We start from the raw sequence: 115,343 nt of genomic DNA, 5'->3' as shown, positions 1-115,343 counted from the left end.
CCAACGTTATCTGCGCATGTATTCCCGATACAAACAATAAAAAGGAGAAACTGAAAAACATTCTTTTCATACACATCATTTCTTTAATTTTTTCAAAGGACAAAGATAGAGGTTTCAAAAATACATTCACATTCCGATAGTTAGTAAAAATGTTCCAATAGTTCAATAAAGAGAAAGAATAAAAGGCTATTTGCTGATTTTTATTATCTTTGGCGGAAAAACAGATAGAAATGGAAAAGAAAATACCATTGAACATAGGTCTCGAAATCTTAGTAAATCCGGATGTCGTCCGATTTAACGAATTTCGTTTTATATCTCCGCATTTCGGATTCGTAAACAGCTTCGCCAAAATAGAATCCAATCTTATCACAGTGGATCAACCTTACCGTATCAAAGAGGGACGTATTGCAGTCATCAAACAGGGATATGCACGCGTATTAATCAACCTGATAGAAGAAACTTTTCAGCCGGACAAGCTATTAGTAATTGTTCCGAATTCCATTCTTCAGATTATAGAAGTCTCTCCGAATTTTGATATGCAGATGGTAGGCATGGATGCAGAATTTCTTTCTATAGCCGGAAAAGACAATTTCTTCACTCATCTTTCACAGTTACAGAAAAACCTCATATTATCTCTGACCTCACATGAATACGACTTGTTTAAGAGTTACTTTGCTTTAATATGGAATATATTACAAGAACCAACGTTCCGACGGGAAGCTACTCAATATCTACTAATCAGTCTTTTGTGCAATATAGAGTATCTTGTCAAAAACAACAATCAAAAAGAACAAAGTTGTCAGACACATCAGGAAGAGATTTTCCAGCGTTTCATTTCTTTAGTCAATGCTTATAGCAAGAGAGAACGTAATGTTAGTTTTTATGCGGATAAGCTATGTCTCACTCCTCGTTATCTTAATACTATCATCCGCCAAACCAGTCAACAAACAGTAATGGACTGGATAAACCAGTCCATTATATTAGAAGCTAAAGTATTGCTAAAACATAGCAATCTGCTTGTTTATCAAATTTCTGATGAGTTGAACTTCCCTAATCCTTCTTTTTTCTCGAAGTTCTTTAAGCGAATGACAGGAATGACACCACATGAATATCAATTCTCGAAATAAAATTTATTTCGAGAATTCCTTAATTCTTTGCTCTTCTTCCAACTTGCAGATCAATAATGTGTTATCTTTCTCTGCAATGATATATCCATCCAAGCCTTGAATAACTACTCGTTTTTCTTCGCTGGCATGCACAATACAATTTTTGCTTTCGTACAAACGGATATCGGTTCCTACGGTTGCATTTCCAGACTTATCCTGTGGAAGCAAACCGCGAAGTGCTCCCCATGTACCCAGATCTGACCAGCCAAAAGAAGCGGGAAGTACATAAATCTCCTGTGCTTTCTCCATCACTGCATAGTCAATAGAAATGCTTTCGCAAGTAGGGAATAACTTCTTGATCGTTTCATTTTCTTTCTCTGTATAGAAATCGGGGAAAATGCGATCGAAAATTTGTGCGATGCCCGGAGCATATACACGCATCACGGAAGTAATAGTACGCACATTCCATACAAAGATTCCCGCATTCCAGAAGAAATTGCCTTCTGCCAGATACTTTTCGGCAGTTTCTTTATCCGGTTTTTCCTTAAATGCATCTACGGTGTAAATTTCTTTATCTGTCTGGAGCTGATCGGCAGCAGCAATATATCCGTATCCGGTTTCCGGACGAGTTGGCCGGATACCTATCGTTACAATGGCGCTGCCATCATCTGTGAAACGAAGGGCTTTCTCCATCACTCTACGGAATTCTCCTGTATCAATGACTAATGCATCCGAAGGAGTTACTACAATGTTAGCATTCGGATGTTTTTTCTTGATCTTCCAGCAAGCAAAAGCAATGCAGGGCGCAGTATTGCGCGCACAAGGCTCCGCCAAAATATTACTTTCCGGAATTTCCGGCAACTGCTCCCGAACAATATCAATGTATTTTTCAGAAGTTACGACCCACATATTTTCCCTAGGGCAAACACCGTCGAAACGATCTGCCGTCAACTGAATCAGCGACCGGCCACATCCCATTACATCAATAAATTGTTTAGGACATTCCGGAGTGCTCATCGGCCAGAAGCGGCTCCCTATGCCACCAGCCATTATTACAACATGATTATCCATACCTGTTATTCTCCTGTTAAAAAAATATTCTTTAAAATAGGTGTGCAAGGTACTTCAAAATGTCCAAATCTACAAGAAAAACAGAACACTTTTGTCATAATCCGATAGAATCTCCTATTATCAGAAAGTGATAGTGCAAGAACTTCCCCATTGGATACTGGTTTTGTTTTCCGTATTCCACAAACATTCACGAGCCGTCAACAAGCGCTGATCCACATCCATGGTAACTACAATAAAAGAAAGTAGACGTTCGTCAGAAGAAGAATATTCACCTTTCATAGGGGAGTCTACCCGGAAAACAGGTAAATCAATTGTTCCATTTACCCCATTCCAGGTATAAAATTCATTGTAATTCTTATCTCCATGAAAGTAAGCCTTAATCATAGAATGAGAATGGATAAACTGCTCCAGCTTTTCCCAATTCTTTGTGGCTTTCTTTTTGACATCAGTCACCAGACAGGTATCTGCCAACAAATTCTGAAAATTATCTACTGAATTGATCGTATGCTTACCGTTCGGATTCGTAAAATGCTTGGTATCGGCAATGGGAGGATCGTGGGTAAATAAAATAACAGGAGTAATCGTATCGGTTCCTATTTCCTGATCGAACCATTGACGCATATATGCATCAGGCCACATTCCCATAAAAACAAACCGTACCCCGTCCTTTACAAAGGAATAATGCACCTTATCCGTTTGATAATTAAAAGTCTCCGCCGTACGTTCCACCGCAGGGCGCATCATCCGGTTGAAAATACCGGCAGCACTGGATGCATCTTTTTCAGGAGATAAAACCTTGGGATAACCTATCGCATTAGAAATATCGTGATTACCCGGTACCAGATACAAAGGAGAACTTATCGATGAATCCCAATCACTGCAAAATTGACTCCATGATGTAGTAGCAGATTGAACTCCTTCTTCCATCCGATTGGCAATATCACCCGTACAAACAACAAAATCAGGAGAACCGAATTTTATTCCTGCGCCCACCCCACTATCTTCCGGCAGCCGAGTTTCAGAAAGCAATTTGAAGGTTGCCAACATAGCACGACTTACCTCATCACTTCCCACTTCTTTTCCCCGAAATTCACGTTCAAGACCATAATGTACGTCTGAACAATATATAAAACGAAGAATTCTTCCTTCGTCTGCTCCGGCAGCGGTGCAGCTAAAAAGAAGAATTCCCGTAAATAATAAAAGGATTAGCTTTCTCATTCCTTACAATTATAATCTTACCATTCTATTTTTGTACTTAGTCCGGCAGTGGTGCTATTACTCTCACCTTGAGTGGCTTTCATCATATACCATTCAGCACCGTTATCCTTACGGGCATACGCCATTCCCTCTGTTTCTCCATTGTATTTAGGTGTTTCTCCCCAAACCTCTTCACCGGCATCCGTTAGATTCTTAAATACGTCTATGGCAGTTTCTTCCGGTGAAAGAAGCTCAATCTTCACAGATTTTTTAGCGGAGAGTCCACTTGTAAAGCCTGTAGAATAATCCGCTTGATCCGAAAGAAGCACTAAAAAACCATGAGACTGTATTTTAGTTCCTTCGGGAGCTATATAAACAATATCCCCATCATCTTTTTTAATCTTTACTCCGGTTATATCCAGTTCACGACCTGTACTATTATACAACTCAATATATTTGGGTTTATTACCATCCAACTCATTCAGCACCAATCCAGTATAATCAATATCGGAAGGTCCTTCAGGTTCCATAACTTTATTAACCGTTCCTTTAGTAGCTTTCAATACAACAGTCCATTCTCCCGTACCGTCAGGAATACGTGAATAACTTCCTCCCACTTCATGTTTACCTCCATCACCAAATTCCGCATCCTTATCAAATTTGTCTATATCTTTACCAGAGGGCATTTGCAAAGTGATAGAAACAGATTTAGTATTTGATATTCCTTGAGTAAAATCAACGCCTTTGACTTTCAGCAAATATGCTTTACCGGCAATGGTTGTACCTTCCCCAAACGTATAAATAACCTCCGAAACACCTTCCTCATCAGTTTTCACCAGTTTAACGCCATTGAGATTAATTGTTGTATTGGAAGTATTATAAATCTCAATCCAATCTTCTTCACTTGCATTCCCATCGTTTCCACAAATTTCATTCAATACCAATCCTGAATAATCAATATCAGTAGGAATTTCCGGTTCCGAGTCATCTTTACACCCAACTAAAGCCAAAGCACAAAGTGTGCTCATCAGCAAAAACTTTTTCATAATCATCTTTTTTTAGTTTATATCGTTATTCGCGTTTAAAAAGAAATCATTGTACGCAACTGAAATACATTAAAATCGATTCCTGAAGGCATTACTTCACTTAAAGGTTTACCTCCTTTGGTAATTTGTCCTTTAGAGTCGGCATATTTATCATTATTCATATAAATGTAATTCAGTCCAATCACCACATTACGTACAGGATACCAGTTCAACGAAGCAGAATAGCTAGTTGCCTTACCTCCTGTAATATACGCAGCCGGATCATGGAAATCATTCATATTTATATTACTGATACGAGCCGCAACTTCCAAATTCCCCCCTTTACGACGCATTTTCATTGGACCAAATTCCGCCTCATCCGGGGAGTATTGACGGTTTTCTCCCAATATCATATAAGATGCCGTAGCATACCAACCATTAAATACTGCATTTTTCAAATCAGTCTTTTGATTATTAGCACCATAGGTATAGCGGGATATGTTGTTATAAATATATTCTCCATAAGTCAGCAACTTACGATAACGGAATCCCAGTTCAAAGCCTGTAGTATAATAATGATTGACATTCGAAATCTCGGCTTGCACAAATCGGCGACGGTCTACCCTGCTCTCCGGAAAAGTCCGGAAAAGAACCGTCTTATCCTCCAGCCCTGAACCGGAAGGTGTCTGATAGTTAAAGTATCCGCCGACATGAATCGTCATATCTTCATTGTAAATAGGCGACACTGCTACACGGGTAGCCAGCGCATAACCGTCATTCCCTCTATTACGCTCTTTCTGAATGATATCCACTTCCCTACCAAATACTCCAGCGGAAGCCCACCAATGTTTTCCCCAACCAGTTCCGGCAAGTCCCAGACGGCGCCCGTCAGCAAAAGCTTCCACTGCCATCGGACGTTCCGAAGCCATCAGATATTTAGAACTTGTTGTGCGTTCCATACTCATCGGAACTTTAAAATTTCCCGCCTTTACAAAGAAATGATTATTAAATTTATAGCCCAGATACATATCTTTTATTTCCACTTCATTGTAAGCGAAATCCAGATCCAGTTCTGCAAACCATTTTTTGTATAAAGTGGCTTTCACACCGAAACGTGCACGACGAATACTCACCCCGTTACTAAAACGGAATTGATTGTCATCGTCCTCCAGATCCTTGTTCGTTTTGGATGTCAGATCATCCACATTCGATGTGGGCGAATAAACCGCTGCATCCAAATAAATTCGATTATCAAACCATAAATGAAAGTTTTCATTTTTAGAAGCAAAGTGAAGTTTTCCACTCTCAAAATAAGCCTTTACAGGTATCTTACCCGATTCATCTTCCCAACCGGAAGTCGTGTTTTGTCCCCATACTGAAGTAAATGCCAACAGACCGGCAACCAGAATCATGTTTCTTTTTCTCATATCGTATCTCTATCGTTTTGCAGGCGCAAAGTAAACGACATGGAAATACAAATGAATGACAGAGTTATTACATTTCTACAACAACAAAGGCCGCTCCCGAATAACAGGAACGGCCTTACCATTTTCATTTCAATGTGATGTCAGCCTCTTTTCAAAAAGATGACATTCTGCTTATTTATACTCTGCCCAGCTCTTGATAGCTATATCATCCACACTCATCGTACAGAAGGCATTGATAAATGCACTAGCCAGACGGGCATTTGTAATCAACGGTATATTCAAGTCAATGGCAGCACGACGGATTTTATACCCATTACTTAATTCTCCGGCTGTCAGATTCTTCGGGATATTGACTACCATGTCGATCTCCTTGCGATGAAGCATCTCCAATGCTTGCGGATGTCCCTCCTCACTCGGCCAATAGACATGAGTACTTTCAATTCCATTCTCTGCAAGCGTTTTGTGTGTACCACCCGTTGCAAAGAGTTTGTATCCCTTATTCACCAACATACGGGCCGCATCCATCATATCGGCTTTCTGTTTCATTGTTCCCGTAGACAGCAGGATATTCTTCTTCGGAATACGATAGCCCACGGAAAGCATAGCTTTGAGTACGGCACAGGAAGTATCCATTCCGATACAACCCACTTCACCGGTAGAAGCCATATCTACTCCCAACACCGGATCGGCCTTCTGCAAGCGGTTGAAGGAGAATTGGGAAGCCTTGATTCCCACATAATCCAGTTCGAAGAGATTCTTTTCCGGTTTCTCTACAGGCAGACCGAGCATTACTTTCGTTGCCAGCTCGATAAAGTTGATCTTCAACACTTTGCTGACAAACGGGAAAGAACGACTGGCACGCAGATTACATTCAATCACCTTGATATCGTTGTCTTTCGCCAGATACTGAATATTAAACGGACCGGAGATATTCAAAGCCTTAGCAATCTCACGGCTGATACGCTTAATACGGCGAACAGTTTCTACATACAGCTTTTGCGGCGGGAACTGAATCGTTGCGTCGCCGGAATGTACTCCCGCAAATTCGATATGCTCACTTATAGCGTATGCTACAATTTCTCCATTCTGCGCCACCGCATCCATTTCCACTTCCTTGGCGTGTTCGATAAACTGGCTTACTACCACCGGATGTTTCTTCGATACATTAGCTGCCAGTCTCAAGAAACGTTCCAATTCTTCCTGGTTGGAACAAACATTCATCGCAGCTCCCGAAAGCACATAAGACGGACGAACAAGTACGGGGAAACCTACCTCTTCAACGAACTCCTGAATGTCATCCATAGAAGTCAATTCACGCCAACGGGGCTGATCCACACCGATACGGTCAAGCATGGCAGAGAATTTCTCACGATCTTCGGCATTATCAATACTCTTGGCACTCGTGCCTAGAATATTGATCTTCTGTGCATCCAGACGCAAAGCAAGGTTATTTGGAATCTGGCCGCCGGTAGATACAATTACCCCATGCGGATTCTCCAGTTCCAGAATATCCATCACACGTTCAAAAGTCAATTCATCAAAGTACAAACGGTCGCACATATCATAGTCCGTAGATACGGTTTCAGGATTATAGTTAATCATGACACTGCGCCATCCCTCTTTGCGAATGGTATTCAAAGCCTGTACGCCACACCAGTCGAATTCTACGGAAGAACCGATACGATAAGCACCGGAACCCAATACGACGATGGATTTATGGTCGCCCAGATAACGCACATCATTTGCTACACCGCTATAAGTAAGATACAGATAATTGGTTTGTGCCGGGTATTCGGCTGCCAACGTATCGATCTGTTTCACTACCGGAAGAATGCCTGCCTCTTTACGGTGTTTGCGGATATAAAGAATTCCATCTTCCATATCACCTTCGTAACCGATGGCACGGGCAATCTGAAAATCGGAGAAACCTTGAACCTTAGCTTTACGAAGCAATTCGTTCGGCAAATCGGCAATCTGTTTATGATTGTTTCCCCAACTATGCAGTTCTTCAGAAGTCTTCATGATATTCATCAACTTCTGCAAGAACCATTTATCAATCTTAGTCAATTCATGCACCTGATCGATGGTGTAGCCGGCACGAAACGCTTTCGAGATCACGAAAATACGTTTATCGGTCGGTTCGCGCAAGGCTTTGTCAATGTCGGAAATAACCAATTCTTTGTTCTCCACAAAACCATGCATTCCCTGTCCGATCATACGAAGACCTTTCTGGATAGCTTCTTCAAAAGTGCGTCCGATAGCCATCACTTCACCCACAGATTTCATAGAAGAACCCAACTCTTTATCTACACCGTGGAATTTACCTAAATCCCAACGAGGAATCTTACATACGACATAATCCAATGCCGGTTCGAAGAAAGCGGAAGTAGTCTTGGTTACAGAGTTCTTCAGGTCGAAGAGTCCATAACCCAATCCCAATTTGGCAGCAACGAAAGCCAGCGGATAACCGGTTGCCTTAGATGCCAAAGCCGATGAACGGGAAAGGCGGGCATTTACTTCGATCACCCGGTAATCTTCGGATTCGGGATCGAAGGCATATTGTACGTTACATTCACCCACGATACCGATATGGCGGATGATACGTATTGCCAATTCCCGAAGTTTATGATACTCTTTATTGGTAAGCGTCTGTGAAGGAGCAATAACGATAGACTCACCAGTATGGATACCCAGCGGATCGAAGTTTTCCATATTACAAACGGTGATACAGTTATCGAAACGGTCACGTACCACTTCATATTCCACTTCTTTCCAGCCGCGAAGTGATTTCTCCACTAATACCTGTGGGGAGAAAGAGAATGCTTTTTCTACCAGCACATCCAGCTGTTGTTCATTATCACAGAAACCGGACCCCAAGCCTCCTAACGCATAAGCGGCACGAACAATTACAGGATAACCCAGTTCTTTTGCTGCGCGACGTGCATCTTCCACATTTTCTACGGCTTCACTCTTGATGGTTTTTACATTGATCTCATTCAATTTATGAACAAAAAGTTCACGGTCCTCGGTATCCATAATGGCCTGTACCGGAGTACCCAGCACTTTCACATTATATTTTTCAAGAATACCTTCTTTATACAATGCTACTCCACAGTTTAGAGCTGTCTGACCACCGAACGCCAGCATAATACCTTCCGGTTTTTCTTTCTGGATCACTTTCTCTACGAAATACGGAGTCACCGGAAGAAAGTAAATTTGATCTGCCACTCCTTCGGAAGTCTGTACCGTAGCAATATTCGGATTGATAAGAATGGTTTCAATCCCCTCTTCTTTCAAGGCTTTAAGTGCCTGTGAACCGGAATAGTCAAATTCACCAGCCTCACCGATTTTCAGGGCACCTGAACCCAATAGCAATACTTTCTTTATATTTTCTTTCATTGTTACAATAGTTTTACAAATTCGTCGAACAGGAATTCCGTATCCGTAGGTCCACTCGCAGCTTCCGGGTGGAATTGCGCAGAGAACCAAGGATTCTTTTTATGTTTGATTCCCTCATTGGATCCATCGTTCATATTGATGAACAACGGTTCCCAATCTGCACTCAACGTATTATTATCTACCGCATAACCGTGATTTTGTGAAGTGATGAAACAACGTTCTGTACCTACCATACGCACCGGCTGGTTGTGGCTACGATGTCCGTATTTCAATTTATAAATCTTGGCTCCGCCCGCTTTTGAAAGCAACTGATTACCCATACAGATGCCGAAGATAGGCAATTTTTCATTTGCCATCGCCTTACGTATATTCTGCACCGCAGCATCACAAGTATCCGGGTCACCCGGTCCGTTGGAGATAAATAACCCGTCAAATTCGAGTCCGTTATAATCATAATCCCAAGGTACACGAATCACTTCTACATTACGTTTCAGCAGACAACGAATAATATTTGTCTTTACACCGCAATCTACCAGGACAACCTTCTTAAATTGAGAATTGAAAGTTGAGAATTGAGAATTAAGCTGCGCATAAGAACTATTTACGGAGAAAGTTTGTGAAGTTCCGGCAGGAAGATAACAAATAATCTCTTTGCAAGATACACGATCTACATAATTGACGCCTGCGTATGCTGCTTCAGGCACATTATCCGGTTCATCATCGAAAACGATTTTTCCCATCATTACTCCATGTTCACGAAGAACCTTAGTCAGTTCGCGCGTATCAATGCCTGTGATACCGGGAATCTGCTCACGTTTCAACCAATCAGCAAGACTTTCCACCGCATTCCAGTGGCTGTATTCATAAGAATAGTCACTTACGATAATCGCTTCCGCGTGGATTTTCTCACTTTCCATGAAAGTGGCAAGTCCATTCGGTTCGATGGTAAAAGGAGGAACACCGTAGTTACCTACCAAAGGATAGGTAAGCGTCATCAACTGTCCGGCATAGGAAGGGTCAGTGAGGCTCTCCGGATATCCGGTCATGGCAGTATTAAAAACTACTTCGCCTGCCACCGGCTTCTCGTAGCCAAACGACTTACCGGAAAACCGGCTCCCGTCGTCAAGGATTAATGTCACATTTCTCATTCTTATTATTGAATCGTTGTATGGTTGTTAGAATTGATACATTTGTTCTATATAGTCGATGAACGCCCGGTTCACCATTTTCACGCCTCCCGGTGTAGGGTAGTTACCGCTAAAATACCAGTCGCCTTTATGATGCGGACAAGCCTCGTGCAATCCCTCCAACGGTTGATAGACAATTTCCACTTTCGCCTTTGTTCCCTTGGGAGTCAGCAGTTCCACCATCTTGGCAGAGATTTCCTCATCGGTGAACGGAGCATAGATATCCTTCACATAGTTTACCATCTGCTCTTTCGGCAGTCCCACCTGATCTTTCGATTTACGGTAGGCAGCCGCAATCACATCTTTCATATCCCGCTCCTTTAAAAGTTCGACAGCAGCCCTGAAAGCGATAAACTCGCTCATCTTTGCCATATCGATACCGTAATAATCAGGATAACGGACTTGCGGAGAGGAAGATACTATCACAATCTTCTTCGGACCGAGACGGTCGAGAATACCGATAATACTTTGTTTCAGCGTAGTACCACGCACAATGCTGTCGTCAATAATCACCAGATTATCGACACCGGGCACCAGACTTCCGTATGTAATGTCATATACATGGGCTGCCAGATCATTACGACTGTTTCCTTCGGCAATAAACGTACGGAGCTTAATATCCTTGATCGCCACCTTTTCGCTACGGATACGACGGGAAAGAATGACTTCCAGTTCCTCCATATCCGGATGATGCCCCAATGCGGCAATTTGCTGCACTTTTTCCTCATTCAAGTAGTCGTCCAGTCCCTGCAACATTCCGTAGAAAGCCACCTCCGCAGTGTTGGGAATAAAAGAGAAAACCGTATGATCGATGTCATTATTGATAGCTTTCAATATTCTCGGAACCAACTTTTCACCCAACCGTTTCCTTTCCTTATAAATATCGACATCACTCCCACGGGAGAAATAGATACGTTCGAAAGAACAGGCATGATTTTCGCGCGGCTTGTTAATTTGCGAAGTACGGATTTTACCTTCTTTGCTGATTAACAATGCTTGCCCCGGTTGCAATTCTTTGATTTCCTCAAACGGAACATTCAAAGCCGTCTGGATCACTGGACGCTCGGAAGCAAGAACAGCTATCTCATCATCCTGATACCAGAATGCAGGCCGGATTCCCCATGGGTCGCGGATGGCGAAGGACTCGCCGCTTCCGGTCAATCCGCAGATCACGTATCCCCCATCCCATTCGCGGCTGGAAGTACGCAACACGTTTGCCAAATCAATATATTCTTCTATATAATGAGTGATTCCCATGCCTGTAAGCCCCTCGGCTTCGGCAAGATTGAATACACGCTCCACTTCACGGTCAAGACGGTGTCCCACCTGCTCCAACATGATATATGTATCGGCATATTTACGCGGATGCTGACCAATGGCAGTGATACGGGCAAATATCTCGTCTACATTCGTCATATTGAAATTTCCGCAGAGAGCCAGATTCTTGGCGCGCCAGTTATTTCTTCTTAAAAATGGATGCACATAAGAGATTCCGGATTTTCCCGTAGTGGAATAACGAAGATGTCCCATATATACTTCACCGGCAAAAGGCAAAGTTCGTTTGGCATACGCTGCATCGTGCAACTGTTCGGGAGTGAGATCCTTAAAATTGTTTTGAACGTTTTCAAAGATTTCCGTAATGGCTCCGGAACCTAAAGCGCGTTCACGAAACATATATTCTTCGCCCGGATTTGCTTCCAGTTTCACACACGCCAGTCCCGCACCTTCCTGTCCACGATTATGCTGCTTCTCCATCAACAGGTAGAGTTTATTAAGACCGTACATCCATGTCCCGTACTTTTTCTCGTAATACTCTAACGGTTTGAGCAAGCGTATCATGGCAACGCCACATTCATGTTTCAATTGTTCCATCTCTCTATATACTAGTTACTACTTAAAGTTACTCTACTGTTACCGACTTCGCCAGATTTCTCGGCTGATCCACATCCATCCCTTTGCATACCGCAATGTGGTAAGCAAGAAGTTGGAGAGGTACCGTAGTTATTAACGGATCGAGACATTCGATTGTTTCAGGAAGTTCGATACTACAGTCAGCAATCTTGCTGATAACGGTATCTCCTCTCGTCACGAACGCAATCACTTTTCCCTTCCGTGCCTTGATCTCCTGAATATTACTTAATACTTTCTCATACAATCCATTCTGCGTAGCAATCACCACTACCGGCATTTCCGCATCAATCAGAGCAATCGGTCCGTGTTTCATCTCCGCAGCCGGATAACCTTCGGCGTGGATATACGATATTTCTTTCAATTTCAATGCACCTTCCAGAGCAACGGGATAACTATATCCGCGTCCCAGGTAAATAAAATTATGCGCATAAGTGAAAGTTTTCGATAACTCCGCCAAAGTATCATTCAATTCCAACACCTTTTTCATTTTTTCCGGAATATGATTTAACTCCTGTACGATTGAAAGATAATGCTGTTCGTCAATGGTTCCTTTCGCTTTGGCAAGTGTCAATGCCAACATCGCCAATACAGTGACCTGTCCGGTAAATGCTTTGGTAGAAGCCACTCCGATCTCCGGACCCACATGAATATATGAACCGGTATGAGTGGCACGGGGAATAGAAGAGCCGATCGCATTGCAAATACCATATATAAATGCTCCGCGGCTTTTCGCCAATTCCACAGCAGCCAATGTATCTGCCGTCTCACCACTCTGGGAGATCGCTATCACCACATCCTGCCCGTCAATCACCGGATCACGGTAGCGGAATTCGGAAGCATACTCCACTTCCACCGGTATGCGGCAGAAACTCTCAATCAGATGCTTACCGATCAGTCCGGCATGCCAGGAAGTTCCGCAAGCAACAATAATAAACCGTTTGGCATTCAGCAGCTTTTCCCGATGATCTATCACTGCAGAAAGTACCACATTATCAGCTTCCACATTAATACGTCCGCGCATACAATCATGAATACAATCGGGCTGTTCGAAAATCTCTTTCAACATAAAGTGCGGATATCCCCCTTTTTCCAACTGACCGAGGTTGAGTTCCACCTTCTTTATTTCAGGTATCATTTCGACATTGCTCAAGTTGACCACCTTCAACTCCTTCCCCAGATTCAAGACAGCGATTTCCCCGTCTTCCAGATAGACCACCTTGTCGGTATATTCTACAATCGGAGTAGCATCCGAAGCAAGAAAGAACTCATTCTCTCCAATTCCCACTACCAACGGACTGCTCTTACGGGCAGCAATAATTTCATCAGGATGCTCCTTATCAAGAATCGCAATTGCATAAGCACCAATCACCTCTCCTAACGCCAACTGAACAGCCGTCAACAGACTGACCTGATTAGTGACTTTCATGTATTCTATTAATTGAACGAGGACTTCGGTATCTGTACTACTTTTAAAAATATAGCCTTTGGCTTGAAGTTTTTCTTTGAGAACGGCGTAGTTTTCAATAATACCGTTATGAATGAGAGCGAGCTTTTCGGAAGAAGAGTAATGAGGGTGGGCGTTAGCGGAACAAGGTTCCCCGTGAGTAGCCCAACGGGTATGGGCAATTCCGATTGTACCGGAAATATCTTTCTGTGTGACGAAATTTTCAAGATCAGAGACTTTTCCTTTCGTCTTATACACATTTAACTGTTGGTCATCACTAATGATTGCTACCCCCGCGCTGTCATATCCACGATACTCCAGTCGCTTCAGCCCTTTGATAAGGATAGGGTAGGCTTTTCGTTTACCAATATAGCCTACTATTCCACACATATTATGATATTTTTATTTCGCCTGCAAATATACACATTACAAATAACATAAAGACAACAAAAAGCATATTTATTTGACAGAAACGCACAAAAAAGTTGTAAACACATCAAAAAGTTAAATAATATATTATTTTTAGCTCAAAAAGAAACAAATTACAATCAGCTTCAAATAAGGATAAATAAGCTAACAAATTAAAAGTAAATTTCCTGTTTTTAATAACAAATTAAAAGAATAAGGATTCCTATTCTTATTTCGCGTCACACAAAAGATGAAATTCACTATCATTTTGAAATTAAAATATTAACTTTGCCAAACAATTTGATACATCAAATAGGTATTATCATACAATAAAGCTAGTAAGAATGAAGAAACAAGAACTTTTTAACAACGTAACAGAAGGATTCCTTTACCAACGACAGCCCCAGCAGATGGGCTTGTACGATGCGGCATACGAGCACGATGCCTGCGGTGTCGGTATGCTGGTTAACATTCATGGAGAAAAGTCACACGACATTGTTGAGTCGGCTTTAAAGGTATTAGAGAACATGCGCCATCGCGGTGCCGAGGGTGCGGATAACAAGACCGGTGACGGTGCAGGTATCATGCTTCAAATTCCGCATGAGTTTATTTTATTACAAGGCATTCCTGTCCCCGAAAAAGGACGGTACGGCACAGGATTATTGTTTTTGCCGAAAAACGAAAAAGACCAGGCAGCTATTCTAAGTATTATTATTGAAGAAATTGAAAAAGAAGGACTCACATTGATGCATTTGCGCAATGTGCCCACCTGCCCCGAAATCCTGGGAGAATCGGCTCTGGCAAACGAACCGGACATCAAACAAGTATTCATTACCGGATTTACGGAAACGGAAACTGCCGACCGGAAGTTATACCTGATCCGGAAAAGAATCGAAAATAAAGTCAGATTGTCATCTATTCCGGCAAAAGACGATTTTTATGTTGTGTCATTATCTACCAAAAGCATTATATATAAAGGTATGCTTTCATCATTACAGCTGCGCAACTACTATCCGGACCTGACAAATAGCTATTTTACCAGCGGACTGGCATTGGTGCACTCTCGTTTCAGTACCAATACATTCCCCACATGGGGATTGGCACAGCCATTCCGCCTGCTGGCACACAATGGTGAAATCAATACTATCCGTGGTAACCGAGGATGGATGGAAGCCCGTGAAAGTGTACTCTCCACTCCCACTTTAGGCGATATAAAAGAAATCCGCCCGATTATACAACCGGGCATGAGCGACAGTGCTTCTCTGGACAATGTACTAGAGTTCCTGGTGATGTCAGGATTGAGCCTGCCACATGCCATGGCTATGCTCGTGCCGGAATCTTTCAACGAGAAGAACCCGATCAGTGAGGATCTGAAATCATTCTACGAATACCACTCCATCCTGATGGAACCATGGGACGGACCGGCCGCACTACTATTCAGTGACGGACGATTTGCCGGAGGTATGCTCGACCGCAATGGCCTGCGCCCTGCCCGTTATCTGATTACTAAAAACGATATGATGGTAGTGGCTTCGGAAGTCGGTGTTATGGATTTCGAACCGGGAGACATCAAAGAAAAAGGTCGCTTACAGCCCGGCAAAATCTTGCTGGTGGATACGGAAAAAGGCGAGATCTACTATGACGGCGAACTAAAAAAACAGTTGGCTGAAGCCAAGCCTTACCGCACCTGGCTATCTACCAACCGAATCGAGCTGGATGAACTGAAAAGCGGGCGCAAAGTTCCTCATCACGTAGAAAACTACGACCGGATGCTTCGTACTTTCGGCTACTCCAAAGAGGACATCGAGAGGCTGATTATGCCAATGGCAAGCACCGGAGCAGAACCGATCAATTCAATGGGTAACGATACACCACTCGCCGTACTTTCAGATAAGCCACAGTTGCTTTACAACTATTTCCGTCAGCAATTTGCACAGGTAACCAATCCGCCCATCGATCCACTTCGTGAAGAACTGGTGATGTCATTGACGGAATACATTGGAGCAGTCGGTATGAATATTCTGACGCCCAGTGAAAGTCATTGCAAAATGGTACGCCTGAATCATCCGATTTTAAGCAATACTCAACTGGATATTCTTTGTAATATCCGGTATAAAGGCTTCAAAACAGTCAAACTACCCATGTTGTTTGAGGTTGCAAAAGGGAAAGCCGGATTGCAGGAAGCACTGACCCATCTTTGTAAAATGGCGGAAGAATCCGTGACGGAAGGTGTAAATTACATTGTCCTGACGGACCGTGAGGTGGATATTACCCATGCTGCCATTCCATCATTGCTGGCAGTAAGCGCTGTTCATCATCACCTGATTTCAGTTGGTAAACGGGTGCAAACGGCATTGATCGTAGAAAGTGGTGAAATACGTGAAGTGATGCACGCCGCGTTATTGTTGGGGTTCGGAGCAAGTGCCCTGAATCCTTACATGGCATTCGCTGTCCTCGACCGACTGGTAAAAGACAAGGATATTCAGTTGGATTATACCACTGCTGAAAAGAACTATATCAAATCCATCTGTAAAGGCTTGTTTAAAATCATGAGTAAGATGGGTATCTCTACGATCCGCTCCTATCGTGGTGCTAAGATTTTCGAAGCTGTCGGTTTGAGTGAAGAATTGAGCAAGGCTTATTTTGGAGGACTCGGTTCACCGATCGGAGGTATCCGTCTGGAAGAAATAGCCAGAGATGCCATTGCTTTCCATAAAGAAGGGCAAGAAGTTGAAAGTGGAAAGTTGAAAGTTGAAAGTGAGGCTCCGCATGGGAACTCTCAACTCTCAACTTTCAACTCTCAACTTCTCAAGAATAACGGTTTGTATGCTTTCCGTAAAGATGGAGAAAAGCACGCATGGAATCCGGAAACAATCAGCACTCTGCAATTGGCTACACGACTGGGGAGTTATAAGAAATTTAAAGAGTACACCCATCTGGTAGACGAAAAAGAGAAGCCTATTTTCCTTCGTGACTTCCTGGGATTCCGCCGTAATCCTATTTCTATCGATCAGGTGGAACCGGTGGAAAATATTCTGCATCGTTTCGTCACAGGAGCTATGTCTTTTGGTTCCATCAGCAAAGAAGCCCACGAGGCAATGGCTATTGCCATGAATAAAATCCACGGACGCAGTAATACCGGTGAAGGTGGTGAAGATGCCGCGCGTTTCCAACCGTTGCCGGATGGCAGTTCTTTACGAAGTGCGATCAAGCAGGTAGCTTCCGGTCGTTTCGGTGTAACGGCAGAGTATCTGGTGAATGCGGACGAAATTCAAATTAAGATAGCACAGGGAGCCAAACCGGGTGAAGGGGGACAACTTCCGGGATTTAAGGTAAATGATGTGATTGCGAAAACACGTCATTCCATTCCGGGGATTTCGCTGATTTCTCCCCCGCCCCATCATGATATTTATTCGATTGAGGATTTGGCTCAACTGATCTTCGATTTGAAAAATGTAAATCCACAGGCCAAAATCAGTGTAAAACTGGTAGCAGAAAGTGGTGTCGGTACGATTGCCGCCGGTGTGGCAAAAGCAAAGGCGGATTTGATTGTCATCTCTGGCGCCGAAGGGGGGACGGGTGCTTCTCCTGCTTCTTCTATCCGCTATGCGGGTATCTCGCCGGAATTAGGATTGAGCGAGACACAGCAAACACTGGTTCTGAACGGACTTCGTGGCCAAGTAGTTCTGCAAGCCGACGGACAGCTGAAAACCGGACGGGATATCATCTTAATGGCATTGATGGGTGCCGAAGAATATGGTTTCGCCACCTCCGCATTAATCGTATTGGGTTGTGTAATGATGCGTAAATGTCATCAGAACACTTGTCCGGTAGGAGTTGCCACGCAGAATGAAGAGTTACGTAAACGCTTTCATGGACGCAGTGAATATTTAGTAAACTTTTTCACATTCCTGGCACAGGAAGTCCGTGAGCATTTGGCTGAAATGGGATTCACCCGGATGGATGACATCATCGGACGTACAGACTTAATCGAACGCAAGTCCGATGTCAATGACCCGAATCCGAAACATGCTTTAATCGACTTCACCAAATTGCTGGCACGTGTTGACAACAGTGCGGCTATCCGTCATGTCATCGATCAGGATCATGGAATTTCTGCTGTAAAGGATGTAACCATCATCGATGCCGCACAGGAAGCTATCGAACATGAGAAAGAGATTTCTTTAGAATATACGATTGCCAATACAGACCGTGCAATAGGTGCTATGCTTTCCGGAGTAATCGCCAAGAAATACGGTGCCAAAGGATTGCCGGAACATACGCTGAATGTAAAATTCAAAGGTTCGGCAGGTCAATCTTTCGGAGCTTTTCTCGTACCGGGAGTTAATTTTAAACTGGAAGGTGAAGCGAATGATTACTTGGGTAAAGGATTGAGTGGCGGACGTATCTCCGTATTGCCTCCTATCCGCAGCAACTTCGAAGCCGAAAAAAATACAATCGCCGGTAATACCTTGCTTTATGGCGCAACAAGCGGTGAAGTATATATCAACGGCCGTGTAGGAGAACGTTTCGCTGTTCGTAACTCCGGCGCAGTTGCCGTCGTAGAAGGCGTAGGTGACCATTGTTGCGAATACATGACCGGAGGTCGTGTGGTAGTCCTCGGACAAACCGGACGTAACTTTGCAGCCGGTATGAGTGGCGGTGTGGCTTATGTATGGAACAAAGACGGCAACTTCGATTATTTCTGCAACATGGAAATGGTAGAACTATCACTCATCGAAGAAGCCAGCTACCGGAAAGAGTTGCACGAACTAATCCGCCAGCATTACCTCTACACAGGCTCGAAACTGGCACGCACTATGCTCGACAACTGGAATCATTACGTAGATCAATTCATCCAAGTAGTGCCCATCGAATACAAAAAAGTACTACAGGAAGAACAAATGAGAAAGTTACAACAAAAAATTGCAGATATGCAAAGAGACTATTAGACAACTTCTCGATCACCAACTATTTTTCAATTTTTAATTCTCAATTTTTAATTTATATGGGAGATCCTAGAGCATTTTTAAATATAGCTCGTCAGGAGGCGGGATATCGCCCTGTGAGCGAGCGAATCACTGACTACAGTCAGGTGGAACAGACATTGAATACAAATAGCCGTAAGTTGCAGGCATCACGCTGCATGGATTGCGGGGTACCTTTCTGTCATTGGGCATGTCCGATAGGGAATAAACAACCGGAATGGCAGGATGCATTGTACAGGGGGAAATGGAAAGAGGCTTACGAGGTGTTGTCGTCTACTTGCGATTTTCCGGAATTTACAGGACGTATCTGTCCTGCCCTTTGCGAGAAATCATGCGTGTTGAAACTTTCGTGCGATCAGCCGGTAACCATTCGTGAAAATGAGGCGGCAATCGTGGAAGCGGCTTTTCGTGAAGGATATATACAGGTAAAGACTCCGGAAAGAAACGGAAAGAAAGTAGCGGTGATTGGTGCAGGTCCTGCCGGACTGGTAGTTGCCAATCAGTTAAATATAAAAGGATATAGCGTTACTCTATTCGATAAGGATGAAGCTCCCGGAGGATTACTGCGATTTGGTATCCCTAATTTCAAACTGGACAAGAATGTAATCGACCGACGGATGAAGATATTAGCCGCAGAAGGAATCCAGTTTGAGATGGGAGTAGAAATAGATGTCAATCATTTACCGGAAGGATTCGATGCTTACTGCATCTGTACCGGAACACCGGCAGCACGTGACTTGAGTATTCCGGGACGTGAACTGAAAGGGATTCATTTCGCACTCGAAATGCTGGCACAACAGAATAGGATTCTGGCAGGACAGACTTTCCCGAAAGACAAATTGGTAAATGCCAAAGGCAAAAAGGTTCTCGTGATAGGTGGTGGTGATACCGGTTCCGACTGTATCGGAACCAGCGTGCGACAAGGAGCCGTCAGTGTCACTCAAATAGAGATCATGCCGAAACCTCCTGTCGGATACAATCCGGCTACCCCATGGCCTCAATGGCCGGTAGTCTTCAAAACGACTTCCAGCCATGAAGAAGGTTGTACACGCCGTTGGTGTCTGGCTTCCAATCAGTTTCTCGGAAAGAATGGAAAAGTGACAGGCGTAGAAGTGGAAGAAGTGGAATGGATTCCGGCAACAGATGGCGGACGCCCCACGATGAAACCGACAGGAAAGAAGGAAGTCATCGAAGCGGACATGGTATTACTGGCGATGGGATTCCTGAAACCGGAACAGCCGAAGTTTGCCGAAAATGTATTCCTTGCCGGAGATGCGGATACAGGAGCCAGCCTCGTCGTACGTGCCATGGCAGGAGGACGAAAAGCGGCTGCGGAAATAGACACTTACTTGACGAAATAATCTCCGAAGTAAGGAATACTAAGAGGTCTGACTGCTATTATCGGTTCGTTCCACCTAGGTGAAACTTAAGGATAACCTAGGTAGAATTTAAAGACAACCATGGTGGAACGAAAAGTCAACCTAGGTAGAACGAATAAATAATAGCAATCGGGCTTCTTAGCAATAGCGAATAAACAATTAACATATTACATCACCCCCAAAAACTTAAAGTTATGTGTGGAATAGCAGGTATACTCAACATAAAGGTTCAAACGAAAGAACTAAGAGATAAAGCACTAAAGATGGCCCAGAAAATCCGTCATCGCGGACCGGACTGGAGTGGAATCTATGTAGGTGGAAGTGCCATCCTGGCACACGAACGCCTGTCAATCGTCGACCCGCAGAGCGGCGGACAACCGTTATACTCTCCTGATCGTAAACAGGTGCTTGCTGTAAACGGTGAGATCTACAACCACCGGAATATTCGTGCTCAATACGCCGGAAAATATAACTTTCAGACAGGAAGTGACTGTGAGGTCATTCTTGCTCTTTACAAAGAGAAAGGCATCCACTTTCTGGAAGATATTAGCGGTATCTTTGCTTTTGTTCTTTATGATGAAGAAAAGGATGAATTTCTGATTGCCCGTGATCCGATAGGGGTTATTCCTTTATATATAGGGAAAGATAAAGAAGGAAGAATCTACTTCGGCAGCGAACTGAAAGCACTTGAAGGATTTTGCGACGAATATGAAGTATTCCTTCCCGGACATTATTTCCATAGCAAAGAGGGGAAAATGAAACGTTGGTATTCACGCGACTGGATAGCTTATGAAGCCGTCAAAGACAATGACGCACAAACCGGTGATGTAAAAACAGCATTAGAAGATGCCGTACATCGTCAGTTAATGAGTGACGTACCTTATGGAGTGCTTCTTTCGGGTGGGCTAGACAGTTCTGTTATCTCCGCTATTGCCAAAAAATATGCGGCAAAGCGTATAGAAACAGATGGAGCGAGTGATGCGTGGTGGCCTCAACTCCACTCCTTCGCTATCGGATTAAAAGGTGCTCCCGATTTAATTAAAGCACGTGAAGTGGCTGAATATATCGGTACTGTCCATCACGAAATAAACTATACTGTTCAGGAAGGTCTGGATGCCCTGCGTGATGTCATTTATTTCATCGAGACATACGATGTAACCACGGTACGCGCTTCCACTCCCATGTACCTACTGGCACGTGTCATCAAATCGATGGGGATTAAAATGGTGTTGAGCGGTGAAGGTGCCGATGAAGTTTTCGGAGGGTATCTATACTTCCACAAAGCTCCCACTCCACAGGCATTCCACGAAGAAACGGTACGTAAACTTTCAAAGTTACACATGTACGATTGTCTCCGTGCCAATAAAAGTCTATCAGCATGGGGCGTAGAGGGACGTGTTCCTTTCCTTGATAAAGAATTCCTCGACGTAGCCATGAACCTGAATCCGAAAGCTAAAATGTGCCCCGGAAAGGAAATTGAGAAACGGATTGTTCGCGAAGCCTTTGCCGATATGTTACCGGAAAGTGTGGCGTGGAGACAAAAAGAACAGTTCAGTGACGGTGTGGGATATTCATGGATCGATACTTTGAGAGAAATCACAGCGGCTGCCGTTAGCGATGAGCAAATGGAACATGCTGCCGAACGCTTCCCCATCCATACTCCGCAAAACAAGGAAGAATACTATTATCGTAGTATCTTTGAAGAGCATTTCCCCAGTGAAAGTGCAGCACGCACCGTACCGAGTGTTCCCAGTGTGGCCTGTTCCACAGCAGAAGCGCTGGCGTGGGATATTGCTTTCAGGAATCTAAATGAGCCTAGCGGACGTGCGGTGAGAGGAATACACGAAGAGGCCTATAAAAGTTAATATATGGAAGTTGTTATATATTAACTACCTTAGCAAAAGATAAGTCCTATATTTTGAGGTAATTCTTAAAATATAGGACTTCCATATTATTCAACCCAATTCTCTATGTGAATATTATCAATGCGGTTCAAATGTTTCACATTCTCCGTGACCATTATACAATTGGACGTAACCGCTGTGCAGCCAATAAAAAGGTCTAAATCATCAATCAATATCCCTTTTTTTCTCAACCTCGCTTTCTGACTGGCATATTCAGCCAACGCCAGGCTAATCGGTATTATTTTCATATCAGAACAAAAAGACAAGACTGCTTTCGTGTTTTCTTCAACCGCACTACTACATTCAGCTCCATACAGTAATTCTGCAACTGTTATTTCTGATATATAACAATTATTCCATCCAGCCTTTTTAAGCCGTTCGCGCATAGCCTTCTTGTCTCTAAGGATATAAACACAGATATTACTGTCAAGCAAATACTTATTCTCCATTTCAATCAAAATTTAAAGGTGCTTTAGTATTCTGACGCCCCGCATACATATCTTCGATTATCTGTTCGGTAGTTCTATCATCCTTCCACACCCCCATATGTTTTTTCAGCATTTCTTCTGTAGTATCCGCGTTAACCGCTTTAGCAGCAACAACGGACGCAGTTAGACGAGTAGCCAAACGTAACTTTACTTCATCACTTAAAGACTTCAACATTTCCCAATAAGAATCTGTTAATTTTAATGTATCGTCCATATTATTCTCCTTCCTTTATTTGATATAGAACAAATATACAGTATTTATTAATATAAGTGTAATCTAACAATAAATATTTTCTTTTCTCTTCTCACTAAAAAACACAATTAACGCAGATTAGCATATTATTGTCTGATTTGCGTTTTCTTTTTTATAATTTTGAGGCCAAACCCAATTAAATCTATCAAACTTTTAAAAGACCAAACAAATGAATTTAAAAAAAATGATGATGGCTTCTGCCCTTCTAATGGCTGCTTGCTGTATGCAGGCACAGACAAAAGTGATAGCCCACCGTGGATTCTGGAAAACTCCGGGATCATCACAAAACAGTATTTCATCACTTCTAAAAGCAGATTCCATCGGTTGTTACGGTTCAGAATTTGACGTATGGATCGCTAAGGATAACAAGTTGGTGGTCAACCATGATCCTGTATACAAGATGAGACCGATGGAGTATTCCAAAGGTGACGCACTGACCGGACTTAAATTATCCAACGGAGAAAACTTACCCAGCCTGGAACAATATCTGGAAGCCGGGAAAAACTGTAATACCCGACTGATTCTCGAACTGAAAGCACATAGCAATAAGAAACGGGAAACCAAAGCCGTACAGGGAATCCTTGCCATGGTGAAGAAAATGGGACTGGAAAACCGCATGGAATATATCACGTTCTCCCTGCATGCCATGAAAGAGTTTATCCGCCTGGCTCCTGCCGGTACTCCGGTATTTTACCTTAACGGAGAACTGTCTCCCAAAGAATTAAAGGAACTCGGTGCTGCCGGTCTTGATTATCACATGGGAGTGATTAAGAAACACCCCGAATGGATCAAAGAAGCTCATGAACTCGGCTTGAAAGTAAATGTGTGGACTGTGGACGAAGTGGAAGATATGAAATCGCTGATCGAACAGAAAGTAGATTTCATTACCACCAACGAACCAGTCATCTTACAAGAAGAACTGAAAAAACATCAATAAGATAAAATCATTACAAAGTAAACTATTTAATATCCGTCTTTAAAGAAACAGCTCGTTCCTTTAAAAGAAACAGGATGTTTCCCGGTGTCGAACGGGTGATTCCTTTTAAAGGAACCACCCGTTTCTTTAAAAGGAAAAATGAGCTTTCATAACAAACTAAATACCAGCATATTAAGAACACTCATTTTTTTCATCTGAAAAAGAAAAGGTCATTTTCATATATGCCAATAAAAGATTACAAACGATTTACTGGAAATCATCTAATACCTCTTTCAACTCTCCTACCGTAAGCTCTCCTACCTGTCTCCATAATTCATGTCCCTTATGCAATAAAAGAAAGGCGGGCACTGTTTCTACATTATGCGCATCGGCTATTGTTCTATTTTCTTCAGCATTCACTCTTATCAATTCTACAGTTCTCTTTTCGTAAGTCCGAAGCACAGGACCTATCCACTCATAATGAGGTGACCAGTCGGCATAAAATACTACCAACACCAAATGGTTGGTCTTAACTGCTGTCTCTAATTGTTTCTCTATATTCATATCTCTACGTTTTTATATTAATGATAGTGCTAAAACAATGAATACAGAAAAAGGTTCTTCAGAATATCCGGCGAGCAATATGATAGATAAATAAGGATTTTCACTTTCATATCGTCAAAAGGAAAAGGATCTATTTCTTGTTTTTATTGCTGATTTCACCAATTATCAAGGCTAAATATTCTTCATATATTATGGAAAAATATGCAAAACAATTCATCCAAATAACAGTTTATTAATATATAAATAGGTATAATTTCAAATTATAACTAAATACAGCCGTATATAAAGTGATTATAAGTTTGAAGAAAATAAATAGATATTAGATATACTTTTTAGCAAAATATAAAGCAAAAAGTCATACCTTTGCATTGTAATAAAACAAAAGGTTACAACAACCAATAAATATCAATCAAAATGACAACAAAGATTAAGTTCACAAAAATGCATGGAGCTGGAAATGACTACATATATGTAGACACAACCCAATATCCGATAGCCGACCCTGCAAAGAAGGCAATCGAATGGAGCAAGTTTCATACAGGAATCGGAAGTGATGGACTTATATTGATTGGTGTCTCTGATAAAGCGGATTTCAGCATGCGTATTTTCAATGCGGACGGTTCGGAAGCTATGATGTGTGGCAACGGAAGCCGTTGTGTAGGCAAATATGTATATGAATACGGCTTGACTGACAAAACAGAAATTACACTGGATACACGATCTGGAATAAAAATTCTGAAACTGCATGTAGAGGGAAAAACAGTCAGTGCAGTCACCGTAGATATGGGTAGCCCACTAGAAACAGAAGAGATTCAGTGGGGAGGAAAGTATCCTTTCCGGTCAACCAAAGTATCAATGGGTAATCCGCATCTCGTCACATTTGTTGAGGATATCACCCGGATTAATTTACCGGAAATCGGTCCTGAACTGGAGAATCATCCTCTTTTTCCCGATAGAACTAATGTGGAGTTTGCACAGATTGTCAGCAAAGACACCATACGGATGAGGGTATGGGAAAGAGGATCGGGAATCACTCAAGCTTGCGGAACAGGTGCTTGTGCCACAGCAGTAGCCGCCTTCATCAACGGACTTACAGGAAGAAAAAGCGATGTAATCATGGATGGAGGGACAGTCACCATTGAATGGGATGAAATCTCCGGGCATATATTAATGACCGGACCGGCAACCAAAGTTTTCGATGGGGAGATTGAGGATATTAAAAAAGTATTAAGTATCAGGTATTGAGTATTAGATTTTGCAGAACTTAAAACAATAACAAGATGGCATTAGTAAACGAACATTTTTTGAAGTTACCGGGAAGCTATTTATTCTCGGACATAGCGAAAAAGGTAAATACCTTCAAGATAACACATCCTAAACAGGATATTATCCGGTTGGGTATCGGTGATGTCACCCAACCGCTTCCGAAAGCATGTATCGAAGCCATGCACAAAGCGGTAGAAGAGCTGTCCGGCAAAGATACATTCCGCGGATATGGTCCTGAACAGGGATATGATTTTCTGATTGAAGCAATTATAAAAAATGACTTTATTCCACGTGGGATTCACTTCTCGGCATCCGAGATATTTGTCAGTGACGGTGCCAAAAGCGATACCGGAAATATAGGCGATATTCTTCGCCATGACAATAGCGTAGGTGTTACAGATCCCATCTATCCGGTTTATATAGACAGCAATGTCATGTGCGGACGCGCCGGAGTGTTGGAAGAAGAGACGGGCAAATGGAGTAATGTTACTTATATGCCTTGCACAAGTGAGAACAACTTTATTCCGGAAATTCCGGACAAACGGATAGACATTGTTTATCTCTGCTATCCGAACAACCCGACAGGAACGACCTTAACCAAACCGGAACTGAAGAAATGGGTGGACTATGCATTGGCAAACGATACATTGATTCTGTTCGATGCCGCTTATGAAGCATATATCCAGGACGAGAATGTCCCCCACTCTATCTATGAGATTAAGGGAGCTAAAAAGTGTGCAATCGAATTCCGTAGTTTTTCAAAAACGGCAGGATTTACCGGAGTACGCTGCGGATATACCGTAGTTCCGAAAGAGCTTACTGCCGCCACATTGGAAGGAGACCGCATCCCACTCAACAGATTGTGGAACCGCCGCCAGTGCACCAAGTTCAACGGTACTTCTTACATTACTCAACGGGCAGCAGAAGCCGTTTACAGTGCAGAAGGCAAAGCACAGATTAAAGAAACAATCGGCTATTATATGACCAACGCCAAAATTATGAAAGAGGGATTGGAAACCACAGGACTGAAAGTGTATGGAGGAGTCAACGCTCCCTACTTGTGGGTGAAAACTCCGAACGGACTTTCGTCATGGCGATTCTTCGAACAGATGTTGTATGAAGCCAATGTGGTCGGTACCCCCGGTGTAGGCTTCGGACCAAGCGGTGAAGGATACATCCGTCTGACTGCCTTTGGCGAACGTAACGACTGTATCGAAGCAATGAGAAGAATAAAAAACTGGTTATAAGATAGTATTTCGCGCGCTACTATATACATGGACCGTACATCCACATTTTTCTAACTTAAAGGTAAAAAGACGATGAAAACGACGATTAACAAAAAATGGGGAGTAATAATAGTAGCATTATTACTGACAGGGTTTGCTCCATCCGCAATGTTGGCGCAAGATAAAGTGGAAGCTTCCGTTGGAGCCGATCTGGTGAGTGGTTACATCTGGCGTGGCCAGGATTTAGGCGGAGTTAGTATTCAGCCTTCATTGGGAATCGCTTACAAGGGTTTCTCACTCGGAGCATGGGGATCGGTAGGGTTCGAATCGACAGATACGAAAGAGTTCGATTTAACTCTCGGCTATTCGACAGGTGGTTTTAGCGTTTCAGTGACGGATTATTGGTTTAATACCCAAGTAGCAACTAACAAGTATTTTAAATACGGAGCTCATTCAACGGCTCATGTATTTGAAGCACAAGTCGGATATGACTTCGGACCACTGGCAGTCAACTGGTATACAAATTTTGCAGGTGCCGACGGCGTGAAAGAAAATGGCAAAAGAGCTTATTCTTCTTACCTCGCACTTAGCACACCATTCAAATTGGGAGGTCTCGACTGGACAGTAGATTTAGGTATGGTTCCTTGGGAGACAACTTTCTACAATGGCTATACAAGTGGGTTCTGCGTATCAGATGTAAGTCTCGGAGCTTCCAAGGATATCAAAATCACAGATTCCTTCTCCGTTCCGGTATTTGCCAAGGTATCTGTCAATCCACGGACAGAAGGAACCTACTTCGCATTCGGATTAAGTTTTTAAGAGAGAGAATTTAGAATATCAAAGAGCGTATAGGGAATAAACAACACTAATATTTAAGGTATATGAAAAAGATTGAAGCTATTATCCGTAAAACCAAATTCGAGGACGTGAAAACAGCTCTCCTCGAAGCGGACATCGAATGGTTCTCTTACTACGATGTAAGAGGCATCGGAAAAGCCCGGGAAGCCCGTATCTATCGCGGTGTTATGTACGACACAAGTTCTATCGAACGTATCCTGATCTCTATTATAGTACGCGACAAGAATGCAGAAAAGACCGTACAAGCTATTCTAAAATCCGCACACACGGGAGAAATCGGAGACGGACGTATTTTCGTTATTCCTATTGAAGACGCCATCCGCATCCGTACCGGCGAGAGAGGAGATATCGCACTCTACAACGCAGAACAAGAAAGATAACTCTTTCTCCCCAACAGCTATCCGTATAACTAATAATGTAAAATCATCATGAGTAGACATATTATATATGCCATTTCCAAAATTGGAATCATGGCAGCCATCATTATGGCCTGTTTATTTGCTCCCAGTGCTTATGCACAAGACACTGTAAAGTTATCAGAAGAGATAACAATTGTAGAAGAAACTCCTGTTCTCAACAGCGGCAACACAGCTTGGCTTATCGTAGCTACCATTCTCGTTTTATTAATGAGTATTCCCGGTATCGCATTGTTCTATGGCGGATTGGTACGCCAGAAAAATATATTGAGTATCATCATGCAGACATTACTCATTGTCGGTGTAGTCAGTATATTATGGGTCGCTTTCGGTTATAGTTGGGCATTCGGTACCAGTTTTATGGAATCAGGCAATCCGTTGGGAGCCATTATAGGAGGATTCGACAAAGCATTCCTCCACGGAATCACCATCAATACGTTAACTACCGGGGATATTCCCGAACTGACATTCGTCATGTTCCAATGTATGTTCGCCATCATCACGCCTGCACTTATCCTGGGAGCATTTGCCGAAAGAATCAAATTCTCCGGATACATGGTATTTATTATCCTCTGGGTAATATTGGCTTACTTCCCGATGGCACATTGGGTATGGGGAGGCGGATTCCTTCAGCAAATGGGAGCCATCGATTTTGCCGGTGGTACGGTAGTGCATATCAATGCCGGAATTTCAGCCCTTGTTATGGCGATCATGCTGGGGAAAAGAGAGGATTACCGGATCGGTCACCCGATTACTCCGCATAACATCACCTTCGTATTCATGGGAACGTCTTTCCTGTGGTTGGGATGGTTTGGATTCAATGCAGGAAGTGGCTTGGCTGCCGACGGACTTGCAGCCAACGCTTTCATGGTAACGCATATTGCCACAGCTGTTGCAGCAGTCACTTGGATGCTTATTGACTGGTTCTGCAATAAAAAACCGACAACGGTAGGTGCATGTACAGGCGCAGTGGCCGGATTGGTTGCCATTACCCCGGCAGCGGGCACGGTAGATTTATTGGGTGCTTTCTTTATCGGTCTGATTACTCCGGTTATCTGCTTTTTCATGGTAGCGGTAGTGAAGCCCAAATTCAAATACGACGACGCACTCGACGCCTTCGGGGTACACGGAATCGGTGGTATCGTAGGTTCTATCCTTACCGGAGTCTTTGCCACTCAATACATCACTGGTGAAGGCGGCGTAGAAGGAGCTCTTTATGGTGACTGGCATCAGTTGTGGGTGCAGATTGTCGCAACAGTAGTCTCTATCTTATTCAGTGCGGTCATCACTTTTGTTCTTTACAAAATTGTGGATTCACTCATCGGTATCCGCGTCGACAGACGGGTGGAAGAAGAGGGACTTGACATCTATGAACATGGAGAATCCGCATACAACAGTTAAAACAGAGAAACTCTAACATATTTAACAACAAATCAAATCAGGTATTATGTCAAAACTTAGATTCAGAGTAGTAGAGACAGCTTTTAAAAAGAAAGCTGTTGAGGTAGCAACCCCTGCCGAACGTCCTTCGGAATACTTCGGAAAGTATGTATTCAACAAGGAAAAAATGTTCAAATACCTTCCCAGTAAGGTATACAATGCACTGATTGATGCAATTGACAACGGTGCTCCGCTAGATCGCAGCATTGCCGACGAGGTAGCTGCCGGCATGAAGAAATGGGCTATCGAAATGGGTGTCACTCATTACACACACTGGTTTGCACCGCTGACCGAGGGTACGGCAGAAAAGCACGATGCTTTCGTCGAACATGACGGCAAAGGTGGCATGATGGAAGAATTTACAGGCAAACTGCTTGTGCAACAGGAACCGGATGCTTCTTCTTTCCCGAATGGCGGAATCCGCAATACATTCGAAGCGCGTGGTTACAGTGCCTGGGATCCTTCATCACCTGCTTTTATTGTAGATGATACGCTTTGTATCCCGACCGTGTTTATCGCATATACCGGTGAGGCTCTCGACTATAAAGCACCTTTATTGAAAGCTTTACGCGCCGTAGATAAAGCAGCCGTAGACGTATGTCATTATTTCAATCCGGAAGTTAAGAAAGTGGTTGCTTATCTAGGCTGGGAACAGGAATATTTCCTGGTGGACGAAGGTTTATATGCCGCACGTCCGGACTTATTGCTGACCGGACGTACTTTGATGGGACATGACAGTGCCAAGAACCAACAGTTGGAAGACCACTACTTCGGTGCTATTCCCACCCGTGTGGCTGCCTTCATGAAAGACCTTGAAATTGAAGCTCTGAAACTGGGTATTCCTGTCAAGACCCGTCACAACGAAGTTGCTCCAAACCAGTTTGAGCTGGCTCCCATCTTTGAAGAATGTAACTTGGCCAACGACCATAACTTGCTGATTATGTCATTGATGCGTAAGGTGAGCCGTCGCCACGGTTTCCGCGTACTGCTTCATGAAAAGCCATTCAAAGGTGTCAATGGTTCGGGTAAACACAACAACTGGTCTTTGGGCACTGATACAGGTATCTTATTGATGGGACCGGGCAAGACTCCGGAAGACAATCTGCGTTTTGTTACATTCGTTGTCAATACATTGATGGCAGTTTATCATCATAACGGACTACTGAAAGCTTCTATCTCCAGTGCTACCAACGCCCACCGTCTGGGAGCGAATGAGGCACCTCCTGCAATTATCTCCTCTTTCCTTGGAAAACAGTTGTCGCAGGTATTGGATCATATCGAAAACAGTACGAAAGATGATTTAATCAGCCTTAGCGGTAAACAGGGAATGAAGTTGGATATTCCGCAGATTCCTGAATTACTGATCGATAATACAGACCGTAACCGTACTTCTCCATTTGCTTTCACTGGCAACCGCTTTGAGTTCCGTGCCGTAGGTTCCGAAGCAAACTGTGCTTCTGCCATGATTGCATTGAACTCGGCCGTAGCAAATCAATTGGTGAAGTTTAAAAAGGACGTGGATGCGTTGATTGAAAAGGGAGAACCCAAAGTTTCCGCCATTCTTGAAATCATCCGCGGATATATCAAAGAATGTAAAGCCATTCATTTCGACGGTAACGGTTACAGTGACGAATGGAAGAAAGAAGCTGCCCGTCGTGGACTGGATTGTGAAACCAGTGTTCCTGTTATCTTCGACAATTACCTGAAACCGGAAACAATTGCCATGTTCGAAGCTACCGGTGTAATGACCAAGAAAGAACTGGAAGCCCGTAACGAAGTGAAATGGGAAACTTATACGAAGAAGATTCAGATTGAGGCACGTGTATTGGGTGACTTGGCAATGAATCATATCATTCCGGTTGCCACTCAATACCAGACGGACTTAATTAATAATGTCTATAAGATGCAATCTCTTTTCCCGGCAGAAAAGGCAGCGAAATTGTCTGCTAAGAACCTGGAGCTTATTGAAGAGATTGCCGACCGTACAGCTTTCATCAAGGAGCATGTAGATGCAATGATTGAGGCTCGTAAGGTTGCAAACAAGATAGAAAGCGAACGGGAAAAAGCCATTGCCTACCACGACACGATTGTCCCGGCACTGGAAGAAATCCGTTATCACATCGACAAGTTGGAACTGATTGTTGACAATCAGATGTGGACGCTTCCAAAATACAGGGAACTGTTATTTGTGAGATAGAAAAAAAATTATCTATTTCTTTTGTTGGTTGTTTTAAGTTTGCGGGGAGGAGTGCTGTGAAGCAATCCTCTTCTTTTTTTATTCGATAATCTTTGCGTCTTCAATATCATCATCGTCATGCATAACCGGAGCCTTCGGGCGGCGACGGGCAAACTTGAACCAGTTTATCAATTCGGAAAGAGAATAAACCAAACTGCTGATACCAATAATTATAAATGCAGTATTACGCGCTCCTGTCGGATTGAACAAAGCGATGATACCCGCAATAAGAATCAGCGAAGGAATCAGATAAAAAGCTCCCGGAACGGGCATCCACCGACGAGCCATCGACAAAGAAGCAATCTGTTGCACTCCTCCCATAATCAGGATAAATCCCAATAAAAACATCAGAACGTCTGCAAAGAATTCAGGCATCACAATCAGCCAAAGTCCGAATAATAAGCTACCGATTCCTTCTATCGGAAAACGGGGAGCTGCTTCACCTTCCGGTCTTTTCCGGCCGAAATAGCCAAAAAGGCTGATAACACCGGGAATCAAGAAGGCAACACCTACCGTAATGACAATATAGCTGGCAGCCGCATTGGGCCAAATCACGAGTACCAATCCAATCACAAGTGCGAAGAGAATGCGAATAAGGGAATAATTCATTGTTTTCATAAATTCTATATTTTTTAACAGAGTCTGTTCCAATACTTTTGCGAATATAAGTGTTTCTACTGATATATAAAAATAACAAATAAACATTGTAATAAGTTCGTAATAATATCGTTATGACGATTACATCTCACATTGATATTTTTGCAGAAATTTTAAACAGTTCCTTTTTCACAATGAAACAAAGCGAAATAAAAAAGAAATACCCTTATGTAGAGCGTGACATCAGTTGGATGTACTTCAACCAACGTATTCTGCTGGAAGCTGCCCGCTCCGAAGTGCCACTATTGGAACGGCTCACTTTTCTTGGGATTTATTCAAATAACCTGGATGAGTTCTTTCGTGTCCGTGTAGCTACTCTGAACCGGATTATTGAATATGCTGATAAAAACATACAGGCAGAACAAGAAACTGCCGCTTGCACTCTGAAACAAATAGGGAAGCTGCACAATCGTTACTACAAGCAGTTTGAGGAAACATTCGCTTCCATTATGGAGGAATTGAAGAAAGAGAATATCTACGTCATCAAAGATACGGAAATGACAGACGAACAGAAAGCATTCGTCACTTCTTTCTATCGCAACAAACTGAATGGTTCTACCAATCCGCTTTTCCTCAATGGAACCCGCCCGCTGGACGATCAGACAGATGAGGATATTTACCTTGCCATCCGTCTGCTACGCAAAGATGAAACGGGAAAGATAAAGGAGAAAGACTATGCAGTGATTGAACTACCGACCGAAGACTTCGGCCGTTTTATTCAATTGCCTGATTCGGATGGAAAAACATATCTCATGTTTCTTGACGACGTGATCCGTTACTGTTTGCCGATGATTTTCGTCGGTATGAAGTATACAGATTATGAAGCGTACACTTTCAAATTCACGAAAGATGCTGAAATGGAGATCGACAGTGATTTACGGACAGGGGTACTCCAGAAGATTTCCAAAGGTGTGAAAAGCCGGAAGAAAGGGGAACCGATCCGTTTCGTCTATGACGAACAAATTCCTAAAGACTTGCTGAAAAAGTTGGCCGGCCGCCTGAACGTGGATAAGAATGACACGCGTGTAGCCGGAGGACGCTATCACAATTTCAAGGATTTAATGAAATTTCCGGTTTGCGGTCATCATGAACTGAAATATCCAGTTTGGGAACCTATTTTCAAGCCTGAACTGAATGGCATGGAAAGTCTGCTCACTTTGATTCGTCGGAAAGATCGTTCTTTACATTATCCTTATCATAGCTTCGATACTTTTATCCGTGTGTTGCGCGAAGCCGCTATCAGTAAAGAAGTAAAAAGCATCAAGATGACGCTTTATCGCTTGGCTAAAGAGTCCAAAGTGATAAAAGCTTTAATCTGTGCAGCCAAAAACGGGAAAAAAGTCACAGTAGTTATCGAACTGTTGGCACGTTTTGATGAAGCGTCTAATATCAACTGGAGCAAGAAAATGCAGGATGCGGGGATTCATGTTATTTTCGGAGTAGAGGGTTTGAAAATCCATTCTAAATTGCTGCATATCGGCACTCGGCACGGAGATATCGCCTGCATCAGTACAGGAAATTTCCATGAAGGAAATGCACGTATGTATACTGACTATACCATTATGACTGCTCACCGTCCCATTGTACGGGAAGTCAATGCCGTATTCGATTTTATCGAAAAGCCTTATACTCCTGTTGATTTCAAAGAATTGCTCGTTTCTCCCAATGATATGCGTAAACGATTCATTGCGCTTATCAACAAAGAGATAAAAAATAAGGAACAGGGAAAAGAGGCTTATATCCTTGCTAAAGTAAATCATATTACTGACCGTGCACTTGTTGAAAAGCTATACGAAGCCTCAACAGCGGGTGTTCAAGTGGAACTGGTAGTACGCGGTAACTGTTCTTTAGTGACAGGCGTTCCGGGTATCAGCGAGAATATACACATCAATGGTATTATCGACCGTTATCTCGAACATTCGCGCATTTTCATCTTCGCCAATGGTGGAGAAGAAAAATACTACATTGGTTCTGCCGACTGGATGCCTCGCAACCTGGATAATCGTATTGAGGTGGCGGCACCGGTCTATGATAAAGAAATTCAGGCAGATTTAAAACGAATTGTCTGCTACGGATTCCGGGATACGGCAAAAGGAAGAATTGTAGATGGTACAGGTGAGAACTGGGAAAAAGAACGGGAAGAAAACAGTGTCCCATTCCGCTCACAAGAAGAATTATATAACGAATACAAGAATACATTATGATAAGTATGAAAAAAGTTAATTATGCAGCAATAGATATAGGCTCTAATGCGGTACGACTGCTGATAAAATGTGTAAACGAGGAGAATGCGCCCGAATTAATGAGTAAGGTGCAGCTCATCCGTATTCCGTTACGGTTGGGAGAAGACGCCTTTACTGTGGGGGTTATCTCTGCAGAAAAAGAGAAGAAACTGATTCGGCTGATGAAAGCCTACAAACAATTAATGAAGATATATGATGTGGTAGACTATCGTGCGTGTGCCACCTCTGCCATGCGTGATGCACGTAATGGCAAGGATATCGTTCAACAGATCGTCAAAAAGACGGGTATCCGTGTAGAAATCATCGACGGGCAGGAAGAAGCGCATATTGTTTACGACAATCATATCGAACAGTTATTTGCTTCAGGACAAAATTACCTGTATGCAGATGTGGGAGGTGGTAGTACGGAAATCAATCTTATCAGCAACGGCGAACTGAAAAATTCCCGTTCATATAATATAGGTACGGTACGTATGCTTAGCGGCATGGTAAAGGAAGAGGAAAAGGAAGCTTTGCGCACTGATCTGATAGGGCTTGCCACAGAGTATGCCCCTATCAGTATCATCGGTTCGGGAGGAAATATTAATAAGTTATTTCGTTTAGCGGACAAGAAAGATAAAAAAGCGTCTCTCCTACCCATCGAATCACTGCAAGATATATATGAAACATTGAAAACCCTCTCTACCGAACAACGTATTAAGCAATATAAGTTGAAACCGGACCGGGCCGATGTTATTGTTCCTGCTGCAGAAATATTTCTCGAGATAGCTACTCATGTAAAAGCTACCGGAATTATTGTACCTACCATCGGACTGTCCGACGGTATTATAGATAGCTTATACACGCAAAACATGAACAGGTCTGATTCTCCGCAATCTTGATGAATGAATATATAAAAAAACTCCTGATACCAGTATATCCAGACTTAGTATCGGGAGTTTTTGTCTCATCTTGCTATAATGTATAAATTCATCTTTAAAAGAGTTAGGTATTCGGATTTTGTTCTTTATATTTGTGCAACTATATATTTGAAACAATATGGATATAAAACTTAGAATTGAGCAATCTTCGGATTATCATGAAACCGAAAACATTACACGGGAAGCATTCTGGAATCATTATTCTCCGGGATGTGACGAACATTACCTCCTTCATATTATGCGTAATCATCCTAAGTTTGTGCCGGAGCTCGATATTGTTGCAGAACATAATAACAAGATTGTCGGTAATGTTGTCTGCCTCAAATCATTTATCATGGCAGATGACGGTAACCAATATGAGGTTTTGAGCCTGGGTCCCATTTCTGTTCTCCCCGAATACCAACAGCAGGGTATCGGAGGAAAAATGATTGCACTTACCAAAAAATTAGCTTCCGAAATGGGATTTCGTGCTATTTTACTTTGTGGTGACCCGGATTATTATCTCCGACAAGGATTCATTCCTGCCGAAACATTAGGGATTCGCACTGAAGATAATATGTATGCTACTGCTCTTCATGTTTGTGAATTATATGATAATGCTTTAGCCAATGCAAAAGGCCGTTATATAGAAGATGAAATATATCAGATTGATAGATCTGCTGCTAATGAGTTCGACAAACAATTTCCTCCAAAAGAAGTTGAGGTTGGCACTCCGTCACAAAAACGATTTGAGCAGCTGGTAGTAATGAGAAGAAAAGCGATTTAGTCCATCTTTGGTACCAAATCACATAAAGCCAAGATAATTATCGGGATAATCAAGCTTTTAATAATTTTAGGTTGAAAGCCAGCCCATCCCGATCAATACCCAGAGTTCCAATATACAAAGCGGAAACCACATTGCACATGCCAGCCACACCGGAATTCCTTTACACCATTCACTACGGCGATAATGAATCATAAGGGCAGAACGGCGTTGGGTTCGATAACGTAACATGCAAAATACGACCGGTGGGATAATACAAAGAAAGAACAGGCCAATGATATGCCAACCATCTGTACGTGATACTATTGAAACCGAAGAAAGGTACATACACAATGGCAGGATAATGCAAAAGCTCCAATATGAAAAGAGTACAATCATTCCGCTCGTTCTTGCTCCTTTTCCTTTCTCACTCCATTTCTCGCCACAATAATACATATAATCGAAGAAGTAATAATGATGCTTCTTTGGATGCAACTTTTTCTGTTGACGTTCAAAATAGTTTAGTGGCTTTTTCTTAGGAGGGTAATATTTCATGTCCGTTCTATGTACAGTTTATATGATGTATATGATGTATATGATGTAAAAAAGACGATTAATATCGGGAAAATCCTTCGTATTAATCGTCTTTCTATATTCAGGAGAATTATATTATACTGATCTTTTATAAAATCAATAGCTTAGTACTTTATAACCTTATCACTGCTTACAGTATTATACCAATCAGTATTTGTACTTTGATCTTGCGCCCAGTTGGTAAATTTAGAATATGCATTCGTTATTACCGTCGTTTCCGTTGGATAAGCAAATTTATCCGGAACACAAAGAGCCCATGTATTATTGACAGCTTTGATCACATCCAGTACAGAACTATCCGCCAACTGCCCATTTGCAGTTGCGGAGTTAAATCGATTCAAATGAACTTCCGTTCTCTTCTGACCTGTGGTTGGATATGCAATAAAGAAGTCCAAATCATTCGTCGCACTAGGAATAGATATCGCATTCTTCAGTTTAACTGTCACTTCAAGAGTATATATATCTGCAAGAGGTTTAGTCATATTTCCTGTATTTAACATCGGACGCCGCGTTCCTGTAAATCCATATATATGATGGGCATCTCCAAATAAAGGAATCACAAGTTCACTTCCATTGGTTTCGTAAGCTGCATTTTCAAATATACCAGAACTCAAAGAGTTGCTACGTTGAGTAGCACCTGTCCCGAAGCTGACTTCTTCTACATTGCTCTTATTTATTCCTTTTATTCTCAATCCGGCACCCAGTTGCTTCACAGCACCAACTGCCCTAAGAACAACTGTGTATTTCAATTCTTTCACATTATTACCGGCAGCAGGCAAAGTTACATTCAATACAATATCATTGAAGTCATAGTCTCCTGCTTTCGGGTAATTATCTTCAAAAGCATAAGAATAAACAGCATTTCGAATCTCCACATCGTCCGGAGTTTCATCAGAACCATATCCCTCTTTAATACATTCGCCGTCAGCAGGAAGCATAAAGTCAGCCTTACCCGGATTACAATGAGTAGCGCCTTGCTGCAATCCTTTATTCACTAACCACGCAAAAGGAGACCAGTCATAGTGCGCTTCACCTTTATATGTTTGATCCGTAATTTCACAAATAATATTATTCGTCACTTTAGAAGTAGATTGAGCCAAACCATCAGTATTAGCAATCTCATTAATTTTCAATAAAGCAGTACCAACGGTTGGACCGGTAACCGTTCTATATAAGCTGGCCTTACCTGTACAAGTCAACATGGATTGTGCCTCCATTACAATGTCATTGTTATTACCATTATTCCCAAGTTCCTCGCAAATAGCTTCGGAAGTATTTCCCATAACAAGTGTACCAAATTGGAATTTATCAGTTTTCAGATAACAACCATTTTTTATATGGGTATTATTATTACCATCGATAATTACAGCCTCAATCGTTCCATGATTTGTCAGTGTTGTGCCAGCTGTAGAAGCTCTGTAAGAATTCAATTTAAGTATTCCATAATTCATAAAATCAACTCCACTTCCACCTCCATCAATCTTCAATAAATCACAATCAATTATACCTGCGTTATAATTAGTAAATCCGGCCGAACTATTTGTCATATAGATAGTTCCTTTCCCCATAATACTTCCACCTGGCATTACAGTTATATAAGAAGCCTGCGTCAATATCAAAGTCGCATTTTCAGCTATCTTTATTATTCCACCATTCTCAACTATAATCTCTGTGATATTATCAAATTGATTACTATTCTCAATCATCCACATACTTCCTTGTGGAATAATTATTTTGATAGCCTCTGCTCCACCACTGATTCCAGAAGTTTTTAATCCAGCTTTAAAAATTCCAGTCGGAATCTTAAACCAACGTATTTTTTCTTTGAATACAGGTAATTTAGCATATTCAAACCATCCGGGACCTGCACTAAGGTCCCAACCAGCCTCAACTGGAGTAGCATCCTCCTTTTTAGCACTAATAAAATCAGCCGTATAAGGAGCTTTCATAGTCGGTATACCAGTCGTTACAGCTCGCGACATAGAACGCGTAGATACATCCGCATATCCAAGACGTGCTGTCACTTCTCCATTTTCAATGGCCACCGGCTGCACCATATAATGTTCATGCTCGTCTACACGCGCAACAAATACTTTATTCAAGGCAATTGCACAATCAAAAACCACAGTAAGTGTTGTTCCTTGAGTTGCATCTTCTTCCGCTAAAATTTTTGCCGTACTTTCCGAACTTAATGGATCGGCATCGAATATCCGTATCTTGTAGCTTACTCCCTCATAGCCATTAACTAAGATATGTGCAGTTACACTCCGGGAGAGTGTCCAATCACCGTCAGGATCAATATTTTTTACAGGAAAAGTTTCTTCGTAAATTTGTTTTAATTGATCTGCATCAAACAGATTTTTCTCATTATCAACACAGCTGATAAAGCTGATGGAGGACGCCAACAACGAAAAAGTGAAGACTTTTGCAATGTTCTGTTTCATAATCTTTGAATGCTTAAGTTTGCTTTATTTGCACAAAATACAAATCACCACTAATCAACAATCAGTAATGAACACACAAAGATAGTTGTATTTATAGATAAAAGACAGTTAAAGTTGTATTTTCGGCACATAGTTAACATCTTTTAGAAGATAAAAAATCCAATTGTTTCCATTGAGAGATAGGCGGATACATCATTGAATATAAAAAACTTAGAAGTATAAACATTGCAGTATGCAGCAAAAAACAAAGAGTTGCATATTCTATGCAACTCTCAATTAAACGACAAAGATTCAGTACTACAGAGCACTACAAAATCCCGAGTTCTTTCATTTCCCTATTGAAAGGATAAAAACTAAAAATTAAAAGGGGAAAATCAGAGGCAAAACAAAAATCATCACAATCCCCATAATAATCTGCAATGGTAATCCTACTTTTACATAATCCATAAAAGTATATTGACCGGCAGGCATCACCAAGGCGTTAGGCGGTGTAGAGAATGGAGAAGCGAAACACATACTTGCACCTACCGTCACAGCAAACAAGAAGGGAACCGGACTTACTCCGATCTGTATGGCACTTTGCAGAGCAATCGGTGCGAGTAAGACAGCCGTAGCTGTATTGCTGATAAACATCGTCATCAACGAAGTCGTAAAGTAAATACCTGCCATCAATGCAACAGGTCCGTATGATCCCAAGCCGTTAACCAGCGTATTGGAAATGTATTCCGAAGCTCCCGTTTTCTCCAATGCCAGAGACATAGGAAGCATAGCTGCAATCAATACAATACTCTCCCAGTTGATCGTTTTATAAGCTGCTTCTACATTACGGAAACATCCGGTTAATACCATCAATATACCTGCTATCATAACAGCCGTAACCGGAGCAACCGGAATAAAATCGAATACCATCATTACTACCATTAATACCATAATAGCAGCCGCTACCGGAGCTTTATAATCTAATGTAACTTTAGCCGCTTCCGCCAAAGGTTGTCCCAAAACAACCCAATCAGAATCTTCCTTGCTAAGACGAGCTATATTATTCCACGTTCCCTGAACCAGAAGCACATCACCACTATGAATCCGCTCATTTCCCAAATCCTGCAACAAGTATTCCTTTTTACGACGGATTCCTAATACGTTCACATTAAACTTATCACGAAAACCGGCTTCCTTAATTGTTTGGTTTATCAAATTAGAAGCTGGCATCAACACTATTTCAGCAATACCGATGTCATAAAAATCCAGAGAGTTAGCTGCGCTTTGAGTTTCTTCCGTTGCATGGTCACCTAAAATCTCTAGTAGGAAATCTTCTGCAAAAAGCTGTACCTTATCGAATTCTCCTGTCACATACAAAATATCCTCGGCTTGCAACATTGTGTCCGGTGCAGCAAACTTCTGGGTAATCGTTTTCAGAAAACGATGTTGCGATGCATCACCACGACGCACTTCCATGATATTCAAACCATATTTGCGACGAATATCCAAGTCAATAATCGTCTTGCCCAAAAGCCGGGAATCTTTTATTACCTGCAAACGAAACAGATTGCTGGAAAGCCCATATTCATTTACCAACTGTTTCAGTGACTTGCCCGAACGTTTATTATCATCTTTCTGGCCTTTTTTAGAAAGAAGCCATTTGCTAAGTGGCATCAATACCAGCGTACCGACAATCACACAGACAATGCCGACAGGCAGGAAAGAGAAAAAGGAAAGCGGTTCAAGTCCGGCAGAAGTCAACGTATTTTGTATCACAAGGTTCGGCGGAGTACCAATTAAAGTCATCATACCTCCCATACTACTTGCAAAAGCCAACGGCATCAACAGCCTGCTCGGATTCATACCGGCACTCATTGCCAGACTGACAACAATAGGAAGCATCAGTGCCACCGTACCTGTGTTACTGACAAACGCACCAATGGCCGAAGTCACCAACATCACCAACAAAAATAACCGGATCTCACTGGTTCCCGCAAGTTTAAGAATACGGGAACTAATCATCTTTGCCAATCCCGTTTGAAAGATAGCCCCTCCCACTACAAACAATCCGATCATCATAATGACTACCGAATTGGAAAAACCGGAAAGTGCTTCATCAGGAGTTAATATCTGAAAAATAAGTAAGGCTATCAGTGCACACAGTGCCACAATATCCGAACGAACCTTGCCGTTCACGAAAAAGACAGCCGAAAGAACGAGAATAATAATGGTTATTAGCATACGTAATTTAATGATTGTTTTATTTTGACTCTATCAAAACTTATTTAGGTGAACAAAAATAGAAAATACTCCAGCGTTATTAAAACAAATTAGAAATGATTTTAGTTCATGAGGCATCATTTAATATTTTAATACATTTTCCCTCTGAAAAAAGACTCGAAATCAAGCAAAATATGATACCATACAAGAACTACGAGACACCATACCTCCACTATTTCTTCATCACATATAATTACAGTCTCACAATATAACGCTGAAAGACGAGATATTTATGTATTATTTTTTTGAAAGTTAAAGAACAATTCATATCTTTACACCTCATTTATATCAAACATTCTATGGCAAACAATATTTTGTTGAATTATTGGATTAACGAAGTTCATTGGGGTTATAATTATTTACTGGTAATTATTCTGCTCCTTGTCATCAGCATCTTACTATATAGAATCCGTAAATTGCAAAAAACGATTAAAAAGACCAATCATTCCTACCGTTTCTCCTTTGATATTCTCGATAACCTTCCTTTTCCTATCTTTGTAAAAGATATTACAAACGATTTCCGATACTATTACTGGAATAAAGAATCAGCCGCTCAATCCGGCATTAGCAGTGAAGAAGCCATCGGACATACTGATTATGAGATTTACGGAGAAGAAAGAGGTGAAAAATACCGGCATACCGACAAAGAACTCATACAAGCAGATAAAGTATATCGTAAGGAAGAAAAATACACCACTTCCGATGGAATCACCCATGATACTATTGCCGTTAAATCTATTATTTCATGGGAAGGAGAAAAGAAATGGCTGTTGGCAACCCGGTGGGATATCACACAACTCAAGAATTATGAAAGAGAATTAGTTGCCGCCAAGGAAGAACTGGAAAAAGCATTGAAGAAGCAAAAACTAGCTCTAAAAAGTATCGACTTCGGCCTTATCTATATTGATAAAAATTACCGCGTACAATGGGAGGAAACAAGACAAATAACCAACCTGGTAAAAGGCAGACGATACATACCGGGAAAAATTTGCTATCAGACCAGTGCACTTCGTAATGAACCGTGTGAACAATGTGCTTTCAAAAAAGCTATCGAACAGGGCAAAATTATCCGGCATACCATCAGAATAGACAATGTAGATTTTGAAGTGACCGCAACACCTGTATTCGGCAATGAAAAGGAAAGTGAAATTATTGGAGGATTACTTCGTTTTGAAAACATCACTGAAAAATTAAAGATGGACAAAATGCTGCAGGAAGCAAAAGAAAAAGCCGAAGAATCCAATCGGCTCAAATCTGCCTTTCTCGCTAATATGAGCCATGAGATACGAACTCCGCTAAATGCAATTGTAGGATTCTCCGAAATAATTTGCCAAACGGAGGAAGAGGAAGAGAGAAAAGAATTTGTAAAAATCATCTCCAGCAACAATATCTTATTATTGCAACTGATAGACGACATTCTCGATCTTTCTAAAATTGAAGCCGGTACTATGGAATTCACATTTGCACAGACTGATATCAATGAATTGATGGAAGGTATTTGCAGGCAAATGCAAGAAAAGAATTCTTCCCCAGACGTTCAAATCTTATTCACAGAGAAAGCAGATCAATGCATGATGTATACCGACCGCATACGTCTATCACAGGTTATCATCAACTTTACAAATAATGCTTTGAAATTCACCCCTAAAGGTTCTATCGAAATGGGATACCGGATTGAAGAAGCCAAAGATGAAATATACTTTTATGTAAAAGATACAGGTATCGGAATTCCTGCTGACAAGATAGATAAAGTGTTTGAACGCTTCGTCAAACTGAACTCCTTTATTAAAGGGACAGGACTCGGACTAGCCATCTGCCGCGTCATAGTAGAAAGACTGGGCGGGGTTATCGGAGTGGAATCTAAAGAAGGAGAAGGCTCTCGCTTCTGGTTCAGAATTCCAAGGTCAGAGAAAATTGAGAAATAATAAAAAGAAAAGAGGATATGGTGAAAAGTATGTTCCAATATCCTCTTTATCCTATATTTTTAATGTAAGAGTATGCTTAAAGTGCAGTCTCCAATATCCTGCGGGCAACAGCACCCGTTACATTTCCATTCTCTCCATATTTAGCACCACGCTCATTGAATCGGCGTTCGATTTCCAGAATAGTATCCTGTCCGATGTTCTCTTCATGCAAACGTGTAGTCAGCCCAAGTGAACGGAAAAACTCTTCGGTATGACAAATCGCTTCATCAATCCGTTCTTCTCGCGTACCGGAAGTAATTCCCCAGACTCTTTCACCATACTGCAAAAGTTTATCTCCTTTTTCTTCATGAAGCACCTGTAAAGTGGCAGGAAGAACAATGGCTAACGTATGACCATGTGTCAATCCGTGCAAAGCAGTAATTTCATGGCCAATCATGTGAGTTGCCCAGTCTTGCGACACTCCCATAGCAATAAATCCATTCAATGCCATTGTAGCCGAAAGCATAAAATCAGCCATCAGTTGATAATCATGCTGGTTTTCACGGATTTTCGGAGCTATTTCTACCAAAGTTTGTAAAATGCCTTCCGCCCAACGATCCATAATGCGGCTCTGCCCGGGAGTAGTCATATATTGCTCCATCACATGAACAAAGGTATCAGCCAAACCACAGGCCACCTGATGAGGAGGCAAGGTAAAGGTTACTTCCGGGTCAAGAATAGAGAAGATTGGATAGTTAGCATAAAAAGGATATTTCTCTTTTGTTTCACGACGGGAAATAACTGCCCCGTTATTCATTTCCGAACCGGTAGCGGGCAAAGTCAATACAGTGGCAAGAGGTACAGTATGAGTGATTGGTTGTCCGGCAAGTACTAAATCCCAGGCATCACCATCATACAGGATTCCTGCGGAAATCAATTTCGTACCGTCAATAACGGAACCGCCACCAACAGCCAGCAGATAATCTACTTTCTCTTCTTTTCCCAAAGCAATAGCTTTACGGAGAGTTTCAATGGCAGGATTGGGTTCGATTCCCCAGAATTCTACTGTAAAATGATTCTTCAATGCTTCCTTTACCTGATCGTACACTCCGTTTTTCTTCACGCTTCCACCGCCAAAAGTAATCATAATACGCTTGTCGGACGGTATTTCTTTAGCCAGCCGGGCAATCATCCCTTTTCCCATTATCAGTTTCACGGGATTTTGAAAAATAAAATTTTCCATATCTTAGTCTATTGTTATTATTTTGGTTATTAGTCACTATCCTTGCAAAGATACATGATTTATCCGAACCCTGTCAGAATCAAGCGAAGAATTGTTGTGCCACGGAAGGAACCATAGCCGACAACCAAGGTTTCATATCCTCTGCTACCAATAACCAATACAATAATAATATAATGAAAATGGCAATAGCAATACCTACTAAAACTTTTCTCTGTTTCATAATTGTTTTTGTTTAAATATTCAATATTTATAAGAACAGTTCAGGTTGAAAATTGTTCTATATCAGAAAAATGAAGGCAAAAGAGAAAAAAAGTCATTTTTTGTTTGCTGTTTCGAACAAAGTGTCTATATTTGCCCCCATAAAATTACAAAAGACAATGAGAACAATGTTAGTAAATACATATTGGTGGTGGCACCCGTTACAACTCCGACAGTCGTAAGGGAGCAGTGCTCGTATGTATATACCTCATTAAAGATATAACAGATTTGAAAGAGCCCTGTCGCAACTTGCGGCAGGGCTCTTTTTATTTGCCCATTTTCGAACAGATTTAGATAATAACATAAAAAAATAGATAGGATTATGAAAAGTTTTTTAGTTGACCAGGATGGCTATTACGGAGAATTCGGTGGTGCTTATGTACCGGAAATCCTCCACAAATGTGTTGAGGAACTGACGAACAAGTACCTCGAAGTAATTGAAAACGAAGAGTTTAAAAAGGAATTTGAGCAGTTATTACGCGACTACGTAGGACGCCCTTCCCCACTCTATCTGGCAAAACGCCTTTCCGAAAAGTATGGTTGCAAGTTGTATCTGAAACGGGAAGACCTGAATCATACCGGTGCACACAAAATCAACAACACCATCGGACAAATCTTGCTGGCACGCCGCATGGGAAAGAAGCGCATCATCGCCGAAACCGGAGCCGGACAACATGGAGTAGCAACAGCTACCGTATGTGCGTTGATGGATATGGAATGTATCGTTTATATGGGAAAGACGGATGTAGAACGCCAACATATCAATGTGGAGAAAATGAAAATGCTGGGAGCTACCGTTATTCCCGTTACTTCCGGAAACATGACCTTGAAAGACGCAACCAACGAAGCGATCCGCGACTGGTGTTGCCATCCTGCCGACACTTATTATATTATCGGCTCTACCGTAGGCCCTCATCCTTATCCTGATATGGTGGCACGCCTGCAATCTGTTATCAGCGAAGAAATAAAAAAACAACTGCAAGAAAAAGAAGGGCGTGACTATCCGGATTATCTGATAGCCTGCGTTGGAGGAGGAAGTAATGCTGCCGGAACGATTTATCATTATATCAATGATGAACGGGTAGGCATCATTCTGGCGGAAGCCGGAGGCAAAGGAATAGAAACCGGAATGACCGCCGCCACCATCCAACTTGGTAAAATGGGAATTATCCACGGAGCGCGTACTTACGTCATCCAAAACGAAGACGGACAGATTGAAGAGCCTTACTCGATTTCCGCCGGACTGGATTATCCGGGCATTGGTCCGATACACGCCAATCTTGCCGCACAAAGACGTGCCAACGTTTTGGCAATCAATGACGACGAAGCAATAGAAGCCGCTTACGAACTGACTAAACTCGAAGGTATTATCCCTGCACTGGAATCCGCCCATGCATTAGGAGCTTTGAGAAAATTGAAGTTCAAACCGGAAGATATCGTTGTATTGACTGTTTCAGGACGAGGAGACAAAGATATTGAAACCTATTTATCGTTTAATGAACAGCAATAAGTAATTAGTAAACCATCATTCGTAATCAATAATCAAGCAATTATAGAAATGAAAACATTTAATTATACAACTCATAGCAAACAAGTGCTCGGAGATATGCATACTCCCGTCAGCATTTACCTGAAAGTGCGCGACATGTATCCGCAATCTGCATTAATGGAAAGTTCCGACTATCATGCCGGAGAAAATTCCTTGTCATTTATAGCCCTCTGTCCCCTGGCAAGTATCGGTATAAACGGCGGTATTGTCACTGCCAACTATCCCGATAACAGCCGCACGGAAGAACCCCTGACAAAAACCTTCCATGTAGAAAAGGCTATGAACCGGTTTATCAATCAATTCCAGGTGACCGGGGATAATAAGAATGTATGTGGACTTTACGGATACACGACGTTTAACGCTGTGAAATACTTCGAGCACATCCCGGTGAAAGAAAGTCACGATGAGCAAAATGACGCTCCGGATTTGCTATACATATTATATAAATATGTCATTGTTTTCAATCATTTCAAAAATGAATTGACACTCGTTGAAATGTTGTCCGAAGGAGAAGAAAGCGGCTTACCGGAACTGGAAGCAGCCATCGAAAACCGGAATTATGCTTCTTACAACTTCTCTGTAACAGGTCCCGTTACCAGCCCTATCACCGACGAGGAGCATAAAGCCAATGTCCGCAAAGGAATTGCGCACTGTATGCGTGGAGATGTTTTCCAAATCGTACTTTCCAGAAGATTTATCCAACCTTATGCCGGAGATGATTTCAAAGTGTACCGCGCACTCCGCAGCACCAATCCTTCTCCTTATCTTTTCTACTTCGATTTCGGAGGATACCGCATCTTCGGTTCTTCACCGGAAACACATTGCAAAATCGAAGATGGTCGTGCTTACATCGATCCGATTGCCGGAACTACCCGCCGTACCGGAGATGTAGTAAAAGACCGGGAACTGACAGAAGCTTTACTGGCCGACCCTAAAGAAAATGCAGAGCATGTCATGCTGGTTGATCTTGCCAGAAACGACCTTTCCCGTAATTGTCATGATGTACGCGTACTATTCTATAAGGAACCACAATATTATAGTCATGTCATTCACCTGGTAAGCCGTGTCAGCGGTGTGTTGAATGAGGGCGCAGATAAAATAAAAACGTTTATTGATACGTTTCCTGCCGGCACATTAAGCGGTGCTCCCAAAGTACGCGCTATGCAGTTAATCAGCGAAATCGAACCACATAATCGTGGAGCCTATGGTGGCTGTATCGGTTTTATCGGATTGAACGGCGAATTAAATCAGGCTATCACTATCCGTACTTTTGTAAGCCGCAACAATGAACTCTGGTTCCAAGCCGGAGGAGGTATTGTAGCACGCAGTCAGGATGAATATGAACTGCAAGAGGTGAACAACAAACTGGGAGCACTGAAAAAGGCGATTGATTTAGCTGTCAAATTAAAAAATTGAAAGCAGAGATAGTATTTGAACAACCATTTTACAATGACAATAAAAATGAAAATATTACTTTTAGATAACTACGACTCTTTCACTTATAACCTACTGCACGCAGTGAAAGAATTAGGGGCTACAGATGTAGAAGTAGTTCGCAACGACCAGATAGAGCTTGATGAAGTAGACCGATTTGATAAAATCATCCTGTCTCCGGGACCGGGCATACCCGAAGAAGCCGGACTGTTATTACCCATTATCAAAAGATATGCTCCGACCAAAAGTATTCTGGGTGTCTGCCTCGGTCATCAAGCCATCGGCGAAGCTTTCGGAGCACGCTTGGAAAATCTCAAAGAAGTATATCATGGGGTACAGACTCCGATTACCATCCTTCACCAGGATTTGCTTTTTGAAGGGTTGGGAAAAGAAATCCCTGTTGGAAGATACCATTCCTGGGTAGTCAGCCGGGAAGGTTTTCCCGATTGCCTGGAAATAACGGCAGAAAGTCAGGAAGGACAAATCATGGCAATCCGCCATAAGACCTACAATGTGCATGGTATTCAGTTCCATCCCGAATCAGTATTAACTCCGCAAGGAAAAGAAATTATTAAAAACTTCTTAAACGATTAAACTTATGAAACAGATTCTATACAAACTTTTCGAACATCAATATCTGGGACGCGATGAGGCTCGCACCATTTTACAGAACATCGCACAAGGAAAATATAATGATGTACAGGTAGCCTCTTTAATTACCGTCTTTCTGATGCGTAATATCTCTGTGGAAGAATTATGCGGTTTCCGCGATGCATTGCTTGAAATGCGTATTCCGGTTGATTTGAGTGAATTTGCTCCGATAGATATCGTAGGAACCGGAGGTGATGGAAAAAATACATTTAATATCTCTACAGCTTCCTGTTTTACTGTTGCCGGAGCCGGTTTCCCGGTTGTGAAACATGGTAATTACGGAGCAACATCAGTCAGCGGTGCCAGTAATGTGATGGAGCAACACGGTGTAAAGTTCACCAGTGACGTCGATCAACTGCACCGTAGCATGGAGAAATGTAATCTTGCCTATCTGCATGCTCCTTTATTCAATCCGGCATTAAAAGCAGTTGCTCCGGTTCGTAAAGGATTGGCAGTGCGCACTTTCTTTAATATGCTCGGTCCGTTGGTTAATCCGGTATTACCGGCCTATCAGCTTTTAGGAGTTTACAACCTCCCGTTACTTCGCCTCTATACCTATACTTATCAGGAAAGCAAGACGAAATTTGCCGTTGTTCATAGTCTCGACGGATATGACGAAATCTCTCTGACAAATGAGTTTAAAGTGGCGACCAGCGATCATGAAAAGATTTACGCTCCCGAGAGTCTCGGATTCTCCCGCTATAAGGAAACTGATCTGGATGGTGGACAAACACCGGAAGATGCAGCTAAGATTTTCGACCAGATCATGAATAACACGGCTACAGAAGCTCAAAAAAATGTAGTGGTAGTCAATTCAGCTTTCGCCATCCATGTGATTTGTCCGGAGAAGACTATTGAAGAATGTATTGCTCTCTCCAAAGAGTCATTGGAAAGTGGACGCGCATTAGCTACCCTAAAAAAATTCATTGAATTGAACAGTTAAATGTAAAATTAGGCACGGATTACGCGGATTACACAGTTCTTGTTAATCCGAAGCCGCAAAATCCGTGTAATCCGTGCCTAAATCATCATAAATATAAAAACCTACGAACTGATGAAAGATATATTATCAGAGATTATAGCCAACAAACGATTTGAAGTTGACCTGCAAAAGCAGGCTATCTCCATCGAGCAATTACAGGAAGGTATCAGCGAAGTTCTGACCTCTCGTTCTATGAAGCAGGCATTAGCCTCGTCTGCATCGGGTATTATCGCTGAATTCAAGCGTCGGTCTCCATCCAAAGGATGGATAAAGGAAGAAGCATGCCCGGAAGAGATTGTTCCCTCCTATGTAGCAGCAGGAGCTTCTGCCCTTTCCATCCTCACCGACGAGAAGTTTTTCGGAGGAAGCCTGAAGGACATCCGCACTGCACGCCCTTTGGTAGAGATCCCCATTCTTAGGAAAGACTTCATCATCGACGCTTACCAACTTTATCAAGCGAGAATAGTCGGTGCAGATGCCATACTTCTTATCGCAGCCGCACTTGAACAGGACAAATGCAATGAGCTTACAGAAAAAGCTCATGAACTGGGTTTGGAGGTCTTATTGGAAATTCACAACACTGAAGAACTATCATATATCAATGAGGAAATAGATATGATAGGCGTCAACAACCGTAATTTAGGGACTTTCTTTACGGATGTGGAAAACTCTTTCCGTCTCGCCGAACAACTCCCCCAAGATTCTGTATTGGTATCAGAAAGTGGCATCTCCAATCCTGAAATCGTGAAACGTCTTCGGACAGCCGGATTTCGCGGATTCCTGATCGGCGAGACATTGATGAAAACGGAACATCCAGGAGAAACCTTACAGAATTTCCTGCAAGCAATGCAATAACCAATCGCCTAAAAACAGACCACCCTATGATCAACAGAAAAATCATCAAAGTTTGCGGAATGTGTGAAGCAGAAAACATACGGGACGTAGAATCACTCGAAGGTATTGATATGCTGGGATTTATTTTTTATCCCAAATCTCCGAGATATATCTATGAACTTCCCGCTTATCTTCCTATTCACGCCAAGCGTGTCGGAGTATTTGTAAATGCAGATAAGCCGACAGTCAGTATGTATGCTGACCGTTTCGGGCTTGACTATGTACAACTGCATGGGACGGAATCACCGGAATATTGCCGGTCACTACAAGAGAGGGGACTGAAAATCATCAAAGCATTTTCGATAGCCCTACCCAAAGACTTGACAAAGGTATATGAATATGAGAAAGCTTGCGATTTTTTCCTGTTCGACACTAAATGCGAACAATATGGCGGTTCGGGGAATCAATTTGACTGGAATATATTGCATACGTACAAAGGACACGTACCTTTTATATTAAGCGGAGGAATCCATTCCTGCAGCGCCCATTCTCTCAAGGGATTCAGCCATCCCCTCCTTGCCGGATACGACCTCAATAGTCGTTTTGAAGTGAAACCCGGAAAGAAAGATACAGACCGGATCCGAACATTCCTAAATGAATTAAAATCATAATTAAAAAACTCAATAATCATGAATAGAATCAATCAACTTTTCAATAGCGATAAGAAAGACATACTTTCTATCTATTTCTGCGCCGGTGATCCTACTTTAGAAGGGACTGCTCACGTAATCCGTACTCTCGAAAACAACGGAGTCGACATGATCGAAATCGGAATCCCTTTCAGCGACCCGATGGCGGACGGCATTGTCATTCAGAATGCCGCTACTCAAGCTTTACGCAACGGTATGTCTTTAAAACTTCTTTTTGAACAACTACGGGATATTCGAAAGGATGTGAAAATTCCATTGATATTAATGGGATACTTAAATCCGATCATGCAATTCGGATTTGAGAATTTCTGCCGTAGATGTGTAGAATGTGGTATCGACGGTGTCATTATCCCTGATCTCCCTTTCCGTGACTATCAGGAACAATACCGAATCATCGCCGAACGATACGGTATCAAGGTGATTATGCTTATTACCCCGGAGACCAGCGAAGAACGCGTGCGGGAAATCGATGCTCATACGGATGGTTTTATCTATATGGTTTCATCAGCGGCAACCACCGGAGCACAACAGGATTTCAATGAGCAGAAGCGGGCCTATTTCAAAAAAATAGAGGACATGCACCTCAACAATCCGTTAATGGTAGGGTTCGGAATCTCCAATAAAGCGACTTTTCAAGCTGCTTGCGAACACGCCTCCGGAGCAATCATAGGCAGCAGATTCGTTACTTTGCTTGAAGAAGAAAAAGATCCGGAGAAAGCAATACTCAAATTAAAAGCTGGGTTGAAATGATTTATTGATGTGGATCAGCAGTTTACTCTGAGTCGTTAAATCCTCTCTCACGCTTTGCTTACATCTTTTATAAAAAGATGGCGGGAAATCTAAAAAAAGCAACCATCTTTTTTATATTTCCCGCCACAACTTATTCATACAAATGAGGAATCCACAAAATTATTCGAAAACTCATCAATCATAAATCACAATTATTTCATATCTTTGCCAATGTTTTAACAGTAATTCAACAATTATGAGAGCAGAGACCCCTTCCGTTTTGTTAATTTACACGGGTGGAACGATCGGAATGATAGAAAATCCAGAAACTGGTGCTTTAGAAAACTTTAACTTCGATCATCTACTCAAGCATGTACCCGAATTAAAAAGATTCAACTACCGCATCTCTTCCTATCAATTCGAACCCCCTCTCGACTCTTCGGATATGGAACCTGCTTACTGGGCAAAACTGGTAAAGATTATCAATTATAATTACGACTATTTCGATGGTTTTGTCATTCTTCACGGAACGGACACAATGGCTTACACAGCTTCCGCATTAAGTTTTATGCTCGAAAACCTGAGCAAGCCTGTCATCCTCACAGGTTCACAGCTTCCTATCGGGACTTTACGGACGGATGGAAAAGAAAACCTTATCACAGCCATTGAAATCGCTGCCGCCAAGAACCCGGACGGAACAGCCATCGTTCCTGAGGTCTGCATATTTTTTGAAAATCATTTGATGCGTGGCAACCGTACAACCAAAATCAATGCGGAAAACTTCAACGCATTTCGTTCTTTCAACTACCCACCATTAGCACGGGTAGGCATCCATATCAAATATGAGCCTAACTTGATTCGCAAACCCGATCCGACAAAACCGTTAAAGCCACATTATTTATTTGATACCAATGTCGTTATTCTGACGCTCTTTCCCGGTATTCAAGAAAGTATCGTGACCTCCCTCCTTCATGTTCCGGGATTGAAGGCTGTCGTAATGAAGACTTTCGGATCGGGAAACGCACCGCAAAAAGAATGGTTTATCCGCCAGCTAAAGGAAGCGACGGAACGTGGAATCATCATTGTCAACATTACCCAATGCGCGTCCGGAGCTGTGGAAATGGGACGTTATGAAACAGGAATGCATCTTTTGGAAGCCGGTGTTATCAGCGGATATGACAGTACCCCCGAATGCGCCATTACGAAACTGATGTTTCTGCTGGGACACGGATTATCCAACCAAGACATTCGGTACAAAATGAACTCTTGTCTGATAGGAGAAATCACTAAAGTTTGAAATAGGAGCCTATTATCATACTTATTTGATTTTATTTGTTTAAATATAGGTGTTATTCTAAAATAATATCTATATTTGCACTGCTTGTAAATTTTATGTAACAACAAACTTATCTATAAACCTGATAACAAAGCAAGCGATAGAAAGGTCTATTCGTATGAAAAAGAAAATATTACTAGTCGACGATAAAGCGACAATTGGAAAAGTAGCCGGTGTATACTTAGGAAAAGATTATGATTTTACCTATCGGGAAGATCCTATCAAAGCTATCGAATGGCTGAACGAGGGCAATATACCCGATCTTATCATATCGGATATCCGCATGCCTCTCATGACAGGAGACGAGTTCTTAAGATACATGAAAAATAATGAATTATTCAAGTCAATCCCTATTGTCATGTTATCCAGTGAGGAAAGCACGACGGAAAGAATCAGACTATTGGAAGAAGGAGCGGAAGACTACATATTAAAGCCATTCAACCCATTGGAACTCAAAGTCCGAATCAAAAAGATTATTGACTAATACCAGGCTGCTACATGCAATATTTTATTTATATAGGTAGAGATAGCAAGACGATAGAGTTGTTTTCCAGATTAAATGTAGGGGTATTTTATGCTGTTCCCAATTGTAGCAAAGCTATTAAAGCAGTAGATAAAATACGTGAAAAATATGATATAGCTCTATTTTTTGAACAAGTAGACCTCTCCAAAGATATTGCAGATATCCGGTATATGCGCAAGAAATATCCGGGACTTTACATGGTACTTGTTATGGATTCGTTGTCTAAAGAAGAAGCGGCACAATATCTGAAAGCCGGAATCAACAATACCATTAAATTTGAAATGACTCATGAAGCCTTAACAGACCTATCAACTTTTCTCAAACGCCGCAAGGAACAGAAAATAAAAGATCTCCAGCTCAAGGCACAAAATATCAAAGCTTTCCGGTTACCTTTATGGAAACGAATTTTTGATATATTATTTTCGGGAATGGCTATATTATGTCTTTCCCCTCTTTTGATATTTACCGCATTAGCCATTCGCTTGGAAAGTAAAGGAGCAGTCATCTATAAATCCAAACGAGTCGGAAGCAACTATCAGATATTTGATTTTCTCAAATTCCGTTCCATGTATACTGACGCGGACAAGCATCTGAAAGATTTCAATGCTCTTAACCAATACCAGCAGGAAGAAGAGGAGGAGCCCGATATATGGGGAGAAGACATCGATACAGACATGAATGAAGAAGGCGATGAAGAAGAAATTCTTTTAGTATCCGATGATTTCGTTATCTCCGAAGAAGATTATATTCACAAAAAATCCAAAGAGAAAAGCAATGCTTTTGTTAAACTGGAAAATGATCCGAGAATAACAAAGATAGGACGCTTTATCCGCAAATACAGTATCGACGAGTTACCGCAGCTTTTTAATATCTTAAAAGGGGATATGTCAATAGTCGGCAATCGACCTCTCCCACTCTATGAAGCCGAATTACTGACTAGCGACGAACACATCGACCGCTTCATAGGTCCTGCCGGGCTAACCGGTCTATGGCAGGTAGAGAAAAGAGGTGAAGCAGGCAAACTTTCCGCTGAAGAACGTAAACAATTGGATATCACTTATGCAAAAACTTTTTCTTTCTGGCTGGATATAAAGATTATTCTAAAGACAGTTACTGCATTTATTCAAAAAGAGAACGTATAACTTCCCTTAAGTGATGGACTCTTATATCTACATAATAGATGATCTGGCATTCTTCCTTACAGGGATTCTGTTTCTATACCTTTTTGTATTATCCACCGCTTCACATTTCAAACATATCACATACCCTAAAGCTCAAAAAAAATATCGCTGCGCCATCCTTATTCGTGAAAGCAGTCCCCTTCCCGATTTATATGGAAAAGAATCACCCTACGAATTCATCACATACAGCGATCTATATCAAGGTATCAACAGTTTAGACAAAGAACATTACGACTTGGCTCTTATCCTGCCTGATACCGCCCGTACTCTGTCCCCACAACTGTTGGACAAGATTTATGACGCTTATGATGCCGGAATACAGGCAATCCAGCTACATACACTCGTAAAAGGCTGCAAGGGATTTCGTTTTAAATTTCGAGTGATGCGTGATGAAATAAAAAACAGCCTGTACAGGGCAGGCAATACGCAATTCGGGTTATCATCCAATTTGCTTGGAACCAATATGGCTATTGATCTGGCATGGTTACAGAAAAATCTGAAAAGTTCCAAAACCAATATCGAACGGAAGTTACTTCGACAGAACATATATATCGACTATCTTCCGGAAGCCATTGTTTACTGCGAATCCTATCCGACCTGTCCTTATCGGAAGCGCCCCCGAAAAATGATCTCTTATTTGCTCCCCTCTCTATTAGAAGGTAACTGGAGTTTCCTTAATCGGATTATGCAGCTATTAATACCCTCTCCGCTGAAATTGTGCATCTTCGTCGGTATTTATGCTTTACTGATGACAACATATAACTGGACTTCATCACTTGGTTGGTGGAGCATATTATTCGGTTTATTCATTGTATACAGTCTGGCGATTCCGGATTATCTGGTAGAAGACAAAAAGAAGAAAAAACACTCAATATGGAGAAAAAAACACTTAAGCAGCGAATTAAAGAAAACTCCGGTTTAAAACAGGCCGTTCACCGATTCATCATGCATCCTGTCAAAACGCGTCCTAACTGGTGGATACGTATCTTCGGTTACGTATATCTTAAACGAGGTAAAGGCTCCGTGATTTATCGAAGCGTTCGCAAAGATCTCCCTCCTTTCAACCAGTTCTCTTTAGGAAGATATTCCGTTGTTGAGGATTTTTCCTGCCTCAACAATGCAGTAGGCGACCTGACTATCGGAGATTATACACGAATCGGATTAAGAAATACAATCATTGGTCCGGCCGCTATCGGCAACCACGTCAACCTTGCTCAGAATGTAACCGTCACAGGACTCAATCATAATTATGAGAATGTGGAAAAGAGAATTGACGAACAGGGTGTCAGCACACAAGCGGTTCTTATTGAGGATGATGTATGGGTAGGCGCCAATTCAGTCATTCTTCCGGGAGTGACTTTAGGAAAGCATTGTGTTGTAGCTGCCGGAAGTATAGTCACTCATTCCGTCCCTCCCTATTCGATATGTGCCGGTTGCCCCGCAAAAGTTATCAAATCATATGATTTTGAAACAAATGAATGGAAAAAAGTAGAAAAATCAGCCATCAATAACTATAAATAATGAGAATAGCTACGCAATATACCTTATATAGGGGATTGTGACATATGTTGAGATGCACTATCTTTGCAGTATCAGAATTGAATTAATTAGTCATAATTTTATTACGTAGCCACATTTAAGTAAAAATGAAATAGGATCCTGCCGAAGTGATTTCGTCGGGATTTTGTTTTTTATACTGAACCGAAATATCTACTGCTCTCAATATTTAGCCGTTTTATTCGCGAGCAATAAAAAAACGAGCTAATTCTTTTTATAGAATCACTCGCCACCGCATCAGAAAAGCCAAAAGGCTTTTCCATAGTACCTCATTTTTTCCTGAAAACTAATCTTCTTTTTTACCTCTAAAACGTCTTTACCTATTGTTATCCTTTTTACCTAACTATAAAAACTTTCCTATTGAATAAAAATTTTAATACCTTAAATCTTTACTTAATCTAATACCTTACATTTTTTCTTTTACCTTATAAACTAACAGCAATTTCCCAATTGCACTGCAAAGGTACGAATAATTTCCGTGTGCGCAAACGGTTTTATATTTTATAACACTTTTCCTTGCTATAAATCCTTCACATCATTCAGCGTAACCAGCTTATTTACAATAGCATAAATAGTCAAACCCGCCGCACTATGTATTTGCAATTTTTTGCTAATATTTCTCCGATGCGTGATAACCGTATGAATAGATAAAAACAGCTTTTCCGCTATTTCTTTATTTGTCATTCCTTTTACCACACAGATGACAATTTCCTTTTCCCGCTGGCTGAGCGCATCCTGACTTTCCAATTCTTCTTCCTCAGAAGGTACATTCAGCAAACCGGAGATTTTCTTAGACAATCTCTCCAAATCATCAAATATAGAAATAGACTCATCATATTTGCTCAACAAGGAGGCATCTACAAAAGAAGTGACCAATGCTATCACCCGTATCTTCTTACCGGACGTTTCCTCTCGAAACTTACCTACATCGAAATAATCACCGAAAGCCGGATTGACAATCAGCATATCAGGACACTGCGTCCGGACGCAGTCATGCAGAGCCTCGATAGAAAGCAACTCTATAGGTTGCACTTTCACATTAGGAAGACGCTTCAACGCAGCAGTCAGCCCGCCACGGATAATTACAGAAGTCTCAGCAATTGCAATCCGGATAACTTCATTATTTTTCATTTTCCATCATCCTCCTTTCCAGGTTCAGAATAGCAGGAACAAAAATATAGTCCTCTACCTTGCAATGAGATTCCAGTCCCTCCTCACAAGCATAAATATCAAAAAGCGCCGCATTCAGAAGATTCTCATTGGCTTTGGCCGGACAATATTTAATAATGATATTCTTCAGTTCGGTCAACTTCTCTCCCACCTGGTCGTGATGTTTGGAGAATGTACTGATCTGGTAGTTTTTCGGGGCATTTCCTGCTATAAGCGCATCTACATACTTAAATACGGTTTTCTCTTCATAATCCATATGTTTACGCACTTCACGGGTATATTCATCAAAAAACTTCAGAATAAGGAAAGCAACATCGTCCTGCGAGCAGTCAATGGCTTCAATCAATTTGCGCCGGATGGCGGGAAGAGAAAAATCAAGAAAATAGATGTGTGCCTGCCGCAGATAATCAATCAATGCAGGGATGGAAATATCATCTTTGTCTCCATCTAACCGAGAAAAACCCTCAGCCATAAAATTAACTACAATCAGGAAAGTACGGCAATCTACTCCATTCAGCTCGCAAACCTCCTTTACCGTTTTATCTCCAAACCCTAACGAAAGCCCGAAACGGCTCATTACCTGTAACAAGGAATAATTGTCACTGATAAGATCAATCATCTTATCAGTCGGCTTATATTTTTGTAAATTATCCATCTTACCTATTTATATTTAGCGAGTGCAAAGAAACGGAATATTTCACGAAATCGCAATCACCATTTATAGGTATTTTGAATCATTACAATATTCTAAATACTAATTACATGTTACTATTTTACAATACAAGTCTAGGCGAGCTTATCTTTTTTTCGTAATTTTGTCGCTATCAATTTGTAATTAGCAACTCATAATTTATAATTAAAATGGCAAACGAACTCGAACTGAAATACGGCTGCAACCCTAATCAAAAGCCTGCCCGTATCTTCATGAAAGAAGGTGAACTCCCCATCAAAGTATTGAATGGACGTCCCGGTTATATCAATCTATTGGATGCATTCAACAGTTGGCAACTAGTGAAAGAACTGAAAGAAGCTACCGGACTACCGGCTGCCGCATCTTTTAAACATGTCAGCCCTGCAGGTGCTGCTGTTGCGGTAGAAATGAGCGATACGCTGAAGAAGATTTATTTTGTCGATGACATGAAACTATCTCCATTGGCTACAGCATACGCCCGTGCACGTGGAGCAGACCGTATGTCGTCTTACGGAGACTTTATCGCATTGTCCGACACTTGTGACGAAGAAACAGCACGCATCATTAACCGTGAAGTATCCGACGGCGTCATTGCTCCTGACTACACTCCCGAAGCACTGGAGATTCTAAAGAATAAAAGAAAAGGAACCTATAATGTAATAAAGATAGATCCTGCATACCGCCCGGCTCCTATCGAACATAAAGATGTATTCGGAGTAACTTTCGAACAAGGAAGAAACGAATTGAAGATCGATGAAAGTCTTTTGAAAGAGACGCCTACGCAGAACAAGGAAATCCCGGCTGATGCAAAACGCGACTTAATCATTGCCTTAATCACTTTAAAATATACACAATCCAATTCTGTATGTTATGCCAAAGACGGACAGGCAATCGGTATTGGCGCAGGTCAGCAGTCACGTATCCACTGTACGCGCCTGGCAGGAAATAAAGCAGATATCTGGTATTTACGCCAACACCCGAAAGTGATGAACTTGCCGTGGATTGAAAAAATCCGTCGTGCAGACCGTGATAACACGATTGACGTTTACATTTCGGAAGATTATGACGACGTACTGGCAGACGGTATCTGGCAACAGTTCTTCACTGAAAAGCCTGAAATACTGACACGCGAAGAAAAACGAGCATGGTTGGATACGATGACAGGTGTAGCTTTAGGATCGGATGCATTCTTCCCATTCGGAGATAATATAGAACGCGCACACAAGAGTGGCGTCAGCTATATTGCACAACCGGGCGGATCAGTACGTGACGATCATGTGATTGGAACTTGCGACAAATACAATATGGCAATGGCATTTACAGGCATCCGCTTGTTCCACCATTAAAAAGATCGACCATTTTTTATTCCATATATCCCCATTTATAATGAGAAGGAGACAAATCTTCCATTATAAATGGGGATTTCCTATTTCTTTAAGACCCTCTATCTTTGCAGCGTTACATTTAAAAACGAATCAAAGATGAATAAAATTGGTGTATTTTATGGTTCTACAACCGGAACAACAGAAGAGCTTGCCCGTCGAATTGCAGAGAAATTAGATGTACCATCGGCAGATGTATTTGATGTATCCAAGCTAACAGAGGCGTTAGTCAATGAATATGACGTATTGGTGCTCGGCTCTTCCACATGGGGAGCAGGCGAACTTCAAGACGACTGGTACGATGGAGTAAAAGTTTTAAAGAAGTGTGATTTATCCCATAAATCTGTAGCCCTGTTCGGTTGCGGCGACTCTGACTCATATAGCGACACATTCTGTGACGCAATAGGTATTCTTTATGAAGATCTGAAAGATACCCACTGCAAATTCTGTGGAGCAACAGATACTGCAGGCTATACCTTCGATTCTTCCATTGCCGTTGTAGACGGTAAGTTTGTAGGTCTTCCACTTGACGAAGTCAACGAAGATAGCAAAACAGACGAACGTATCAGCGCATGGGCTGAACAAGTGAAACAAGAAATTAGCTAATTTCACCTTAACATGAAAGACCACAGTAAAAAGAAGGTATAAAGATAGCAGTTTAAGCGATAACCTTAGCATAAGTTTAGCTTTGTTTGTATGTAGTTTATCTGAGGTGAATCGTTTCTGAGAAGGCAGTCTCCTGATAGTAGATTATACTCAAAGGAACAGGCTGTAGAAGAAACGATTCACTCAAATACAAACAAGGCAACAGAATAGTTATTCATGTTTCAGCCATGCACTTGGCAATACTTCTTTTTCACCTTTTTCATTCACCAGTTCCATCTGCAATACGCCTCCGTTACAATCGAAGTAACGCACTTCTATCGGATGAAGCCCGGCTTTCAAAGCCTTCTGCACAATAATCTCTACCGGCGAATGTGCTCTATCATTATCTCCCAACAATTCACCGTCAAGCATTAATGTGCTACCGTCGTCCGAGAGAAGGGCAAATGCATAGATACCATCGGCAGGAACTTCCAGATAGCCGGTCAATACCAGACCGATATTTCCTTTCACCTCTTCGGGAATGGATACCGATTCCACCACATACTCCCCTTTGACAGGAGCTGCATCAATATCCGCACAAAGATTACCACGGAAATCGTGCCATACTGCTTTCAAGCCGGGTTGCAAAGCAGCCGGAGCAGTCACCGCCTCCGCATAAGGAGCCTTTACATACTTGATACGCACCACATCTGAAGGAGAGCCATCCGGACGGAAAGTGCGGAAAGCGAAATCCGTAGTCTTCCCAACTTCCAAAGCCCCGTTATAAAGAGCTGATTCTTTGGTAGGCATACTACCGTCTGTCGTATACCGTATTTCAGTACCGGGTAACGGACAAGTCAATTCCACAGTTGTTTCATCAATAAATGCATTCACTTTATAGAATCCCTGCAAGTCAGGCACCCTATAATTTACCCTCATCACATCCATCCGCTTAAATTGCGGAACAAGCTGACGATAGAATTCTTCGAGATCCGGTTTGGCTGTCGGCTCCGCCCAAGCTATTTCACTCAATGCTATCATACGGGGAACAATCAAATATTCAATGCGCTTCATGGTCGGAATCCATTCAGCCCAGAGATTCGCCTGCACACCCCAGATATATTTCTCCTGTTCCGGCGATAACCGATTGTCTGCACACGGATCATACGCAAGTATTTTCTTTACTGAATTCTGATCCTGCGCATAATCGAAATAGAAATATTCATTCGGACAAGCAATCACTTTCTGCTTTTGTGCAGTTGCCGTAGGCAATGCATCTTTCGCCCAACTTCTCCACCAGGTAATGGCAGCATCAGAAGATAATCCGTCGGATACCACTTCATCCCAGCCTATGAGTTTCTTTCCGTTGGCAAGGAAGAATTTCTCCATGTCACGTACAAACCATGCCTGAAGCTCTTCTACCGAACCCAGTTTCTCCGTACGAATCCGTTTCTGACAAAGAGGACATTTCTTCCAGTTGGCTTTTTCCACTTCATCACCACCCATGTGCACATATTCATAAGGGAAAAGTTCAAAAACTTCTTTGAACACATTCTGACAGAACTCCAGCGTTGTATCTTTGCCCGGACAGATAGGAGAAGAGAAAGTTTCCCCCCACCCGATTAATCCGTCGCACGCCAATTCCGGATATTGACCGATAGCTGCCAGGAAATGTCCCGGCATATCAATCTCGGGAATGACATCAATACCTCTTTGCGTAGCATAGGCTACTATTTCTTTTATATCATCATGAGTGTAATAACCTCCATACAGCGTATCTCCTTCCACAATGCGTATCTTATCTTCCGGAATCAGAAAATCGGTATTATCTTCTTCTTTCGCACGTGCCATACAGGTACGATCCTGCGTATTGAATTTACGCCAGGCCCCTTTTTCCGTAAGCAACGGGTATTTCTCGATCTCTATACGCCAACCCTGATCGTCGGACAGATGCCAGTGGAGCTTATTAAGTTTATACAAAGACATCAGATCTAATATATGCTTCACTTCTTTTTTATTCCAAAAATGACGGGAAGCATCCAACATAAATCCACGCCACTCAAATCGTGGCGCATCTTCTATTTGCACGACAGGGATAGAATAATTCTGTTTCTCTCCCTGCACTTCTGTCACCGCAGGAAGCAACTGGCGAATAGTAGTAATGGCAGAAATAATGCCCGAATAGTCAGTTGCCTCCACCCGAATATACTCCGGTGTAGATTCAAGTTTATAAGAGCCGGGCTTTCCAACGGTATCTTTCAACTGAAAATACATATCTACCTGACTCTTATCGGTAGTGACTTCAACAGAAGACGATACGACATTCCGAAGAATTTCCTGCAGGTATCCGGTAGCCGGAAACAACGACTGATCGGAAACTCCGATCTTCATGCCATCTTTTAAAACAAACGAGCCCGACTGCTCGGTCAGACTAACGGGGGTAGGCAGGATTGCAATTTCTTGCTTGACGGTAGACGTACAAGAAGAAAAGACACAAGCTGACACAATGAGTAAAGAGCTACTTAATTTTTTGAACATGCGGTTAACTATTTAATAAATGATTTGTCCTGTTTTTAATTGACCATCTATATATAATACAACTAAAACGCATAAACTACTAAAAGGCGGAAAAAGTTTTTCGCGACTTCATGTCACAAACTCCTATTAATGTTTATCTTTGCTCCCCAATCCATTACAAAACAATTATAAAGGATCACTTCAATGTCAAGAGAGAACATACTAATCAAAACCTCATGGATCAGCACAATCGGCAATGCAATCCTGTCCGCATCCAAAATCATAATCGGTTTATTTACCGGTAGTTTAGCGGTAATAGGTGACGGTATCGACTCGGCAACCGATGTCCTCATCTCTATCGTTATGATTTTTACGGCAAGAGTGATGAATCGTCCGCCTTCAAAGAAATATGTGTTCGGTTATGAAAAAGCGGAAGGGATCGCGACTAAAATCCTATCACTTGTAATATTCTATGCTGGTATGCAGATGTTGGTATCATCCATCCAAAACATCTTTTGCGATGAAATGAAAGAGATACCGTCAGCCATCGCTATCTATGTGACTATATTCTCTATTATCGGCAAGTTACTATTAGCTTCATATCAATACAAGCAAGGAAAGAAAATAGACAGTTCCATGCTGACGGCAAATGCGATTAATATGCGTAATGATGTCATTATTTCGGCAGGAGTTTTATTAGGCTTACTGTTTACTTTCCTACTTAAGTTACCCATACTCGACTCAATAACAGGATTGATAATCAGTCTCTTTATCATCAAATCTTCCATCGGTATTTTCATGGACTCAAATGTAGAGCTTATGGACGGTGTAAAAGATGTCAATGTATACAATAAGATATTCGAAGCCGTCGAGAAAGTGCCGGGCGCAAGCAATCCGCATCGGGTCAGATCACGAATGATAGGAAACCGGTATATCATCACTCTCGACATTGAAGTGAATCCTCATATAACCATCACACAGGCACACGAAATTGCCGGAGCCGTAGAGAAAAGCATAGAAGACTCCGTAGACAATGTATATGATATTCTAGTACACGTAGAGCCTGCCGGAGAATGTCAGACAGATGAGAAATTCGGAGTGAACAAGGGTATGGTCTGATTGGTATAAATACAAAATCCTGCACGTTTTTCGTACAGGATTTCACATTACAGATTTAGCTGGGTATTTTTACAGATTTGTCTTCAATGTAACCTTTGTACTCATATGTAATAAGATATCTTATTCTCATAATCATGAGCTTTTTACATTTATAAACCGGCCTCTGCTTTTCCATCATTAGGCAAGGTAGCAGGATCCCATGATTTTATAGTCGTATCTGACACATCTAATTTTGTCTTGTTTAGAGTCACAGTATACATATATTCTTTTCCTGCTTCTGTTGCAAATACATTATCGCCAGTTAATAGTTTAGTATGAAGGGTATACCCATCAGTATTATCATATGTCAGGTCCACGCCCAGACCACCCTCAACAGATTCACCCGGACATAATATAAAAGTATAATAAGTAACTTTTTCATCCGTATCATAGTCTCCCCCATTAAAACCATTTTGGAAATAAACAAAATCCAGCTTCCCTACATCCTCCAGCGGCTCTACTTTCCCTGTTGCTATCTCAAATGAAACCTTAGAATGTAAACTTGAAAAACTAAAATTCCAATACGACGAGAAATTACCCGGTTGATACGACATGGTTTTATAACCCTCTCCCGGTACTAATTTCAAAGTCAATTTACTCATTTTATGTTCAAATTGAAAATCAATCTTAGGATTATCTTTTGTACCCGTCGCTTCAGCATATAGAAAGTCTACACTTTTATCTAAGTCATAAGTAACCTGCGTAAGCAAGTTTCTTGTGAGCTTTCCATCTTTTATTTGAATATTACTCCCTTTATTTTCTGCATACGGATAATATGCTGTAAAAGAACCTGTCTCAGCACCGTAATAAATAATATTCGAACTAGCCTCAAAAGTATTGCCACTTATCCAATTGTAACAACGATTCGAATACTCTAACTTACCACTTTTTCCAAAAATTCCTATTTTATCCCTTGTCTCCCACTTCGTATCTACCATACGCGTCTTCGCTCCCTCAATTCCGGCCGATACCTCAATTGCTACTTGCCCATCGTTAGCGACATTATCCATTTCACCATTATCACATCCCGCAAATATTGCAGCCAAGACAGCAACATAAAAATAAATCTTCTTCATAACTGTATTTTTTAGTTTATATTTATCATTAATCTTATTGACCAGTTAGTGTGCATCCACAGCACCTCCATTTTCCGGTGTCCAACCGGTGATACTAGCACTTGTTATTTCCACTTTCGTACGATGCAAACGGACTTCATATGTATACTTGCTGCCTGCATCCAATGCCTTATCCATTGTCCAGGTGAAAGGTTCGTCATTTCCATTATTCAAATCAAAAGTCAGCACACGTGACTTAGCTGAATTGGGTAATAGAATAGCCTCGCTCAAAGTGCCGGACTCGGTTGTAAGCAATGTGATATCCGACTTATCCGCTCCGCACGCAAGCGTACCGTTAGAAAGATTGAAAGTCGCTTTTATAGGCTGATCTCCAACTGTGACGCTAAGATTTTTCAGGTCAGCCGTATTCAATCCGTCGCCCGGACTTATTTCCAATACTAATTTAGAAAGCTTATGAACAAAATTGAATCCTACTTTCGGGTTCTCCTTTGTGCATCCTTCCACTTTGCCGGCATACATGAAGTCGATAGCTTCCTGATTACTTTGAACAGCCACATCCAACGGATAAGTATAATCCGTCAGCGGAGAGACAAAAGGATAATATGCATAAAAATCCACTGCACCGACAACGGGGAAATAGATAATATTCGTATTATCCCCTTCCGTCTCTGTTCCATCGGGTTTAAAATTGCCATCTCCTCCCGTAGTCACATAACATTTATTATCCGCTCCACCACAAATATTCTCCTGCGTCAGCCCCGCACCGTTACCGGAATACACCATAAAAACGCCGATTTTATCATTATATCCCCAGTCCGTATCTATGGCACGACTTTCGGAAGTACTCTTTACTCTTATTTTCCCCTGTACAGTCAATGCCGTGCGTCCGTCGGGTACAGGCGAGGATTCCGACTCATTATCGTTGCCACAAGCTCCCAATGAGACAGCCAATGCGATATACAGTACTAGTTTCTTATTTTTCATTCCGTTTCAATATATTATTGTTATTAAATTCAGCCATAATGCAATTAATGAATATCCACTTGTCCCCCGTCCACCGGATTCCAATTAGTAATGCTTCCGGAGAAGTCCGCCTGAGAAGGCAAATCAAAATTTGCTCCCAATATCAACGGAGTCATCGAACCATCGTCAAAATGCTCATGCAATATTTCGGTAAGATCTGTTTCTATTGTCTGCACAGTTCCGTTGTCTAACGTCACAGCTACGGTAAGTTCTTGATCATCTTCCGGAAGAATACCAAGCAAACGGATCGTTGCGGTCAGTGCAGGAGTTCCGTCGCTTGCTTCGTTTTTCATAAAAACGGGAGAAAGAAATGTGCCCGATGTAGAGACCAAAGCTCCGGTTCTGAGATTTATACCGGAAGCAATGCCGCTTAAAGTAGCATTCACTGCGGTAATGTGGTCATGGTCGCCCTCTTTTAGTTTCAGCACCAATGTCAATTGGCGAATGCGTTGCCGCATCTTAACCGTAACAGAGAGCGTGTCGTCTTTCGCCATATCCAATGTTCGCACCGCAGAGAACAGATAACCGAGAAGAGCCTCTATGCCGTTTCCGCCCACAGCAGTCACCGTAGCTATATCACCGGAAACTGTAATGGATTCGGGTACATTATATACCAGCAACTCGTAAGATTCCGGTTCAAGCAAGGCATGATAAAGGTTGGTATTTCCTTTCACGGATTGCTCGTCACTCATTCCTGAACGACCGGAAACACGAAGCTGATAGGATACAGGCTGCACAGACTCAGAGGAGCGGTCACTCCAATCTGTCGTCACCAGCAATGCTCCTTGTGTCGGGTGAGGAGTGTGATATACATCATCCTTGACACAGGAGGACATCAGAAAAACAGCACCGCAAATGAGAGCGGCACATGAAGTTATTTTAATAGTTTCCATATCAGTGTGATTCCTAATTGGTTAATACCCCAATAATTTTTTGTCTTACAATCTTTGCGTACACGAACCTTATTGATAAGCGTGTATTCGTCATAATCGGCGTAAGTATAACCTACTCCGGCATGAAAGTCGAGCGAAAGATTACTGTTCAGGTCTAGCTGATACCCGCCTGTAAATCCCCCACCCAGATAGTCACCCTGACGACCGGTATTACCAAGTTTGTAGTGAAACTCGCCCGTATGATACATCGCTCCGAGAAAGCCACGACTTTTCCCGCCCAGATAGTAACGTATTTCAGGAGAAACCTTCCAAAGAGCGTAGCGACGGTTTTTATCATCCCAACTCCATGAAGTCCAACTGCCGTTGACTAAAACACCCAAGTGGCGGTTTACACGCCATTCTACACCTAGGTCGGGAGTCAGCGTAGCCCAACGAAGCAGGTTAGCGCGCAAAGCAAGGCGATAAGACGGATGTGTTTCAGATGAAGCCAGAGGTTTCTCCGAAGAAACACCGACAGATGTTGTTTCCGGACAAGCTTCCTGTTCAGTATTTTCCGAAATAGCCTCCATTTCCTTTTCCTTTATTACAGGTATTACAGAGTCCTCTTTTACATTTGCCGCCGCCTCATCTTTGGGTAGACGAAGACGAACAATGACCACATGGCGCAAATCCCCATAAGTTTCAGCATGGTTACGAGTGATGAAGCAGTTTTCGTTGATTTCTTTGCTCAGGATAAGTTCCGATTTCACACGATTACTGCGAATTTTAGCCAGTTTCAGATTCTCTGCAACCGTAGGTTCCGAAGCACAATAACCATCTACCAGCAAAGGAGCTTCACCACTCAAAATAGCGGCTTTGTGGTTTTCTACAAGAGATAACAGATGATCCAATTGCGTGCCGTTCCCTTTCCAAGGAATATAAAACATATCCTTATGAGAAACAAAACGAAAGACATAAAGAGTGTCGGGTGTCTGTGCCATAGAAACGGCAGGTAGCAAGAGCGGCAGGAACAAAAGCAGAAGATAAAATTTGTGTATCTGCATTGTCGTTGAGTTTTTAATGAATATTCAGTCCTTTTCATTTTCCGTTACTTTGTAGGTAACGGGAAAAAACTTATTCAGCGTTCTTACAAAGACATTCTATTAAAAAGCACTTCAATAAATAATAAAAGTCTAGTACCTCCGCTTAATTAGAATTATGGTAGAGGGAAAAGTGTTTTGCATATTTTAGCAATCCGATGGCTATAAATGTAAAAAATAGGGTGTTTTATGTGTGTAACTTCCTATTTAGTATGCTTTATTGGAAAATAAACCCATTTTTATTTGCATATTTTAATCAATACCAATACTTTTGTTGCGCATCTCATTTTCCGTTACCTACAAAGTAACGGGTGCATAATCAACTCATAAACAAACAAATACAAATCCAATCATTATCTTATCCCGTTCCTAAGACCGTCTTTTACGCAAGCAATTACCATTCTATTTGCCTTGTCCAATTCTTCCGTTTCAAAAGGTTTAAGATAAGTTTCCGTCACTTTTATGGAAGAATGTCCTAAAGCATTGCTAATGATACCAATCGGGCACTTTTTGCGATAGGCAAGAGTAGCCCAAGTATGCCGGGGCGTATAAGAGGACAGTTTGCACTTTATCCCAATAACGTAAGCCAAGTGATCCAATCGTCGGTTGAAATCGCGAAGAACACACAGGTATCGGTCATATTCCTCACGACTACCGATACCACCCGCTTTTCCTCCATCCAAAATAGAAAGAAGATAAGGAGAAGCAGGATTAGTATCAGAACAGGTTCGAATCAGAGGCTCCGCCTCTTTCGGTACGGTCACCGTCAGACGACGCCCCGTCTTTTGACGGCAATAACTGACTACCCCGTCTTTATAATCACATTTGCGCAAACGGGCAAGGTCGGCAAAAGGTATTCCACGAAGCAGAAACAGCAAGGAGAACCAGCAACGGGCTTCTTGCAAATTATCTTGTACCAACGAAGACGAAACAGAAGCGCCAACCGCCACGTTACCTAAGTCCGGCAACGGGAAAGATAAAATCTTCGCCATATCGGCGGGTGAAAGCGCACGTTTCACGTCGGCACAAGTACCTGTATAGACACTGTCAAAAAGACCGGCCGTATAATCTACTTCACCGTCTTTCAAAAGCCGATGATATACCGCACGCAGCATCCGCATATAGGTGGAGATAGTGTTCATCTTCAACAACTTGCCTCTCAGATACTCCTCAAATTCCCGCAAGACGCTTACGGTAAATACGTTACGTACTGCCATTAAGATTTTTCTCCCTTTACGCTTATTCCAATAAGTGGTAAAAGTGTGGAGAGTACTACGGTAGACATGAGCGGAGCCAAAACGATGTTCGTCTTCCAGAGTCTGCACCAAAGAGAGCATAAATTCAGTCAAATTTTTCTTTTCTTTCATTACGGAGATAATTATAATTAATTATTAATAGCCTTCACCTTTTTGCTGTAACCCGCTATTCATAGGCATTAGCGGGTGAAGGGCGGCATCTTCACCTGCAATACACCTCCGGTTCATTAGCAGCAAACTTCCTTTTTATAGGCACTAAACTTCTTTTCTATTATAGATGAACTTCTCTTCTTGCGAATATAAAGTTCTTTTTCACTAATCACAATCTATAAACGCAAGTTGCGTTTATAAAAACAAAGCTTGCGTTTATAAAAACAAAGGCTTCGTTTTTATAATCAAAGCCTTTGTTTATAGTTTATCTATAACCAAAAAGAAATTAGTTCTTATAGAAAGGAAGTTTAGATCCTATAGAAAAGAAGTTCATCTACAATATCCGGTCGCCATCAGACCAATTATCGGTATACATAGATAGCTTAAAAAGAGGAAAGCGGGTGAAATATATACCCTTCACCCGCTAACGCCTATGAATAGGGTATTATAGCGAAAAGGTGAAGGGCGGTATAAAAAGACCAAATCTGTCGGAAGAGAAGCTATCGGGTAGCGTTATATAACTTACCGAACAACCGAATTAATAACTGATTTTCACTCCGGCAAAGAAGCTTCTCGGCAAGGACGGACCATAGATATATCCGGAATCGCGGTCGGCTCCTTTATCAAAGTCATTCTGATAGGCATTGAAAATATTCTGCACTCCGGCGTTCACTTGCAAATTCACTGACTTGTAGAGTTTAAAGTCGTATGCAGCCTTCAGGCTTATGTCAAAGAAGTCCTTCGTATTCACCGTTATCGGATTTTCAAGGAATCCCGGAACTGGTTCGTGGGGAACCAGCATCGAACCGGTATATGTACCGGAAAGAGCGATAGATAATGGTTTTATCGGGGTATAGGTTGCTGTAAAATAACCGTAAGTATTCGGTGTACGCATCATTTTCTTCACAGCCGGAGCGTCCGGATTCCACACGTGCGGTTCGTTGTAATGACTCTGCTGCAAAGTGACTCCCGCCTGAACCTGGAATTTAGTCAGATATGCCATCTTTCCTTCCAATGTCAGTCCCATCACACGGGCTCCCGGTGCATTGTATCGTGTACGTGTCAGGATTCCATTCACGACCTCTCCGTCGGTAAGGGCAAATACATCTGATAACTTTGTATAAAATCCTTCTACCAGGAAGTTAACTTGAAACGCACCAAAACGATGATAAATATCTGCCGAGGCACTCAAGCTCTGCGACCTTTCTTCTTTCAGATCATCAGCCAGTTCGACCATCGCTACATTACCGCCTACATTCTCCACATGCAAGTCTTCATCGAAAGCCTGCGGAGCACGGAAACCGGATGAGTAACTGAAACGAAGATTGATGTTTTCTGTCGGGTTATACCGCAGATTGGCACGCGGACTGAATATCACATGGTCAATCAGGTTATGTTTATCCAAACGACCGCCAATCAGAAATCCCCAATGCTCATTCTTCCATTCATTCTGAAAGAAAGCACTACCGATATTCACTTTCTGGTCTACTGTACGGTGGTATCCCCACATATTATCTTCCAGTTTATCCTGATTGAATTCTATTCCGGCAGTCAGGTCAGCAGGCATGAAGATACATTTTCCGAAACTATAGACATATTGCGATCCTGCCATCCAGTTTAAGTCGGTGGTGTTTCCGTAAGCATCTAACGGATCTCTATCACCCGGTCCATAATAGCTGTCACGATTGATATGCTGCGCTGATGCAAACACATTGAAACGATGTTTCTCGTTAGGAGAGAAATAATCAAATTTCAGTCCTCCGCCATTGATAGAGTGCTCGGTCTGCTCTGCCACATTCGCTTCGTGAGGCGGACGGTTCAACAGGTCTCCTCCCCTACGGAACTCTTCCATGTGGTGATATTCAAAAGTCAGTTTCGAATAAGTCGTTGTTTTCAAAAATGAACGGAACCCGACTGTCTGCCCGTGCAACTTGGGTATTTCGGAATATCCGTCACCATCATGGTCATACGCAGAACGATGGCGGTTCTGCCCGAAGATATACAAACCGGCACGCTGATCGTCCGTCACAAGTGACGCATTCAACGCTGTACTGTTATCGAAAGCATCGCCATCACCAATACCTGTTATGGTATGCGACAACATACCGGAATTGCGTATCGGTTCTTTGGTAATGATATTGATTGTTCCGGCAATAGCAGACGAACCGAACAAAGCAGATCCGCCTCCACGCATCACTTCCACACGTTCGATCATGCTGGCAGGAATCTGCTCGATGCCATACACACCGGACAGTGCACTAAAAATGGGACGGGAATCGAGCAGGATTTGCGTATAAGGACCATCCAGTCCATTGATACGCACTTGCTGGAAGCCGCAATTCTGACAATTGGACTCTACACGGACACCCGGCTGAAAACTCAATCCTTGCGCCAAAGTCGTGGAATTGGTATTCTCAAAGATTTTCAGATCCACCACATTCACCAGCGTCGGAGCCAGGCGACGGGTAGTCTCGTTACGATTGGCAGATACTACTACGCCATCCAAGGCAACCGCATCTTCTTCTATCTCGAAATCTTCTTCCAATGTGCGCCCTTTCTTCAGCGTCACATTCCGTCTGACGGTTTTATACCCCACCGAACTAACTTCGAGCACAAAATTGCCTTCGGGAAGATTCTTCAAGAAATAATGCCCGGTAGCATCGGTTACCGTTCCGATGGTAGTACCTTTCAAGGCGACTGTTATATAGGGCAAGTGTTCCTTGGTGTTTTTATCAAGAATATGACCAATGATATTGGCGTCCGACTTACGTAATTCAGGATGATTAGGATATTCATGAGCTTGTCCTTCAAGGGCAGGCAACAATGCGCAGCACAGGCAGACAAGCGAAAAGATGTATTTCTTCATTTTCCGTTTGTTATTTGTTTTCGTTTAATACTTGTATGTACATACAGATAATTCCCTGCCTCAAACGAGACATGGTATCATCATTTAAATGGCGAAAAGACAAATAGCAGGCGGAGCACGCAGTGCTGTCACTCCATGATAAGGAGCATGAAAATGTGTATGCGGCAAGCGTCCGAGCAGCAAACACAATAGAAAAGAAACAAAAAGGGGAAGGGCAAAAACAACAGTCGCACTATCCGTTATCAGATGAGACAGGATATGGATATGCAACAATTCGACTGTTGAATGTTGATGCGCCGTCCCTTGCTTAAACGGGTGCGAATGGACAATTGTCACGCCATTAACCACATGAACGTGGGTAAAGAATGTAATACTTGCCAAATACGATATAAAAAGTATCGGCAAGAAATAGCGTGTTATATTTAAGACCAATCGTTTCACCTCATTTTCACTTTGGGACGGCAAAGATACAAACTATTTATTTCACAATCAATGATTAGACAAAATACTGTTAATATACCGCCGAAGCTATGATTTGTATAAACAGAATCAAAAATACCATAGCAATCGGATAAACAGTCGCGTAAGCTACGCTAGGTATGTTGCTGTCCACCATTGAATCGGCAGCAGCAAGTCCCGGAGTACTCGTCATGCCTCCCGTTATCGTTCCCAGCAAATCGAGCAGACTGATTTTAAATACCAGACGTCCGACAATGGCGGCAACAAGCATCGGCACCAATGTGATGGCTGCACCTACGCCAAACATCAGCAATCCGCTTTCCTGGAAAGTGGCTACCAGATTCTTACCGGCAGAAGTTCCTACTTCGGCAAGAAAAAGAAGCAGACCTAACTGGCGCAGCAATTGATTGGCTGGTCCGGACATAGACCAGATGATGGGGCCCGTCTTACCAATCGCACTCAACACAAGGGCAACCATCAACACTCCACCGGTCAGTCCCGGAGAGAATGACAGACTGTCAGAGAAAGATATATTTATTTTGCCGAACAGCACTCCCAGTACAATACCCATCGCAATGGGGAAGAAATCCGTATCAGACAGTTTCTTCGCATTGTTACCCAGCAGACGGGCTACTCCTTTAAGTCCTTCTTTTTCACCGACAACCATCAATTTATCGCCAAACTTCAAAGCGAGATCGGGAGATGGAGACAAATCAATACCGCTTCGACGGACACGGGTCACTGTACATCCAAAGTTTTTCTGTAAGTTCAAATCACCCAACTGCTTATTTATCATGTCCTTTTTGGTCAATAGTAAAGATTCTATTTCCTGCGTTTTATCCAAAGGCAACTCACCTTCTTCACGCTTGCCAATCAACACGGCAAGCTGGTCCAACGACTCTTCGCTACCTACGGCTTGTATATAATCTCCTTCACGCAGCACCGTATGGGCCGTAGGGATGGATATTTCATCATCATGTTTCAGACGTGAAATGACAGCGCCCGTCATGGCACGCGCATTTATCTGCATCAGAGTACGATTGAACACATGAGAATTGGTAACCCGATAAATGCAAGTAATCAGCTCCGGAAATTGTCCACGACGTTCTATCTCCAAGCGGCGGGCTTCTTTATCCAAATCTACCCGCATAATCTTAGGCAGCAGTTTGACAAACAGAATCACGCCGATCACTCCAAACGGATATGCGATACCGTAAGCGATGGACGCCAAAGGAGAATGGGTACTGTCAATAGCAACCGCCAGACCCGGAGTACTGGTCAGCGCACCGGCAATCAGACCGACAACGCTCGGTGTATCAATATCGAATGCGTACTTCAACCCGACTGCAGTCAAGCAGGCAGAACAAATAATAAGCATAGTAATAAGAATGAGCGTCTTTCCTTTACTACGGAAAGAATCGAAGAATCCGGGCCCCGCTTGAATACCGATGGTGAATATGAAGAGCACCAAACCAAAGTTTCCTAATTCTTTAGGAATAATAACACCATAATGCCCGAAAAGAAGGGCAATGAAAATAACTGCCGACACATCAAGAGATAATCCTCTGATCTTTATTCTTCCCAGCATAAACCCCAACGCGACTATCAGGAAAAGGGAGAAATAAGAGGAATGCAATAAGTCAGTAAACATAAAAATAAAGGTTAGTTAGTTAAGGGCGCGAAGGTACGGATTTTATTTAAGCCATACAATATTCCTTCTCAGAAGAAGCGACTTCCTCACTTTTAATACCTACATATAACTAAAGCTTGGTTATTTTTCATTTCTTTTAGGTATTTTCCATCCTTATAGTTCCCTGTAACTTTGCAACCGAAAATTAAACAATCATTATCTATCAAAATTAACAGAGTATGAAAATCTTGAACTTTTGGATGGTTGCCTTTATGGCACTGTCACTCTCAACAACATTGACGTCTTGCAGCGATGACGACGAAAAGAAAGAAGAAACAGAGATGAAAACATTGACCGTTGACGCTACTGCTTATAATCAATGGGTATATGTAAATCTTAAAGACGGCAAAACCCAAACCGTAACTATGGAAGGAAGTGATGACGAATCTGCAGTTACCATTGACTGGCAGATTGCCATACATCGCTATACGGAAGTAAAAACCAATGGAGGCTCTGTTGTAAAAACAGATATGACGGATATGAGCAAGGTGACTACAATTCCGACAGGCGGATATGTCGCAGATGAAAGTGAACAGAACATACTCGTCAGATTCGCTATGCCGCCAACAGATGATTGCTACGTGAAAAGCCACTGTAATACTGCAATGGTATGGACCGAAGGTTCGGCTATGGCCGGAACATTGGCAACAACCAACAATGTGTTCGTTCTAAAATGTAAAGACGGGACATATGCAAAACTCCAGTTCACCGATTTTGCAAATGCGGATAATGTAAAAGGGCACGTCACGTTTAATTACGAGTATCCTGTTAAATAACCAATCATGAAAAGAATCTTTATGATGTTATTGGGTGTCCTGTCCACGTTGTATACGACAGCGGAGACGGGGCGCCTCTACGAAAACAATGAGGACGATAACGCTATTACGCGGCGTTTCAAAGGAGTTGTATTAGATGAAAACGGCACTCCCCTGCCCGGAGCGTCCATCGTTGTAATAGGCACGACAATCGGTGCCGGCACTAATACACAAGGCGAGTTTACATTAAGTTTAAGAGATAAAGGGTTTCCTATCTTGCGGGCCAGTTTCATCGGTTATACTCCTGTGGAATACAAGATTCAAGACAATGAACACAATAACATTGTCATACGCCTGAAACCGACCCAAAGCTCATTGGAAGAGGTCGTCGTTACAGGTACACGGACAGAAAAACCGCTCAAAGATGTCCCGGTACTAACCAGAGTGATCGGGCAAAAGGAAATCCAGGCTTTAAATCCTATGGATATAGAGACCCTTTTACAGTATGAGCTACCCGGTATACAATTCAATTACAATTCCATGAGTAAATTGCCGGAAATCACTTATCAAGGAATGAGTGGTGAATACTTATTATTCTTGGTTGACGGTGAACGTATAAGTGGTGAAGGCTCGGATCATAACCCCGATTTCAGCCGTTTCAATATAGATGATATTGAACGCATTGAAGTCGTCAAAGGAGCTCAATCCACTCTCTATGCTTCAAATGCTTTGGGTGCTGTGATCAATATCATCACGAAAAGCGCCAACAGACCTTTTACAGGAAATGTAAACGCACGTTACGGCAATAACAGTGGACAAAAATACACTGTTTCAGGTGGAACCAAACAAAATCGTTTTTCTTCTTTTACTACCATATCCCACAGAAGAAGAGATACATACACAATTTCTGATGACAAAGAAACAGAAAGAACAGTCATCAATCCGGACGGTTCAATCACCATCGATAAAAGTGCTAACAGCAGTACCATTCGGGGATATCAGATCTGGGATGCCTCTCAGAAGTTCGGTTATGCTTTTACCGACCAGTTTAGTGCGGAAATAAAAGGAACATATTATCGGAATAAACGCGATAATGCTACGGCTAATGCAAAAACCAATGATATATTTTCAAACTACTCGGTAAATGGTAAATTAAAATATTTGTTTAATGTCAATCACAGGTTGGATCTTTCCTACATCTTCGATAGTTATAGAAAGGATATAGACTATTTTGTAGCAGGATATACCAAAAAGAACTACGATAACTTCGTGCAAACAGCGCGTTTGAACTATACCGGAAATTTCAACGACCAACATACATTTACAGCAGGACTGGAAGCCAATCTTGAATATTTAAAACATTATATGTTCAAAGACAGTACCAATTATAACCAGCAATCATACGTGTTCTATGTGCAAGAAGACTGGAAAATCTCCGAGAAGTTCAATCTGATAGCGGGCATACGGACTGATTACCATTCCAAATACCACTTCCGTATGACTCCTAAACTATCGGTGATGTATCGGCCGGTAGAACTGTTAACCCTGCGTGCCGGCTATGCACAAGGCTACCGGACACCGACTTTAAAAGAACTGTATGAAGAATATGACATGGGAGGTCTGGGGATGTTTACCATTCATGGAGATAAGGATCTGAAAGCAGAGAACAGCCAGCAGTTTTCCCTGTCTGCCGAAATTAACAAAGACATCTTTTATGCCTCCATATCCGGCTATTACAATAAATTCAAGAATAAAATTACATTAGCTTATCTTGATAATATTGAAGACGGGAAAAGTATGCCGGACATGAAATACATGAATTCCGACAATGCTGAAAGTATAAGTATGGAAGCTATTGCACGGGTAAAAATGGATTGCGGACTGATGTTGCAAGGTTCTTACGCATACGTCCATGAGAAAGAAGAATATAAAGGATACAATTTATCCATGACACGGCCTCATAGTTTAACATTCAATGCATCCTTTAACCGTAAATTCGGTAAAGTCAATACTTCCGTTTCACTGAACGGGCAGTGGAGTTCCAAATTACACACATACTCCTATTATTCCGTTGACAATACTATAACTGAATATAATTACTCTCCACGTACTATTTGCACCTTGAACACTAGTACAAGTTTTCCTCGCGGTATCTCTGTGGGACTGGGTATAGACAATTTATTCAATTACAAAGATAAATCTGCCGATTATGGAATCCAGTTACCACAGCAAGGTATCGGCTTCATCGGAACTGTTTCAATTAATCTTGCCGATTTGTTCAGACTATAACGAGAGTTAAACTACATACAAAGCTAAAAATAAGAGAAATGAAAAAGAAAAGTAAAATCATCTTAGGTGTATGCATCGTTGCTGCAGCTCTGATAGGGATGTCCGTATGGAATACCTGGTTCAGTCCTACAAAGATTGCTTTCATCAACTTCCAGACCATACAGCAGGGAAGTATATCGAAAGCCAACGACAATTCATCCATCAAACTCAGTGAAGTATCGCTCGACAACCTCGACCGTCTGACCGGTTACGACATGGTATTCATCAACGGAATGGGTCTGCGTATCGTCGAGGAACAACGTCAACAGATACAACAGGCTGCCGACAAAGGTATTCCTGTATATACTTCCATGGCTACCAACCCGGCCAACAACATTTGTAATCTGGACAGCGTACAACAGAATCTGATACGAGGTTATCTGACCAACGGAGGAAAGACCAACTACCGGAATATGCTAAATTATATCCGTAAAGCTATTGACGGTAAAATCTCTTCCATACCGGAAGTGGAAGACCCGGCAGAAAGACCCAGCGACATGCTCTATCACGCCGGACTCACCAACCCGGATGATGAACTGGAGTTCCTCACCGTGGCAGATTATGAGAAATTCATGAAAGACAACCGTCTTTATAAAGAAGGAGCACGTAAAATCATGATAACCGGACAGATGGCTGATGCCACCGGACTTATTGAGGCTCTTGAAAAAGAAGGTTACAATGTTTATCCGGTTCAGTCAATGACGAAATTCATGTCATTTATTGACGAAGTGCAGCCCGACGCAATCATCAACATGGCACACGGACGCATGGGAGACAAAATGGTGGATTATCTGAAAGCCAAGAATATCCTCTTGTTTGCTCCGCTCACCATCAACAGCCTGGTAGACGAATGGGAGAAAGATCCGATGGGAATGGCAGGAGGATTTATGTCACAAAGTATCGTGACTCCGGAAATCGACGGTGCCATCCGTCCTTTCGCTCTCTTTGCACAATATGAGGATGAAGAAGGATTGCGCCATTCGTATGCAGTACCCGAACGCTTGAAGACTTTCGTATCCACAATCAACAATTATTTGAATCTGAATACTAAGCCGAACAGCGAGAAGAAGGTAGCTATCTACTATTATAAAGGTCCGGGGCAAAATGCATTGACCGCTGCCGGTATGGAGGTGGTTCCTTCCCTATACAATCTTCTGGTCCGCATGAAACAGGAAGGATACAACATATCCGGTCTGCCTGCAAATGCTGAAGAACTGGGTAAAATGATACAGGCTCAAGGCGCTGTGTTCAACTCTTACGCAGAGGGAGCCTTTAATGACTTTATGCAAAAAGGACATCCCGAACTTATCACCAAAGATCAATATGAAAGTTGGGTGAAAGAATCACTCCGCCCTGAAAAATATCAGGAAGTGGTGGATGCTTTCGGCGAATTCCCCGGCAACTATATGGCGACTAACGACGGTAAATTGGGTATTGCCCGTCTGCAATTCGGGAATGTAGTCTTAATGCCACAAAATGCTGCCGGAAGCGGGGACAACTCCTTCCAAGTGATTCATGGCACTAATATGGCTCCTCCTCATACTTATATTGCTTCCTATCTGTGGATGCAACATGGCTTCAAGACTGACGCACTGATCCATTTCGGTACACACGGAAGTCTTGAATTTACTCCCAGAAAACAAGTGGCATTATGCAGCAACGACTGGCCGGATCGCCTGGTTGGAGCAGTTCCGCACTTCTATATCTACTCCATTGGCAATGTTGGTGAAGGGATGATGGCTAAACGCCGTTCGTATGCCACCATACAGTCGTACCTCACTCCTCCTTTCCTTGAAAGCAGTGTGCGTGGTATTTATCGGGAGCTGATGGAAAAAATCAAGATTTACAATAACTCTCACAAAGAGAATAAAGATCAGGAATCATTAGCTGTCAAAACGCTGACTGTGAAAATGGGAATTCACCGTGATTTAGGTTTGGATAGCATTGCCAACAAACCATATACGGAAGATGAAATCGCCCGTGTAGAAAACTTCGCAGAAGAACTGGCTACCGAGAAAATCACCGGACAACTCTACACAATGGGAGTTCCTTATGAAGCGGAACGGATCACTTCTTCCGTCTATGCAATGGCTACAGAACCTATCGCATACAGTCTGCTGGCTCTTGACAAGCAACGTGGTAAAGCGACAGATGCCGTTAGCAAGCACCGCAGCCTCTTTACACAACAGTACTTGACTCCTGCTCGCCATCTGGTAGAAAAGTTGCTCGCTAATCCTGCACTGGCCACAGATGAACTGATTTGTCGTACAGCCGGTATCACCGTACAGGAACTAGCCAAGGCTCGTCAAATAGAGGCAGACCGCAATGCTCCGAAAGGTATGATGGCAATGATGATGGCTGCATCGGCAAAGAGTGAACAATCCGACGAAAAGAAAGCAGGTAAAGGACATCCGGCATCTGTCTCCAAAGAGGGTTCTCCTCATGGTCAAATGCCCGAAAGCATGAAAGAGGCCATGAAGAAAATGGGCGCCAACATGGATCCTGAAAAAGCTATGGAAATGGCTAAGTCTATGGGAGCAAGTCCGGAAGCATTGAAGAAAATGGAAGCCGGAATGAAAGCTAATAAAGAAAAAGCTGCCGGATCTTCTGACAAACAGGGAAACAGCGGAAAGCAAGAAAAGCCTCAAGGTATGGCTGCTATGATGGCCGCTATGGGAAAAGCTCCGAAAGAATACAGTAAAGAAGAAATCGAACTGGCACTTGCCATCGCTGAAGTAGAGCGTACAATCAAGAATGTAGGCAACTACAAAAACGCACTTCTGACAAGTCCCGAAGAAGAGTTAAGCAGTCTGATGAATGCATTGAAAGGTGGATACACCGCTCCTACTCCCGGAGGTGATCCGATTGCTAATCCGAATGCTTTACCAACCGGACGTAATATGTATGCTATCAATGCTGAAGCAACTCCTACAGAATCCGCTTGGGAAAAAGGTATCGCTTTAGCCAAACAAACGATTGATACTTACAAGCAACGTCACAATGATTCAATCCCACGTAAAGTGAGTTATACTCTCTGGTCTTCCGAATTTATAGAAACCGGTGGGGCTACTATTGCTCAAGTACTGTATATGTTGGGAGTAGAACCTGTTCGTGACGCATTCGGTCGTGTCAGTGATCTAAAACTGATTCCTTCAGCCGAACTGGGACGTCCACGTATCGACGTAGTAGTCCAGACTTCCGGACAACTCCGTGATATCGCCGCTTCCCGCCTCTTCCTGATTAACCGTGCAGTAGAAATGGCTGCGGCAGCGAAAGACGACAAGTTTGAAAATCAGGTAGCCGCCAGTGTGGTAGAAGCTGAAAGAGTGTTGACCGAAAAAGGTGTCAGTCCGAAAGATGCCCGCGAAATGGCTTCTTTCCGAGTATTCGGAGGTGCTAATGGCATGTATGGTACAGGAATTCAGGGAATGGTGGAATCCGGCGACCGCTGGGAAAGTGAATCGGAAATTGCAGATACTTACCTCAACAATATGGGAGCCTTCTACGGTGACGAAAAACACTGGGAAGTCTTTCAGAAATTTGCCTTTGAAGCAGCATTGAACAGTACTGATGTTGTCGTTCAGCCCCGCCAAAGCAACACTTGGGGAGCATTGAGCCTCGACCACGTATATGAATTTATGGGAGGTATGAATCTTGCCGTACGCAATGTTACCGGTAAAGACCCGGACGCTTATCTTAGCGACTACCGGAACCGTAACAACATGAAAATGCAGGAACTTAAAGAAGCAGTCGGTGTAGAAAGCCGTACAACAATTCTGAATCCTACCTATATCAAAGAGAAAATGAAAGGCGGTTCTTCTGCTGCAAGCGAGGTTGCCCAGACTGTAACGAATACGTATGGCTGGAATGTGATGAAACCTACTGCTATCGACAAGGAACTTTGGGATAACATATATGATGTATATGTCAAAGACGAATACAAACTGAATGTAAAAGACTTCTTTGAAAAACAAAATCCCGCAGCTTTACAGGAAGTGACTGCCGTGATGATGGAAACTGCCCGCAAAGGATATTGGAAAGCTTCTCCGGAACAACTCTCCAATATTGCCAAGCTGCATACAGACCTTGTCAGACAGTTCGGTCCTTCGGGCAGCGGATTTACCGGAGACAATGCCAAATTACAGCAGTTCATCGCCTCTCAAGTAGATGCGCAAACCGCAGCCAACTACAACAAAGAACTGAAACAAATGAAACAAGCCACCCTGGACGGAGAAGCAACCAAAGGGGGCATGGTATTGAAGAAGCAATCGAGCGATGCCGTACAAGGGGCACAGGAAGAGCAAAACTCTTTGAATGGAGGTCTTATCGCAGGTATTGTTCTGGTAGCATTTGTTGTCATGTTGCTAATACTTAAAAAGAAACGGAAAAAGTAATGTAATATGGAGTTAATCATTCACATATTAATGCTGTTTATCGTGATTAACTGCAGTTTCAAACTCAGTTTCTGGAAACTTTGGCAAACCGTAATATACAGCCTGATTGCCGGTCTTTTTGTGGCCGGCACCTGGCAGTATGCTATTCTCCAGTCAAAGACACAGATTGCCGATTATCTGCAGAACACGGAAGCATTGCAAAACATGGCTATTATCATAACGCTTGAGTCAGCACTCTGCTTCGGCTATTGCGTGGCTTTCCTGCGCGGACTTTATGGTAAGAAGAATTTATGGTGGGCGGAATTACTTCGCTGGTATCCCAGCTTGTTGCTCTTCCCCGTATTATTCTACTATCTCACAGAAGCTATCTTCCGGTTACCTGGCGTAGACTTTTCAGTAACAGCCTGGTCACTTGCAGGGATAGTGGTTATCGCCATCCCATTATTAAGCCGGCTGATGAAGTATCTTGTACCCGAAGACGATCTCCGGTTGGAAGTTCATTTCCTTGTCAGTTTATTCATCTGTATCCTCGGACTACTGACCACTGTCAATGGGAAAACGACCTATGCTGCCACCGAAGAGGCGCTCAACTGGAAAGCTATTATCTTGTCCATCGGTCTGTTCGTTGTCCTGTTTCTTATCGGATTCGCCTGGAACAAGCTGAAATGGCCTTTATTACAACGTAGAGAATTAAAAAAAAGAAGTAAAATCAATCAATAAAAAATATATATGGAACTCATTTCTAAATTATTATTCTGGGTAGCAAACAGTTTACTTATACCCGATATCATTATTTTGCTGTGCCTGTTCGTTCGCTCACTTATTTTGATCGGAGGCACCTACAACATGTACATGACCAAACGTAAAAATGACAAAGCACTGGACCAACTCATTAAAGATGCACGGATAGACGATCTGAAAGCAGCTTTACCCGACAAAGACAATTCACTATATATGGGTTATCTCCGCGATCTGCTCTACCATCCGGCCAGTGCAGATTATTCAGACTTCCTGATAACAAAATTCGAGAATGAAGCAGAGAAAGATGTGTCTCTTTCTAAAATGTTGGCTAAGATAGGTCCGGTTCTCGGATTGATAGGAACATTGATTTCCATGAGTCCGGCACTTGTTGGACTTTCTACAGGAGACATCTCCGGAATGGCATATAATATGCAGGTAGTATTTGCAACGACCGTTGTAGGTCTGGTTATTAGTGCTGTAGGATTGATATCCATGCAGTTCAAGCAACGTTGGTATGCCAAAGATGTCAACAACCTCGATTATGTATCAAGAGTATTAAACGAAACAACCGGAGAACCCAATAATGAAAAGAAATAGAAGAGTCAGCAAATTCCTCAAAGAAGAGGATACCGACCCGCTAAGTGTAGTAGTAAACCTGTTCGACGTGGCAATGGTATTTGCCGTGGCATTGATGGTAGCAATGGTGATGCACATGAATATGACGGAAGTTTTCGGACAGGAAGATTTCACCATCGTGAAGAACCCTGGTAAGGAAAATATGGAAATCATCTCCAAGGAAGGAAAGAAAATCAATACTTACAAGCCTTCCGGTCAGAAAGAGGAGGATTCAGGAAAAAGAGGAAGAAAAGTGGGGATAGCCTACGAACTGGATAACGGTGAGATTATTTATGTTCCGGAATAAAAAAACAAGCCATCGAAATGAGTGACTCATTCCGATGGCCTATCCCCTTTAAACACCTTTAAACAAAATGAAAATATGCCTCATATACTAACTAAACTAACTAACCCTCGAGGCATATTTTAAAAGAGGCTGTCGCATCAACCTCCTTTTATTATAGATAAGCTCCCGCTCTCTAATCTTATTTACGAGCTTCGGCGATATAACCGAGAGCTTCTTCACATTTGGCAGTTACATAAGCCCAGTCTTCTGCTGCCACCTTATCTTTCGGGAACAGTTTAGAGCCCATGCCTACACAGAACACACCGGCTTTGATCCATGCAGTCAGGTTTTCCTTAGTAGGTTCTACCCCACCTGTCACCATCAGCTTAGACCATGGCATCGGAGCCATCAAGCCTTTTACAAAGTTAGTTCCATAAACATCACCCGGGAATACTTTGCAAAGATCGCAACCTACTTCCTGTGCAAAACCAACTTCCGATACAGAACCGCATCCCGGAGTGTAAGCAACCGAACGACGGTTACATACCTTAGCTATTTCAGGGTTGAACAACGGACCTACTACGAAGTTAGCGCCCAGTTGCAAGTACATAGCAGCAGTAGCCGGATCAACGATAGAACCGATACCAATTGCCATTTCAGGACATTCTTTTGCTGCGAACTTAACGATTTCAGCAAATACTTCCTGTGCAAAGTCACCACGGTTTGTGAATTCGAAAGCACGAACACCACCGTCATAACAAGCCTTTACTACTTTCTTTGCAACTTCCACATCTTTGTGGTAGAATACAGGAACCATTCCTGTAGAGCCGATCTTATTTAATACAGCTATTTTATCGAATTTTGCCATTTTAATTTTCTTATTTTAAATGAATGATTTTTCAAACTCTCAACTCTCCATTCTCAACTCTCAACTTATTTACCTCTGTACGCGACCGCTTGCGTCACCACCAGCCAATGCTTCTACTTCTTCTACAGAAACAAGGTTGAAGTCACCATTGATAGTATGTTTCAAAGCAGATGCAGCAACTGCAAATTCAAGGGCAGCACCCTGATTAGGTTTAGTCATCAAACCATGGATAATACCACCGGAGAAAGAGTCACCACCACCTACACGGTCGATGATCGGATCAATATCATAACGTTTTGAAGTATAGAATTCTTCACCGTTGTAGATCATAGCTTTCCAGCCGTTGTGAGTAGCAGAGAAAGATTCGCGCAAAGTAGAAACTACATATTTGAATCCGAATTCTTTCATCATTTGCTGGAAGATACCTTTGTAACCTTCAGCATCTGTGTGACCAGCTTCAACGTCAGCATCCGGTTTGAAGCCCAGACAAAGTTCTGCATCTTCTTCGTTACCGATACATACGTCTACAAACTGCATCAACGGTTTCATGATAGACTGTGCTTTTTCTTTAGTCCACAGTTTCTTGCGGAAATTCAAGTCAACAGAAACAGTTACACCGTGACGTTTTGCAGCTTCACAAGCCAGACGAGTCAACTCGGCAGCCTTGTCAGAAATAGCCGGAGTGATACCAGACCAGTGGAACCAGTCAGCACCTTCCATGATTGCATCAAAGTCGAAATCAGCAGCGTCAGCTTCAGCAATAGCAGAGTGAGCACGGTCATAAATAACCTTGCTAGGACGCATAGAAGCACCTGTTTCCAAGTAGTAGATACCTACACGGTCGCCACCACGAGCAATAAAGTCTGTCTTTACGCCATATTTACGCAATGCGTTAACAGCAGACTGTCCAATTTCGTGTTTCGGTAATTTGGTTACGAAATAAGCGTCATGTCCGTAGTTGGCACAGCTTACTGCAACGTTAGCTTCACCACCACCATATACTACATCAAAAGAATCAGATTGAACAAAACGAGTATTACCCGGAGTTGATAATCTAAGCATGATTTCGCCTAATGTAACGACTTTCTTTCCCATAATCTTATGTTTTAAATTCTAAGTTATTAATATTATGAACTTTCAATTTATCATTTCAGCCCTATTTCTAGGAGTAACACACTGATTATTTGTCTGTTAATCTATTATAAGGTCAACATCACATATCTTTCGTGTGCGGGCACAAAGATACAACAATTTTCGTAATTACAAAAATTGTTATATATTTGTATCGAAAATATTAAGATTATTATTGTGTGCGAGCACAAATACCTATATAAATTAAGGTTATCGTATGAATAAATTGCCCGAAAGGATCAGAATCAAAGACATCGCCCGTTTGGCAGATGTATCGGTGGGAACAGTAGACCGTGTCATTCACGGGCGTAGCGGAGTATCGGAAGCAAGCAAAAAACGTGTAGAAGAAATCTTGAAGCAGCTTGATTACCAACCCAATATGTATGCCAGTGCTCTTGCGTCCAATAAAAAATATACATTTATCTGTCTTTTGCCGGAGCATTTGGAAGGTGACTATTGGACAGCCGTAGAGCTGGGTATCCATGAAGCCATTGCTACTTATTCGGATTTTAATACCTCGGTAAAAATCAACTATTACGATCCATACGACTATCATTCTTTTGTCAACGCCAGCGAAGCGATCCTGGCGCTTCAACCGGACGGGGTCATGATGGCTCCCACTGCCCCTCAGTACACCAAAGGGTTCACCGACCGGTTGCAGGCGTCAGATATACCTTATATATATATAGACTCAAATATCAAGAATGTTCCTCCCCTCGCCTTCTTCGGGCAGAACTCACGTCAAAGCGGATATTTTGCCGCACGGATGATGATGTTGCTGGCACGCGATGAGAAGGAAATCGTTATTTTCCGCAAAATACATGAAGGAATTGTGGGCTCCAACCAACAAGAGAACAGAGAAATCGGTTTTAGACAGTACATGGAAGAACATCATCCGTCTTGTAATATATTGGAGCTCGACTTGCACGCCGAACGCAATGACGAAGACAATGAAATGCTGGATGAATTTTTCCGTTCCCACCCGACTGTTAAGAACGGAATCACTTTCAATTCCAAAGTCTACATCATCGGCGAATACCTGCAAAGTCACGGAAAGAAAGATTTCAACCTGATAGGCTATGACCTTCTGGAGCGGAATGTCGCCTGTCTGAAAGAAGGAAGTGTTTTTTTCCTTATCGCCCAACAACCGGAGCTGCAAGGCGCCAATGGAATTAAAGCCCTTTGCGATCACCTTATTTTCAAAAAAGAAGTGACCTGCATTAACTATATGCCCATTGACCTGCTGACAGTAGAAACAATAGATTATTATCATAACAAATAAAAGAGATACAACTTTACAAGTACATTACATGGAAACAAAGTATTTAAAAATCAATCCTGCCGACAACGTTGCCGTTGCCATTGTTAACCTCCCGGCAGGAGAGCATCTTTCTGTAGATGGCATTGAGATTACATTGAACGAAGACATTCCCGCCGGACACAAATTCGCATTGAAGGATTTCGCTGAAGGTGAAAATGTAATCAAGTACGGTTATCCTATCGGCCATGCCTTAATGGCTAAGCAGCAAGGAGACTGGATGAACGAAACGAACATCAAGACCAATCTTGCCGGATTGCTGGACTACACATACAACCCGATTCAGGTTTCTTTGGATATCGCACACAAAGATCTTACTTTCAAAGGTTACCGTCGCAAAAACGGTGACGTAGGTATAAGAAATGAGATTTGGATCATTCCGACCGTAGGTTGTGTAAATGGCATTATAGGTCAATTGGCTGAAAGATTACGTCGTGAGACTGAAGGCAAAGGCGTGGACGCTATTGTCGCTTTCCCACACAATTACGGTTGTTCGCAACTTGGCGATGACCATGAGAATACAAAGAAGATTCTTCGTGACATGGTACTCCACCCCAATGCAGGTGCTGTGCTGGTAGTAGGTTTGGGATGCGAGAATAATCAGCCGGATGTATTCCGTGAGTTTTTAGGTGAATATAATGAAGACCGTGTCAAATTCATGATTACTCAAAAGGTAGGTGATGAATATGAAGAAGGAATGGAAATCCTGCGTGATCTGTACGCTAAAGCTTCTAAAGATGAACGTACTGATGTGCCTTTGTCCGAACTTCGTGTCGGATTGAAATGCGGTGGTTCCGATGGTTTCTCCGGCATTACCGCCAACCCACTATTGGGTATGTTCTCCGATTTTCTGATTGCACAGGGAGGTACAAGCGTATTGACAGAGGTTCCGGAAATGTTCGGTGCGGAAACAATTTTGATGAACCGCTGTGAAAACAAAGATTTGTTTGAACAGACAGTACATCTGATTAATGACTTCAAAGAATACTTCCTGTCACACGGAGAGCCTGTCGGTGAAAATCCTTCTCCGGGTAACAAAGCCGGTGGTATCTCCACTCTGGAAGAAAAGGCATTGGGATGCACACAAAAATGCGGAAAGAGCTATGTATCCGGTGTGCTGCCTTATGGCGAACGATTACAGAAAAAAGGACTCAACCTGCTTTCTGCTCCGGGCAATGACTTGGTTGCGGCTACTACTCTTGCAGCAAGTGGATGTCACATGGTGCTTTTCACCACCGGACGCGGTACTCCTTTCGGTACTTTCGTTCCGACTATGAAGATTTCTACCAATTCTACTTTAGCCAAGAACAAACCGGGATGGATTGACTTTAATGCCGGTGTGATTGTAGAAAACGAACCAATGGAAAAGACTTGCGAACGCTTCATTGATTATGTTATCAAAGTAGCAAGCGGTGAGTTTGTTAATAACGAAAAGAAAGGTTATCGCGAGATTGCAATCTTCAAAACAGGTGTAACTTTGTAAACAGCCTTTAGCCAATACAACAATTTATACCGAAGACAAAGATACATAGATAAAGATAATAGAGTTGCTACCCTCTACTCAACGATAAGTTGAACAGGCTAGCAACTCTTTTGTATCCTCTCATATCAAAGCCTCATCCTATCACTCAATCACTTATGATCGAAATATTCTGGCAGAAAGTTTGTTAATCTTAAATCTTTTCCTTTACTTTGCATCACAAAGTTCTTTTTATATGGATAAAGATAAAGCATTAGAATCAGTTTTTGAGATAAAAGAGTTGATGGAAAAGTCCTCAAAATTTATCTCTGTCAGCGGTCTCGCCGCAATCCTTGCAGGTATTTACGCATTGGCTGGTGCGTATATCGCGACACAAGTTATCACATCGGATATGTATCTATCCGACACTCTGAAATTAATGGCAATAATAGCCATGTCCGTATTGGCAGCGGCAGCCGTCACAGCCGGCATCCTATCCTATTGCAAATCCCAAAAGACGGGACAGAAGTTCTTTAGCCGACTTACTTACCGGGCATTGTGGAACTTTTCTCTTCCGATGCTGACCGGAGGTGTTGTATGTGTTTCTATCCTAATGCACGAATATTACGACATTCTGGCAACCATTATGCTTTTATTCTATGGACTGGCATTGGTCAATGTATCTAAGTTCACCTATTCCAGCGTAGTATGGTTAGGATATGCTTTCATTTGCCTGGGAGTCGTAGATTGTTTTTTGGAAGGTCATTCACTGCTGTTCTGGACCATCGGTTTCGGCGGTTTCCATATTCTTTATGGCATATTGTTCTATTTACACTACGAAAGAAAGAGATCATAAATGATAGAAGCATTCCAATATATTAATAAAGCATTCGAAAGCAAGGTCCGGCTCGGTATCATGGCTATTCTGATGGTAAATGAGGAAGCCGACTTCAATTTTCTGAAAGAGCAGCTCTCTCTGACAGACGGCAATCTTGCCAGCCATACCCGTGCCCTGGAAGAACTGGGATATATCGTATGCAACAAAAGTTTTGTCGGACGAAAGCCACGAACTGTTTTTCAAGCAACCCCGCAAGGCAGAGAAGCTTTCAAATCTCATATTGAAGCTTTAGAGAAATTTCTAAAATCAAAATAAATAATTCATCAAAACACTACAGGCTTATGGACGGTTTCAATGAAAATTCAAATGAGCAACAGGCGCAGCAACCTATGGGATGTCTCCACCGTTTCTCCAAAACAATCAAGGTTGTCATCATCGGGTTATTAATTCTTCTCCTGATGATACCGATGTTCATGATTGAAAATCTTATTTCCGAACGGGGACGAACCCAGGAAGAAGCTATCGACGAGGTAAGTGAAAAATGGAGTCTGGCACAGACCATCACGGGCCCCTACCTGAATCTCCAGTATCCGGTCGTCATTGAAAACAACGGCGAGAAGAAGGTTTCTATCAAAGACCTGATACTTTTTCCCGACGAGCTTATGGTCAACGGGCAACTAAAGACTGAAATTCTGAAAAGAAGTATCTACGAGGTCAACGTATATCAATCGGAACTGACATTGAAAGGATCATTCAGTTCGGAAGAATTGAAAAAGAGCAGAATAGATATGGAACAGTTGCAGTTTGACAGGGCGGCTATTTGCCTGAATCTGACCGATATGCGGGGTATCAGCGAACAAATCAGCATCACTTTGGGAGATTCTGTTTATATATTCGAACCGGGTATGGACAACAGAGGAATAGATAACACCGGAGTTCATGCAATCGCAAACTTATCGGAGTTGAAACAGAATAAAAAACTACCTTATGAAATAAAAATCAAACTGAAAGGTTCGCAGTCACTCAACTTTATTCCATTGGGTAAAACAACCCGTGTAGATCTGAAAGCCAACTGGAATACGCCTAGCTTCACGGGTAACTATCTACCTAATAACCGCAACATTACAGAGAAAGAATTCTCTGCACAATGGCAGGTTTTAAATTTGAACCGGAATTACTCACAAGTGATGGTTGACTACAACAACTCGAACATCAAGGACATTGAGAACTCCAGTTTCGGTGTTAACTTCAAAATCCCGGTGGAACAGTACCAACAGTCCATGCGTTCTGCAAAATATGCAATCCTGATTATCTTACTGACTTTCGGAGTGATTTTCTTCACCGAAATTATGAATAAGACCCGTATTCATGCCTTGCAGTATTTATTGGTAGGACTCGCACTCTGTCTATTCTACAGTTTGCTCCTTTCCTTTTCCGAACACATCGGATTCAATCCAGCCTATTTATTATCTTCGGCACTGACCATTGCACTGGTAGGCGGATATATGTTCGGAATCACCAGGAAAAAGAAACCGTCATTAATCATGTCCGGATTGTTGGGTATACTCTATATTTATATATTTGTCCTTATCCAACTAGAGACTTTCGCATTATTGGCAGGTAGCTTAGGACTGTTTATTATACTGGCAATAGTGATGTATTTCTCAAAGAAAATAGACTGGTTCAATGAATAACCGGCTTTTTTTCTGAAACACTTGACAAACGGCTTTTTATTTCGTATCTTTGAGAAAACAAAATCTATAAATGGTATGAATATAATAAGAAAAATAGATACATAAAAAGCTTTTAAACTGATCTAATTTAGGATTAGCGAAGATATATCACAGGGCAATGATTTAGCGATCATTGCCCTGTTTTGTTTATATTTATACACATTTCTTTTTCTGTGATCTCTAAAAACGCTCAAAATAGTTTTTAATAAACTCTGATACCGTTTATAATAAACTATCCAAAAGTTTATTATAAACAGAAATTGCGTTTATTAAGAATGCCTTCTCCGAATGTAAAAATAGAGAAACACACTTTCACACAATAAAAGGATATAAATAAACCGTTCATTCACACAGTAACATAAACGAACAAAATTCTTTATTTCATCCAAATGATTGAATATCCAGCACTACACACTAAAAGTTTTCTTCAGATAAATCATATCCACCAGTTGCTCGCCATCCTCATAGATCGGATGGTCATAGTTGTCAGTAAAGAAATTCTTTATCCGGTGAGAAATAGTGAAACCACAGTGTTCATAGAAAGATCTGGAAGAAGGTACATCGCCTGTACCCACTAACATTTCAGAACACTTTCCCTGATAATATTCAAATAAAAATTCGATTAAACGTTTTCCGTACCCCTGCCGTTGAAAGAAAGGAACGGTAGCGATATTCTTGATTTCATAAATACCTTCCCCCTCACGAGTCACTACACAAAGAGCTTTCAATCCGTTATCATAAAGAACGAACATATCGCCGCGCTCCAAATACCGGTCAATCATACTTTCCTGCTCATCAGCCAAGAGTAATAATTCGATGAATTCTTTTTTATCCGAAGTTACTAGCTTTACTTCCATCTTTTTAGTCATTGAATTCTATCTGATTCATTTCTGCCATTGCCAATTCATTCATGTTGCTGACTCATTTGCCTATGTTCCAGAACGGTATCCATATTCTCCAAAGCCCATCCTACCAGTCCTTCAATATGAGGAATCAAAGTGCCACCCGTATCTGTCAGGCAATACTCCACACGGGGAGGTACTTCGGCATACACTTTCCGCTCCACCAATCCGTCTGATTCTAAAGTACGTAACGTAACGGTCAACATTCTTTGAGAAACATCTTCTATCGTTTTATGAATATCACTAAAACGCATCGTGCCATTGGCATTCAACGTAATAAGCACCAGCATCGACCACTTGTCTCCCAAACGGCTTAGCACATCTCTTATCGGACAATTTCCTGTCGGATGAAAGTTTTTCATTCTTTAACGTTTTGTATTTTATTGAAATTCAGCAATAGTTACCTTTATGTAACTTCCTTATTTTCAAGTACGTTCTTGCATTTTTCAAACAAGAAAGATACATTTGCATCACAAAAGTAATAAACTTACTAATAATAACTATTGTTTCATTTAAATAATTATGATTATGGCAAAGAAAGTTGCAGTTTTAGCAGTGAATCCGGTAAATGGTTGTGGGCTATTCCAATATTTGGAAGCATTTTTCGAAAATGGCATTTCATATAAAGTATTTGCCGTATCGGATACGAAGGATATTAAAACAAATTCAGGAATCAGCCTGACAGTAGATGACGTGATCGCCAATTTGAAGGGACACGAAGATGAATTCGACGCACTCGTTTTCTCATGTGGCGATGCAGTGCCTGTATTTCAGCAGAATGCTGATAAACCCTACAATGTAGATTTAATGCAAGTCATTAAAACTTTCGGAGATAAGGGAAAAATGATGATCGGACATTGCGCCGGCGCAATGATGTTTGACTTTACAGGAATTACCAAAGGGAAGAAAGTAGCAGTTCACCCATTAGCCAAACCAGCCATTCAAAACGGAACAGCTACTGATGAAAAATCAGAGATAGATGGTAACTTTTTCACTGCTCAAGATGAAAATACCATTTGGACAATGATGCCACAGGTAATCAAGGCGTTAAAATAGACATTAATCAAGTCCTATACCACTTAAAGCAAGTTTAACATAAAAAAGAGCCAGAGAATTCATATAATATAAGTATTCCGGCAAATTTAATCATGGAAATAGTTTTTCAATCCGTTTTTTCACTACCTTTGTAACTGTAAAGGAAACAACCTATTAAAATATCACGGACAAACATTTCCCATGAATATAAAAAAATGCTTATGGCTCTTTTTTTTATGTTTCTTATCTGCGCCATCCATCCAAGCACAAAGAAACTATATAGATATTCCGAATTATATTCTATGTATTAACTCTTATGCCGAATCAACGCCATGGAGTACCCGAATGATTTCGACTATATCAGAATACGTACAAAAAGACCCTAAACTGGCTTTGTATGCCGAACACATGAACACATTCATGATTGACAATGATTCCATTCTGAAGGAATTCAAAAATATGCTGTCTCAGAAGTATACGCAACCACATCCTCGCTTATTGGTATTGTTAGGAAGTCCTGCATTCACATTACGAGACGAATACAGAAAACTATGGGGCGATATCCCCATTGTACTCTGTTCTGAGGAGGCGTTTCAAGGGCCACATGAAGCCTATCTCCAAAAACAAGCAATCAAACCGGAAGACCGAACTCCGATCGCTCAATTCTCAAAGCCATACAATATGGTTTTCTTGTACTCAGAACTATATCTCCGCGAAAATGTACAACTAATCAACCACATAAAACCCAATATAAAAAAGTTCATATTCATCGGTGACAAACGAGAAGTTAATTTAAGTGCAAGTCTAGATATTCAAAATGAACTAAAAGTAAAAAATCCAAAGATAGAATACCAATTTCTAACACCGCAAAAGATGACCACTAACCAATTGCTGGACTCATTGTATCGTGTTGACCCGCAAACAACAGGCATTTTATTTGCATCTTGGTTTTACAAAACAACTTTTGCCGGAAACACTTCGCTAATGTCTAATGACCACAAGCTTATCGTAACAACTCCTGCCCCAATCTTTACTCTTAACATGACAGACATTACCGAAGAAAACGGCGGTATGATAGGAGGCTACACATACAACCAAAAAAGATACAGTCAAGAATTAGTCCGCACTATCTCCGACATATTTCAAGGCAAGCAAGCCCGAGACCTGCCTTTCTATATGCCGTCGGACGGTGCACCGATCATCAATTATACCACATTGCTCCGCAAAGGGCTCTCCCCTTCCATATGTCCCCCGGATACACATTTCCTACACAAGCCGCTTTCGTTTTGGGAACTAAACAAATATTTCATTATAGGTTCTTTATCTTTCATTTTTCTGCTTGCACTATTTTTCTTTTACCGCATTCACAACTTGAATATCATAAAAAAAATGCAACAGAAAGAAATAGACGCCATGACGAATTACAAAAATCTGGTGAACAATATGCCTATTCTCTATATGCAGGAAGAATTAATCACCGATGAAAAAGGCATGCCCATAGAACTGATTTACCGGAAAGTAAATGCCCAGTTCGAGAAATACTTTCTTTGCAAAGAAGAGGTAATCGGCAAAAAGGCAAGTGAGGTTTTCCCTGAATCTATGCCGGAATTCCTACATTTTATAAAAAAAGCACTTGATGAAAATAAAGCAATCACATTCCCTTATTATTTTAAGAAAAGCAATACGTTTTATGATGTAATACTCAAAGGAACACAACATAGCAATATTATTGACGTATTCTGTCTGGACAGCACAGAACTGCACAAGGCACAACAAAAATTAAGTACAATCAACAATAAACTTTCCATGTCGCTCGAAGTGGCTAATATCGTGCCATGGAAATGGGATTTACAAAGCCACACTATTTTATGCGATATAAACAAACCGATAGAGCTCAGCGCGTCCGGGAAAGACGTAGCTGAAGAACAATTGGCAGTGCCCGATAATCAATATTTCGCCAAAATATTCAAAGAAGACCGTACACGGGTAGAGCAGGCTTACAAAAATTTGATAGAAGGTCGTTCGGACAAAGTAAAAGAAGAATATCGTATCGTCAACCCTCACAAAGGTCTTCACAGAATAGACTGGGTAGAAGCTCAGGCGGCAGTTGAGACTAGAGATGAAAATGGCACTCCATTGACCTTAGTAGGTTCTTCATTAGTCATCACCGAACGAAAAAAGATGGAGCAGGAATTGGTTAATGCAAAAAACCGTGCCGAAGAATCAAATCGTCTGAAGTCTGCTTTTCTGGCAAACATGAGTCATGAGATACGTACTCCACTCAATGCCATTGTCGGCTTCTCCGGCATATTGGCTTCTACCGAGGAAGAAGAGGAAAAACAAGAATATGTAAGTATCATTGAGAATAATAACACCCTGTTATTACAACTTATAAGTGATATTTTGGACTTATCGAAAATAGAAGCCGGGACATTGGACTTTAATTATTCCAATGTAGAGATTAACGATTTAATGAGTGATTTAGAAAACAGCTGCCAACTGAAACTAAAATCGGACAAGGTAAAACTGGAGTTCATCGCTCCCGAACAACCTTGCTGCGCACATATAGAGAAAAACAGATTATCCCAATTGATTATCAATCTTGTAACAAATGCAATCAAATTCACAACTGAAGGCAGCATCCGATTCGGGTACAAACGCCAAAAAGATGAATTGTATTTTTATGTTGCTGATACGGGTTGCGGCATTCCCAAAGATAAACAGGACAGTATTTTCGGTCGCTTTGTCAAACTGAACTCATTTGCTCAAGGCACAGGGTTGGGGCTTTCCATTTGCCGGACTCTTGTAGACAATATGGGCGGTAAAATCGGTGTAGAATCAGAGGAAGGAAAAGGTTCTACATTCTGGTTTACATTACCTTATAAAGAAGCAAGCAACATAATAGAAAAAGCTCCCCAAAAAGAAATCCAGACCATTGCGATAGAAAAAGACAAACTGATTATCCTAGTGGCCGAAGATAACGAAAGCAATTATAAACTGTTTGAGTCTATTTTGAAATACGATTACCGCTTGATACACGCATGGGATGGACAAGAGGCTGTAAACCTATTCAAGGAGTACAATCCGCAAATCGTATTGATGGATATCAATATGCCGGTCATGGATGGATATGAAGCAACGAAAGAGATCCGCAAATATTCGGCCAAAGTACCTATTATCGCCATTACTGCCTTTGCCTTTGCCTCAGATGAACAGAGGGTAATGGAAAGCGGCTTTGACGGTTATATGCCTAAACCCATCAATGCCAACTTATTGAAGGCGCAGCTAAAAGACATCATGCAGAAACGCATTATCTTACTGTAAGGTAAACTTCTAATAATTCAGCCACATCCTAAAAGAAGCCATCTTATCCTTACTGACAATAATTTTATCTTTGAAGGGAGGCAATACGTGTACGATTGCTTTCCCTAAAAAATAGGATTCAATGCGTTGAATTGCATCAATACAGACAAGAGTCTGACGATTCGTACGAAAAAAACGGTCGGGCTCCAATTGCTCGCACAATCTATCCAAAGCCAAATCAATAAGATACTCCCGGCTCTTGTGCGTCACCGCAAAGGTATACTTATTCTCCGAATAAAAATAAGCAATGTCACTAACCTGCAAAGTCAGAAGTTTCTCTCCACTGGAAATCAGAAACCGCGTACGATACTTTTTATGCGCCGACGATAAAGACTCCTGTGCAACAGAAAGCTGCTGCAAAACTTCCATCATCCGGCTTTCCGAATTGAAATCATGAATATTTTTCTTAGTCAGTCCCTCAAAACGCCGGATAGCCTGCAACAGGCGTTCTTCATGAATTGGTTTTAGAAGATAATCAATGCTGTTGACCGTAAAAGCACGTACGGCATATTCATCATAGGCAGTAGTAAACACAATCATGCTTTCCGGATGGGCTTGTTCAATAAAGAGAAACGAATTGCCATCCGTCAACTGAATATCCAGAAAAAGAATGTCCGGATGGGGATGCTGGGCAAACCACTCTACCGCTTCCTCTATATTACCCGGAAGTAACTGTACGTCCCAATCAGGGCGCAGAGACAATAAAGTGTCGCGAAGCAGACGGGCAGCCGGAATTTCATCCTCTATTATAGCAGCTTTAATCTTATTCATAGAGCAAAGGTATTTTTACAGTAAACTCTTGCGAATCATTTTCTATCACAATATCACGACTGCACAACAATTTATACCGGGCAGAAAGATTCTTCAATCCCGTACCGAAAGCTGTTGCACTTTTTTTCGCCTGTATCCGGTTTCTAACAACCAGCTCTTTTTCCTTTTCCACATAGATAAGCTCAATCGTCATCGGCTTTCCCATATGGATAACATTATGTTTTATCACATTTTCAGCGAGCAGCTGTATAGTCAGCGGTGGAAGCTGATATTCCAGGCAAGACTCCGGAATACGATTATCAATATAAATACAGTCCCCCAACCGCACCCGATGCAGAAAAACATAAGAATTCAAAAAGTTCAACTCCTCCCGTAAGGTTGTCAGCCGTTGGTTTTGGCATTGGAGCGTATAACGGTATACGTCGGAAAGATGTTGGGTGAACAATTCCGCATTAGCGGGATTGTAACGAATTTCAGAAATCAATGTATTCAGACTGTTGAACAGAAAATGAGGATTCAACTGATTTTGTAAGGCAGTGTAACGTGCCGTATTGTTTTCTTTTTGCAAGGCAGCCGCTTCCTGTTGCAGTTTCAAGGCATTCCGTATGGAACGATTGGCCAACAGCAAACCTAGAATGACCAGTTCCACCAGCCATACCGTAATCAGAATCCGCCACCCTCCATTGGGAAACATGAACGGATGGGAAGCTCCGGCCAGCAGCTTGGCTGTTACCAGCAAACCGTAATTCAACAGGAAGAACATCCCCATCACAACGACATAGACAGATATCAATTTCCAGCGACGATGCAGATTCAGTGCATACTGATTATCCACCCACGTACTCAACCGCATCGTCGCATATCCCAACACGTTGAATGCCAGCACAAAGAAAGCCAATGTACCGACAGAATGAAGAATGTCGGCAACCTTATCGGGAAAGGCGGCATAATTGATCAGCAACAGAAAAGAGAACACTCCCAATCCTGAAAATAATGCGGTATAAAATAAGGTATTAAATTTCACATTCATTATATTGGCAGTTCTTTTCATACAAAGTTACTGTTTTTTACCGATAATCATAACCATGAAGAGCTTTTATTAATTCCGAATAATGTCCCTGAGCGGCAGCTTTGGCCTGCACATAGTTTACCTGCGAGGTTTGCCGGTAAGTCTGCGCATCAATTACTTCCACCACAGACACCTTACCCTCATTATAACGCTCCACAGCTTTCGCTTCATTTTCCTCTGCTTTTGCCAATGAACTTTCACTCAAGCGAACACGCTCGATAGCTTGCGACAAAGCTTTCCGTGCTACACCTATCTCCAGCTCAACCTGATCCATCACCTTATTCAGATTATCTTCCGCCATACCGACACGAAAGGACGACGCACGCTTCTCACTTTTCCGCTTTCCCCATTCGAAGATAGGGACGGACACTTTAGCATAAACAGCGTAATTGGGGTCTAAATCTTTCTTGAAATTATAACCGGGAGAAGAATAGCTACCATCTATTCCCACATAAAACTGCGGCTTAAACTGTGAATCATTCAGTTTCTTCGTACTCTCCGCTATACGGATCCGGTCATAGGCCATCCGGATTTCAGGACGTTCCGCACCTGTAGACAACCAGACAGAATCTTCAATAACGACCACCGGTATCTGATCATCCAGTTCCGTCGCATTTTCCAATCGGACTCCGATCATTGAGTTCAGTGCCATTCTACCTGTCTCGAAGTTACTTTGCGCCTGTAGCAATTGATACTCCGCTTCATTCAGTTTCACCTCCGCCATTAATAAATCCTGCGGATCTACAAGCCCCACTTCCACCCTTTCTTTGATGGTCTTTACCAAAGCTGCTATCGAATTACGAAAATCTTCGGCAACAGATACAACCTCCTGTCGCGCTACAGCACTCCAATATTGCATATCCGTCTGATAACAGACTGCGTCATTCAAAACCTTCGCCTGATTGCTTGCCAATGATTGTTGATGTTTCGCCATACGGATAGACTCCAATACACGTCCGCCCGTATAAATCGGTTGCAAGAGAGAAAGAGAGCCTCCATAATTCAATTGCTTTCCTTCCACCGTCTTCGACAATCCGATAGAAGGGACATCCAAAGTCAGCTCCAACGGATTGCCTGTATATTGAAAGTTCGCAGCTCCCGAAAGCTTGGGTTTCAAATCCGCTTTTGCCGATTTCTCTATCTCCACACTAGCGGCGATATTCTTCTCAGCCGCTTTCAAATCATGATTATAATCCAATGCCATCATCCGGTATTTCTCCAACAAGGGACTTTGTTGAGCCATAAGAGGTACAGACAGAAAAGCGCAACAGCAGAATAACGGATAAAATATTCTCTTTTTCATTTTTATTTTCCTTTTACTTTGTAGAACATAGCATACAATGCAGGGGTGACAAGCAAGGTCAGTCCCGTAGCAAATGTAAGTCCGAAGATAATAGTGGCAGCCATACCGCCGAATGCGACATCAAACAACAGCGGTACCATACCAAAAATCGTCGTCGTAGCCGCCATCAATACCGGACGGGTTCGGGAAACCGTAGCCTCAACAATAGAAGTATATAGATCAATACCACTCCGATGTTGCACATTTATTTCGTCAATCAGTACAATCACATTCTTTATAATCATTCCGAGAAGTCCCAGCCAGCCGGCTATCGGAAAGAAACCGAAGTCAAATCCCGTCAGCAACATCCCCACAGCAATACCAATGAGCGACAGCGGCAAGATGCAGATGATAATAATCGGTTCACGGAAATTGCCGAACAAAGCAACCAGAATAAGCACCAGCGCAAGGAATGCCAACGGGAAATACTTAGCAATGGCCTGCATCGCTTCTCCCTGATCCTTATATTGCGCATCCCAGAAGAAAGTATATCCCTCAGGGAGTTGCATTTTCTCAATCTCTTCCCTGATTTCTCCGTGTACTTCCGCCATTGTATGTCCTGGCTTCACGCCACACATGGCAGCCATCGAAAGCTGACGGTTGTAAGTCCGTATCTGTGGAAATTCCCAAGTCGTTTCTATACGTTCCGTCACTTGTGAAAGCGGAGCCGACCTTTCACCGTTCCAGATAGAGAAGTCGCCTAAGGAATGTACATCGGTGATGTTCACATTACCCGATTTCAAAAGTACGGGAACTTTTTTCTCATCATCCCGGTAAATGCCGACAGGCAAGCCGTCATTAATAGATTTCACTGACTCCATCATAGCCGCTTTCGTAATCCCCAAAGCTCCGGCTTTCACCGGATCATAAACCGGACGGATAACCATTGCCATATTTCCCCACTCATTTCGCGCATCCGCTACTTTAGGATTCCGTCGCATCACCTCTATTGCCTGACCTACCAACGAATCGAGTATGGCCGGGTCTGGTCCGAGAAAACGAGCTTCAATAACCGCTTCCGTCAATGGACTCAATTCAAAATTATTCACTTTAATCAGAGGTTCGGGATACTTGATCGAAATTGAATCTTGTAAGCGTGCGTGTAATTGACGGGAAAGTTTCGAAGTCTTGCACTTCACCAATATCTGCGCATAATTGGATTGAGGTCCGAAAGCCACATTAGACAAGTAATAACGCGGAGGTGTCCTTCCTATATAGGTAGATACCATTTCCGCTTCTTCTTGTCCGCGAATAAAGTCCGCCATCTCTGTCGCCATTTTATCCGTTTCTTCTATCTGTGTCCCTTCGGGCAACCACATATCAAGCGTGAAATATTGTTTATCCAATGCCGGCACAAATACTTTCGGGATAAATTTAAAACTCCAGGCGGACAACACCAGCAATATAACCATACATCCTACAGTAGCATACCTGTGATGAATTACCCATCCCAAAGAAGAGCGGAACTTATCGTAATATTTACCTGAAAAAAGTGCCGTCTTTAGTTCGTCGGGTCTTGGCCGACGGACAAACTCCTGAATAAAGAAAGGTGTTTGTGTCAGCGCAAAGACCCAACTGAACATCAGCGAAACGCCGATAACTACAACTAAGGATGACAATAACTCGCCAGTAATATGCGGCGAATAATATATTGGTAAAAAAGTCAGAATCGCAATCACAGTAGCTGCCAGTAGCGGCAATGCAGTCGAAGAACAAGCTCTCAATATAGCTATCCGTTTACGCATTCCACGCTGCATATTGACCAACGCCGAATCGGAAACTACGATAGCATTGTCCACCAACATTCCCATAGCAATGATGATAGCCGCCAATGACATACGCTGCAAAGCTATTCCTTGCACCAGCATGACTATCAATGTGGCAAAGATAGAAAACACTAATCCGCTACCAATCAGAATACCGTTTTTGACCCCTATAAAAAACAACAGGATAGCAACGACCGTCACGACGGAAATAATCAGATTCAAGATAAATCCCTTATTCGCTACAGCGGATTCATATCCTTGATCATAAATTGACTGCAACTCAAAACCTTCGGGCATTGTCTCCGAAAATTGTTCTATCTCCACTTTGACCGCATCTGCCATATCGACTACATTGCCTGTGGGTACAGTGGAAATAGCAATTCCTATCGCCGGTTTTCCGTCAATCCGCATTTTATTGCTAGGCGGAGTCTGATAACTTTCTTTTATTTCAGCAATATCCGCCAATCGGAAATGTTCTCCTGTACGGGATACAATAGTCAAATTCCGAATATCATCCAACGAATAGAAGTTTCCGGTAGACTCGATACGTATTCTGTTGACTTCCGTGTCGATACCTCCGGCATCCACCACCCGGTTCTGAGCTTCAAAGGCACGGGAAATATCAGCCGTAGTAATACCACTCCTCGCCATGACGGAGGGACTGAGGATTACATCAATCGTAGGAGATTGCACGCCATAGATTTCCACTTTTGCAACGTCTTTCACCCTCAGCACATCATTTTTAATCAGTTTCGCCTGCTCTTCGAGTTCCCGATATGAGTATCCTTCTCCAGTCAGTCCGTAAAAGACTCCCAGCACATCGCCAAAATCATCGTTTACCACCGACGGACCCGCACCGGCAGGCAATTTAGATTGCACATCATTGACTTTTCGACGCAGTTTGTCCCAAAGCTGTTGCATCTCGTCCGCACGGATTTCTTTCTTTACATAGACTGTTATTTTAGAAAGTCCCGCACGATTTTCAGTTTTAAGATAATACAGTTCCCCCAACGACTGTATAGATTCCTCCAATACATCCGTCACCTGTGATTGAACTTCGGAAGGCGAAGCCCCCGGATAAGGAGTCAGCACCAATGCTTGTTTGATAGTAAACGGAGCATCTTCCAGCTTTCCCATCTTAACATAGGAGAACAGTCCACCACCCAATACCAGTAGCAATAGCAGAATAGTCACTGACTTCTTCTGCAAGAAATATTTAACGAGTTTCATACTTTCCTCTTACTTTTGAGCAGTTACCGGCATTTCCCGGTTCATTATTTCTACCGGAGTCCCTTCCGACAGGAAACGCAGTTTGCTGACAGCCACCGTTTCTCCCGCCTGCAATCCACCTTTTACTTCGACTTTTCCATTCGGGAGTAACTCACCCAATATCACCTTCTTCTTTGAGACTTTTCTCGTAGCATTGTCCACTGTCCAGACATAATCCCCTTCAGTAGGCCGGTGACTAAGGGCAGTTTGAGGTACAGTCACCATTGCGACAGATGAAGAAGCCGGAAAGTCCAACAACATCTTTCCCGAAATACCGGCAGGCCATTTTCCCTGTTTATTCGGTAGCAATGCCGTCAGCAAGAAAGACAGATTATTCCGGGTAGTGCTTTTGGAAACCTCCACTACTTTTGCCGGATATACTTCCTCTGTACAGACATCAAAACGGACACCCACTTCTTTTATTTTTTCTGCCTGAAGCGCTATGTCCTGTGTGACATAGGCTTCTATTTTCAGTTGGGTAATATCAATAAAAGACACCACCGGCTGAGTAGCTTTTACATCCTGAAACTTCTCGATATAGACTTCTCCTACATATCCGTCAAAAGGAGCAATCAACCGGGTATCGTCCAATTCATTCGTCACCGTCTCAAAAGCTGTCTTGGCTGAAGTGTAGTCAGCACGCGCTTTTTCATAAGCACTGGCCGATAGGTTATCTTTTTCATACAGCACCTTTATCCGTTCAAACTCTGCTTTCGCCTGATTGTAAACAGCTTCCGCGCGTTCTTTTCGGATACGAAAATCACGGGAATCTATTTCTGCAATGATATCTCCACGATGATAAAAATTTCCGGCATATACTTCAAAACGGTCAATCGGTCCGCCAACTCTGAAAGAAAGTTCCGTCTCTTTAAAAGGTTTTGAGATAAACGAAAACTCGCGTTCCGAAGAAGGAACCAAAGTTTCCGCCTCTGCCACTTTCACCCGTATCGGTTCATCCGTCTTTTGTTCTCCTCTTCCACAGGAAGCAAACAGGCAAAGGCAAAAAATACATAATGAGAATCTAGTCGTTGTCATTCTGTTCTAAAAATAAATTATGTTATCAACGACACGAAAATAGACGAAAAAAGAGAAAGCAACCGTTTTAAAGTTTCCGAGACGGAAAAGACAGGGATGAAACAGAAAAAGAAGAGATGAAATATTGAGCCTTTTATCGTACTTATGTGTTTCATTACTATCTTTGCAGCTCAAATAAATACTGCAATATTAATTTATGACTGAAGAAAAAATACATAAAGACCGGACGGGAAGTTGGTGGGCATTAAGTCCTTTGCTCGTATTCTTATGTCTCTATTTGGTAACATCTATCCTGATCAACGACTTTTATAAAGTGCCTATTACAGTGGCCTTTCTGGTCTCCTCCTGCTATGCAATCGCTATCACCAAAGGATTGAAGCTCGATCAACGTATTTACCAGTTTTCCGTAGGAGCCGCTAACAAGAATATCCTACTGATGATATGGATATTTATTCTTGCCGGAGCCTTTGCACACAGTGCCAAACAGATGGGAGCGATTGACGCCACCGTCAATCTGACATTACATATTCTTCCGGATAATCTGCTGCTAGCCGGTATATTTATTGCAGCCTGTTTTATCTCCCTGTCTATCGGAACCAGCGTGGGTACTATCGTAGCCCTCACCCCTGTAGCTGTGGGGCTGGCAGAAAAAACGGAAATAGCGCTTCCTTTCATGGTGGCAGTGGTAGTCGGCGGTTCTTTCTTCGGAGATAACCTATCATTTATATCCGACACTACTATCGCATCTACGAAAACACAGGAATGCGTCATGCGTGACAAGTTCCGGGTAAACTCCATGATCGTTGTCCCGGCAGCCATCATCGTATTGGGCATTTATATCTTTCAAGGATTATCCATCACCGCCCCCACTCAGATCCAAACGATCGAATGGATAAAAGTGATACCTTATATAATAGTATTAGGAACAGCCGTTGCCGGAATGAATGTGATGCTTGTATTAATTATAGGTATCCTGACAAGTGGCATTATCGGCATTGCCACCGGAAGTTTCGGAATATTCGACTGGTTCGGAGCTATGGGAACAGGAATAACGGGAATGGGAGAATTAATCATCATCACCCTACTGGCAGGAGGAATGTTGGAAACAATCCGCTACAATGGAGGCATTGATTTTATTATCCGGAAACTTACCCGCCACGTCAACGGCAAGCGGGGTGCGGAACTAAGCATTGCCGCTTTGGTAAGTATCGCCAATCTGTGTACCGCCAACAATACTATTGCCATCATAACAACAGGACCGATAGCAAGAGATATCGCCCGGAAATTCCATCTCGACCGGAGGAAAACCGCCAGTATTCTCGACACCTTCTCCTGCCTGATACAGGGCATTATTCCATACGGTGCTCAAATGCTGATTGCTGCAGGACTTGCCAATATTTCCCCTATCAGTATCATCGGTAATCTCTATTATCCTTTCACGATGGGAGCCTGCGCATTGCTAGCCATCCTATTCCGCTACCCTAAACGATATTCGTAAAAAAATAGCGAAATGTTTGTCAATCAAAAGAAAAGCCGTATCTTTGTGCCCGCTATTACGAGATAATGGCATAATTCAAATCAATCATTAAAAACAATTATTAAAAATGGCAACTAGAATCAGATTGCAGAGACACGGACGTAAAAGTTACGCGTTCTATTCAATTGTAATTGCAGACAGCAGAGCACCACGTGATGGTAAATTTATTGAGAAGATTGGTACTTACAACCCTAACACCAATCCTGCTACAGTAGATTTGAATTTCGACGCTGCATTGGCATGGGTACTGAAAGGTGCACAACCAAGCGACACTGTACGTAATATCCTTTCTCGTGAAGGAGTTTACATGAAGAAACATCTTCTGGGCGGTGTAGCGAAAGGCGCATTCGGAGAAGCAGAAGCAGAAGCTAAATTCGAAGCTTGGAAAAACAACAAACAGTCAGGTTTGGCTGCTTTGAAAGCTAAACAAGACGAAGCTAAGAAAGCTGAAGCTAAAGCACGTCTGGAAGCAGAAAAGAAAATCAACGAAGTGAAAGCAAAAGCACTCGCTGAAAAGAAAGCTGCTGAGGCTGCTGAAAAAGCTGCTGCTGAAGCACCCGCAGAAGAAGCTGCAGCTCCGGCTGAAGAAGCTCCTGCAACAGAAGCTGCTGCTGAATAATTTTCAGCAGGTTCCGAATAAGAAATTAGGAAAAAGCAATAAATCCTCTTTGGTTCTCCGAAGGGGATTTTTTTATTTTCTGCTATAAAACATAGTAAATAATTAGTTTCTTTCAAAATAAAATGCCTTTCTTTGCATCAGCATAGTTCAGCACGGTTAACTCTTATAATATTAGCATGAAACGAACTGATAAGAAAGCAACATTCGGACAACAGGCAACTAAGGTCACACAATTGGCAGACACACTTAGTCAGGCTATTTCCAGGAAAGAATTTCTTGAAGGAGATTCTTTGCCTTCCATCAACCAGTTGAGTGCACACTATGGAGTATCGCGTGATACGGTGTTCAAGGCTTTTCTTGATTTACGTGAACGGGGGCTGATTGACTCCACTCCCGGAAAAGGTTACTATGTGACCAGCCAGGTGACTAATGTCTTATTGTTACTCGACCAATATACCCCTTTCAAAGAAGCTTTATACAACAGTTTCATCAAACGACTGCCTATTAATTATAAGGTCGACCTGTTGTTTCACCAATACAACGAGCGATTGTTCAATACCATCATTCGCGAATCCGTAGGAAAATACAACAAATATATAGTGATGAATTTCGACAACGAGAAATTCAGCACAGCCCTTAACAAAATTAATCCTGCACGACTGCTTCTTCTGGACTTCGGTAAATTCGAGAAAAGCAAGTATTTCTATATCTGTCAGGATTTTGACGAGTCTTTCTATCAGGCATTACTGACGTTGAAAGACAAAATGCACAAATACCGTCAGATCGTATTCCTGTTCTCTAAAGGATTAAAACATCCGCAAAGCAGCAAAGAATATTTTACCCGTTTCTGCGAAGAACAAGGATTCTCATACGAGATACAGGAAGACATTGAAAATCTAGTAGTGCAGAAAGGGGCAGCCTATATAGCCATCAAGCAACAAGACGTTGTAAAGGTGGTCAAACAAGGAAGATTGGAGGGACTGAAATGTGGAAAAGATTTCGGCCTGCTGGCATACAATGATATTCCTTCTTACGAAGTGATTGACGAAGGAATTACCTCATTGACTATTGACTGGGAAATGATGGGGAACGAAGCGGCAAACTTCGTTCTCAATGACGCCTCTGTACAGAAGTACCTCCCTACCGGAGTCAGGCTTCGAAAATCCCTCTAATTTTTTTTTGCCGCATATTCAGCACAGTTCAGCACAGAGTTCAATTAATCATATAATATTAAAAAAAGAAACCATGAAAAAGTATCCGAAAATCGGGATTCGTCCCACCATCGACGGTCGCCAGGGTGGCGTTCGTGAAAGCCTTGAAGAAAAAACAATGAATTTGGCTAAAGCCGTAGCCGAATTAATCAGCAGCAACTTGAAAAACGGTGACGGAAGTCCCGTAGAATGCGTGATTGCCGACAGTACCATCGGCCGCGTAGCCGAAAGTGCAGCTTGTGCAGAGAAGTTCGAAAGAGAAGGTGTAGGTTCCACTATCACTGTAACTTCCTGTTGGTGTTATGGCGCGGAAACAATGGATATGAACCCGTATTACCCGAAAGCAGTCTGGGGATTCAATGGAACAGAACGTCCGGGTGCTGTATATCTGGCAGCAGTATTGGCAGGACACGCACAAAAAGGACTTCCCGCATTCGGAATCTACGGACATGATGTTCAAGATCTGGACGACAACGCAATTCCCGAAGATGTAGCGGAAAAGATTCTTCGCTTTGCACGCGCCGCACAGGCAGTAGCCACCATGAGGGGCAAGTCTTATCTGTCAATGGGTAGCGTATCTATGGGTATTGCCGGCTCTATCGTCAATCCTGATTTCTTCCAGGAATATTTGGGTATGCGCAATGAATCTATCGACCTGACAGAGATTATCCGCCGCATGGAAGAGGGTATCTACGACCACGAAGAATACGCCAAAGCAATGGCATGGACTGAAAAGTATTGCAAGGTAAACGAGGGCGATGACTTCAAGAACCGTCCCGAAAAACGTAAAACCCGCGAGCAGAAAGACGCAGACTGGGAATTTATCGTAAAGATGATGATTATCATGCGTGACTTGATGACCGGAAACCCGAAACTCAAAGAGATGGGATTCAAGGAAGAAGCTTTGGGACATAACGCTATCGCAGCCGGTTTCCAGGGACAACGCCAATGGACTGACTTCTATCCGAACGGTGACTATCCGGAAGCCTTACTCAATACTTCCTTCGATTGGAACGGTATCCGTGAAGCATTTGTAGTAGCTACTGAAAATGATGCCTGCAACGGTGTAGCTATGCTGTTCGGTCACTTGCTGACTAATCGCGCTCAAATATTCTCAGATGTGCGTACTTATTGGAGCCCCGAAGCCGTGAAACGTGTGACCGGCAAAGAGTTGAGCGGTCTGGCAGCAAACGGTATTATCCATCTTATCAATTCCGGTGCCACTACGCTCGACGGTTCCGGTCAATCGGTAGACGCGGAAGGCAATCCGGTGATGAAAGAACCTTGGAACCTGACTGATGCAGATGTAGAAAACTGCCTGAAGGCAACAACTTGGTATCCGGCGGACCGTGACTACTTCCGTGGAGGCGGTTTCTCATCCAATTTCCTGTCAAAAGGTGGAATGCCTGTCACTATGATGCGTCTGAACCTGGTCAAAGGTCTTGGTCCTGTCCTGCAAATCGCAGAAGGATGGACAGTTGAGATTGACCCGGAAATTCACCAAAAACTCAATATGCGTACCGACCCCACATGGCCTACTACCTGGTTTGTTCCCCGTCTGTGCGATAAACCGGCTTTCAAAGATGTATATTCAGTAATGAACAATTGGGGAGCCAATCACGGAGCTATCAGTTACGGACACATCGGACAGGACTTAATCACTCTTGCCTCTATGCTCCGCATCCCTGTATGTATGCACAACGTAGAAGAAGACCAGATCTTCCGCCCAGCCGCATGGAACGCTTTCGGTATGGACAAAGAGGGTGCAGACTACAGAGCTTGTACAACTTACGGTCCTATTTATAAATAAGATTAAAACGCAGATTATGATTACCAACGAACATATTGAACAGTTTCTATCACAGGCACATCGCTATGGAGCTGCCAAATTGATGTTATGTAGTAGCGGCAATCTCTCTTGGCGAATTGGTGAAGAAGCATTGATTTCAGGTACGGGGTCTTGGGTACCGACTTTATATAAGGAGAAAGTTTCCATCTGCAATATTGCCAGTGGCACTTCTACAAATGGAGTAAAACCGTCAATGGAAAGTACCTTCCATCTGGGCATTCTTCGCGAACGCCCGGATGTAAATGTAGTTCTCCATTTTCAGTCGGAATATGCAACGGCCGTTTCCTGCATGAAAAACAAGCCGACCAACTTCAATGTAACGGCAGAAATTCCTTGCCATGTAGGTTCGGAAATACCGGTGATTCCCTATTACCGTCCCGGTTCGCCGGAACTGGCCAAAGCAGTGGTAGAAGCCATGTTGAATCATAATTCCGTGTTGTTGACCAATCACGGGCAAGTGGTATGCGGAAAAGATTTCGATCAGGTATATGAACGGGCTACTTTCTTTGAAATGGCTTGCCGTATCATTGTCCAATCCGGTGGAGACTACTCAGTACTGACTCCGGCGGAGATAGAAGATCTGGAAATCTATGTATTGGGAAAGAAAACAAAATAGTATCCGGAAACACATACCATGAAAGATACGCATAGAAACACTTATTTAGCAGCAGACTTTGGAGGAGGAAGCGGGCGTATTATCGCCGGCTCTCTTCTCCACGGTAAGCTGGAATTGGAGGAAGTTCACCGCTTCCCCAATCGTCAGGTTAAACTCGGCAATCATGTTTATTGGGATTTTCCCGCCTTGTTTGAGGATATGAAGACCGGATTAAAACAGGCCGCACAAAGAGGGTACGACGTTAAAGGAATCGGAATCGATACTTGGGGAGTCGACTTCGGGCTTATTGACAAGGATGGTAATCTGCTAGGAAACCCAGTTTGTTACCGGGATGCACGAACGGATGGAATGCCGACAGAAGTGTTCAAGTTCCTAAACGAGCAGCAACACTATGCCGATACCGGTATACAAGTAATGGCGATCAATACGTTATTCCAGCTTTACAGCATGAAAAAAAGTAAGGATGCGCAATTAGACGCAGCCCAACGGCTTTTATTCATGCCCGACCTTTTCAGCTACTTTCTGACAGGAATAGCCAACAATGAATATTGCATTGCCTCTACATCCGAACTACTCGATGCACGACAACGAACATGGTCTTTATCTACCATTCGTACACTCGGACTTCCCGAACATTTGTTCGGCGAAATCATCTATCCGGGTACTATCAGAGGAACTTTAAAAGAGGATATTGCCCAAGAAACAGGCTTAGGATCTGTAGACGTAATTGCAGTAGGTTCACACGATACGGCTAGCGCTGTTGCCGCTGTTCCCGCTACGGAATCTCCTATCGCATTTCTAAGTTCCGGCACTTGGTCGCTGTTGGGAGTAGAAGTAGACGAACCGATACTGACAGAGGAAGCGCGGCTGGCTCAGTTTACGAATGAAGGTGGCGTGGGAGGCCGTATCCGGTTCCTGCAAAATATCACAGGTTTATGGATTCTGCAACGTCTGATGAGTGAATGGAAAACACGTGGTGAAGAACAGAGCTATGACACGCTCATCCCACAAGCAGCCGAAGCAACGATTGCTTCCATCATCCCTGTAGATGATGCACTATTCATGAATCCGGTAAATATGGAAAACGCTCTTATGGATTACTGCCGACAACACGACCTTCCGGTTCCACAGAACAAAGCGGAAATGGTGAAATGCGTGCTCCAATCCTTAGCTTTCAAATATAAGCAAGCGGTGGAAAAACTCAACCGTTGTCTTCCTTCTCCAATTCGCCAACTCAACATTATCGGTGGAGGATCACAAAATAAATTACTCAATCAGTTGACAGCCGACGCACTTGGCATTCCCGTATATGCCGGTCCGGTAGAAGCTACCGCGATAGGAAATATCCTGACGCAAGCAATGGCCAAAGGAGAGATATCCGATCTTCACGAACTGCGAGAGATTGTAAGACATAGCGTTACACCACAAGTTTATCATCCTAAAAAAATAGAATTATAATGACCATGAAACACACTAAACAGTCCATCATCTCAAAAGATGGCGTCAGTTATCTTATTCCCTTTATTCTCATTACCTCGTGTTTTGCGTTATGGGGATTCGCAAACGACATTACCAATCCGATGGTAAAGGCATTCTCCAAAATCTTCCGAATGAGCGCTACTGATGGTGCACTTGTACAAGTAGCTTTTTATGGAGGATATTTCGCAATGGCTTTTCCCGCCGCAATATTTATCCGCAAATACTCCTACAAAGCAGGTGTATTGCTAGGGCTCGGAATGTACGCTTTCGGAGCATTCTTATTTTTCCCCGCTAAAATGACAGGGGAATATTACCCGTTCCTAATCGCCTACTTCATTCTGACTTGCGGACTTTCTTTCCTGGAAACAAGTTGTAATCCTTACATTCTTTCTATGGGAACTGAGGAAACAGCCACACGACGTTTGAATCTTGCCCAATCTTTTAATCCTATGGGATCCCTTTTGGGTATGTATGTGGCAATGCAGTTTATCCAGGCAAAATTACACCCGATGTGTACCGAAGAACGGTCACTGCTCAATGATAGTGAATTTCAAGCTATCAAAGAAAGCGACCTTACAGTTTTGATTGCCCCCTACCTTATTATCGGACTGATTATCTTGGCTATGCTCATCGTCATACGGCTTGTCAAAATGCCTAAAAACGGAGATCAGAACCACAAAATAGACTTCTTCCCTACTCTCAAACGTATTTTCATGGAAACACGTTATCGTGAAGGTGTAATCGCACAGTTCTTCTATGTAGGCGCACAGATTATGTGCTGGACATTTATCATCCAATACGGAACACATCTGTTCATGTCACCGGATTTCGGTATGGATGAAAAAAGCGCAGAAGTACTTTCCCAGCAATACAACATCATAGCAATGGTCATTTTCTGTGTCAGCCGTTTTATCTGCACCTTTATCCTGCGTTATCTCAATGCCGGAAAATTACTGATGATTCTTGCTATCTTCGGAGGTCTTTTCACATTGGGCACCATCTTCCTTCAAAACATTTTCGGACTCTACTGTCTGGTAGCAGTTTCCGCCTGTATGTCACTGATGTTCCCAACCATTTACGGTATTGCCTTGAAAGGTATGGGAGACGACGCCAAATTCGGGGCAGCCGGTCTTATCATGGCTATTTTGGGAGGTTCCGTCCTGCCACCGTTACAGGCATGCATTATTGACATGAAGGAAATCGGTTGGCTTCCGGCTGTCAATGTTTCATTCATTCTGCCATTTATCTGTTTCCTTGTGATTATCGGATACGGATATCGCACAGTGAAAAGAAACTGGTAAAATAAAGATAAATATCAACCTTTTACTTTGAAAGCAAAAAAAGAGTATGCTTCAGTGTGAAGACATACTCTTTTTTTATACTTTTGTGAAATAACCATGTTATGTAAAAATGACTATAACGGAAAACATTCGAAAAGAGTTACAGGCGTTAGTAGATTCCAAGTATCAGGAGTTCCATTCTGCCTTAGTTCCCGGAACGGAAAATATTCTAGGCGTACGCATTCCACAACTGAGAGTAATGGCCAAAGAAATAGCCAAAAGAGATGATTGGCGTATATTTGTCGAGGCAACCGATACCAAGTTTTATGAAGAAGCTATGCTTCAAGGAATGGTTATCGGACGATCTAAAACGGCACTTGACGAACAAATGAAATACGTAGAGAGATTTGTTCCCCGTATCGATAACTGGGCAGTTTGTGACATATTTTGCGGCGAGCTGAAAACTGCCGTAAAAAAAGGAAAAGAAACAGTATGGCAATTTATACAGCCTTATTTAAAATCCACCCAAGAATTCGAGCTACGTTTCGGAATTGTCATGCTTCTCCATTATATAGATGAAGGACATATTGATCTACTGTTGAAATACGCCGACTCATTCTGCCATGACGCTTATTATGCACGTATGGCTATGGCTTGGATGATATCAATCTGTTTCGTTAAGTTCCCCGAAAAGACAATGGAATATCTGAAACATAGTAAGCTGGATAACTGGACCTATAATAAATCATTGCAGAAAACGATCGAATCTCTCCGCGTAGATAAAAAAACTAAAGATGTTCTTCGAAGTATGAAAAGGCGTTAATCTGCATTTTATTATTCATTATGACCTCTTTATTTTTTTCCTTCTACTTCTGCGTCTCTGTTGTTTACGGCGACTGTAACTTTGCCATCTTTTATAAATCATCCAACCACTCATCAAAGCAACGACAACAAAAATAAGGATAGTAATACCGACTCCCAGATTATCTCCTTTGATACGCGACCAAATATCAAGAACTTCTTTGGTCTTATCACCAAAATCACGAATCATGGCACAACGTTCCACTACTTTGCGATCCGGATATTGTATCTTATCAATCTGTATACTATCGGCATCCGGTCCAAAGAAATAACTCAAGTCGGAAAAATATGTGAGAGTGGTGTCTTGCTTTTCTTCCAAAATCTCAGGAGTGGCAACCGAACTTACATAGCCGCAGAAATCCATATTGCGCAAAGCAATGTCCGGACGACACATGAAATTAATAAAATAGCTGGCTGCTCTCGGATTCTTCGCGTATTTAGGAATCACCCAACCATCGTACCATATATTACTCCCCTCTTCAGGAACCACATAATCCAAGTCCACTCCTACCGCATTGGCTTCCTCAATCGCCCATATCGCATCACCACTCCACGTCATATTCAGCCAAGCCTTGTTTTTCGTCATCATCTCCTTGCCGAAGTCCGCTTCCCAGCCGGCAATATTCGGTTTCAACTCTTTCAGATATTTCTCCGCCAACTCCATCGCACGCGGAGAGTAATCGTTCATCAGTTCCTCCACCGTCACCGTTCCTTCTTCCAACTCTTTCGCGTGAGCATAGATGATAGCAGTACCGTATGCATCACGATAACTATCTTTCATCAGTATTTTTCCGGCATACTTCCTATTCCAAAGACACTCCCATGAGGTTGCGACCGAATCGGGAATATACGCACGGTTATACAGGATTCCCGCTGTTCCCCACATATAACATACCGCATAACGGCTCGCTTCCTCTCCCGGTTGGCTCAGCTTATTGATTTGCTCACGGATAAATGGAGCCACATTCTGCATATAATTAGGAGAATGGGCAAAATTCGTATCAATGGGCAAAAGCAAATGTTTCTTCAACATACGCTCAATAATATATTCCGAAGGGCATACCACATCGAAGTCCTCATGGCCTTTCTCTATCTTCGTCAACATGATTTCGTTGATGTCGAATGTCTGATAAACGATACGGATATTCTCCCCCGTCTGCTCCTTATAATACGCTTGAAAATCTTCGAGTACACTATCTCCGATATAATCCGCCCAATTATAAATCTTGAGAATCCGCTCACGGGGCTCGCCGGAGTTGTAACACCCGGTCAAACTCAACACTAACAGGATAACAGGAATTATCTTTTTCATCTTATTTACGTAGTAATACATTTAGTAATCCGTTAATCTTTTTTCTTCGCTTTCCCTGCCCGGTAATTAATCGCAATAAGCAATGCCAGCACTACAACAAAAATAATGGCAGAAAGCGGGCGAAGTTCCGGTGTCAGCCCTCCTTTACGGGCATCGGCATAGATATAGGTAGAAAGCGTCTCCAATCCTTGATTGCCGATGGTAAATACAGTCACGGCAAAATCATCAATAGACAGAGTCAATGCCAGCATGAATCCACTAATCATTCCCGGACGAATCTCCGGTACAATGACTTTCCACAGGGCTTGCATAGGAGTAGCTCCCAAATCGAGGGCAGCCTCATAAATATTCGGGTTCATCTGTTTCAGACGGGGTAAGACACTCAACACAACGTACGGCGTACAGAAAGTGATATGCGCAAGCACTACGGTAGTATATCCTTGCGTAATCCCCACTGAAACGAACAAAAGGAAAAGCGAAATACCGGTAATAATATCTCCATTCAGAATAGGAATACTATTCACAAAACCAATCGCCTTACGCGAACGGGATTTCATGTTAAAGATACCGATAGCGGCCACACTCCCCAACAACGTAGAGGCGGTTGCAGCAAGCAGAGCGATAGTGATCGTATTAATCAAGGCATTCATCAAAGAGTGATGTGTGCCCGTAGTGAAAAGCGAGGTGTAAAGCTTAGTGGAAAAGCC

At 42.3% G+C, this 115,343-nt stretch carries 92 protein-coding genes (2 of these 92 only partly in view); 52 read left to right on the top strand and 40 right to left on the bottom strand.

From position 1 onward, the window contains the following. A protein-coding gene (locus ACNOGP_RS13170; RefSeq protein WP_418212994.1) for a TolC family protein crosses the window boundary here: on the bottom strand, positions 1-70 show its 5' end (the start). 1,190 nt of this gene lie to the left of the window's left edge; only the first 70 of its 1,260 coding nucleotides appear in the window; its start codon is at positions 68-70; its stop codon lies off the left edge, out of view. 160 nt (positions 71-230) lie between these two features. Here ACNOGP_RS13170 and ACNOGP_RS13165 point away from each other — a divergent pair, with 160 nt between their 5' ends. Next, positions 231-1,127: a helix-turn-helix domain-containing protein gene (locus ACNOGP_RS13165; protein WP_418212993.1), complete on the top strand. Its 897-nt coding sequence runs from the start codon at positions 231-233 to the stop codon at positions 1,125-1,127. Positions 1,128-1,130: 3 nt separating this feature from the next. On the opposite strand, the gene ACNOGP_RS13160 is transcribed toward ACNOGP_RS13165, so the two are convergent. The 8 genes from ACNOGP_RS13160 to glmS form a co-directional block, all read right to left on the bottom strand. Further along, entirely contained in the window at positions 1,131-2,177 is a 1,047-nt protein-coding gene (locus ACNOGP_RS13160; RefSeq protein ID WP_004325717.1) for a mannose-1-phosphate guanylyltransferase, read from the bottom strand. 120 nt (positions 2,178-2,297) lie between these two features. Then, positions 2,298-3,395, bottom strand: a complete 1,098-nt coding sequence (locus ACNOGP_RS13155; protein WP_195476778.1) for a metallophosphoesterase family protein — start codon at positions 3,393-3,395, stop codon at positions 2,298-2,300. A 17-nt stretch (positions 3,396-3,412) separates the two neighbouring features. Next, a complete protein-coding gene (locus ACNOGP_RS13150) occupies positions 3,413-4,420 on the bottom strand; it encodes a lamin tail domain-containing protein (protein ID WP_418212992.1) in 1,008 nt (335 codons plus the stop codon). Positions 4,421-4,455: 35 nt separating this feature from the next. After that, positions 4,456-5,826 carry an OprO/OprP family phosphate-selective porin gene (locus ACNOGP_RS13145; RefSeq protein ID WP_229092554.1) on the bottom strand — a complete coding sequence of 457 codons (1,371 nt, stop codon included), beginning with the start codon at positions 5,824-5,826 and terminating at the stop codon, positions 4,456-4,458. 171 nt (positions 5,827-5,997) lie between these two features. Continuing rightward, entirely contained in the window at positions 5,998-9,225 is a 3,228-nt protein-coding gene (carB, locus tag ACNOGP_RS13140; protein WP_418212991.1) for a carbamoyl-phosphate synthase (glutamine-hydrolyzing) large subunit, read from the bottom strand. Between the two features lie 2 nt (positions 9,226-9,227). Beyond that, positions 9,228-10,373 (bottom strand): glutamine-hydrolyzing carbamoyl-phosphate synthase small subunit, encoded by a 1,146-nt coding sequence (carA, locus tag ACNOGP_RS13135; protein WP_418212990.1) that lies wholly within the window; start codon positions 10,371-10,373, stop codon positions 9,228-9,230. A gap of 27 nt (positions 10,374-10,400) precedes the next feature. After that, complete coding sequence (locus tag ACNOGP_RS13130; RefSeq protein ID WP_004300070.1) at positions 10,401-12,284, bottom strand: amidophosphoribosyltransferase; 1,884 nt, start codon at positions 12,282-12,284, stop codon at positions 10,401-10,403. 28 nt (positions 12,285-12,312) lie between these two features. After that, positions 12,313-14,157 (bottom strand): glutamine--fructose-6-phosphate transaminase (isomerizing), encoded by a 1,845-nt coding sequence (gene glmS / locus ACNOGP_RS13125; RefSeq protein ID WP_418212989.1) that lies wholly within the window; start codon positions 14,155-14,157, stop codon positions 12,313-12,315. A 362-nt stretch (positions 14,158-14,519) separates the two neighbouring features. On the opposite strand from glmS, the gene gltB reads away from it, so the two are divergent. The 4 genes from gltB to asnB all read left to right on the top strand — a co-directional run bounded on the left by gltB (position 14,520) and on the right by asnB (position 22,407). Beyond that, positions 14,520-19,127, top strand: coding sequence for a glutamate synthase large subunit (gene gltB / locus ACNOGP_RS13120; protein ID WP_418212988.1), 4,608 nt, complete (start codon positions 14,520-14,522; stop codon positions 19,125-19,127). Next, entirely contained in the window at positions 19,102-19,164 is a 63-nt protein-coding gene (locus ACNOGP_RS13115) for a hypothetical protein (protein ID WP_369523983.1), read from the top strand. Before gltB ends, ACNOGP_RS13115 begins: the two co-directional genes overlap by 26 nt. Before the next feature lie 19 nt (positions 19,165-19,183). Then, positions 19,184-20,524, top strand: a complete 1,341-nt coding sequence (locus tag ACNOGP_RS13110; protein ID WP_418212987.1) for a glutamate synthase subunit beta — start codon at positions 19,184-19,186, stop codon at positions 20,522-20,524. A gap of 212 nt (positions 20,525-20,736) precedes the next feature. Beyond that, a complete protein-coding gene (gene asnB, locus ACNOGP_RS13105; protein WP_418212986.1) occupies positions 20,737-22,407 on the top strand; it encodes an asparagine synthase B in 1,671 nt (556 codons plus the stop codon). Positions 22,408-22,493: 86 nt separating this feature from the next. Here the strand turns inward: asnB and ACNOGP_RS13100 are convergent, their stop codons facing one another. Continuing rightward, positions 22,494-22,895: a type II toxin-antitoxin system VapC family toxin gene (locus ACNOGP_RS13100; RefSeq protein WP_007761549.1), complete on the bottom strand. Its 402-nt coding sequence runs from the start codon at positions 22,893-22,895 to the stop codon at positions 22,494-22,496. Position 22,896: 1 nt separating this feature from the next. Continuing rightward, positions 22,897-23,148 carry a hypothetical protein gene (locus tag ACNOGP_RS13095; protein WP_418212985.1) on the bottom strand — a complete coding sequence of 84 codons (252 nt, stop codon included), beginning with the start codon at positions 23,146-23,148 and terminating at the stop codon, positions 22,897-22,899. A gap of 208 nt (positions 23,149-23,356) precedes the next feature. On the opposite strand from ACNOGP_RS13095, the gene ACNOGP_RS13090 reads away from it, so the two are divergent. Continuing rightward, on the top strand, positions 23,357-24,124 hold the full coding sequence (locus ACNOGP_RS13090; RefSeq protein WP_349069610.1) for a glycerophosphodiester phosphodiesterase family protein: 768 nt from the start codon (positions 23,357-23,359) through the stop codon (positions 24,122-24,124). Between the two features lie 246 nt (positions 24,125-24,370). On the opposite strand, the gene ACNOGP_RS13085 is transcribed toward ACNOGP_RS13090, so the two are convergent. After that, positions 24,371-24,667 carry a thioredoxin family protein gene (locus tag ACNOGP_RS13085; protein ID WP_004300083.1) on the bottom strand — a complete coding sequence of 99 codons (297 nt, stop codon included), beginning with the start codon at positions 24,665-24,667 and terminating at the stop codon, positions 24,371-24,373. A 414-nt stretch (positions 24,668-25,081) separates the two neighbouring features. Between ACNOGP_RS13085 and dapF the strand changes: the two genes are divergently transcribed. The 6 genes from dapF to ACNOGP_RS13055 all read left to right on the top strand — a co-directional run bounded on the left by dapF (position 25,082) and on the right by ACNOGP_RS13055 (position 32,070). Then, positions 25,082-25,912: a diaminopimelate epimerase gene (gene dapF, locus ACNOGP_RS13080; RefSeq protein ID WP_418212984.1), complete on the top strand. Its 831-nt coding sequence runs from the start codon at positions 25,082-25,084 to the stop codon at positions 25,910-25,912. 35 nt (positions 25,913-25,947) lie between these two features. Beyond that, positions 25,948-27,180, top strand: a complete 1,233-nt coding sequence (locus ACNOGP_RS13075; protein WP_418212983.1) for an LL-diaminopimelate aminotransferase — start codon at positions 25,948-25,950, stop codon at positions 27,178-27,180. Between the two features lie 72 nt (positions 27,181-27,252). Continuing rightward, the gene (locus ACNOGP_RS13070) at positions 27,253-27,978 is read left to right on the top strand and encodes a hypothetical protein (protein ID WP_418212982.1); all 726 of its coding nucleotides are present in this window, start codon (positions 27,253-27,255) and stop codon (positions 27,976-27,978) included. 62 nt (positions 27,979-28,040) lie between these two features. Beyond that, positions 28,041-28,397 (top strand): P-II family nitrogen regulator, encoded by a 357-nt coding sequence (locus tag ACNOGP_RS13065; protein WP_004300089.1) that lies wholly within the window; start codon positions 28,041-28,043, stop codon positions 28,395-28,397. Between the two features lie 48 nt (positions 28,398-28,445). After that, entirely contained in the window at positions 28,446-29,834 is a 1,389-nt protein-coding gene (locus tag ACNOGP_RS13060) for an ammonium transporter (protein WP_004300090.1), read from the top strand. 46 nt (positions 29,835-29,880) lie between these two features. Continuing rightward, a complete protein-coding gene (locus ACNOGP_RS13055) occupies positions 29,881-32,070 on the top strand; it encodes a glutamine synthetase III (protein ID WP_007761654.1) in 2,190 nt (729 codons plus the stop codon). A gap of 78 nt (positions 32,071-32,148) precedes the next feature. Here the strand turns inward: ACNOGP_RS13055 and ACNOGP_RS13050 are convergent, their stop codons facing one another. Beyond that, positions 32,149-32,727: an HdeD family acid-resistance protein gene (locus tag ACNOGP_RS13050; RefSeq protein ID WP_004303713.1), complete on the bottom strand. Its 579-nt coding sequence runs from the start codon at positions 32,725-32,727 to the stop codon at positions 32,149-32,151. 173 nt (positions 32,728-32,900) lie between these two features. Here ACNOGP_RS13050 and ACNOGP_RS13045 point away from each other — a divergent pair, with 173 nt between their 5' ends. The 3 genes from ACNOGP_RS13045 (at position 32,901) to ACNOGP_RS13035 (ending at position 36,695) form a co-directional block, all read left to right on the top strand. Next, positions 32,901-34,970: an RNA degradosome polyphosphate kinase gene (locus ACNOGP_RS13045; RefSeq protein ID WP_418212981.1), complete on the top strand. Its 2,070-nt coding sequence runs from the start codon at positions 32,901-32,903 to the stop codon at positions 34,968-34,970. After that, positions 34,967-35,890 carry a Ppx/GppA family phosphatase gene (locus ACNOGP_RS13040; protein WP_195476768.1) on the top strand — a complete coding sequence of 308 codons (924 nt, stop codon included), beginning with the start codon at positions 34,967-34,969 and terminating at the stop codon, positions 35,888-35,890. Before ACNOGP_RS13045 ends, ACNOGP_RS13040 begins: the two co-directional genes overlap by 4 nt. 157 nt (positions 35,891-36,047) lie before the next feature. After that, a complete protein-coding gene (locus ACNOGP_RS13035; protein ID WP_148367548.1) occupies positions 36,048-36,695 on the top strand; it encodes a GNAT family N-acetyltransferase in 648 nt (215 codons plus the stop codon). Between the two features lie 66 nt (positions 36,696-36,761). On the opposite strand, the gene ACNOGP_RS13030 is transcribed toward ACNOGP_RS13035, so the two are convergent. The 3 genes from ACNOGP_RS13030 to ACNOGP_RS13020 form a co-directional block, all read right to left on the bottom strand. Continuing rightward, on the bottom strand, positions 36,762-37,226 hold the full coding sequence (locus ACNOGP_RS13030) for a hypothetical protein (protein WP_418212980.1): 465 nt from the start codon (positions 37,224-37,226) through the stop codon (positions 36,762-36,764). 143 nt (positions 37,227-37,369) lie between these two features. Then, positions 37,370-39,709: an LruC domain-containing protein gene (locus ACNOGP_RS13025; protein WP_418212979.1), complete on the bottom strand. Its 2,340-nt coding sequence runs from the start codon at positions 39,707-39,709 to the stop codon at positions 37,370-37,372. Positions 39,710-40,069: 360 nt separating this feature from the next. Further along, positions 40,070-41,929, bottom strand: coding sequence for an SLC13 family permease (locus ACNOGP_RS13020; RefSeq protein ID WP_418212978.1), 1,860 nt, complete (start codon positions 41,927-41,929; stop codon positions 40,070-40,072). A 338-nt stretch (positions 41,930-42,267) separates the two neighbouring features. Between ACNOGP_RS13020 and ACNOGP_RS13015 the strand changes: the two genes are divergently transcribed. Next, positions 42,268-43,893 (top strand): PAS domain-containing sensor histidine kinase, encoded by a 1,626-nt coding sequence (locus tag ACNOGP_RS13015; protein ID WP_418212977.1) that lies wholly within the window; start codon positions 42,268-42,270, stop codon positions 43,891-43,893. Between the two features lie 76 nt (positions 43,894-43,969). On the opposite strand, the gene ACNOGP_RS13010 is transcribed toward ACNOGP_RS13015, so the two are convergent. Further along, positions 43,970-45,115 carry an iron-containing alcohol dehydrogenase gene (locus ACNOGP_RS13010; protein WP_418212976.1) on the bottom strand — a complete coding sequence of 382 codons (1,146 nt, stop codon included), beginning with the start codon at positions 45,113-45,115 and terminating at the stop codon, positions 43,970-43,972. A 79-nt stretch (positions 45,116-45,194) separates the two neighbouring features. Further along, positions 45,195-45,335, bottom strand: a complete 141-nt coding sequence (locus ACNOGP_RS13005; protein WP_004300101.1) for a hypothetical protein — start codon at positions 45,333-45,335, stop codon at positions 45,195-45,197. A gap of 360 nt (positions 45,336-45,695) precedes the next feature. On the opposite strand from ACNOGP_RS13005, the gene trpB reads away from it, so the two are divergent. The 12 genes from trpB (at position 45,696) to ACNOGP_RS12945 (ending at position 56,823) form a co-directional block, all read left to right on the top strand. After that, positions 45,696-46,883, top strand: coding sequence for a tryptophan synthase subunit beta (gene trpB / locus ACNOGP_RS13000; protein WP_418212975.1), 1,188 nt, complete (start codon positions 45,696-45,698; stop codon positions 46,881-46,883). 48 nt (positions 46,884-46,931) lie between these two features. Continuing rightward, positions 46,932-48,338 carry an anthranilate synthase component I family protein gene (locus ACNOGP_RS12995; RefSeq protein ID WP_418212974.1) on the top strand — a complete coding sequence of 469 codons (1,407 nt, stop codon included), beginning with the start codon at positions 46,932-46,934 and terminating at the stop codon, positions 48,336-48,338. A gap of 45 nt (positions 48,339-48,383) precedes the next feature. Then, the gene (locus ACNOGP_RS12990; protein WP_008651733.1) at positions 48,384-48,950 is read left to right on the top strand and encodes an anthranilate synthase component II; all 567 of its coding nucleotides are present in this window, start codon (positions 48,384-48,386) and stop codon (positions 48,948-48,950) included. Positions 48,951-48,954: 4 nt separating this feature from the next. After that, a complete protein-coding gene (trpD, locus tag ACNOGP_RS12985; RefSeq protein WP_418212973.1) occupies positions 48,955-49,950 on the top strand; it encodes an anthranilate phosphoribosyltransferase in 996 nt (331 codons plus the stop codon). 111 nt (positions 49,951-50,061) lie between these two features. Next, on the top strand, positions 50,062-50,844 hold the full coding sequence (trpC, locus tag ACNOGP_RS12980; RefSeq protein ID WP_186968178.1) for an indole-3-glycerol phosphate synthase TrpC: 783 nt from the start codon (positions 50,062-50,064) through the stop codon (positions 50,842-50,844). Between the two features lie 26 nt (positions 50,845-50,870). Then, entirely contained in the window at positions 50,871-51,494 is a 624-nt protein-coding gene (locus ACNOGP_RS12975) for a phosphoribosylanthranilate isomerase (protein ID WP_418210448.1), read from the top strand. Between the two features lie 18 nt (positions 51,495-51,512). Then, positions 51,513-52,283, top strand: coding sequence for a tryptophan synthase subunit alpha (gene trpA, locus ACNOGP_RS12970; RefSeq protein WP_186968180.1), 771 nt, complete (start codon positions 51,513-51,515; stop codon positions 52,281-52,283). A gap of 235 nt (positions 52,284-52,518) precedes the next feature. After that, positions 52,519-53,559 carry an asparaginase gene (locus ACNOGP_RS12965; RefSeq protein ID WP_007761683.1) on the top strand — a complete coding sequence of 347 codons (1,041 nt, stop codon included), beginning with the start codon at positions 52,519-52,521 and terminating at the stop codon, positions 53,557-53,559. A 157-nt stretch (positions 53,560-53,716) separates the two neighbouring features. Next, entirely contained in the window at positions 53,717-54,082 is a 366-nt protein-coding gene (locus tag ACNOGP_RS12960) for a response regulator (protein WP_007761685.1), read from the top strand. 14 nt (positions 54,083-54,096) lie between these two features. Further along, the gene (locus ACNOGP_RS12955; RefSeq protein ID WP_143866882.1) at positions 54,097-55,263 is read left to right on the top strand and encodes a sugar transferase; all 1,167 of its coding nucleotides are present in this window, start codon (positions 54,097-54,099) and stop codon (positions 55,261-55,263) included. 10 nt (positions 55,264-55,273) lie between these two features. Continuing rightward, the gene (locus ACNOGP_RS12950; protein WP_418212972.1) at positions 55,274-56,224 is read left to right on the top strand and encodes a glycosyltransferase family 2 protein; all 951 of its coding nucleotides are present in this window, start codon (positions 55,274-55,276) and stop codon (positions 56,222-56,224) included. Beyond that, a complete protein-coding gene (locus tag ACNOGP_RS12945) occupies positions 56,176-56,823 on the top strand; it encodes an acyltransferase (RefSeq protein ID WP_418212971.1) in 648 nt (215 codons plus the stop codon). The genes ACNOGP_RS12950 and ACNOGP_RS12945 overlap by 49 nt, the downstream gene beginning before the upstream one ends. 555 nt (positions 56,824-57,378) lie before the next feature. Here the strand turns inward: ACNOGP_RS12945 and ACNOGP_RS12940 are convergent. Together ACNOGP_RS12940 and ACNOGP_RS12935 are read right to left on the bottom strand one after the other, a co-directional pair. Next, the gene (locus tag ACNOGP_RS12940) at positions 57,379-57,990 is read right to left on the bottom strand and encodes a response regulator transcription factor (RefSeq protein WP_143866888.1); all 612 of its coding nucleotides are present in this window, start codon (positions 57,988-57,990) and stop codon (positions 57,379-57,381) included. After that, complete coding sequence (locus ACNOGP_RS12935; RefSeq protein WP_007761709.1) at positions 57,980-58,684, bottom strand: hemerythrin domain-containing protein; 705 nt, start codon at positions 58,682-58,684, stop codon at positions 57,980-57,982. The genes ACNOGP_RS12940 and ACNOGP_RS12935 overlap by 11 nt, the downstream gene beginning before the upstream one ends. 206 nt (positions 58,685-58,890) lie before the next feature. Between ACNOGP_RS12935 and ACNOGP_RS12930 the strand changes: the two genes are divergently transcribed. Further along, entirely contained in the window at positions 58,891-60,066 is a 1,176-nt protein-coding gene (locus ACNOGP_RS12930) for a phosphoribosylaminoimidazolecarboxamide formyltransferase (RefSeq protein WP_418212970.1), read from the top strand. A 135-nt stretch (positions 60,067-60,201) separates the two neighbouring features. Further along, positions 60,202-60,708 carry a flavodoxin FldA gene (gene fldA, locus ACNOGP_RS12925; protein WP_186968186.1) on the top strand — a complete coding sequence of 169 codons (507 nt, stop codon included), beginning with the start codon at positions 60,202-60,204 and terminating at the stop codon, positions 60,706-60,708. A 210-nt stretch (positions 60,709-60,918) separates the two neighbouring features. Here fldA and ACNOGP_RS12920 read toward each other — a convergent pair whose 3' ends face one another. Next, positions 60,919-63,225, bottom strand: a complete 2,307-nt coding sequence (locus ACNOGP_RS12920) for a family 20 glycosylhydrolase (protein ID WP_418212969.1) — start codon at positions 63,223-63,225, stop codon at positions 60,919-60,921. Positions 63,226-63,408: 183 nt separating this feature from the next. On the opposite strand from ACNOGP_RS12920, the gene ACNOGP_RS12915 reads away from it, so the two are divergent. After that, complete coding sequence (locus ACNOGP_RS12915; RefSeq protein WP_418212968.1) at positions 63,409-64,323, top strand: cation diffusion facilitator family transporter; 915 nt, start codon at positions 63,409-63,411, stop codon at positions 64,321-64,323. A gap of 149 nt (positions 64,324-64,472) precedes the next feature. Here ACNOGP_RS12915 and ACNOGP_RS12910 read toward each other — a convergent pair whose 3' ends face one another. The 8 genes from ACNOGP_RS12910 to ACNOGP_RS12875 form a co-directional block, all read right to left on the bottom strand. Further along, entirely contained in the window at positions 64,473-65,438 is a 966-nt protein-coding gene (locus tag ACNOGP_RS12910) for a fimbrillin family protein (RefSeq protein ID WP_418212967.1), read from the bottom strand. Between the two features lie 45 nt (positions 65,439-65,483). Beyond that, positions 65,484-66,422 (bottom strand): fimbrillin family protein, encoded by a 939-nt coding sequence (locus ACNOGP_RS12905; protein ID WP_418212966.1) that lies wholly within the window; start codon positions 66,420-66,422, stop codon positions 65,484-65,486. A gap of 44 nt (positions 66,423-66,466) precedes the next feature. Beyond that, entirely contained in the window at positions 66,467-67,354 is an 888-nt protein-coding gene (locus tag ACNOGP_RS12900; RefSeq protein WP_418212965.1) for a FimB/Mfa2 family fimbrial subunit, read from the bottom strand. Further along, positions 67,336-68,397, bottom strand: coding sequence for a DUF3575 domain-containing protein (locus ACNOGP_RS12895; RefSeq protein WP_418212964.1), 1,062 nt, complete (start codon positions 68,395-68,397; stop codon positions 67,336-67,338). Before ACNOGP_RS12895 ends, ACNOGP_RS12900 begins: the two co-directional genes overlap by 19 nt. 389 nt (positions 68,398-68,786) lie before the next feature. After that, positions 68,787-69,800: a phage integrase SAM-like domain-containing protein gene (locus tag ACNOGP_RS12890; protein ID WP_418212963.1), complete on the bottom strand. Its 1,014-nt coding sequence runs from the start codon at positions 69,798-69,800 to the stop codon at positions 68,787-68,789. Positions 69,801-70,377: 577 nt separating this feature from the next. Then, positions 70,378-72,705, bottom strand: a complete 2,328-nt coding sequence (locus ACNOGP_RS12885; protein ID WP_418212962.1) for a TonB-dependent receptor — start codon at positions 72,703-72,705, stop codon at positions 70,378-70,380. 84 nt (positions 72,706-72,789) lie between these two features. Then, positions 72,790-73,170 (bottom strand): hypothetical protein, encoded by a 381-nt coding sequence (locus ACNOGP_RS12880; RefSeq protein ID WP_195629539.1) that lies wholly within the window; start codon positions 73,168-73,170, stop codon positions 72,790-72,792. 46 nt (positions 73,171-73,216) lie between these two features. Further along, positions 73,217-74,815 carry an aspartate:alanine exchanger family transporter gene (locus ACNOGP_RS12875; protein ID WP_186968195.1) on the bottom strand — a complete coding sequence of 533 codons (1,599 nt, stop codon included), beginning with the start codon at positions 74,813-74,815 and terminating at the stop codon, positions 73,217-73,219. Between the two features lie 218 nt (positions 74,816-75,033). Between ACNOGP_RS12875 and ACNOGP_RS12870 the strand changes: the two genes are divergently transcribed. The 6 genes from ACNOGP_RS12870 to ACNOGP_RS12845 are packed head-to-tail and all read left to right on the top strand — an operon-like array spanning position 75,034 to position 83,994. After that, positions 75,034-75,630, top strand: a complete 597-nt coding sequence (locus tag ACNOGP_RS12870; RefSeq protein ID WP_007752115.1) for an HmuY family protein — start codon at positions 75,034-75,036, stop codon at positions 75,628-75,630. A gap of 6 nt (positions 75,631-75,636) precedes the next feature. Continuing rightward, entirely contained in the window at positions 75,637-77,898 is a 2,262-nt protein-coding gene (locus tag ACNOGP_RS12865) for a TonB-dependent receptor (RefSeq protein WP_418212961.1), read from the top strand. A gap of 38 nt (positions 77,899-77,936) precedes the next feature. Continuing rightward, positions 77,937-82,331: a cobaltochelatase subunit CobN gene (locus ACNOGP_RS12860; protein WP_418212960.1), complete on the top strand. Its 4,395-nt coding sequence runs from the start codon at positions 77,937-77,939 to the stop codon at positions 82,329-82,331. A 6-nt stretch (positions 82,332-82,337) separates the two neighbouring features. Then, positions 82,338-83,051 carry a hypothetical protein gene (locus tag ACNOGP_RS12855; RefSeq protein WP_074560311.1) on the top strand — a complete coding sequence of 238 codons (714 nt, stop codon included), beginning with the start codon at positions 82,338-82,340 and terminating at the stop codon, positions 83,049-83,051. 9 nt (positions 83,052-83,060) lie between these two features. Continuing rightward, the gene (locus ACNOGP_RS12850; protein WP_007761763.1) at positions 83,061-83,669 is read left to right on the top strand and encodes a MotA/TolQ/ExbB proton channel family protein; all 609 of its coding nucleotides are present in this window, start codon (positions 83,061-83,063) and stop codon (positions 83,667-83,669) included. Next, positions 83,656-83,994 (top strand): DUF2149 domain-containing protein, encoded by a 339-nt coding sequence (locus tag ACNOGP_RS12845; protein ID WP_004300151.1) that lies wholly within the window; start codon positions 83,656-83,658, stop codon positions 83,992-83,994. Before ACNOGP_RS12850 ends, ACNOGP_RS12845 begins: the two co-directional genes overlap by 14 nt. Positions 83,995-84,172: 178 nt before the next feature. Here ACNOGP_RS12845 and ACNOGP_RS12840 read toward each other — a convergent pair whose 3' ends face one another. Together ACNOGP_RS12840 and ACNOGP_RS12835 are read right to left on the bottom strand one after the other, a co-directional pair. Then, the gene (locus tag ACNOGP_RS12840; RefSeq protein ID WP_007752093.1) at positions 84,173-84,841 is read right to left on the bottom strand and encodes a bifunctional 4-hydroxy-2-oxoglutarate aldolase/2-dehydro-3-deoxy-phosphogluconate aldolase; all 669 of its coding nucleotides are present in this window, start codon (positions 84,839-84,841) and stop codon (positions 84,173-84,175) included. A 69-nt stretch (positions 84,842-84,910) separates the two neighbouring features. Continuing rightward, complete coding sequence (locus ACNOGP_RS12835; RefSeq protein WP_007752090.1) at positions 84,911-85,936, bottom strand: sugar kinase; 1,026 nt, start codon at positions 85,934-85,936, stop codon at positions 84,911-84,913. Between the two features lie 253 nt (positions 85,937-86,189). Here ACNOGP_RS12835 and ACNOGP_RS12830 point away from each other — a divergent pair, with 253 nt between their 5' ends. The 5 genes from ACNOGP_RS12830 to creD all read left to right on the top strand — a co-directional run bounded on the left by ACNOGP_RS12830 (position 86,190) and on the right by creD (position 91,281). Next, positions 86,190-87,254, top strand: coding sequence for a LacI family DNA-binding transcriptional regulator (locus tag ACNOGP_RS12830; protein ID WP_007752082.1), 1,065 nt, complete (start codon positions 86,190-86,192; stop codon positions 87,252-87,254). Positions 87,255-87,282: 28 nt separating this feature from the next. Further along, positions 87,283-88,773, top strand: a complete 1,491-nt coding sequence (locus ACNOGP_RS12825; RefSeq protein ID WP_418212959.1) for a UxaA family hydrolase — start codon at positions 87,283-87,285, stop codon at positions 88,771-88,773. A gap of 232 nt (positions 88,774-89,005) precedes the next feature. After that, complete coding sequence (locus tag ACNOGP_RS12820) at positions 89,006-89,605, top strand: hypothetical protein (RefSeq protein ID WP_418212958.1); 600 nt, start codon at positions 89,006-89,008, stop codon at positions 89,603-89,605. Next, positions 89,606-89,902 (top strand): winged helix-turn-helix domain-containing protein, encoded by a 297-nt coding sequence (locus ACNOGP_RS12815; protein ID WP_004313179.1) that lies wholly within the window; start codon positions 89,606-89,608, stop codon positions 89,900-89,902. It begins immediately after the preceding gene. Positions 89,903-89,928: 26 nt separating this feature from the next. Then, a complete protein-coding gene (creD, locus tag ACNOGP_RS12810) occupies positions 89,929-91,281 on the top strand; it encodes a cell envelope integrity protein CreD (RefSeq protein ID WP_272719408.1) in 1,353 nt (450 codons plus the stop codon). Positions 91,282-91,727: 446 nt separating this feature from the next. Here creD and ACNOGP_RS12805 read toward each other — a convergent pair whose 3' ends face one another. Next, on the bottom strand, positions 91,728-92,177 hold the full coding sequence (locus ACNOGP_RS12805) for a GNAT family N-acetyltransferase (protein ID WP_418212957.1): 450 nt from the start codon (positions 92,175-92,177) through the stop codon (positions 91,728-91,730). A 47-nt stretch (positions 92,178-92,224) separates the two neighbouring features. After that, entirely contained in the window at positions 92,225-92,584 is a 360-nt protein-coding gene (locus ACNOGP_RS12800; protein WP_195477013.1) for a winged helix-turn-helix transcriptional regulator, read from the bottom strand. 166 nt (positions 92,585-92,750) lie between these two features. Between ACNOGP_RS12800 and ACNOGP_RS12795 the strand changes: the two genes are divergently transcribed. After that, positions 92,751-93,278 carry a DJ-1/PfpI family protein gene (locus tag ACNOGP_RS12795; RefSeq protein WP_418212956.1) on the top strand — a complete coding sequence of 176 codons (528 nt, stop codon included), beginning with the start codon at positions 92,751-92,753 and terminating at the stop codon, positions 93,276-93,278. 180 nt (positions 93,279-93,458) lie between these two features. Continuing rightward, positions 93,459-96,581 (top strand): ATP-binding protein, encoded by a 3,123-nt coding sequence (locus tag ACNOGP_RS12790; protein WP_418212955.1) that lies wholly within the window; start codon positions 93,459-93,461, stop codon positions 96,579-96,581. A gap of 9 nt (positions 96,582-96,590) precedes the next feature. On the opposite strand, the gene ACNOGP_RS12785 is transcribed toward ACNOGP_RS12790, so the two are convergent. From ACNOGP_RS12785 to ACNOGP_RS12765, 5 genes are read right to left on the bottom strand one after another with little or no spacing between them, the layout of a single operon-like run. Beyond that, entirely contained in the window at positions 96,591-97,391 is an 801-nt protein-coding gene (locus tag ACNOGP_RS12785) for a LytR/AlgR family response regulator transcription factor (RefSeq protein WP_418212954.1), read from the bottom strand. Further along, on the bottom strand, positions 97,384-98,442 hold the full coding sequence (locus ACNOGP_RS12780) for a sensor histidine kinase (RefSeq protein ID WP_418212953.1): 1,059 nt from the start codon (positions 98,440-98,442) through the stop codon (positions 97,384-97,386). Before ACNOGP_RS12780 ends, ACNOGP_RS12785 begins: the two co-directional genes overlap by 8 nt. 16 nt (positions 98,443-98,458) lie before the next feature. Continuing rightward, positions 98,459-99,763 carry a TolC family protein gene (locus tag ACNOGP_RS12775; protein WP_143866944.1) on the bottom strand — a complete coding sequence of 435 codons (1,305 nt, stop codon included), beginning with the start codon at positions 99,761-99,763 and terminating at the stop codon, positions 98,459-98,461. 2 nt (positions 99,764-99,765) lie between these two features. After that, positions 99,766-102,798: an efflux RND transporter permease subunit gene (locus ACNOGP_RS12770; protein WP_418212952.1), complete on the bottom strand. Its 3,033-nt coding sequence runs from the start codon at positions 102,796-102,798 to the stop codon at positions 99,766-99,768. 9 nt (positions 102,799-102,807) lie between these two features. Further along, positions 102,808-103,872 (bottom strand): efflux RND transporter periplasmic adaptor subunit, encoded by a 1,065-nt coding sequence (locus tag ACNOGP_RS12765; protein ID WP_418212951.1) that lies wholly within the window; start codon positions 103,870-103,872, stop codon positions 102,808-102,810. Positions 103,873-104,068: 196 nt separating this feature from the next. Here ACNOGP_RS12765 and ACNOGP_RS12760 point away from each other — a divergent pair, with 196 nt between their 5' ends. The 8 genes from ACNOGP_RS12760 (at position 104,069) to ACNOGP_RS12725 (ending at position 113,286) form a co-directional block, all read left to right on the top strand. Then, on the top strand, positions 104,069-105,370 hold the full coding sequence (locus ACNOGP_RS12760) for a Na+/H+ antiporter NhaC family protein (RefSeq protein WP_418212950.1): 1,302 nt from the start codon (positions 104,069-104,071) through the stop codon (positions 105,368-105,370). A gap of 106 nt (positions 105,371-105,476) precedes the next feature. Continuing rightward, on the top strand, positions 105,477-106,028 hold the full coding sequence (locus tag ACNOGP_RS12755; RefSeq protein ID WP_007761788.1) for a 30S ribosomal protein S16: 552 nt from the start codon (positions 105,477-105,479) through the stop codon (positions 106,026-106,028). A 176-nt stretch (positions 106,029-106,204) separates the two neighbouring features. Beyond that, positions 106,205-107,200 (top strand): GntR family transcriptional regulator, encoded by a 996-nt coding sequence (locus tag ACNOGP_RS12750; RefSeq protein WP_418212949.1) that lies wholly within the window; start codon positions 106,205-106,207, stop codon positions 107,198-107,200. A gap of 73 nt (positions 107,201-107,273) precedes the next feature. Beyond that, the gene (gene fucI / locus ACNOGP_RS12745) at positions 107,274-109,049 is read left to right on the top strand and encodes an L-fucose isomerase (RefSeq protein WP_195476998.1); all 1,776 of its coding nucleotides are present in this window, start codon (positions 107,274-107,276) and stop codon (positions 109,047-109,049) included. 16 nt (positions 109,050-109,065) lie between these two features. Next, the gene (locus tag ACNOGP_RS12740) at positions 109,066-109,704 is read left to right on the top strand and encodes a class II aldolase/adducin family protein (RefSeq protein ID WP_418212948.1); all 639 of its coding nucleotides are present in this window, start codon (positions 109,066-109,068) and stop codon (positions 109,702-109,704) included. An 18-nt stretch (positions 109,705-109,722) separates the two neighbouring features. After that, entirely contained in the window at positions 109,723-111,162 is a 1,440-nt protein-coding gene (locus ACNOGP_RS12735; protein WP_418212947.1) for a rhamnulokinase, read from the top strand. Positions 111,163-111,167: 5 nt separating this feature from the next. Then, complete coding sequence (gene fucP, locus ACNOGP_RS12730; RefSeq protein WP_287665605.1) at positions 111,168-112,484, top strand: L-fucose:H+ symporter permease; 1,317 nt, start codon at positions 111,168-111,170, stop codon at positions 112,482-112,484. 109 nt (positions 112,485-112,593) lie between these two features. Then, positions 112,594-113,286 carry a DNA alkylation repair protein gene (locus ACNOGP_RS12725; protein WP_418212946.1) on the top strand — a complete coding sequence of 231 codons (693 nt, stop codon included), beginning with the start codon at positions 112,594-112,596 and terminating at the stop codon, positions 113,284-113,286. A gap of 18 nt (positions 113,287-113,304) precedes the next feature. On the opposite strand, the gene ACNOGP_RS12720 is transcribed toward ACNOGP_RS12725, so the two are convergent. Next, complete coding sequence (locus tag ACNOGP_RS12720) at positions 113,305-114,636, bottom strand: ABC transporter substrate-binding protein (protein WP_029425947.1); 1,332 nt, start codon at positions 114,634-114,636, stop codon at positions 113,305-113,307. A 32-nt stretch (positions 114,637-114,668) separates the two neighbouring features. Further along, on the bottom strand, positions 114,669-115,343 hold the 3' portion of the coding sequence (locus ACNOGP_RS12715; RefSeq protein WP_007752003.1) for an ABC transporter permease. 120 nt of this gene lie beyond the right edge of the window; only the last 675 of its 795 coding nucleotides appear in the window; its start codon lies off the right edge, out of view; the stop codon is at positions 114,669-114,671.

Origin of the sequence: Bacteroides difficilis, assembly GCF_048319815.1 — a bacterium.
Taxonomy (GTDB): domain Bacteria; phylum Bacteroidota; class Bacteroidia; order Bacteroidales; family Bacteroidaceae; genus Bacteroides; species Bacteroides zhangwenhongii.
Note: the sequence above shows the minus strand (reverse complement) of the source record. Positions and strands in the feature narration are given on the sequence as shown.

Bases quoted from the DNA above. Each gene is read 5' to 3' on its own strand.
- ACNOGP_RS13165 (WP_418212993.1), top strand. From the start codon at position 231: ATGGAAAAGAAAATACCATTGAACATAGGTCTCGAAATCTTAGTAAAT.
- ACNOGP_RS13160 (WP_004325717.1), bottom strand. From the start codon at position 2,177: ATGGATAATCATGTTGTAATAATGGCTGGTGGCATAGGGAGCCGCTTC.
- ACNOGP_RS13155 (WP_195476778.1), bottom strand. From the start codon at position 3,395: ATGAGAAAGCTAATCCTTTTATTATTTACGGGAATTCTTCTTTTTAGC.
- ACNOGP_RS13150 (WP_418212992.1), bottom strand. From the start codon at position 4,420: ATGAAAAAGTTTTTGCTGATGAGCACACTTTGTGCTTTGGCTTTAGTT.
- ACNOGP_RS13145 (WP_229092554.1), bottom strand. From the start codon at position 5,826: ATGAGAAAAAGAAACATGATTCTGGTTGCCGGTCTGTTGGCATTTACT.
- carB (WP_418212991.1), bottom strand. From the start codon at position 9,225: ATGAAAGAAAATATAAAGAAAGTATTGCTATTGGGTTCAGGTGCCCTG.
- carA (WP_418212990.1), bottom strand. From the start codon at position 10,373: ATGAGAAATGTGACATTAATCCTTGACGACGGGAGCCGGTTTTCCGGT.
- ACNOGP_RS13130 (WP_004300070.1), bottom strand. From the start codon at position 12,284: ATGGAACAATTGAAACATGAATGTGGCGTTGCCATGATACGCTTGCTC.
- glmS (WP_418212989.1), bottom strand. From the start codon at position 14,157: ATGTGTGGAATAGTAGGCTATATTGGTAAACGAAAAGCCTACCCTATC.
- gltB (WP_418212988.1), top strand. From the start codon at position 14,520: ATGAAGAAACAAGAACTTTTTAACAACGTAACAGAAGGATTCCTTTAC.
- ACNOGP_RS13110 (WP_418212987.1), top strand. From the start codon at position 19,184: ATGGGAGATCCTAGAGCATTTTTAAATATAGCTCGTCAGGAGGCGGGA.
- asnB (WP_418212986.1), top strand. From the start codon at position 20,737: ATGTGTGGAATAGCAGGTATACTCAACATAAAGGTTCAAACGAAAGAA.
- ACNOGP_RS13100 (WP_007761549.1), bottom strand. From the start codon at position 22,895: ATGGAGAATAAGTATTTGCTTGACAGTAATATCTGTGTTTATATCCTT.
- ACNOGP_RS13095 (WP_418212985.1), bottom strand. From the start codon at position 23,148: ATGGACGATACATTAAAATTAACAGATTCTTATTGGGAAATGTTGAAG.
- ACNOGP_RS13090 (WP_349069610.1), top strand. From the start codon at position 23,357: ATGAATTTAAAAAAAATGATGATGGCTTCTGCCCTTCTAATGGCTGCT.
- ACNOGP_RS13085 (WP_004300083.1), bottom strand. From the start codon at position 24,667: ATGAATATAGAGAAACAATTAGAGACAGCAGTTAAGACCAACCATTTG.
- dapF (WP_418212984.1), top strand. From the start codon at position 25,082: ATGACAACAAAGATTAAGTTCACAAAAATGCATGGAGCTGGAAATGAC.
- ACNOGP_RS13075 (WP_418212983.1), top strand. From the start codon at position 25,948: ATGGCATTAGTAAACGAACATTTTTTGAAGTTACCGGGAAGCTATTTA.
- ACNOGP_RS13070 (WP_418212982.1), top strand. From the start codon at position 27,253: ATGAAAACGACGATTAACAAAAAATGGGGAGTAATAATAGTAGCATTA.
- ACNOGP_RS13065 (WP_004300089.1), top strand. From the start codon at position 28,041: ATGAAAAAGATTGAAGCTATTATCCGTAAAACCAAATTCGAGGACGTG.
- ACNOGP_RS13060 (WP_004300090.1), top strand. From the start codon at position 28,446: ATGAGTAGACATATTATATATGCCATTTCCAAAATTGGAATCATGGCA.
- ACNOGP_RS13055 (WP_007761654.1), top strand. From the start codon at position 29,881: ATGTCAAAACTTAGATTCAGAGTAGTAGAGACAGCTTTTAAAAAGAAA.
- ACNOGP_RS13050 (WP_004303713.1), bottom strand. From the start codon at position 32,727: ATGAAAACAATGAATTATTCCCTTATTCGCATTCTCTTCGCACTTGTG.
- ACNOGP_RS13045 (WP_418212981.1), top strand. From the start codon at position 32,901: ATGAAACAAAGCGAAATAAAAAAGAAATACCCTTATGTAGAGCGTGAC.
- ACNOGP_RS13040 (WP_195476768.1), top strand. From the start codon at position 34,967: ATGATAAGTATGAAAAAAGTTAATTATGCAGCAATAGATATAGGCTCT.
- ACNOGP_RS13035 (WP_148367548.1), top strand. From the start codon at position 36,048: ATGGATATAAAACTTAGAATTGAGCAATCTTCGGATTATCATGAAACC.
- ACNOGP_RS13030 (WP_418212980.1), bottom strand. From the start codon at position 37,226: ATGAAATATTACCCTCCTAAGAAAAAGCCACTAAACTATTTTGAACGT.
- ACNOGP_RS13025 (WP_418212979.1), bottom strand. From the start codon at position 39,709: ATGAAACAGAACATTGCAAAAGTCTTCACTTTTTCGTTGTTGGCGTCC.
- ACNOGP_RS13020 (WP_418212978.1), bottom strand. From the start codon at position 41,929: ATGCTAATAACCATTATTATTCTCGTTCTTTCGGCTGTCTTTTTCGTG.
- ACNOGP_RS13015 (WP_418212977.1), top strand. From the start codon at position 42,268: ATGGCAAACAATATTTTGTTGAATTATTGGATTAACGAAGTTCATTGG.
- ACNOGP_RS13010 (WP_418212976.1), bottom strand. From the start codon at position 45,115: ATGGAAAATTTTATTTTTCAAAATCCCGTGAAACTGATAATGGGAAAA.
- ACNOGP_RS13005 (WP_004300101.1), bottom strand. From the start codon at position 45,335: ATGAAACAGAGAAAAGTTTTAGTAGGTATTGCTATTGCCATTTTCATT.
- trpB (WP_418212975.1), top strand. From the start codon at position 45,696: ATGAAAAGTTTTTTAGTTGACCAGGATGGCTATTACGGAGAATTCGGT.
- ACNOGP_RS12995 (WP_418212974.1), top strand. From the start codon at position 46,932: ATGAAAACATTTAATTATACAACTCATAGCAAACAAGTGCTCGGAGAT.
- ACNOGP_RS12990 (WP_008651733.1), top strand. From the start codon at position 48,384: ATGAAAATATTACTTTTAGATAACTACGACTCTTTCACTTATAACCTA.
- trpD (WP_418212973.1), top strand. From the start codon at position 48,955: ATGAAACAGATTCTATACAAACTTTTCGAACATCAATATCTGGGACGC.
- trpC (WP_186968178.1), top strand. From the start codon at position 50,062: ATGAAAGATATATTATCAGAGATTATAGCCAACAAACGATTTGAAGTT.
- ACNOGP_RS12975 (WP_418210448.1), top strand. From the start codon at position 50,871: ATGATCAACAGAAAAATCATCAAAGTTTGCGGAATGTGTGAAGCAGAA.
- trpA (WP_186968180.1), top strand. From the start codon at position 51,513: ATGAATAGAATCAATCAACTTTTCAATAGCGATAAGAAAGACATACTT.
- ACNOGP_RS12965 (WP_007761683.1), top strand. From the start codon at position 52,519: ATGAGAGCAGAGACCCCTTCCGTTTTGTTAATTTACACGGGTGGAACG.
- ACNOGP_RS12960 (WP_007761685.1), top strand. From the start codon at position 53,717: ATGAAAAAGAAAATATTACTAGTCGACGATAAAGCGACAATTGGAAAA.
- ACNOGP_RS12955 (WP_143866882.1), top strand. From the start codon at position 54,097: ATGCAATATTTTATTTATATAGGTAGAGATAGCAAGACGATAGAGTTG.
- ACNOGP_RS12945 (WP_418212971.1), top strand. From the start codon at position 56,176: ATGGAGAAAAAAACACTTAAGCAGCGAATTAAAGAAAACTCCGGTTTA.
- ACNOGP_RS12940 (WP_143866888.1), bottom strand. From the start codon at position 57,990: ATGAAAAATAATGAAGTTATCCGGATTGCAATTGCTGAGACTTCTGTA.
- ACNOGP_RS12935 (WP_007761709.1), bottom strand. From the start codon at position 58,684: ATGGATAATTTACAAAAATATAAGCCGACTGATAAGATGATTGATCTT.
- ACNOGP_RS12930 (WP_418212970.1), top strand. From the start codon at position 58,891: ATGGCAAACGAACTCGAACTGAAATACGGCTGCAACCCTAATCAAAAG.
- fldA (WP_186968186.1), top strand. From the start codon at position 60,202: ATGAATAAAATTGGTGTATTTTATGGTTCTACAACCGGAACAACAGAA.
- ACNOGP_RS12920 (WP_418212969.1), bottom strand. From the start codon at position 63,225: ATGTTCAAAAAATTAAGTAGCTCTTTACTCATTGTGTCAGCTTGTGTC.
- ACNOGP_RS12915 (WP_418212968.1), top strand. From the start codon at position 63,409: ATGTCAAGAGAGAACATACTAATCAAAACCTCATGGATCAGCACAATC.
- ACNOGP_RS12910 (WP_418212967.1), bottom strand. From the start codon at position 65,438: ATGAAGAAGATTTATTTTTATGTTGCTGTCTTGGCTGCAATATTTGCG.
- ACNOGP_RS12905 (WP_418212966.1), bottom strand. From the start codon at position 66,422: ATGAAAAATAAGAAACTAGTACTGTATATCGCATTGGCTGTCTCATTG.
- ACNOGP_RS12900 (WP_418212965.1), bottom strand. From the start codon at position 67,354: ATGGAAACTATTAAAATAACTTCATGTGCCGCTCTCATTTGCGGTGCT.
- ACNOGP_RS12895 (WP_418212964.1), bottom strand. From the start codon at position 68,397: ATGCAGATACACAAATTTTATCTTCTGCTTTTGTTCCTGCCGCTCTTG.
- ACNOGP_RS12890 (WP_418212963.1), bottom strand. From the start codon at position 69,800: ATGAAAGAAAAGAAAAATTTGACTGAATTTATGCTCTCTTTGGTGCAG.
- ACNOGP_RS12885 (WP_418212962.1), bottom strand. From the start codon at position 72,705: ATGAAGAAATACATCTTTTCGCTTGTCTGCCTGTGCTGCGCATTGTTG.
- ACNOGP_RS12875 (WP_186968195.1), bottom strand. From the start codon at position 74,815: ATGTTTACTGACTTATTGCATTCCTCTTATTTCTCCCTTTTCCTGATA.
- ACNOGP_RS12870 (WP_007752115.1), top strand. From the start codon at position 75,034: ATGAAAATCTTGAACTTTTGGATGGTTGCCTTTATGGCACTGTCACTC.
- ACNOGP_RS12865 (WP_418212961.1), top strand. From the start codon at position 75,637: ATGAAAAGAATCTTTATGATGTTATTGGGTGTCCTGTCCACGTTGTAT.
- ACNOGP_RS12860 (WP_418212960.1), top strand. From the start codon at position 77,937: ATGAAAAAGAAAAGTAAAATCATCTTAGGTGTATGCATCGTTGCTGCA.
- ACNOGP_RS12855 (WP_074560311.1), top strand. From the start codon at position 82,338: ATGGAGTTAATCATTCACATATTAATGCTGTTTATCGTGATTAACTGC.
- ACNOGP_RS12850 (WP_007761763.1), top strand. From the start codon at position 83,061: ATGGAACTCATTTCTAAATTATTATTCTGGGTAGCAAACAGTTTACTT.
- ACNOGP_RS12845 (WP_004300151.1), top strand. From the start codon at position 83,656: ATGAAAAGAAATAGAAGAGTCAGCAAATTCCTCAAAGAAGAGGATACC.
- ACNOGP_RS12840 (WP_007752093.1), bottom strand. From the start codon at position 84,841: ATGGCAAAATTCGATAAAATAGCTGTATTAAATAAGATCGGCTCTACA.
- ACNOGP_RS12835 (WP_007752090.1), bottom strand. From the start codon at position 85,936: ATGGGAAAGAAAGTCGTTACATTAGGCGAAATCATGCTTAGATTATCA.
- ACNOGP_RS12830 (WP_007752082.1), top strand. From the start codon at position 86,190: ATGAATAAATTGCCCGAAAGGATCAGAATCAAAGACATCGCCCGTTTG.
- ACNOGP_RS12825 (WP_418212959.1), top strand. From the start codon at position 87,283: ATGGAAACAAAGTATTTAAAAATCAATCCTGCCGACAACGTTGCCGTT.
- ACNOGP_RS12820 (WP_418212958.1), top strand. From the start codon at position 89,006: ATGGATAAAGATAAAGCATTAGAATCAGTTTTTGAGATAAAAGAGTTG.
- ACNOGP_RS12815 (WP_004313179.1), top strand. From the start codon at position 89,606: ATGATAGAAGCATTCCAATATATTAATAAAGCATTCGAAAGCAAGGTC.
- creD (WP_272719408.1), top strand. From the start codon at position 89,929: ATGGACGGTTTCAATGAAAATTCAAATGAGCAACAGGCGCAGCAACCT.
- ACNOGP_RS12805 (WP_418212957.1), bottom strand. From the start codon at position 92,177: ATGGAAGTAAAGCTAGTAACTTCGGATAAAAAAGAATTCATCGAATTA.
- ACNOGP_RS12800 (WP_195477013.1), bottom strand. From the start codon at position 92,584: ATGAAAAACTTTCATCCGACAGGAAATTGTCCGATAAGAGATGTGCTA.
- ACNOGP_RS12795 (WP_418212956.1), top strand. From the start codon at position 92,751: ATGGCAAAGAAAGTTGCAGTTTTAGCAGTGAATCCGGTAAATGGTTGT.
- ACNOGP_RS12790 (WP_418212955.1), top strand. From the start codon at position 93,459: ATGAATATAAAAAAATGCTTATGGCTCTTTTTTTTATGTTTCTTATCT.
- ACNOGP_RS12785 (WP_418212954.1), bottom strand. From the start codon at position 97,391: ATGAATAAGATTAAAGCTGCTATAATAGAGGATGAAATTCCGGCTGCC.
- ACNOGP_RS12780 (WP_418212953.1), bottom strand. From the start codon at position 98,442: ATGAAAAGAACTGCCAATATAATGAATGTGAAATTTAATACCTTATTT.
- ACNOGP_RS12775 (WP_143866944.1), bottom strand. From the start codon at position 99,763: ATGAAAAAGAGAATATTTTATCCGTTATTCTGCTGTTGCGCTTTTCTG.
- ACNOGP_RS12770 (WP_418212952.1), bottom strand. From the start codon at position 102,798: ATGAAACTCGTTAAATATTTCTTGCAGAAGAAGTCAGTGACTATTCTG.
- ACNOGP_RS12765 (WP_418212951.1), bottom strand. From the start codon at position 103,872: ATGACAACGACTAGATTCTCATTATGTATTTTTTGCCTTTGCCTGTTT.
- ACNOGP_RS12760 (WP_418212950.1), top strand. From the start codon at position 104,069: ATGACTGAAGAAAAAATACATAAAGACCGGACGGGAAGTTGGTGGGCA.
- ACNOGP_RS12755 (WP_007761788.1), top strand. From the start codon at position 105,477: ATGGCAACTAGAATCAGATTGCAGAGACACGGACGTAAAAGTTACGCG.
- ACNOGP_RS12750 (WP_418212949.1), top strand. From the start codon at position 106,205: ATGAAACGAACTGATAAGAAAGCAACATTCGGACAACAGGCAACTAAG.
- fucI (WP_195476998.1), top strand. From the start codon at position 107,274: ATGAAAAAGTATCCGAAAATCGGGATTCGTCCCACCATCGACGGTCGC.
- ACNOGP_RS12740 (WP_418212948.1), top strand. From the start codon at position 109,066: ATGATTACCAACGAACATATTGAACAGTTTCTATCACAGGCACATCGC.
- ACNOGP_RS12735 (WP_418212947.1), top strand. From the start codon at position 109,723: ATGAAAGATACGCATAGAAACACTTATTTAGCAGCAGACTTTGGAGGA.
- fucP (WP_287665605.1), top strand. From the start codon at position 111,168: ATGAAACACACTAAACAGTCCATCATCTCAAAAGATGGCGTCAGTTAT.
- ACNOGP_RS12725 (WP_418212946.1), top strand. From the start codon at position 112,594: ATGACTATAACGGAAAACATTCGAAAAGAGTTACAGGCGTTAGTAGAT.
- ACNOGP_RS12720 (WP_029425947.1), bottom strand. From the start codon at position 114,636: ATGAAAAAGATAATTCCTGTTATCCTGTTAGTGTTGAGTTTGACCGGG.